We start from the raw sequence: 115,343 nt of genomic DNA, 5'->3' as shown, positions 1-115,343 counted from the left end.
TTGGAAGGAAAGATCGCTGTAGCAAATGAAATGCTTTCAAGAAGGGATGCCATTGGTTTATACGAAACAGAAAAAATAAGCATTGAGGCTTACTATGATGCATCATTGCTGCTAATTGAAGTGCCGATGTATTAGGTCGATGAAAATGAAGCTTACTATGATATATCGTTATTGCTGATTAAAGTTCCGGTGTATTGGATCGATAAAGAGTTATTCTTGAATAGGGAGGTCATTTGATAGATTCCCTATTTTTCTTAAATTGGATGAAGAAGACATAAACTCATGGATAACCTATTTCAACCTTTCGAAACGCGAGACGTTTTGCTTATTATGTTATCAGTCTTAATAGGCCTGCTGATCGGGATTGAACGTGAATATCGCAATAAGTCTGCGGGTTTGAGGACGTTTATATTGGTGAGCTTTGGATCTTGTCTTTTTACGATTCTTTCGTTAAAAATTGGCTTGGCAAATCCAGATCGATTAGCCGCAAATATTATTACGGGTATCGGTTTCCTAGGTGCAGGCGTGATTTTCAAAGCAGACAATAAAGTAAGTGGTATAACGACCGCTACGACAATTTGGGCTACAGCTTCTTTAGGTATGTGTGTTGGTGCCGGATATATATTTTTAGCTTTTATTGGTGTGGGCTTGGTTCTGATGATATTAGCGCTGCTAACTTATCTACAAACCTATATTGACAATTATCACAAGATAAAAGACTATGAACTGCAGACCTTATCTGAGGCAGATTTTGAACATACGGAACAGTTAATCCGAAGTATGGGCTTTAAAGCTGTCGTCATAAGTCAACGGTATAACAAAGAAAGTTTGAATACCGTATGGCGATTGACGGGGAATGTTAACCAGCATAGAGCGCTTGTAGAAACCCTGCGGCGTGATAGGCAGGTGGTGGCCTATCAATATTAAGGAATTACGATATTGTTTGCTTTATTTATTCATCATCATCCGTTTCCTGAGTCGGGGTTATCTGCTGTAATAAACTGTTTACTTCGTCCTCCGTCGCTGTTAACTTGGCTTTGCAGACTTGAATGAGGTCGGAAGCCCTCTTGATTTTTCCCGCGAGCTCATCAATGTTTGTTGTGCCATTTTCTATTTCCCTCACGATAGTTTGTAACTCGTTAAAGGCATCTGTGTAGGTATAATTCTGTCCCATTATGCTATGCTTGATATGCTTTCTTTAAATTTTGTATGGCGATGCCAAATTAAGTATTGTTCTCATCTAGGTCTTCCTTCGGAGATTTATCTGTCACAGTACTGGTAAGCTCTCCATATTCGAGTATCGTCTGTATTACATCGCCGGGAGATACTTGTGTCACCGACTGCAGTAGTTTTCCGTTAACCTTAGTAATTGAAAAACCTTGTTTCAATAGTCTAATTGGATCAGATAGCTGAATAATTCGTTCGGTATGAGCCAGTGCCGTTTTGTGCTCATAAAAGCGCAATTTTAACAAGGCGTTAAGATCATGTTGAAATTGCTGGATGGCCGCCCTCGAGGTCTGAATTTCTCTCTTTCCGATCCATTGTATATGCGTTGCCAGTTGAGATAAGATATTGTGCTCTTCTTTAAATCGGGTAAGAATGAGCTGCTGTATACGCTCTGCAGCCCGATCGACTGGAATAGCAAAATTATGAAACTTCTGAATCAGAAAATCGGCCAGCTCACTGGGCGTAATCGCGTTTTTATAGGCTACCATTTCGCTAACTGTATAATTCGTCGAATGCCCAATACCCGTCAATACGGGGATGGGAAATATAGCGATAGCACGAGCTAGCAAGTAGTTGTTATAACTGGAAAGACCAACCTCACCGCCTCCACCACGGATGATGGCGACCACATCGTACCTGTCTATTTTTTCAGCAATAATGGCAAGTTGATTTATAATAGAAGGTACTGACTTGTCTCCTTGTAACAATGCAGGGAAGAGCGTGGATTCGATGTGGTAACCCCAAGGGTTTTGATTAATAATCTTGTAAAAATCAGAAAGCCCCTTACTTGTTTCTACTGAAATAATTGCCAATCTTTTGGGAACCACAGGAAACTCCAGTAATTTATTAGACTCATATATGCCCTCTGCTTTCAACTTTCGAATACTGTCTAACTTCTCCTTTTCAAGTTCACCTAAGGTAAAAGTCGGATCAATATCAACAATGCGCAAGCTTAACCCATACATAGGGTCATAGGAAATACTTGCCTGAAATAACATCGTGATCCCTTCTCGTAAAGGTTCTTGCGCGACTTTAAGAAAATTGTTGTTGATACGATTGTAATCAGCTTTCCATAGGATCGACCGAATTTCAGCGACAATTTTTCCATCCTGTTTTTCTACCAGTTCAGGATAACAGTGGCCAGAATGCGTATAATGATTGAGCTTGTTCATTTCAGCTTTGATCCAGTACAAACTCTTATACCGCTCTGCAAGTGTCTTTTGGATACTGCGGCTGACTTCCAGCAAGGAAAATATCGTTTTATCTTGAATCAATTCTGGCATTAGTCAAACTTACAGAAAAAACCTTCATGATGCAATTGGGGGCAATGCCAATTCAGGTTTCAGGAACGTCGCTGCGTTTAGCCTGAAGAGGATGGCAAATAATAATACATCAATTTAGAAATGCGCAATAGGTATAAGTAACAAAATTGATTTTTTTTCGTACTAACCTATTCCTTCGTTATATAATTCGTATTTTTATTTGATAGAACCTAAAAAACGATAAAAGCAGAATGAAAAAACGATTTTTTGGGGCATTATTTGCAGGTTTGTTCTGTATTAGCCCCCTGTTTGCTCAATATAAGTCTACAATTAAAAACGAAACGATACTGTTTAATAACCTTGATCAGTTGCTGCCTTTAAAAAATCTGGATCAACTTCGTATCGCAGTTGTTGTTCCTAACGCGGCAAAATATAGGATGTTTACGGACCAACTGGCTCGTTATGCAAACACCAAAGTTTTCGATTTTAATAAATTTGATGAGGACATCAAATATTATAATACCATTATTGTGGCGGGAAAGGAAGATGATTTAGATGCCGATTGTCTAACACAGTTGAAGCAGGCTGTATTAAACAATAAAAAAGTTATCCTTTGCCATTTTTTTGAAAATGACAAAAACAAAAAGAGCCTATCTGAGCATCCACAATCTGATTTGATCGAATTGCTTGCTCCTTTTTCAGAAATTGGACAGCAGCAGATGGCAATGTCTATCTTTGGTGGGATTTCTATTACCGCCGGTAACGTCAAAACCACACAGACAAGAATACAATATGGCGCTGCCTCAAGTTCTAATCTGAACCTGGCTAAATTGACGAAGAAAATTGATGCCATTGCACAAGAAGCCATCGATAAGCAGGCAACTCCAGGAGCTGTAGTCATGATTGTGAAAGACGGACAAGTGCTCTTGGAGAAATCTTACGGATTTCACACGTATGCGAAAGCTATTTCCACGAGAACAACTGATATTTTTGATCTCGCATCTGTCAGTAAGATTGCCGGAACTACTCCTGTCATTATGCGTCTTACCGAGCGGAATATTATTAATTTGGATAGTACCATGGGACACTACCTGTGGCAGGCAAAGTATACCAATAAAAGGGATATCAAGCTTCGTTCCGTCATGTTACATGAAGCGGGGTTTACACCTTTTATTCCCTTTTATAAATATCTGAAGGGGGGCGATGTTGTGTCGGCCGCCGACGATAATCATCAGGTGAAAATGGCCGATAACAGCTATATCCTCAACAATTATTACCGCGATATCATGTGGCCAGAGATGCTAAAATCACCGGTAAAACCAACGGGAAATTATGTGTATAGTGATATCAGCATGTATGTGATGAAAGAAGTTGCAGAACATCAGACTGCTGAGCCTATGCAAGATTATGTGCAGGAAAACTTTTATAGACCATTGGGGATGACCCGTGCGGGCTACCTTCCCCGCGAGCGTTTTGCAAAGGATGAAATCGTTCCTACCGAGCAGGATACCTCCTTTCGAAAAACATTGTTAGAAGGCTATGTACACGATCAGGGTGCGGCAATGGCCGGCGGTATTGCTGGCCATGCTGGATTATTTGCTACTGCAAATGATTTGGCAATCTATGGTCAGTTGCTATTGAATAGAGGCGAGTATGGAGGTGAACGTTACTTTAAAACAGAAACAATCGATTTATTTACCTCTAGGCAATCGGCAAGCAGTCGGCGGGGATTAGGTTTTGACCGCTGGGATCCGAATCCGAAAAATGAATATCCATCTAAGTTAGCGAATAGCACTGTATTCGGACATACGGGCTATACAGGAACATGTATTTGGATCGATCCGCAAAATCAGTTGATTTATATCTTTTTATCCAATCGTGTACATCCTCAGGTGAGTACCAGACTTTTGGATCTGAATATCAGAAGTCGGATTCAGGACGCTATTTATGAAACGATCAATGAAATTCAAAAATGATAAAAAGCCTCTTATTACTTGGACTAGCAATGACAACACTCAGCAATGTTGGATATAGTCAAGGCTATAAACAGATACACCAAGATTTGGTGGTCGTCGACGGACACAATGATGTGATTTATGAGTCCATTTTCCAGGGAAAAGATATCGGCCAGCGAATAAGTACGGGAGCGACAGATTTGCCTCGACTGCGGGAAGGCGGTGTAGATGTGCAGGTCTTTGCTGTGTGGTCCGATGACGCGAAGTGGAAATCCGGAGCATTTAAGCATGCCAATGACCAGATCGATGCATTAGAAAAGATGATTGCAGCAAATGCCGATAAAATAAGTTTGGCAAAATCTTCAGGTGACATCGATGCGATCTTAAAAACAGGTAAAATAGTTGCGTTGATCGGTGTGGAAGGTGGAAATATGATTGAAGGAAGTGTTGACCATCTGGTCCGGCTTCATGAGCGCGGCGCCAAATACCTCACTTTGACCTGGAACTACAATTTGCCTTGGGCAAGCTGTGCCGCGATGGAATCGGGAGATATGCGTTCCAAAGATAAGGGGTTGACAGCGCAAGGGCGAGCAATTATCCGCAAAATGAACGAATTGGGGATGATGATTGATCTGTCTCATGGAGGAGAGCAGACTTTCTATGACGTGCTGTCGATAACGACCAAACCGATCTTGGTTTCGCATAGCAACGCCTATGGATTATGTCCACATTTCCGTAATCTGAAAGATGAACAATTAGAGGCGCTGAAAAAAAATGGCGGCGTTGTTGGTGTGAATTTTTATTCAGGTTTTTTGGATCCTGCCTATGAAACAAGGCTTAAGGGTTTGTATGCAAGTAAATTTGGCGATACCGGAGATACAAAATTGAGTACCTGGGCCATGTATGAAAAGTTGCCAAAGGAACTTCAACAGCAAGCCGATGCTCCACTGTCGAAATTATTGGATCATATTGACTACTTGGTCAAAAAAGTGGGTATAGACCATGTTGCTGTAGGCTCGGATTTCGATGGCATAGAATCCTCACCCCAAGGTCTAGAAGATGTTTCTAAATTTCCGTTACTGACCAAAGCGCTGTTGGAAAGAGGATATACAAAGACGGATGTTGCGAAGATTATGGGACAAAATTTCTTGCGGATCTTAAAAGAAAATGAAGGATAAACACGTCGGCTTTTTTAAGGCTTTTCAGTGGGGTTCAAGTATACATGCAGTATTGTTGAGGTATTGTTAAAGCAGTGATGTAGTATATACCGTAATAATACAGCGTATGAATTTAACCCTTATCGAAGCATTATTAGCGAAGGGCTAACCAGTCCTTGCGTAATGTCTTGGGGAACATATAATACGTACGACGATGATATTGCACTTTTAACAGCTATAAATTTGTAATTTCGTAGTATGGCAAAATCAAAATCTGCATACTTCTGTCAAAACTGTGGCTACGAGTCTCCCAAATGGATGGGGCAATGCCCTTCTTGCAAGCAATGGAATAGTTTTGTTGAGGAAGTCGTTGAAAAGGCGAGTTCAAAAGTTCCTGAATGGCGTAGTTCTACCACAGGAGGAAGCACAAAGAGAGCGAATAAAGCTGCGATCATCCACGAAATTGTCTATCAGGATGAATTACGGATATTGACTCCTGATCAGGAGTTTAACCGGGTTCTTGGCGGCGGTATTGTTCCAGGGTCATTGGTCCTTATCGGAGGCGAACCGGGTATTGGGAAGTCGACGTTGATGTTACAGCTCGCTTTATCGATTCCACAAGTGAAGACCCTTTATATTTCTGGGGAAGAAAGCGAACAGCAAATTAAGATGCGGGCAGAACGATTGTCACAATCATCCAAAGCAAATTGTTATATTCTTACCGAGACATCTACTCAAAATATTTTCAAGCAGATCGAGACGGTACAGCCCAATGTCATAGTCATAGATTCTATACAGACTTTACATTCCTCACAAATTGAATCGGCGCCAGGATCGGTTTCTCAGGTACGCGAATGTACCGCAGAGTTGCTTCGGTTTGCAAAGGAAACGAGTACACCAGTTTTTATTGTAGGGCATATTACCAAGGATGGGTCTATTGCAGGTCCCAAGGTTTTAGAACATATGGTGGATACGGTGCTTCAATTCGAAGGTGATCGCCACCATGTCTACCGAATTTTACGGGCCGTCAAAAATCGCTTTGGATCGGCTTCAGAACTCGGGATTTATGAAATGCAGGGGTCGGGACTGCGGGAAGTGTCAAATCCTTCGGAGATTATGATTTCCCAACGCGATGAACCTGTAAGTGGGGTTTCCATTGCGGCGATGCTCGAAGGAATGCGTCCTATGATGATTGAAGTGCAGGCGCTGGTGAGTAATACGGCATTTGGAAATGCACAGCGCTCTTCCACAGGTTACGACACGAAGCGATTAAATATGCTGTTGGCTGTTTTAGAGAAACGCTTTGGTTTTAGGTTAAGCGCACAGGATGTATTTTTGAATATTGCCGGTGGGTTGCGTGTTGAAGATCCTGCGATCGATTTGGCTGTCGTTGTTGCAATTATTTCTTCACAACAGGATATCGCGATTCGCTCCAATCTGACTTTCGCAGGTGAGATTGGTTTATCTGGCGAGATCAGAGCTGTAAACCGTATAGAACAACGGATACAGGAGGCTGAGAAGCTGGGCTTTGATGGTATCTTTATCTCTAAATTCAACACCAAAGGATTGGACGCTAAAAAATATAATATTGCCATCCGTCCGGTTGCCAAATTGGAGGACATCTTCAGTGCCTTGTTTGGCTAGCGGATTAAAAGAGGAGTATACAAATAAAAAGACCATGCTTTCTTAAAGCATGGTCTTTTTATGTATTGCCTATCGTTTACTTTTTCAATACTTCTTTCAATTTTGCACGTAAAGCATCACCATGTAAGTTCTTCGCGACAATTTTCCCATTGGGATCGATCAGGACATTCTGCGGGATAGATTTTACCCCGTATAAGGTTCCGACATCATTTTGCCAACGTTTAAGATCCGAAACATGACGCCAGTGCAATTTATCTGCATGGATGGCTTTAATCCAAGAATTGCGATCCTTATCAAAGGATATACCCAATATTTCGAAGTTTTCACCTTTAAATTGTTGGTATGTTTTGACAAGATCCGGGCTTTCGACACGGCAATCGGGGCACCAAGATGCCCAAAAATCAAGAAGCACATATTTTCCTTTAAAGTCCGAAAGCTTTACAGGGTTTCCAGTGGTGTCATTTTGCGTAAACGCTGGCGCTGTTTTTCCAATTTGAACCGTTTCCAAGGTATTTAAATAGTCTTGGAACTCTTTCCCTTCACTTGAATTCTTGACATTTTTACTCAACGTATTATAAAGCGCTTGAAGCTCGGGATAAACCGGGTCATATCCGCCAACTCTACGCAAGTCAACTAATGTCGAAATAGAATCCGGAGCAGCCTTAACGCGGGCAATATACTCCTCTTTGGTAAGTTCCTTTTTTTGTGCCGAACCAATGAATGGCAGAATTAAAAAAAGTAGTGTGATGTATTTTATCATGTTATTATTCTTATATATATTTACAAATATAGGAAAATCCACTAATTTAGTAGATTAATAAAATGTCAAAAAATGAACTTTAACCTAACTTCTAAACTTCCACATGTCGGTACGACGATCTTTACCAAAATGACGATGCTTGCGAATGAGCAGCACGCTTTAAATCTGTCGCAAGGTTTTCCTGACTTTGAGACCGATCCGAAGTTGGTGGAATTGGTTTCTAAGGCAATGGAAGCGGGACATAACCAATACGCGCCAATGATCGGAGCACAGACATTACGTGATACGATCTCCAAAAAATACCGGGAAGTTTATAACGTGGCGGTCGATGCAACGGCGGAGCTTACTGTGACATCAGGTGGTACCCAAGCAATTTTTACAGCTATTGCCGCAGTCGTTAGACCGCAAGATGAGGTTATTATTTTTGAACCGGCATACGATTGTTATGCGCCGACTATCGAATTGTTTGGCGGTAAAGTTGTTCCCGTGCGATTAATGGCACCTGATTTTCAGATTGACTGGGGTTACGTCGCTACGTTAATTAATTCCAGAACTCGTTTAATCATCATTAATAATCCGAATAATCCAACAGGCAAAGTGCTGGGTAAAGAAGAGTTAATTAAACTTGGGGACTTGTTGGCAGGTACCAACGCACTCTTATTGAGTGATGAAGTGTACGAGCATATCGTTTTCGATGGTGTCTCGCCCCAATCGGTATTGGAAATACCCTCCTTACGCGAGCGAAGTTTTGTTGTTGCTTCCTTTGGAAAGCTATTGCATACCACGGGTTGGAAGATAGGTTATTGCATTGCTCCGCCACAATTAACGCAGGAATTTAGAAAAGTGCATCAATTCAATGTATTTAGCGTAAATACACCCATGCAATTCGCTATCGCGGAATATTTGGAGGATATAAGCTATGTCAAAGGTCTATCGGAATTTTTTGAGCGAAAAAGAAACCTATTGAAAGACGGATTAAAGGGATCCCGGTTTAAGATTCTTCCCTGCGAGGGAACTTATTTCCTTAATATCGAGTACAGTGCTATCAGTCAGGAGAAGGAATTTGAATTTGCTTGCTCGTTAACCAGGGAGCACAAAATTGCAACCATCCCACTTTCAGCGTTCTATAAAGAAGCTACAAATCAACAAGTTTTGCGGGTTTGTTTTGCTAAAAAGGATGAAACGCTATTAAAAGCTGTCGAGATTCTGAATAAGGTATAGCTGTATTATTGAGGTAAAAGAATAGCTAAAAGGTTTTATTTAAAATATCGCTAAGAAAGAACCACTTTATTAAAATTTTACTTCAACTTGAGGTACTAATTTTATAAATTTGTAATTCACGTTTATCAACATACCCATAAAATGGCTAGATTAAATTTATTGGAAGAAACACGCTTCGAAAAAGTCCCTGTGAGCGTCTATCCAGATCAAAATTCAGCTTCGAAAAACGTTGCAAATCGTATTGCTGAAATTATTCGTGCAAAGCAAGAGAAAGGTGAGAAAGCTGTTCTGGGCCTTGCTACCGGTGCCACTCCGGTAAAAGTCTATCAAGAATTAATTCGTTTGCATAAAGAAGAAGGTTTAAGCTTTAAGAACGTGATTACCTTCAATCTTGACGAATACTACCCTATGCAACCTGATGCCGATCAGAGTTATGTGACCTTTATGAACAAAAACCTGTTCGATCACGTAGATATTGATGCGGCTAATGTAAATATTCCAGATGGTACCTTAGCTCCTGACCAAGTAAATGCATTCTGTGAGGCTTACGAACAGAAGATTACAGCAGCAGGAGGTTTAGATATTCAATTATTAGGTATTGGCCGTACCGGCCATATCGGTTTCAATGAGCCAGGTTCTGCACCTAACTCAGGTACACGTGTCGTAACGTTGGACGATTTGACTCGTCGCGATGCTTCCCGTGCTTTTGGTGGAAAAGAGAATGTACCAACAAAAGCGATTACCATGGGCGTAGGTACAATTTTCAAAGCGAGAGAAATTATTTTAATGGCTTGGACCGAGACAAAGGCCGAGATCATTAAAAAAGCAGTTGAAGGTGAAATCTCCGCAGAGATACCTGCAACTTATCTTCAGTTATCGGACAACGTTGAATTTATCCTTGATGAAGCGGCAGCTTCATTATTGACACGTTTTGATCTTCCTTGGTTGGCAGAAGATGTTACCTGGACACCTTCGTTAATTAAAAAAGCAGTCGTTTGGTTGGCTTTAGAGATCAAAAAACCAATCCTGAAACTTACCGACGAGGATTATAATGCGCACGGGATGGCCAAGTTGGTTACAGAGACCGGTCCAGCATATAATATTAACATCCGTATATTTAACGAACTTCAACATACGATCACGGGATGGCCAGGAGGTAAACCCAATGTTGACGATTCTCAACGTCCTGAGCGTGCTAACCCAGCGAAGAAAAATGTAATTGTATTTTCTCCACATCCGGATGATGATGTCATCTCGATGGGCGGTACATTTATTCGCCTGGCAGATCAAGGACACAATGTCCATGTTGCTTACCAAACTTGTGGTAATACAGCAGTTTGGGATGATGATGTGGTACGTTATCTGGAGTTTGCTGAAGATCTTGCAAAACAAATTGGGGCAGAGGCAGAAGCTTCTCAGATCGGCCGCATTTATGATGAAGAAAGAGCAATTTTTGCAACAAAAAAACCAAATCAGATCGATACTGAACTTGTCCGTAAAATCAAAGCATTAATCCGTAAGGGTGAGGCGATCGCAGGAGCCCGTTTGGTTGGTTTGCCAGATGAGAATATCCATTTCCAGGATCTACCTTTCTATGATAGACAGAAGTTTTCAAAAAATGTATCTTTTGAAGATGATATTCAACAAACAATGGAATTGTTGCGCCACGTAAAACCACATCAGGTATTTGCTGCGGGTGACTTTGCAGATCCACACGGTACACATAAAGTATGTTTCGACATTCTGTTTGAAGCATTAAACAGATTGAGTAAAACGGATGAGTGGACCAAAGATTGTTGGTTATGGTTATACCGTGGAGCATGGCATGAATATCCTATCCACGAGATCCAAATGGCCGTTCCTTTATCGCCACAAGAAGTTTATCGCAAACGTTTAGCCATCTTCAAACACCAGTCTCAAAAAGATTTGCCTGTATTCCCTGGAGATGATCCACGTGAATTCTGGGTGCGTGCTGAAGATCGTACAAGCGAAACAGCAGCTTTATATGACCAATTAGGTTTGGCAAACTATGAAGCTATCGAAGCGTTCGTAAGATGGAAATTTGACTAAACTAATTGTCTAAATAAATAAAAAAGTCCTGAGCCTGAGTTGGTTCAGGACTTTTTTGTTTTTAATCATTCTAAATAGCTTATTTTTTATACCTTTGCGTTGTTATTTAGAATAATTAAAAATAATTACCCAAAATTATTAACATGGACAAACACTTACTAGCTCTTGCTTCTACATTTTTAATCGGAGGTGCAGTATATGGTCAAACCTCGGGAATCGTCAAAGGTAAAGTCGTCGATACACAAAATAATCCCTTAAGTTCAGTAACCGTTTCAATCGGAGATAAAAAAGTACGTACCGACCATAGAGGTCATTTTAGACTGCATGGCATCGACCAAAATACGGTGATTAAATTCACCTACATGGGCTACCAAACAACCGTTATCGATTATGTTTTTAGCACGAAAAGCCCTGAAGTGATTATTGATCCCATTACGCTAGTGAGCAATGAGCAGGCCATTGATGAGGTAGAAGTGTTTGGTGAACGTAACAAAAAGCCAAAAGGCTTGGAGATGATTACACGTATGCCATTAAAACCTTCGGATCAAATTCAGAGTATTTCTGTCATTTCCAATAAGGTAATTCAAGATCAGGGTATTCTTACTTTGACGGATGCTGTAAGAAATATTCCCGGTGTAACCTTGTTTGGTTCTTATGGGGGTGTTAAAGAATCTTTGTCAACCCGTGGGTTCAGAGGGGTACCTGTATTGAAGAATGGCGTGCGGATGGACTCCCAATTTCAGACTGCATCTGGAGTTGTTGATATGCAAGGTGTGGAGTCTATTCAAATGATTAAAGGGTCTGCTGCCGTTACACAGGGTGTTATTACCGATATTGGTAATGCCGGTGGTGTAATTAATGTGGTCACTAAAACCCCTAATTTCACGAATTCCGGTGAGGTGGGTGTTCGTGCAGGAAGTTGGGGACAATTCCGCCCAACCTTTGATTTCCAAACGGTACTGGATAAGAAACAGACTGTTGCTTTTCGAATGGATGGCGCTTATGAACGCAGTGATAGCTACCGTAAAAGTGTATCCTCTAACCGTGTTTATTTAAATCCATCGTTAGCTTGGAAACCAACGGATAAGACAACAATTACTTTGGAGGGTGATTATTTTAATGATAATCGCACGCCGGTTAATTCCGCTGTCAATTTAAATCCTTCACAGGGGGTGAATGCGCTATATGTTATCCCGAACAATAAGTTTTTGGGCTTCAATTCCGATAATAATAATACAGAGATGAAGAGCTTTATGGCGCAGATCAATCATGAACTGACTGATCGTTGGAGCATCCGAGCCTCTATTGCAACGTCATCTTATCAGGTTGATAACCAATCATCATCTTCCTCATTGATTAAAGATGATGCAAAACAATATAATACCTTCTCGCGCTCAATGAGTAAGAGCCTGCGCGATGACAAAAATAAAACTTTCCAGTTTGACTTGATCGGAAAAGACCTTTATACGGGTAAAGTAAAACATTTGGTTCAGGCAGGGGTGGACTATCGTATTGCTGATGCGACAACAACTTCTTTTGCCGGAAAATTAAGTCCACTGGAGAAAAATGTTCTTTTGAAAAAAGCCGATCAAAATAGCAATGTAATTGATATTATTGATATCCATGGTGATTGGGTGAATGATCTTTCGGAAGTGGTATACGTCGATTCGTTGGGTAACCAGCGGAAAGGAAAGCAAATTGTCTATACAGCAGGAACTCCTGTACGGAGTTATTATTCTTCTATAGGATTTATGGGGCAAGACGTTATTGAATTTAACAAATACATTAAGGCTGTATTAGGTTTACGTTATTCCGAAATCACAACAAAAGATTTTACATCAAACGGTAATAAAAGGGAGTCGGCTTGGAATCCAATGGCGGGAGTGATTGTTACGCCATTTGAGAATTTCAACGTATTTGGATCTTATACAAACTCAACGAATTTAAGAAATGCGGCAAATTCTTTAACAGATGGTACAGCGGCAGGTGCTTCTAAAACCGAACAATTTGAGGGTGGAATTAAATCCGATTGGCTGAATAATCGTTTACGTTTCAATTTAACCTATTTCCATATTTATACCTCAAACTTGACGAATGCGGAGTATACACCAGGCACGAATGTCGCCACAGGATTATACTTTAAGGCCGGGGATTTGGTGCGCGATGGTATTGAGGCAGAGTTGAACGGTCGTGTATTGGAAAATTTGACAGTGATGTTGGGCTATGCGTATTTAGACGCACGTTATAAAAATTCACCATCTTATATGGATGGATCGGCACCGATGAATGCGCCAAAACATACGGCAAATGCATGGATACAATATGTATTTAATCAAGGAGCTCTTCGGAACCTGAGCTTAAGTGCCGGAGTTTATTATGTTGGAGACCGACCTGTCAATGAATATAGCTTAACCCCAAATGGGCACGGCGAATATTATGGTACAGAACCTTTCAATATGCCAGCATATACCACATTAAATGCGCAGGTGGGATACAAATGGCGCAAATTTGATGCGAAAGTCTTCGTAAATAATATCACCAATGAGATCGGATTGAATTCATACTTCCGCGGTGGTTTTATTAATCAGATTGATCCAAGAAATGCTGCGGTTGCATTGAGTTATAAGTTTTAAAGATATAAGTCTATATAAACAGAAGGGCTGTCCAAAGAAGTTGGACAGCCCTATTTTTATGCTATTTTCTTTTATCAGCTTAAGTATCCTTTCATCTAGTGGACGCTGGATCGACTGATGTTATTTTAGGCAGCTTTTTTTTGCGTTATCGACACCAATAGCGTTCACCATGATGAATCCCGATGAATTAATAGCTGATTACATCACCTGACCGTCCTTTGGCATCAAATACTTTAAATAAGTATTTTTTTCCAACCTGGAAAGGTATCGGGCCGTTAACCAGTTTTGATTTCAATGTTGGCGTACTTCCATTATCGCTATAATAGACTTTGAAACCGGGATAATCGGTGTTGATAAGGAGTTGGCTGCCCTCTTTCTTGATTCCAATTTTTGGAAGTCGATAGGTATAGCCCCCATTTACCCTATCCAGTTTTCTCAATTCATCCTCACCTAATTTTTTGATAAAGGCGGTATACGATTTGCGATAAGTGGTCTCGTCAAAAGAATTTCCTTTTTCCCAGGTTTGTTCGGGCGCCCACGCGCGATCAGCAATCGCTATCAAACGTGGGAATATCATTTCCTCAAGACGTTGGTCAGTGGATACCTTTTCTGCCCATAAAGCACCTTTAATACCAAGGAGATTTTTCTTCCCTTCGGCTGTAAGCTGTTCTTTATTGGTGTAAGCCTCTGGTTTAAGATCTTTTCCAGTATCATCCTTGCGTAGATTGATGAAGAAATTTTCAGGAGAGAACGAATAGGTTCTATTCAGATTAACCGTGCCTACCCAGCTGTGTCCTGGATCTGCAAAGTCACGGTCCCAAGACATATCGAGGTAGTTGTTTGCCGCACTCGTGTAAACAACTTTATAACCAGCATTTGCCAATCGATAAGCGAGGTCTTCCTGTCCTTGGCCAGGGAGATTGTTCCATACATTCAAATGGATGCCGGATTTTCCCAGATCGGCATTTACAACCATGCCTTTTCCTTTATTGCGCATACCCATTTCTTCCCATCCCGACATCGTCAATCCTTTTTCTTGAACAAGGGTATTAATTTTGGCAATATACAGTGGCCATACATCGAGTACATTGGCGATATTATTCTCCTTCATAAAGGCCAATACCTTGGGCGATTTCTCCCAAACGCCACTTGGCGTCTCGTCACCTCCCAAATCGATAATTTTCAACGGAACTCCAGCTTGATCATGTATTGCTTTGATTTCATCGATCACCTTGCTCAGGAAGTGATAGGTTGAAGGTAGGGCAGGGTTCATGACATTGTCATTCCAGTTTTGTGCAGAGTTGTAAACGGACTTGTCCTCAGCATCGTCCAGCAAGAATTCCTCTGCCTTCTGTTTATCGCCAAGTTTTGAATAATGCGCAAAACGCGCCCGCATTGCTTTAATCGCTGCACGCGCATGACCAGGAGTTTCTACTTCGGGTATGACATCGATATGTCTTGCCTGTGCATATTTTAAAATTTCAATATAGTCAGCAACACTGTAGAATTGATGCGATTTGGTGGTCGCTCCAGAACCATAAGCAGACTGTATCGCTTTTCCATCCTCAAAATTAGCCGAACGATTGGCTCCGATAGCCGTTAATTCAGGTAGCGAAGGAATTTCCAATCGCCAACCTTCGTCGTCAATGAAGTGGAAATGGAATTTGTTCAACTTGTAAGAAGCCATGAGATCCAATATTCTTAAAACCTCGGCTTTGCTATGGAAATTACGGGCAGCATCCAGCATAAATCCACGGTAGCCATAACGTGGACTATCTTCAATGTTACCGTATGGCAAAGCGATTGATTTTGTGGCTTTATTCCATTGATTGTGATTGATCAACGATTTTAAAGATTGTATGGCATAAAATGCACCGGCTTTATCGGAAGCTTCTATTCGTATACCTTTTGCACCAATCGTCAAGTGATAGGATTCTGGCTTTAAGTTATTTGCTTTGACAATCTCGATGCCACCCTGAGGGCTAGATGAAGCCGTTAGCTTAATACCTGAATATGCTGAAAAAAAGTTTGTCAGAAAGTCCGATTCGCTCGCAAAATCCTTATCGACAAAAAGTTTTGTACCTGTCGATAGATTGAATTTCTCGTTAGTATTGATGCTGATATTACTTGGTAAAGGGATGACATGTTGTGCTGCTGTCCCCTCCACAAGCTTATTTTGGTCGTATTTATAAGCAAAGTAATCTGTTTTTTCAGCGTCCGACTGGGGAGCGATTTTAACAGCAGAATAATCCGAAATATTTGTTGCAAGCCCTGTCTTATTATTTTTTAGGTATAGACCAATTGGCCCATCCGTATAATTGACCAGTCCGGTTGTGATAAAATCGATGTGGACCGTATCTTGCGCATTTAATGAAAAGTTATTTTTCTTAAAGCTAACCTGAAAGAGATCTCCGTTTCGGTGGTCTATCGCAAAACGTTTGTCGACCTTATCGGGGTCGATAGATCGGATAAAATTAAACCAAAGGCTCCAGTCGTTGAGTTGAACAGCACTTTTTCCCTTGTTTTTTAAAATTAGGGTGGATACCGGATTTTTACGGATATTCTCTCCGTCTTTGACCTTCCAGGTGAGTTGCAGTTGATCTGCGATTGCACTCGATTTCTGAGCATAGGCTTCCTGGCTTAACAAAGCCAAGCCTAGTCCGGCATAGAGTAGCGGTTTTTTGATTTTTTTTAAATTAGTCATGTTGGTTACTTTTTCAATGACTTTAAATATAGCTATTTTAGAGGGTTTTATGATCTATTTCAAAAAAAATGAATAAAAAAAAGATAAAAATTTTGACAGATTTATAAATATTTCTATATTTGCACACCGAAACAGAAAACGGCCCGTTCGTCTAGGGGTTAGGACGCAAGATTTTCATTCTTGAAACAGGGGTTCGATTCCCCTACGGGCTACAGATCGAAAGATTAAAACTTAAAAAAGCTTGCAATTTATATTGCAAGCTTTTTTTGTCTTTGAGTATCTACAAAACCAATAGGAACTTTCAAGAAACGAAGTGGGCCACAGACAAAAGTTGTAGGGAATACAGGATTCGCTTAAAGCCTTAATTCGGTTAATAATTCCAGAAATAATAAATTAAAAAGAGCCTAAAAGAATTGAAAAAAGGGAAATGACTGGGGGCTCGTATGTACTCGAAAAAACAACCTTCATCAACGAAATCATAAATTTAACGAAAAAAATGACAACATTTCCTGTTATAGCTTCTACTCTTTCTGCCAAACAATTAGGCGATTTTGTGATAAATAGATATGGCCTAGACGACAAATACCAATGTTCCTTATTCAGAACAGGAATGAATCACACGTATTTTCTTTCCAACACCGAAACGAAATACGTTTTGCGCGTTTATAGTCATAATTGGCGGTCACAATCCGAAATTATTGAAGAGCTTGAACTTTTGAAATCATTGAAGAATAATAATTTAAGTGTTTCTTTTCCAATTGAAGATAAAGACGGAGGGTTCATTCAAGAAATAAATGCGCCTGAAGGAATCAGATACGTTGTACTTTTTTCCTTTGCTCAAGGGGAGAAAATTCGATTTATGGACATCGAAACGTGCTTTCGGATAGGTTCTCTAATGGCAAATATCCACAACCATACCGAAAACAAGAATATTAACCGTGTGACTTACAATAAGAAGTCTCTTATAGAATTACCTTATGCGTATTTAAAACAGTTCTTTTCAGACAAGTTGCCAGAAATGGAATTCATCAAGGAGTTTGGCAGAAATTTTCAAAATTCAGATTTTGATAATACAAAAACCGGAATTATACATATGGATATCTGGTATGATAATATGGCCGTTACAGACGAGAATGAGATTACCATTTTTGACTTTGACTTTTGTGGAAATGGATGGCAAATTTTAGACGTTGGATATTTCTGCAAACAGCTGTTTTTCATAGAATCAGATAAAGAGCAGTATGAATTAAAAATCCAAAGTTTCCTGCGTGGATACCAAAGTAATAGACCTTTATCTGAAAAAGAGCTCAGGTTAATACCAAAAGCAGGCGCTGCTATTTTTGTTTTTTATCTTGGAGTACAGGCACAGAGATTTGATTGGTCCAACATATTTTTGACAGAAAATTATCTTAAAATGTTTGTCGGAAGAATTAAAGCTTGGATGGATTATTACACAAACAACGAAGTCACTGGGGCTATGTAAGCTATTACACGTATTTTGTCTTGTTGGTAATATAAATGTAACGTATTAATTTTACCTTTAATATTCCAAATAATATAATTTTATGAAGGCACATACGTACGAAACACAATCAACAATTACACCACAGAAGGCACTGGACTTTTTGAAAGAAGGAAACCAGCGTTTTGTTAATAACCTGAAAGCTAACCGCGATCTACTCGAACAGGTGAACGCTACGCGTGAAGGGCAGTGGCCATTTGCGGTAGTGCTCAGCTGCATCGATAGCCGCACCTCAGCGGAGCTTATATTTGATCAGGGATTGGGTGATATCTTCAGCATCCGGATTGCCGGAAATTTTGTCAATCAGGATATTTTGGGTTCGATGGAGTTTGGTTGCAATGTGGCTGGTTCTAAGCTTGTTGTCGTTTTGGGGCATACCAAATGTGGGGCATTAAAAGGAGGATTGGATGCTGCGCAGATCGAGGGCATGGGAATGGACAACCTAAATCATTTGATTAATCATTTTGATCCGATCATCAATGAAGTGATCGAGCAGGGGGAAGAACGTTCTTCTAAAAATAGTGTGCTGCTTGAAAAGCTAAATCAACAGAACATTAAACATGCGATCCGTGACATTCGCAGACAGAGTTCAACGCTCCGTAAATTGGAAGAAGAGGGTAAAATTAAGATTGTTGGCGCGAACTATGACGTCGAGACCGGTAGCGTAAGTTGGATGTAAGTTGTAGAAACTGACGCACATGTTTTTTCGGTTATAAAAGACTGAGGACCGTAGCTGACTTTAGGTAAGATGAGGTACAGAGCTATCCTACGATTTGTTAATCTTGAGCAGAAATGGAATGTGCATCCGCTTGTAAAAATAGAAAAAGTAAGCGCGGATCTAACCTAAATGAAAGTTAGATCCGCGCTTGTTTTATTTAGGCTACTAGAGTTTAAAGCACGAAACATTTCCGGCGAAATCAGCCACATAAATCAAATTTCCATCCACTGTGATGTCCGAAAATATAGGGGCACCCAAGTTGAATTTGGATAGGAGTTTACCCGCTTTATTAAGGACATAGACATAGCCGTCTGAAGCACCAAACACTAACTTGTCTTTGACTTCAATAACTGCCGATTCAACTGTACCGACCAGCTTACGGTTATCAGGACTACTGTATGCAGAAGAATAGACCAGCGCTTCTCCAGTGGGAAAATGCCACTTCTCTTCCAAAGTCTGCAGATTATAGGCCTTGATTCCGTTGGTGGACGTTGGCATAACCAAAAGGTTGTCACCGATTTTTGGCGCAGTCATCACCTTAAAATCGTCGGTTTTAATGCTCTTTTGTATGATTTCTCCTGTTTTTAGATCAATCTTAAAGATGCCGTTGAGGCCAGTCGTGTAGATGTAATCATTTTGAGCGGTTACCCCACCAGTTCTAAAACGTAAACCATCTTCTTGACGCTTCCAAAGGAGTTTTCCGGTATGGATATCATAAGCACAGAGTGCATTCCAGTTGTATCCAGCTAAAAGGACCTGACCGACAACCGATAGCTCTGCTGGAGTAGCTTCTCCCCCTGAAGGTTCTACACCTTCCCATAACGGTTTACCCGTATGGATATCAATCGCAGACATTCGTTTTCCTAATCCAGTATAATAGATCCCGTTATCAAGCGCAGCGCCAGAAACAAAGGTCGGGAGACTTGGAGCCGAAGGTTTCTTTGTCCAGAGGACTTTGCCTGTATTTGCATCAATGGCATAAACATTAGTTTCAACATCCGTAGCCAATAATATGCCGTCGCTGAAACGCAATCTATGCTTAATAGAATTTATCGTTGGCAGAGACCACAATACTTTCCCACTATGTTTATCCAGGGCTTTGATCGCGTGATTGGTTCCTAAACCATCATCCATTGTGGCTATAAAAAGTTTGTCGCCAACAACCAGTGGGCTTGTCTTCCAGATATTTCCGCTTACTGAAGTGGACCACTGTAGTTTAATCTTATCATTTTCTGCTGGCGCAAGGTTAAACGTTTCTTTCTTTAAGGTCTGTTCGCCATTCTCGTAGCGAACGGTGATAAGTGCATCGTATTGTCCTTTATGATTTTGTTTTTTGAAAGGGACATTTGCTTGCCATGTCCAATCTCCGGCGGCTTTCAACGGAATCGAGCTTATGCGATTTCCGGTATCATGCGCGTATACCGTGAGGTCTACACCCTGTATTTGTCGCTCACTATCGTAGGCGTTGACCAGTATAGGCAGTGTTTGGTCTGCATTTAACGGCTGATTGCTCACGGGCCGAACCAACTGGATGTGGTCACGTAAGTTTGTGTAGATCGGCTTGATATTCTTGATTCCTTGTTTGTCAATATCGACGACAACAAACTGTGCGGCAGAATTATCGATACCACCTTTGTTGGGGGCATTGGAACAAACGACATAGACACCATTTTGTTTGAAGACAAAATTGTTGTGCCAGTGTCCATAGAACCAGGCCTTAAGGTTATATTGTTTTAAATCAATCTGTTCTTTTTCTCCTTTAAGTACAAAGTCAGGCCCGACAAAGAAGTCATGGTTTATAAAGATCAACGGCTTGGATTTATCCATGGCAGCTAGGTCTTTTTTGAGCCAGGCGATGATCTGATCAGCAGTGTAACTGGGTTTATAATCTCCATTTGGCATTGGCGTAACGACGAAGTGGGCTGGCCCGGCATCAAATGAGTAATAGGTCGGTCCAAAAAGATCTTCAAATAGCTTCTCACCATATTCACCTTTGACAAGGTCATGATTACCGACCGTATAATAAGTCGGTCTGCCCATGAGTTCACTGTTCACCTGTTTGGCATGAAAAAGCATGCCTGGTTCATAACAAATATCCCCGGTATGCATGATCAGACTTGCACGCTGTTGTTTGGCGTAGTTTCTGACATTATCAATCCAAGGGCCGTATAGAGGTGTTTCTGTGTCGGTGATTTGGATAAACCGTAGAAAATCATTTTGTTGGACCACATCTTTAACTAAAGCGAAGTCCAAATTTTTGACATCCGCGCGCAAAGGGATGTAATGTGTTTTGGTAGCCTTGTAACCACTAGGTATAGTGACAGACAAAAAGCGGGCATTAGGATTATGGGGCAGCGTATACGTTCCGTCGCTATTGGTTTTTACCACGTCATAGCCATCGGATACTACTACTCCACCGATCAGCTTCTCGTTCTGTTCGAACAGGTTATTCGCATTCTGATCTTCAAAAACCCGACCGACGCGTTGCTGTGCAAAAAGGGCGGGAATTGGCAAAAGACAGCAGGCAAGTAATTGGAATAATTTCATGTTGTTTAAATAAAAAAGCTAGCTCCGGTTTCAGAGCTAGCAAAAAGTGAATAAGGTTATTAACTATTTATCCCATCCAAAGACTTGTTTTAGATTAGGATTCAATGTTATTTGTCCCAATGGGATTGGTTTGTAATAGTATTTTGGCGAGACAAATGACCGCTTATTTTTTTGGTCAACAGTCATCATAATATATCCCGAAGTACCGTTGCTGAGGTAAAATGCGCCCCCATCGAGGTAATATTTTACGAGTTTGGTTTTTACAGCATCTGGTAACTGGTCGATTGGACCTGTTGCTTTCTCATTTTCAAGAATGGCAATATCCGGGTTTCCATCACCGGTAACGTCCATGGCACCTAATGCAGGTACGTAGATTCCATGCGGAGCAACGGCAAGTAGGTCGCCGGATTTCCAACGGAGCACATCGTTGAAACGGAAACCTTCACAGGCAAGCTCTACACGGCGCTCACGACGGATCTCTAACAAGGCTCCTTTATTGGCTCCTTGAGCGTTCAGATAGCGTGCCGCAAGAACAGGATCTACCTGTCCATTGGCTGTTGCTAACTGTAACGCTGGTACACCGACGCGCCCACGTAAAACATTCACGGTTGCATCCAAATCAGCTTGTGTAAGCGTGCCCAATTCGGCTTTAGCTTCGGCATTGATAAGCAATACTTCGGCATAACGCATAATAGGAAGATCGGTGTAGTTTGCTACCCAACCACCGCGAAGAGCAGGATCTCTAGGGTAGAACTTAATCTGTAGATATCCGCCAAAACTAGGTTTTATTAAATAAGGCGTAGGATTATTCGGATCGGTTTTAAATCCGGCAGGCATAATGGTTTCAGCCAGGCGAGGATCCCTGTTCTGAAATATTTGCGTAAAGGTTTTCGTTTTATAATCCGGAGTTGATGTAAAGGATTTCCCGTCAGCTGTTAGAAATTCTTCCATTAATTCTCCGCTTAATGCCCATTGCCAGTCCAATACGGTATGTGAATTGTTTGCAATACCCAGTGAACGGTCATTCTTTTGGATAAAAATCGCTTCTGCATTCGACGATAGATTGTTGCTGCTGAACAATGTTCTAAAGTCAACTTCTTTGGCGCCGGTGTTATGAATTTTATATTTCCCAGAATTGATAACTTCTTGGGATGCTGAAACGGCTCTCTTTAGGAACTCATCTGCTGTAGCTTGTAAATTCAACTCCTCGTGGTATTTACGGAATGTTCCTTCGTGCAAGGCAATGCGAGCTAACAGTGTTAATGCCGCGCCTTGTGTTACGCGTTCTTTGAAATTACCGGCCACTTTATCTTCTCTGATATGGGCTGCGGCAAATTCAAGATCCTCCATCATATGTTTAACAACAACCTCGCGCGAATCCTGGTCCTTGTACATCGCTTCGTCCTCAGCACCCAAAGCCGTGTCATACCAAGGAACATTGTTGTAATCGCGCACTAAATTAAAGTAGATGTAGGCACGAAAGAAACGGGCGATGCCAACATAATGGTCTATTTGTGCCTGATCGCCGGTTACAGTACCAAGGTGATCCATCATATAGTTGATGCGGCGTAAATTTTTCCATTCATCGGACCAACCAGATGCGTTGCCTTGTGTTAGCGTACCACGTAGCATATTGTTGGTTGAGCTGCTTCCTGTGAATCCACCGATATTATCTGAGAAGATGTCGTCATATGATGCGCCCATAAATCGATAAAAGCCATTGGTATAGGTTTTGAGATCTTCCGGCGTTTTAAAGAAATTTTGGTCTGTCACAGCAGTCTTGTTGCTACGATCCAAAAAGTCTTTATTACAGCTTATTGTCAGTAGTGACAAAGACAATGCTAGTGTAGTATAGTGAAATATTTTCATGAATATGCGTATTAAAACTTAACATTTAATCCAAATGCATAAGTGCGTTGGAAAGGATATACTCGTGTGCTTCCTAGAGCTTCTGGGTCTATGCTTACTTTAAGCCCTGAGCGTTCAAATAGATTCTCGCCACTTAAATAGAATCTCACGGCTTGTAAGCCAATTCTTTTTGTAAAATTCTGCGAAAGGCTATAGCCGAAAGTGATGTTTTTTACCCTTAAATAAGCAGCATTCTGCAAGTAACGTGTATTCGGCATACCGAGTTCTTCCCCCGTATCTTCTGCACTGTACGATTTTATCCGTGGAAAATACCCATCTCTGTTGTCTGGAGTCCAATGGTCTAAGTTTTGCTTGGTCACATTCGTCCAGGGTTGTGCATAAATTCCCCAAAAATAGATTTGGCTGCCCGGTGGATACCAGTCTCTTTTTCCGACACCTTGAAGGAATACACGTAGGTCAAAACCTTTCCATGAACCTGATAGGTCAAAGCTATATGGATATTGAACTTCCGAGTTCCCTAGAATTTTGAGGTCACCATGGTCAGCAAGCGTTTGTTTTCCTTTCGTGATCTTTCCGTCAGGCCCTCCATCTGGCCCTCCAGCGATATCCTTGAACTTAATGTCTCCAACATAGAATTTATATTGTTGATCGTCCGTTCCCACGTCGGTTTGGTTCAGTTTAGCTAGCTCATCCTCATTTTGGAAGAAACCATCTGCTTGAAGACCCCATATCTCACCGATGCGCTGTCCGGCATAATGTTGTCTGATATCACCCGTTGGATTATCAAATTTAGTAATGGTAGCTTTGCTGTTTGCCAGTGTAAATGTAGCGTTGTAATGGAATGGCGATCCAGCTAGGTCGAACTTGTCTTTCCAGCTAATGCGTAGATCCCAACCATTCGTCTTCATGTCGGCCGCATTGAAGTTCGGCGCGTCAGCTCCAAAAGCCCCGGGAAGCGTTCTTCCTGGGATTAGCATCCCCTCGTTTGTCCGTTTGTAAATATCAAATGTCGTATTCAGACGGTTGTTGAGTACAGTCAGGTCAATACCGCCGTTGATTGTTGAAATACGTTCCCAGGTTAAGGACTTGGCCACGACTAATGGTGGGTTAAGGGATATCGGACGATTGCCTTCAATAACGCGAGGAATACCATTATCGACTGCCATAGATGGCAAATAAGGATAACTTAGCGGATTCATAGCCTGGTCATAGACGGTTTGGTTACCCAATTGACCGTAAGAGCCCCGAAGTTTTAAGAAGTTTATCGCAGATTTGAGCGGGCTAAAGAATTGCTCTTCAGAAAGTACCCATCCCGCTGATACCGACGGGAAAAATCCCCAGCGGTCACCCTTTGGAAAGCGCGAAGAACCGTCCAGACGGCCATTTGATTCAATAAGGTAACGCCCTTTATAATCATAGTTCAGGCGATAAAATACCCCTTGCAGTGCATAATCGTCGATACTATGGGTAACTGTTGTCGCTCCACTACCTAAACCGATGGATGGTATATCAGCCGAATAAAGACCATTTTTAAGGGCGTAATTTATTTCGGTATTCCGATATTCTTGGTTATAACCGACTAGGGCGCTGACATGGTGGTCATTAAACTGTTGTGTATATTGTGTATACACGTTGATTACATCATATCGGGTGTTTTCCTGCCGCTTATATGCGGAAGGTACAGTTCCACCTGCATATTGAGGCGTAGCATTCGGCCCGGTCTTGTACTGCACAGGACGATTAAAACCATCAGTTACACCAAAGGAACGACGGAAAGTAACATCGGCATTGGCTGTCCATATGTTTTTGATCAGATCTGCTTTGGCATTGAATGTTGTTTGAAACTCGTTGATGTTTTCTTTTCTTCGTCCTCCTTCTTGTAATAGTCCCAAAAGGCCAGCCCCTGCTTGCGTCCAGCTACCATCCGGATTTTTTGGAACATCCAAAGATGAGGTGCGGTTTACATTCCAGAAGAAATCACCGCTCATGAAAACTGGAGCTTCATATTGTCGGCTTGTTAATATCGTATTATTTCCGAAGTTCAACCAAGGGGTGACTTGCATATCCATTTTATTGCGGACATTGTAACGGTTAAGTTTGTCATTCCCATATTTTAGGGCACCATCGAGCTTATAGTATTCACCGGAAAATAAATAGCTTAATTTGTCGGTTCTTTTACCCAAGCTCAAGTTGAGCGTATTGGTTGGAGCCATTTTTTTATAGGCTTCCTTCATCCAGTCAGTTTGACCATAGTAAGCCCATTTCTCTGGGTTTGTAGGGTCTAGGATCGTGTTCGGTAAACTAGGGTCCTGCTGAAGCTTTTTCGCATATTCGCGTACGGCATCCGGATACAAATCATACAGCGGGTAAGCTGCATCGTGTTTATATTGCATCACGGTAAGCGGATCTGTGAAAATCTCAGGCAATTTACCTGTGGTGCGCCATTGGGTGCTCATCCCCACGTTGACTTGAAGTTTTTCTGACTTGGCAGATTTGGTTGTTACAAGAACTACACCGAATGCGCCACGAGCGCCATAGATAGCAGCCGAGGCCGCATCTTTTAACACCGATACATTTTCAAAATCATTTGGATTGAGTCTTGCGAGCTCATCGCCAGTAACAGGAATGTTGTCTACTAATATAAGCGGCTCACCGCCATTGATTGAAGTAATACCCCGAATATTGAATTTTGCACTTTGCGAAGGATTACCGCTGGCATTGGTGATGTTCAAGTTGGGAATCAATCCCTGCAAGGCAGCACCTAAATTGGTAACAGGTCGATTTTCAATTTCTTTGGCAGAAATCTGGTCAACAGCGCCCGTTAAATTGATTTTTCGTTGTGTACCATAACCCACGACCACCACCTCATCTAATTGTGAGGTGCTCGTTTGTAAAGTCACATTCAATGTGCGTTGATTTCCCACCTGTATACGCTCTGTTGTGTAGCCCATATACTGAAATGTCAGCACCGCTTTCTCGGGTATACGGAGCGAAAAATGTCCGTTGGCATCTGTTTTTGTAGATAATGCGGAATTTCCCTCCACAGATACCGTTACACCGGCAAGTGCTGATTGCGCATCGCGAACTGTACCTGTAATTTCGATATCTGTACGTTGTTTTTCGGAAATTACGATGGTGTTGTTGAGAATCTGAAAGCTTAGATTCTGTCCTTTTAGTGCTTTGGACAGCACTTGCGAAATGGAAGCGTGATTTGCGTCCACACTGATGGGCTGCAGATTATCCAGCAGTTTTTCATCATAAAAAAATCGTAAGTCGGTTTGCTTAGAAATTTCTTGTAAGACTTTCTCAACCTTTACCTTCTTTAAGGAGAGATTGACTGTTTGTGCAGTTCCCGAGGCATGTGCTCCCAAAGCAAGGGAAAGCAAAGAAAGAGTGCTTAACTTTATCATACATAAAGTTTTAAAGGCTGGAGGCACCCGGAATTCCCGTGTTTTCTCCTGCCTTTTCATTGGAGAAAAAAAATTCATAAATTAGAATGATTTTTGAGGTTTTAAATTTCTGTTGGTAATCAGTAAAATAAGCCTTGGATTTAACTGGGGATGCGTCAACATCCCCTTCTTTTGTTATTGCCAGGCGATAAGTGGAGGTTTATGCCATAGATAAATTTTTAAGGTAGATAATCAATTTCATTGTACTATTACTTTCCTTCCGTTAATGTCGAATTTTCGCCCTGTCGCTAAAGCCAGGATTTCTAAAACTTCCGAAAGCTTACTGTTTCTGCTAATGGAGCCTCTGTACGTAGAGGGGGTATTGATGGCTTCGATATTTATAAATTCAACATTATACCACCGTGCAATTTGCTGCGTGATATCGTTGAAATTGTTGCCGTCGAAATAAAATTCTTCGCGCTGCCATGCGGTATTTTGTGCTAGATCACTTACTTTGACCTGAATATCATTTGCCAATGTTGTCGCTTGCTCACCGGGTTTAATAATGGTCTGCTTACCCTCTTTAAGGACTTTTACACTTCCCTCTACGAGTGAGGTGGACACTTCATTTTGATAAGCGTTGACATTGAATGTGGTTCCCAGGACCTCGATCGTTGTGCCATTGGCATGGATGCGGAAAGGTCGGCTGGCATCCTTCGCGACTTTAAAATAAGCTTCTCCCGTTAATGTAACTTGACGTTGATCTGCTTCAAAATGTGTCGGGTAAGAAAGCTGTGTGAGCGAATTGAGCCATACTTTTGTACCATCTTCTAAAATGACCATATAGGTACCGGCCTTTGGCACATCAACCCGGAAGTTTTTACCCGCTATTTCTGTCGTCGAATTATGCTGCTGAACAAATGGATCTGCCAGCTGCTGCTCTTTTCCTGTCGGTGTTATTAGTTTTGCATAATGCCCCCCTGGAAGGATATCATTGTGAAAAGTCTTATTGTGGGAACGCACCTCAGCCGCTAATGTAAGCGGTATCTCGGCTTTTGAAGATAATTTTTGATAGAACCAGAAGCTAAATCCCGAAATGGCGATAAGCATAGCAGCAACCATCCATTTGGATCGTATCCAGCTCAGTCGTTTGATAGGGGTTTGCTCATCAAATAGCCGGGCGTCTAATCTAGCATTGATGCGCGACGCTAGGTGGGGCGGAATTTCGTCCGCTGGCCGCTCTTCCTGAGATTGCTCTTTATCGGATTGATCCAATGTATAGAACCAACGGAGTACCTGTTGTTCTTCCGCAGCTGTACATTGGCCTTCCAAGTATTTTTTAAGCAAGGCTTTGGCTTGATCTGATGATTCTTGTTCCTTCATACAAACCTATAATCTCTTTATGCGAAGAGAAGTACCGAAGAAAAATCAAAAAAAATATAAATTATTGTATTCCAGTTGATTTAAATGATGAGACTATTGGAAAAATGAGACTACATGAGAGAAGTTCATATAGCGTTGCCACTATTTAAATCGAAGCTTGAGCCAGCCTAGAGCCAATGATATATTGTTTTTCACGGTTTGTTCTGATAGAGCAAGCTCTGTAGCGATATCTTTAATAGACATGGATTCTTTTCTGCTAAGCGAGAAAGCAGACCGCATCGTTGAAGGCATCTTGTCAACTTCTTGCTCGATAAGTACAGCAAGTTCCTTTGCTAATAGTTCTTCTTCAGATGTCGTAGTTAAAGCTTGTGTTTGGAAGGTCTGGGTGAGGTTTTCAGCACGGGCAACTTTCCTTTGTTCATGAATAGTCCAGTCAATGATTTTGTATTTGGCTGTTTTAAAAAGATACGGATAAAGCGAATATTCAATGCTGATTTTGTGTCTATTGTTCCAAAGGGCAACAAATACCTCCTGCAGGATATCTTCACAGTCTTCAACACAGGAAACACGGCGTTGTATAAATCGAAAAAGTATAGCAGAATAGCGATTGACTAATTCCGAAAAAGCATGACGGTCATTGGCTTGTATCCCAACGAATAGCACGGTGTCATCTAACTGTTCCATAATTACCGCAATTTGTGTACTCCCTTAGTTTAATTAGGCCAAATTTATAATTGTGGTGTTAAGTTAGTATTAAAAACAAAACATTTGATAATGTTTTTTTAAATCAAACGATTGCGCAAGATGCTAGGTAACAAAAAATCTTGATCTACTTGCTGGGAATTTAAGTAGATCAAGATCTGAGAAAGTATTCAATATAATTAAAACCAATCGCTACAAGCGGGCATCTACTAATTTTCTGTCGAGTATGCCCTTGATATCAAAAACAACGGATGGGTTCTTTTTTAAATTATTGAGATCTAAATGTAAGAACTCTCTGTGTCCCACAGCTAGAATAACACTGTCATAATCTGCAGATTCGGGAAGATCCGATAATAGTTTTAAATTAAAATGTGATTTCACTTCATCTCTATTGACCCATGGATCATAAATGTCGACTTTTAGACCAAATTCTTGAAGATCCTGAATCATATCTATAACTTTACTATTTCTGATATCAGGACAGTTTTCTTTGAAGGTGATGCCCAATACTAACGCTTTTGCCCCTTCAAATTTGATGTTTTTCTGAATCATCAATTTCACCACTTTTGATGCGATGAAGGAGGCGATGTGATCATTCACCTCTCTTCCTGAGAGAATAACATGCGGGTGATAACCAAGCTGTGTTGCTTTTTGAGCGAGGTAGTAGGGGTCTACAGAAATACAATGACCGCCCACTAATCCTGGTTTAAAACGTAGAAAATTATATTTTGTGCCCGCAGCATCTAACACATCCTGTGTATCTATTCCTACACGGTCGAAGATTAGCGCGAGCTCATTCATAAAGGAGATATTTACATCGCGCTGCGCATTTTCGATCACCTTGGCCGCTTCGGCAACTTTGATTGAGGGCGCCAAATGTGTCCCGGCTTCAATAATATTCTTATAAAGTCCATCTACCACCAATCCTGCCTCAGGTGTACTTCCAGAAGTCACTTTCATGACCTTTTGAAGTGAATTTACTTTATCGCCTGGATTAATACGTTCTGGTGAATAACCAACAAAAAAATCTTGGTTAAATTTTAATCCCGAGCAACTTTCCAAAACAGGTATACACTCTTCTTCAGTACAACCAGGATAGACGGTAGATTCATAGATCACCAGATCACCTACTGTTAAAAGTTCACCAATCATTTTGGAAGCCTTCAACAAGGGTGACAAGTCTGGTGAATTATAACGGTCTATCGGAGTTGGAACAGTAACGATATACACATTTGCATCCGCAATATCAGCGGTAGAATTACTCGCATCATAACCTTTGCTTCGGTTAGACATATGGAATAATTCTCGCGCTCGTTTCAACTCCTTTTGATCCGTTTCTAAGGTGCGGTCCAGCCCCTGCTTAAGTTCTTCAATTCGTATTTTATTTATGTCAAATCCAATCACCGGAAAAAAATCGGAAAATGCTATCGCTAATGGTAATCCCACATACCCTTGACCAATGATGGCAATCTTTTTTACCTTAAAATCTCTCATATATAGCTGTAAATATACGTTCTTTGCGTTAATTTTAACCCCTTGTCAACCAACCTCTGCGTCCAGCGGTCGCTATAGCATACGGTGTAATCCAGAATAAGCTGAAAGCATAAAATATACTGTAACTATAAGCCCAGAAAGCTTCTTTGGCATCCGAGTTTTTGGAAGCAAAGAAATAGGCCTGGACGCTGGAAAATATTAAGATGCCGACCAATGTTGAGCTTAAGAACATCAGTGGATAATGAAATACGGTCCATAACATCAGTAACATCATCGGATAAGACAATAACACTTTTTTCCATTGCATAAGCAATAAGATACGTGCTCCCCATTTAGGTCCCTGACGGAAATTCTTAAAGGCAAATTGACTCATCGCAATGTTTTCACGCACGTTGCTTCGTTCCCAACGGATAAACATCTTGTACAGATTTTTGTAACGTACAGGTGTGTCGGTATAAACGTATGCGTTGGATTGAAATAAAACATGATACCCCTGTTTCAGGATCATATTGGTCATCGCGCGATCTTCACCGATATCAGACGGTTGTCCCATAAAAGTCTGGTTAATCCAATCTTCCAAACAGTTCATGACAGCCTCTTTACGATAGCCAGATAATGCTCCTGGTGTACACATTACCGTACCCAACATACTTTGTGCAGAACGTACAAACTCAAAGCTGAATACGAAGCTCACATTTAACATACGCGGTATAATCGCTTTTTTAGTATTCAATACACGCACATTACCCGCAACTGCCCCACATTCCTTGTTTGTTACAAATGGACTCGCCATATTACGTATGGTATCCTTTTTAACAATAGAGTCACTATCAACCGTGATGAAAATCTCTCCCGTACCTAACTTAAATCCACGGTACAAGGCATGTCTCTTACCCATATTCTTGGGCTGCTGATAAATTTCAACACGATCGCCCAATTCCATTTTGGCACGTTGTATCCAAGCAAAGGTATTATCTTTACTACCGTCGTCGATTGCAATAATCTGCAATTTCTTCTCCGGATAATCGCTGCTAGCCAAACTATGTAAGGTATCATAAACTAATTGTCCTTCGTTATAAGCTGGAACGATAATCGTACAAGTCGGTAGCTCATCGTCCGATACAGAAGCGATGGGTTTATATTTACGATGCAGTACAATCAAAAAAATCAAAAAGCTGATAGCAACAACAGCTAGAAATATTCCCAACGCAATTAAAAATGTTCCGCCGATGCTGTCTAAACGTTGGAAACGTAATGCATCAAAATCTGGTTGAAGCATGTATACGCCAAAAACTGACGCAAATAGTATAAAAAAAGTTGCTCCAAAAATACCGTATTCTTTTGGACCAAAGTTGCTTTCCTCGTTTTTGCTCACTGTATGATCAGATCGCTTTTCTCCTGCATTTACATCATATACCGCAGGCTTCCATTGTTTGGCCATCTGCTTGGATACGATCGAGTTGTCTTTCATGTAATTCATAACCGTTCTATTTTAGATATACATTCTTTCGTTCAGTGTTTAAAGAGATACCGCTGTCGGTATCTTTTGTAATGAAAATATTACGATTCCATAAACGCAAAAGACATGCCTTTATTTCGTGCCAAAAATAAGCAATCCCTTCTAATTGTAACGTTCTTGATACAAATAATAAGTAATTAATCTGTTGATTTGTAGTGTTTTGTGATTTTATTGTAACAGAATTATGCCAAAATATAACGACGATCGATTCAATAGACTTTTAAGGTTTTTTAACATTTGCATGCAGATTGTTAAAAGAAATTGACAGTTTTTGTGACAAACTGTGTAGGAAAGGGGGCAATGTGCAGGTTGAAGAAATTCAGCTTAAGCCAAATAAAAAAAGCAAAGGATAGTACAAAAAAAAAGACGCCTCCAAAGGGGGACGTCTTCAATATCATCAAGTTTCGGAATAGTCTTTATCCACCAAATTCCATTAGATAATTTTTTAGAAAATCATTTAGATCACCGTCCAGGACAGCTTGTGTATTGGAGGTTTCGTAATTGGTCCGTAAATCTTTAATTAACTTGTAAGGATGGAGGACATAATTTCGAATTTGGGATCCCCATTCGATTTTCTTTTTGTTTCCTTCAATAGCAGCGGTAGCTTCCTGGCGTTTACGCATTTCAATCTCATATAACTGTGATTTCAATAAGCGCATCGCATTTTCTTTGTTTTGTAATTGCGATCTGGATTCCTGATTTTTAATAATAATGCCAGTAGGTTTGTGGTGTAATCGAACAGCTGTTTCCACTTTATTGACATTCTGACCTCCTGCACCACCCGAGCGGAAAGTATCCCATTCGATTTCTGAATCCTTAACATCAATCTCAATATTATCATCAATCAAAGGGTAGACATAAACAGAAGCAAACGAGGTATGGCGTTTTGCATTGGAATCAAATGGAGAAATCCGAACGAGCCTGTGTACACCATTTTCGCCCTTCAGGTAGCCATAAGCAAAATCTCCGGATATCTGTAACGTTACACTCTTGATACCTGCAACATCACCTTCCTGCGAATCTTGTTCGGTCACCCTATACCCATTTTTCTCGCCCCACATAATATACATCCGCATCAGCATGGCAGCCCAGTCACAGCTTTCAGTTCCTCCGGCACCAGCTGTAATCTGTAAGATTGCATCCAGTTGATCTTCTTCGGCACTGAGCATGTTTTTGAACTCGAGCTCCTCGACTTTCTCTAAAGCTACTCTATATTGATCGTCCACTTCTTTTTCACTCGCGTCGCCAGATTGGAAGAACTCATACATGACATAGGCGTCTTCAACCGCCGCTGCAACTTCGTCGAAGTGGTCTGTCCATACCTTTTGGTTTTTTATGGCCAAGAGTATTTTTTCTGCAGCTTTGGAATCATCCCAAAAGCTTGCTTCAAGCGTAATAGCTTGATCTCTTTCTATTTCTTCTTTGCGTGCATCGATGTCAAAGATGCCTCCTCAGGGAAGTAACACGATCCCTCAAGTCTTGAATTTGTTCTTTTGTCATATCCGCTAAAGTAGAAATTTTAATTAATAAATTCGCGCTTCTATCTTAATAACTTCGCGTCCTATAGATGGTCAAATAGAGATAATTTGACCTTTTTTTTTTAGTTTTGGTATTGTCAACAGAATAAACCTTCATTTAAGGATCTACACGATGTGTAACAATGAAATACGGAAGGCTCTTATTGATGTTTAAAACAACTAATTTCAGTAAAAACAGTATGTTCCCAAAAATTAATTTTACAAAGACTGAGGCCTATAAGAATCTAGCACAGCATTTTGGTTCTTTATCAGGTCTATCTAACAATAGCGAAAAAAATGATCTACGCACACTTTTCGCCGCAGATCCCGCACGTTTTGAGAAGTTCTCGATCGCTTTCGAAGATATACTTTTGGATTACTCCAAAAATCGGATCACTGCAGAGACAAAAGCGCTCTTGGTACAGCTGGCTAAAGAATGTGGTCTTGAAGAAGCGATAGCGGCTATGTTCTCTGGCGAGCGGATCAACGTGACCGAGAATAGACCGGTGTTACATACTGCTTTGAGAAACCAATCCGATCAACCCGTGTATGTGGATGGAAAGGACGTCATGCCTGATGTTAAACGGGTGTTGGCACACATGAGAACTTTCACCGAAGAGATTCTATCTGGTCAGTGGAAAGGATATACAGGAAAAGAAATTACCGATGTGGTTAATATCGGTATCGGAGGTTCAGATCTCGGCCCTGTAATGGTAACAGAAGCATTAAAGGCTTATAAGACACGTTTAAATGTCCATTTTGTTTCCAATGTAGACGGTACGCACATTGCTGAAACATTGAAAGCTGTGGATCCTGAAACAACGTTGTTTTTGATTGCATCAAAAACTTTCACAACACAGGAAACGATGGCCAATGCCCATACCGCTAAAGATTGGTTTCTGGCCAGTGGTGCCCTTCAGGAAGATGTCGCTAAGCATTTTGCTGCATTGAGCACCAATACAGAAGCAGTACGTGCCTTTGGAATAGATACCCAGAATATGTTTGAGTTTTGGGACTGGGTGGGCGGACGTTATTCCCTGTGGTCTGCAATAGGTCTTTCAATCAGTTTGGCAATAGGCTTCGATAATTTCGAGGAACTGTTGAAAGGTGCCTATGAAGCGGATGTTCATTTTAAGGAAACCTCCTTTGAATCCAATATTCCCGTGATATTGGCTTTGCTTGGTGTATGGTACAATAATTTTTTCCAAGCGGAAAGTCACGCAATTCTTCCTTACGATCAATACCTACACCGTTTTGCCGCTTATTTCCAACAAGGGGATATGGAAAGTAACGGTAAGTATATTGATCGCAATGGTCAACAGGTGGATTATCAGACTGGACCGATTATCTGGGGTGAACCTGGTACGAACGGGCAGCACGCCTTCTATCAGTTGATTCACCAGGGCACCAAGTTGATTCCTTGTGATTTCATTGCACCTGCCAATAGTCTTAATCCGATCGGAAACCACCACCAATTGCTGTTGTCTAACTTTTTTGCGCAGACTGAGGCTTTGATGAATGGCAAAACGGAAGCCGAAGTGGTTGCTGAATTTAAGAAAGCCGGAAAGTCGGACCAGGAAATTGAAGCACTGAAAGCCTATAAAGTTTTTGAAGGTAATCGCCCAACGAATTCCATCCTGTTCAAAAAAATGACGCCACGCACTTTAGGACGACTTATCGCATTGTATGAGCATAAGATTTTTGTCCAGGGTGTGATCTGGAATATTTATAGTTTTGATCAATGGGGTGTCGAACTAGGAAAACAATTGGCCAATCAAATCCTCCCGGAATTAAGCGACGCCAATCCGGTTACAAGTCATGACTCTTCGACAAATGGATTGATCAATGCGTACAAAGCTTGGCGGGATTAAAATTGCTCTTTGTGATCTAAATTAGATCCGGGATAAAACATAAGAAACGGGGCTGTTCAACTTTTGGACAGCCCCGCTTTTATTTAGACTTTTTTCTGCTGGATTCGAATGGCATTTAAAATAGCCAAAAGTGCTACCCCAACATCGGCGATAACTGCTTCCCAGAGCGTTGCAACACCACCGGCACCAAGAATCAAGACAATGATTTTGATCCCCATTGCGAGAATGACGTTCTGCCAAACAATGCTTCGGGTAATTTTACCGATTTTGATCGCAGACAGGATCTTGTGGGGTTCATCGTTCTGGATCACCACATCAGCCGTTTCGATGGTTGCATCGGCTCCGAGTCCACCCATGGCAATGCCGACCTGCGCCAAAGCTACTACCGGTGCGTCATTTACGCCATCACCTGCAAAGGCAACACGGCGACCTTGATCGATCAGTTGTTGTACATGATTTACCTTATCTTCCGGAAGGAGGTCCCCATAAGCTTTGTCTAGCCCAAGTTCTTTGGCAACTTCATTTACTACCGCTGTTTTATCCCCAGATAGCATGACGGTATATAGACCTTGAGCACGCATGGTTTGGATCACTTCCTTGGCATCGGGCTTAATCCGATCCGCCACAGTGATATAACCCGCATATTGATCTTCGATGGCAAGCAATACAATGGAGTAGGCCACTTGCCTTAGCTCTGCAGGATAGCTGATATTGAATTTGTCCAGTAACTTGCTGTTGCCTGCGAGTGTACGTTTTCCATTAACAGTGGCGAGGAGTCCGTGGCCTGCTATTTCCTGGGTTTTCTCAGCTTGCAATGCGGGACTGCCGGGATGATAACTGGCGATCGCCTTTGCGATGGGATGTGTTGAATGTGCCTCGACAGCCTTAGCGTAACTCAGTAATTCCGTTGGATCTCCATGGACAGCAAAAACTTCCGTTACTTCAAATACACCCGCTGTAAGTGTACCCGTTTTATCCATGACAATGGTATCGACTGCGGTGATGGCATCGAGGAAGTTCCCGCCCTTAAATAGTATGCCATTTCGGGAGGCTAAACCTATACCACCAAAATACCCCAAGGGAATCGAAACAACCAGGGCACAGGGACAGCTGATCACCAAGAAGACCAAACTCCGGTAGAACCATTCTTTAAAACTATAGTCCTGAACAAAAAACAGGGGTAAAATAAGAACCAAAAGCGCGAGGCCGAAAATAATAGGAACATATATTTTGGCAAATCTGGCAATAAACAATTGTGTTTTGGACTTCCGTGCGGTAGCATCCTGTACCATTTCGAGAATTTTGCTCAATTTGCTATCCTCAAATGTATTGGTTACCTCGATCTCAACAACCGTTTCCAGATTAATCATACCTGCAAAAACAGCTTCGCTCCTATATTTGGTATCGGGTTTACTCTCTCCAGTCAATGCTGCGGTATTAAATGCGGCTTTCTCCGTTTTCAATTTACCATCCAGCGCCACTTTTTCTCCTGCTTTTACAAGGATAATTTCGCCAATTGTGACGGTTTTTGGATTTACCTGCTGCTGTTGCCCGTTGCGCAGGACCGTTACTTTATCGGGACGGATATCCAATAGCGATTTGATTGATTTCTTGGCGTTATCGACGGCAGTATCCTGAAACCATTCTCCGATTTGGTAGAATACCATTACCGCAACACCCTCTTCAAATTCTCCAATGGCGAAAGCACCCAAGGTTGCAACGGTCATTAAAAAAAATTCATTAAAAATATCACCACGGCTTGCCTTGCGAAATGCCATTTGAATAACGGGGATTCCCGCGAGAAGGTAGGCAACGCTATTTAAGGTCAAGCTGATGCCAAAGGGAAGGCTGATCTTAAACGCATATTTCAATAGGAGTAAAGTAAGTAAGATGACGAGAGCCATGACGAGCTTACGCTGGGTAATCCACCAAGGCTGTTCCTTTGCTGTAAGACAGTGCTCCGGTGTGGCATGGCTATGCTCGTGGTTGTGTTCGCACATATATCAGAAGTTCTTTATGAGAATTAAATTTAGCGAATTCTGCTGTAAAAAGCGAGGGAAATGGGGATAAACTCATCCATAAAGGCGACTATTTTAAAGGAATCGGACCGGTAAAAAATATATTTCAACTGGCAGATGATATCAGTGGAGGAATGTGAAAAAGGGCTATCCAATTTTTTGGATAGCCCCTTATGCTATGTAATGAATGTATTCTTAATCTTTTGACATACTGCCAATAATCATTTCCAATACGGCAACGACAATGGCAAACAGCGCTGCGGTCCAAAATCCATGTACATCAAATTTGGAACCAAGTAGTGAATCGGTCAACAAGACCATTAATACGGTAATAATAAAGGAAACTAGACCAAGGGTAAGCCAATTCAATGGGAAAGTAAATAACCTTAAAATCGATCCCACAGTCGCGTTGACAAATCCAATGACAAGTCCCGTAACGATAGCCCAACCGAAACCAGCAACTTCAGCACCAGGAACAACCCAGCAAGCAATTGCGACTACCAGACCAGTAAGTAAAAGACTAATAATAAATTTCATAATATGTGCTAATTTATAAAGAGTAAATAAAGTAATAATATAATACTTATCGTACAAACCCGATGCCAAACTTTGTTTAGATCATCGCTTTTAAATCTTTGAGGTAGATGGATGGATGGATGGATGGACTGTTAACTGGTATTAGTAAGCGGGAGCTGTTTGAAAAATAGCAATACTGGAATAAAAAATATATGCAAGCATAGTAAATATTTTGTATATTTATTCAGAAGCTATGCATGCTATAGCCGTATGGTCATCAACGATTATGCGTGTTATGTATGACGATTGCCGATGGTGGAAAAGAATTGAACGACGTACTTACGTCGTTTAAACAAGCGATCGGATCGCCAATAGCGGGGAAAATTGAAAGAATTAAGTTCATAAAATAATAGACCCATGAAGAAAATTATGATGTCATTCATAATGCTGCTTACTACAGTGGCATTATTTGCGCAGACCGATCCCATCATCGGAAAGTGGGAAAACCCAAGCGGCGAAGGTCGTGTTGAAATTTACAAGAAAGGCGATAAGTTTTTTGGAAAACTCTATTGGCTGAAATTTCCAAATAATGAAGCCGGTCAGCCCAAGAAAGATATAAAAAACCCAGATAAAGCATTGCAGGGCAGAAATGTGCAAGGACTCGAAATCTTGACCAATTTTGATAAAGATGGCAATACCTATGTTGACGGCAAGATCTACGATCCGAAATCGGGCAAAACGTATAGCTGCAAGATGACCTTAAAAGGAGATAAGCTTGATATCAGGGGCTATGTTGGTGTGAGCTTGCTTGGACGCACCGAGACATGGAAAAGAATTAATTAAGACAGAAAATGGCCACAAAATCAACATAATCCGCTTGCATGGATAGGTCAGATTCCATCCAAAAGGCAATTTATTTCTTGGAAGTAAATTGCCTTTTTGGTTTTGTGCTGGAATTACAGTATTTTCATCCCTACAAATTATAAATAGCAGCTCTATGGCCGTAAAAATGTCTTATGTTGAAAATGTCAAGCTTGCACTACAGTCCATTGTAGGGAATAAGCTGCGGACATTTTTAACAGCACTGATCATTGCCATAGGGATGATGGCATTAATAGGAGTATTGACCTCGATCGATGCCATGAAAAACTCGCTAACAGATTCCTTTTCATCCATGGGGTCAAATTCCTTCAACATACGCAACCGGGGATTAAATGTCCGGATCGGTAATGAAGGGACTCGCTCAAAAGTCTTTGCTAATATTACCTATGCACAATCTGCAAGATTCAGACAGGATTTTCACTTTAATGCGCTGACATCGATCAGTGCTAATGTAAGCTGGAATACGACCGCAAAATATCAATCCAAAAAAACAAACCCCAATATCGGCCTGATCGGGACAGATGAAAATTATCTGCAGACATCAGGGTATGTTGTTAGCGAAGGCCGTAATTTTTCTACGCGGGAGGTTGAAACAGGTAGTGGCGTGATTATCATCGGTAGTGAAGTGAGTAAAATGCTATTCAACGAAATTATTGATCCAATAGGGCAGTTTATTACGGTTAACAATATCCGCTATTTGGTGATAGGAGTCTTAAAAAGTAAAGGTTCTTCTGCCGGGATGGGCGGGGATAGGGCCTGCTTTATTCCACTGATCAAGGCCCGGGCAGTGATGCAGGGTACCGAGCCCTCCTATGTGATAACTGTCTCTTCCAATGATCCCATGCGATTGGAAGCCGCAATCGGCGAAGCTACCATCGTCTTTAGAAATATCCGCGGATTGGCATCACGGCAGTCCAATGATTTCGAAATCACCAAATCAGATGCGGTTGCCCAGATGCTGATGCAAAATATGGCTATGGTTACTTTGGGAGCCGTGGTGATTGCTTTTATAACCCTTGTGGGAGCTTCAATCGGATTGATGAACATTATGCTAGTCTCGGTTACTGAACGTACCCGTGAGATAGGCATACGCAAGGCGATCGGTGCAACACCGAGTGTTATACGGAAACAATTTTTGATGGAAGCCATCGTGATCTGTATGATCGGAGGTGTGGCCGGAATCTTTATTGGTATCCTGATCGGTAATATCCTGGCGCTACAGCTCGGCACATCCTTTATTATACCTTGGGGAGCGATAATTTTAGGTTTTGCGGTATGTGGACTCGTTGGTATGCTATCGGGCTATTACCCCGCCTCAAAAGCGTCTAAACTGGATCCCGTCGACGCGCTTCGTTACGAGTAATTCACATTGGCCCCCCTATCGCTCTATTTTTACGAAATTTTTATAGATAAGACTTTTTTTATGCGATAGCCTAAATCGGCTAGCTTTCACTTCTATCTGCTTGCAAAATTGCGGCATTTTTCATCTAAAATGCGAGCGACCAAAGTCGATATAAGATTATACTAACTTCGGATTGCAAGTACAATGAGTCCACGTTGAGTCTACATTGAGTCCACCTTTTATAAGTGGAGTTACTATAGAGACAAGGTACATTCACCCTGCTTGCAGCCCGAAGATGTCTCGCGGTTGTCTCCCTGTTGGTCGCTATCAAAGCAAGAGGAAAAGTAGGGCGATTGAAAAAAGGAATTTTATGCAATCGGTTTAATGTTACCAAATCATTGATTTGGGGTGAATTCTCCGTGAATAGCCCTTTTCTCGAAAGGTAAAGCAACTTATTCCAATGAAAAAACTGTAATATTGTATAAAAAAATAAAATCGAATTATGTACAATACATTACAACCAGTTTTAGAAAAGGAATTGGAAGCAATCAAAGAAGCGGGATTGTATAAACAAGAGCGTGTAATCGTTACGCCTCAAGGAGCAGACATCAAAGTGAGTACAGGACAGGAAGTTGTCAATTTTTGTGCGAACAATTATTTGGGTCTGTCTTCGCACCCCAAAGTAATCGAAGCAGCTAAGAAAGCGATTGATACACATGGTTATGGAATGTCATCCGTACGTTTCATCTGTGGAACCCAAGATGTGCATAAAGAATTAGAAGCAAAAATTTCTACGTTCCTCGGAACAGAAGATACTATTTTATATGCGGCAGCATTCGACGCGAATGGTGGTGTGTTTGAACCCTTATTTGGTGCTGAAGATGCCATCATTTCTGACGAATTGAATCACGCCTCTATCATTGACGGTGTTCGTTTGTGTAAAGCACAACGTTTCCGTTATAAAAATGCAGATATGGCTGATTTGGAAGCACAATTGCAGGCTGCATCTGGTGCTAGACATAAAATCATTGTTACAGATGGCGCATTTTCGATGGATGGATCTGTAGCTCCATTGGATCAGATCTGTGATCTAGCAGACAAATACCAGGCGCTAGTGATGATCGATGAGTCGCACTGTACTGGATTTATCGGTGCAACGGGACGTGGTACACACGAGCTTTTCAATGTTATCGATCGTGTAGACATTATTACGGGCACTTTGGGCAAAGCCTTAGGCGGTGCTTCTGGTGGTTTCACTTCCGGTAAAAAAGAAATCATCGATTTGTTACGTCAGCGTTCACGTCCATACCTATTTTCTAATACCCTGGCACCAGCAATTGCAGGAGCTTCTGTAGCGGTTTTAGATATGCTGAGTGAGACAACTGCATTGCGCGATAAATTGGAGTCAAATACAACTTATTTCCGTGAAAAAATGACGGCTGCTGGATTTGATATCAAACCAGGTTTCCACCCAATCGTGCCTGTAATGCTTTATGACGCAAAATTAGCGCAAGAATTCGCATCCAAGATGTTGGACGAGGGAATTTATGTGATTGGTTTCTACTATCCTGTTGTACCTCAGGGAAAAGCCCGTATCCGTGTGCAGATTTCGGCAGGACACGAAGTTGCTCACCTGGATAAAGCAATCGCCGCCTTTACCAAAGTAGGTAAAGAATTAGGTGTAATTAAATAAAATACACATAGTTATAAATTTTATGGTGCAAAATGTTTATCTTTGCACCCTAAAATTTTATAAAAATATTCTTGCTCAATGCAAAACATTAGAAACATTGCGATCATCGCTCACGTCGACCACGGTAAAACTACGCTTGTAGACAAAATTTTATATTTTACCAATCAATTCAGAGAAAATGAAAATGCTGGTGAATTAATCCTAGACAATAATGATTTAGAGCGTGAGCGCGGGATCACTATTGTATCTAAGAACGTATCAGTAACATATAAAGGTGTTAAAATCAACATCATCGATACCCCAGGTCACGCCGATTTCGGTGGTGAAGTAGAGCGTGTATTGAAGATGGCTGATGGAGTAGTGCTATTGGTCGATGCTTTCGAAGGACCAATGCCTCAAACACGTTTCGTTACAGGTAAAGCTTTGGGATTAGGTATCAAACCTATCGTCGTTGTCAATAAAGTCGATAAAGAAAACTGTCGTCCTGAAGAAGTATACGAACATGTTTTTGACCTATTCTTCAACTTAGGTGCTACTGAAGAGCAATTGGACTTCCCAGTATTGTACGGTTCTTCAAAACAAGGATGGATGTCTACAGATTGGAAAAATCGTACTGAAGACTTCACGGACTTGTTGGAAGCCATCATCAAATATATCCCTGCACCAGAAGTATCTGAAGGTACTTTGCAAATGCAGGTAACATCATTGGATTATTCGACGTTCGTAGGACGTATCGCTATCGGTCGTGTTGCGCGTGGTACGATCAAGGAAAACCAACCGGTTTCTTTGGTGAAACGCGATGGAAAAGTTGTGAAATCACGTGTAAAAGAACTACAGGTATTTGAAGGCCTTGGCCGCATCAAAGTGCCTGAAGTAAGTGCCGGTGATATTTGTGCCGTAGTTGGTATCGAAGGTTTCGATATCGGTGATACCATTGCAGATTTTGAAAATCCAGAGCAATTGGAAGTTATCAGCATTGATGAACCAACAATGAACATGTTGTTTACCATCAATAACTCTCCTTTCTTCGGTAAAGAGGGTAAATTGGTAACATCACGTAACATCTACGATCGTTTACAAAAAGAGTTGGAGAAAAACTTAGCACTACGTGTCGTTCCTACAGAGTCTCCAGATGCTTGGTTGGTATACGGACGTGGTATCCTTCACTTGTCGGTATTGATCGAAACAATGCGTCGTGAAGGTTATGAATTGCAAGTAGGCCAGCCACAAGTTATCATCAAAGAAATTGATGGTCAAAAATGTGAGCCAATCGAAGAACTTGTTGTTGACGTTCCTTCTGATGTGTCAGGAAAAGTAATTGAGTTGGTGACCCAACGTAAAGGTGAGTTGTTGATTATGGAAGCTAGAGGAGATATGCAACATCTTGAGTTCTCTATCCCTTCTCGCGGTATCATCGGTTTACGTAACAACGTGTTGACAGCAACAGCTGGTGAAGCTGTTATGGCACACCGTTTGAAAGGTTACGAGCCTTGGAAAGGTACAATTCCTGGTCGTTTGGCTGGTGTATTGATCTCTTTGGATACAGGTTCAACAACAGCATACTCCATCGATAAGTTACAAGACCGTGGTCGTTTCTTCGTAGATCCAGGTGTGGATGTATATGAAGGACAAATCCTAGGTGAACACATCCGTGACAATGATTTAACGATCAACGTTACCAAAGGAAAACAGTTGACAAATATGCGTGCTTCTGGTTCTGACGACAACGTACGTATTGCACCAGCAATCAAATTCTCCTTGGAAGAATGTATGGAGTATATTCAAGCTGACGAGTATATTGAGGTGACACCGCAATCAATGCGTCTGCGTAAAATCTATTTGACTGAAAACGAGCGTAAAGTAAACGCGAAGAAATTTCAATAGTCCATAGCGAAAAGCGATAACAGAAAAGCCCCCGAACATTGTTCGAGGGCTTTTTTATTGCATTGTGATTTGTTTTAGTCAGTATATCGCTGTAGCGGTTTACTTTTTTGTTCTTACCTCTGCTGCACGGTACGTGTCACCGTCCGTTGTGTAGATTTTGAACTGCACATCATAAGCTTCCGGTACATAAATCACAATCGGCATTCTGCCATTGTAACGTACAGTCTCCGGTTGTGCCGAAACAAAAAGGTTTCTTTTTTCTTTGTCTGGACAAGCCATCATGGTGCTGGCAACATTGCCATTTGTTTTGAATACATAATAGTCATAACCCCAGCCTTGAAGATCCTTTTTCTCCAACGTGCCCGATAGGTTAAAGGAGTTACATCCATCTACTTCCATCCATTTACCTACCGAAAATTCTATTTTTTTGTTTTTATCACTTTCCGAATAGGGAACTTCAATCACCATTTTTTTATACCCTTTTTCGGGGCTCGGAAAAATGCTTAAGTCTATTTTGTCGATAACCATTTGCGCTTTACTGATAGTTGTTGAGGATACTAATGCAATTACTAATAGCATCATTACTTGAAATACATTTTTTTTCATATCACTGTTATTTGATTTTTAAAGACATATTTGCTATTCATCTGTTTTGTGTTTTTCAATCAATAATATCAAATATGCCTTAATTAATTTGTTGTTTAAACGCTGTGTCTATAAAAAATGCTACATTTTATAGAAGATTAACACCTATAGGACTATATTGTTTTCGAAAGGATTAATTGTAAATCGAAAAATAATTGTCTGGGAAACTAAATGAAATATCATATTTTCCTTTATAACAGATTTTAATATTAGTGATTCGCCAGGATGAATCCTTTTGTTGAATTTTAGCCAAGTTTAGAACAGCAGCTCTTTTTTTGAAATTCAGGTGATAGAAAACCGAATAGCTTTTTAATTCGCAGGAATATAATCAGCCAAGAATACGTAACTTTGTGTGAGATAAGGATTATTATGAGTAAACAGGTGGAGCACACTCCAAAAGAATATATTCAGATAAAGGGTGCAAGAGTTAATAACTTAAAGAATATTGACGTTGATATCCCAAAAAATAAATTAGTTGTTATCACTGGAATGTCGGGCTCAGGAAAATCATCCTTAGCTTTTGATACGCTCTACGCCGAAGGACAACGACGTTATGTCGAGAGTCTTTCTTCGTACGCAAGACAGTTTATGGGACGGATGAATAAACCGGAGGTGGATTACATCAAAGGTATTGCTCCTGCGATTGCCATAGAACAACGCGTCATTACGTCCAACCCTCGTTCGACGGTGGGGACATCCACTGAGATCTATGATTATCTGAAATTGTTGTATGCCCGGATCGGCAAGACAATTTCTCCTGTATCAGGCCGCGAGGTGACCAAAGACAGTGTGAGTTCAGTGGTGGATTTTGCGTTGAATTTAGAAGAGGGGACAACGGTGACACTTCTTGCTCCGCTTATACCTTCCCATGGGCGAAAACTTAAGGAAGAACTGTCGCTCCTGTTACAGAAAGGTTTTGTGCGTGTCTTCTATGGTGATAGTATGCAGAAAATCGAAACTATTATCGATGATAAGTCCATCGCCAACAAAGACCTCCAGGATGGTGAAGTACTTATTGTCGTCGACCGGGTTCGCATTGAACAGGACGATGATACTGTCAATCGACTTTCTGACTCGGTCCAAACAGGTTTTTTCGAGGGTAAAGGCGAGCTCTATATGGAGGAAAATGGTCAGCGACATCATTTCTCCCATAAATTTGAACTTGATGGCATAACCTTTGAAGAACCTACACCAAATTTCTTCAGTTTCAATAATCCTTATGGTGCCTGTCGCCGATGTGAAGGTTACGGGAAGATCATTGGTATTGATCCCGATCTTGTTATTCCAGACAAGAGCCGATCGGTTTACGATGGCGCGATTGCACCCTGGCGAGGAGAGAAAATGGGCGAGTGGCTACAGAGACTTGTCAAAAGTTCACTGAAATTTGATTTCCCGATACATCGTGCATACATGGACCTGACTGCGGCGCAGAAAGAGCTACTGTGGACGGGAAATCAATATTTTGAAGGCCTTACCCAGTTCTTCGAAGAACTTGAAGCCCAAACCTATAAAATTCAATACCGTGTGATGTTATCGCGCTACCGAGGGAAAACAGATTGCCCGGATTGCCGCGGTACCCGATTGCGAAAAGATGCTACCTATGTGAAAGTTGGGGGCAAGTCTATCACCGATATCGTATTGATGCCACTTGAAGAAGCCTTGGAGTTTTTTAAAACTTTACCGCTGGTCGGTAATGAGTTGGTCATTGCCAAAAGACTTCTTGCTGAAATTAATAACAGGTTGCAATTTTTGTGCGATGTTGGATTAAGTTATCTGACGCTGAACCGGCTGTCGAATACCCTTTCAGGCGGTGAGTCGCAGCGGATCAACCTGGCTACTTCATTAGGGAGTTCGCTCGTAGGTTCTATCTATGTGTTGGACGAACCCAGTATCGGGCTCCATCCACGTGATACACAGCGCCTGATTTCTGTGCTGAAATCCCTCCGCGATGTTGGCAATACGGTTGTAGTGGTCGAGCATGAGCAGGAAATGATGGAAGCTGCCGATTACCTGATCGATATCGGACCGGAAGCGGGAATCAATGGCGGCGAGATGGTCTTTGCGGGTACATATCAGCAGATTCTGAAAGACCCAAAAAGTCTTACGGGTCAATACCTCAGCGGCAAAAGCCAGATTGAGGTACCCCAAAAACGCCGTCCATGGTCCAATAGTGTGACCATTAAAGGGGCACATGAGAATAACCTCAAAGGGATTGATGTACAATTCCCATTGAATACCTTTACGGTGGTAACGGGTGTTTCGGGATCAGGTAAGACTTCGTTGGTCAAACGTATCCTTTGCCCAGCACTGCAGAAGTCGATCGGCAATTACTCCGGTGAGCAGACCGGCGTCTATGATGCGATTGAGGGGGATATTACCCAGGTTGAACAGGTTGAAATGGTCGATCAAAATCCAATCGGTCGTTCTTCGCGATCCAACCCTGTGACTTACGTGAAAGCCTGGGATGAAATCAGGGCCTTGTATGCCAATCAGGGGCCAGCCAAAGCTGCTGGATTGAAACCTGCTGCATTTTCATTTAATGTTGAAGGTGGACGTTGTGATGTTTGTCAGGGCGAAGGTGAAGTTAAAATTGAAATGCAATTTATGGCCGATATCGTTTTACCATGTGAGGCCTGCGGAGGGAAACGATTTAAACAATTTGTGCTTGATGTACATTACAAGAACAAGTCTGTCGCAGATGTTCTCGAGCTGAGTGTTGATGAAGCGATTGTATTCTTTGAAGACCAGCCTAAAATATTGGCTAAATTGCAGCCTTTACAGGACGTTGGATTAGGCTACGTTAAGCTCGGGCAATCGTCAAGTACATTGTCTGGCGGTGAAGCACAGCGGATTAAACTGGCCTCTTTCCTCATTAAGGGTAATAACAGCAAGAAGACACTTTTTATCTTTGATGAGCCAACAACAGGCTTACACTTTCAGGATATTAAAAAGTTATTGAAATCATTTGATGCACTGATTGCCCTAGGCAACAGTATATTGGTGATCGAGCACAATATGGATATGATCAAATCGGCAGATTGGGTGATCGATATTGGTCCTGAGGGTGGAAATAAAGGCGGAAAGCTAGTCTTTGCGGGTCTTCCGGAAGAACTTATCCATTGTAAAGATTCTTATACAGGTCAATTTTTAAAAGCACATTTAAAAGATTAAACCCTACTTTAGCGAAGTGAAGTAATCGATATCAGGAGACCTGGGCTGCCAATATGTTACGATTTATTGTTCCTTTTTTAAGGCCTGATGGAATACTTTACACTAAATAAAAAACTAATATTTTAATACTTAATACAATTATGATTAAAAGATTTTTTTTAAGTGTCGTCCTTGGAATAGCAGCGCTTTCGTCCATGGCGCAGCAACCGGAAAGACCAAAATTGGTTGTCGGCCTGATGGTGGACCAAATGCGTTGGGATTATTTATATCGTTTTGCGGATCGATATGGAAATGATGGTTTCAAACGACTTTTGAAAGAAGGATTTTCCTGTGAAAATACATTGATTAACTATATTCCGACATACACAGCCATTGGGCACAGTTCGGTATATACAGGCTCAGTTCCCTCCATACATGGTATTGCAGGTAATGACTGGATCGAAGAACAGACGGGTAAGAATATGTACTGTACGCAGGACGATAATGTCATCGGTGTAGGGACTACCGCCAAGGAAGGGCAGCAGTCTCCACGTAATTTGCTTGCGTCGACCGTAACGGATCAATTGAAACTCGCTTCTAACTTTAAATCCAAAGTGATCGGTATCGCGATTAAAGACCGTGGTGGTATTCTGCCGGCTGGGCATTTTGCCGATGCAGCGTATTGGTTCGAAGCTAAATCAGGTGATTGGATCACCTCTAATTTCTACATGGATAAACTGCCAAAATGGGTGGTAGACTTCAACAAGAAAAAATTGGCTGAAAAATACCTGAAAGGCGACTGGAAACCCATGTATGATATTAGTACCTATGCTGCCAACAGTATTGCAGATGATAATATCTACGAAGGTAAATACCCTGGCGAAGAAAAACCGACTTTGCCGCGCGCAACTTCTAAGCTGATGAAAGACGAAGGCTATGAGCTGATCAAAACCACACCAATGGGAAATCAGTTTACCTTGGATCTGGCAATGGAAGCAATCAAAAATGAACAGATGGGAAATAACCCGACTAAAAATACCGACTTCCTTTGTGTGAGCCTTTCAGCAACAGACTACGTCGGACACCGTTATTCATTGACAGCGGTGGAGATTGAAGATATCTATCTGCAGCTTGATAAACAACTTGCCGATTTCTTCAACTACCTGGATAAGACCGTGGGTAAGGGAAACTATACCTTCTTCCTGACTGCAGATCATGGAGCTTCTTATAACTCTCGGTTCTTTATGGATATGAAAGGAAATGGCGGTTATTTCTATTCACGTCAGATTATCACAGGACTTAACAAAACCCTTAAAGAGAAATTTGGGCAAGAGAAGCTTGTGAAAAGCATGATGAACTATCAGGTACATTTAAACAATCAATTGATTGATTCGTTGAATTTGGATCGCGATAAAATAAAAGAGACTATCATTCGTGAGCTTCGCCATACAGAAGGTGTCGCATATGTGGCTGATATGGAAAAAGGCGAAAGTCTGATGATTCCGGCGCCTATTCGCGAAAAAATGATCAATGGTTACAACTTTAAACGTAGTGGTGCAATTCAGATTGTTTGTGAACCACAATGGTATGACGGTACGCCGCGCTCGACCGGTACAACACATGGTACCTGGTCTGGCTATGATTCCCATATTCCGCTGGTATTTATGGGCTGGGGAATTAAACCAGGTGTATCTAATACAGAGGTGCATATTGTGGATATTGCACCGACAATCTCTTCGCTATTGCATATTACTGAGCCCAATGGTAGCATCGGCAAACCGATCACAGCGGTATTGGGTCAATAAGGAGACTGTTGGTACCTGCTAAATCTGGCAGGTTTTATTCTATTGAATAAAAAACGTAAATTTGCAATTCAACAGGGGGTAAACAAACTATGCTTTCCAAAAAAACAAAATATGCAATAAAAGCACTGATGGTGCTTGGTCGTAATTACGGTAATGAGCCTATGCAAATCGTGAAGATTGCGCAGGAGGAGAATATTCCAAAAAAATTCTTGGAACAAATTCTGCTTGAAATGCGAAATGCCGGAATTCTCTATAGCAAAAAAGGAGCTGGTGGCGGTTACAGCCTCAATAAGGCTCCTGAAGATGTTTTCTTATCCCAGGTGATGCGCCTGATCGATGGACCCATAGCCTTGCTACCCTGCGTGAGCTTAAACTTCTACCGCTCGTGCGAAGAGTGTACACAGGAGCATGCCTGTGGCATACGCGATACGTTTGTAGAGGTGAGAAATGCCATGTTGCAGATTTTAAACGATACAAGTATTGCCCATTTAATCAATAAGGAAAAAGAATTGAACCTGAATGTAGATTAAAGGAAATAAAATATATTTTTCTATTTATACTGGAGGCGTAACAAATAAGTTACGCCTCTTTTTGTGTGCGGTAAAATAATTGGTATAGAGTGTATTATCGTGTTTTATTTGAAGGAGTCAAGTCTATTTTATTAATTGCATAATTATTTAACATTATTTTACGAATTTTCCGTAGCAACATTTATATATTTACCCCGACAATATATAAACGAAAATTTATGAAACTAACCTATTCCCTAGTTTTGTTTCTTTTATTTTCTGTCCTGGGTTCCAAGTCCTATGCACAACATAAACTTGTGGGATCGGTGGCAGATATCAAAGATCTCGCAAAACTACATCAAGCTTCAATCGCGCTGCTCAGTCCCAAAGATTCGATTTTGGTTAAATTTGGCCGGACGAAGGAAAATGGAACATTCCAAATTGCTAATCTAGACACAGGTACCTATAAAATGGTGGTTTCCTATCCACAGTATGCTGACTTGGTAAAGGATATCCATGTGGCTGCCCAAGACTTAGATATCGGTATTGTAAAGCTATCCAAGGCAGCTCTACTGCTGGAAGAGGTTCAGGTAAATGGTAAAATTCCGGTGGTGATCAAAGGCGATACGATAGAATATGATGCAGGTAGTTTTAAAGTAGAGAAGGATGCTAAAGTGGAAGACCTGCTAAAGGTATTACCGGGTATTACAATGGATGGATCAGGCAAGATCATCGCGCAGGGGAAGGAAGTGAAAAAGGTGTTGCTTGATGGTGAAGAGTTTTTTGGCGATGACCCAACGCTAATCACTAAGAATATTCGGTCAGATATGGTCAGCAAAGTACAGGTCTATGAAAAGAAATCGGATCTTGCCGTACGTACCGGCGTGGATGACGGAGAACGTACACAGACAATTGATATCAAGCTCAAAGAAGATAAGAAAAAGGGAATGTTCGGTCAGGCTGTTGCGGGAGCTGGTACCGATAAATATTATGGCGGAAAAGTCATGCTCAATAAGTTTAAGGGCTCGCAGAAAATTGCTGCTTATGGTATTCTGGCCAATGATGGAATGGTCGGATTGGGGTTTGAAGATAGCCAAAAATATGGTGTGGGCGGAAGTAGCAATGTGCAGATGATGGAGGGCGGAGGCATTATGATTTCTTCTGGTGGTGATGGTTCTGATGGGGGATGGGACGGTAAATACTATGGTGGTGGCGTACCTAAGGCTGTCAACATGGGAGCAAGCTATTCGGATAAGTCCAAAGATGATAAGCATAAGATCAATGTCAACTTCAAGCGGAATCAGATCAATGTCAACAATACAAGTACATACAACGCACAGAATAACCTTCCTGAGCGTGCGCAGGTGGATAACAATGTGACCACATCTGAAACAGAAACACAGGCAAATATTGCAAATCTACGGTATGACTATAAGCTTGATTCGCTTGCTGACCTTACTGTCACCATGGGCTTTACCAAATCTAGCCGTGACAATTTATCCAATTCCGAAGCAGATCAACGTAAATTGGATGGCACATTGATTACACGGACTTCGTCCAGGACAGATTTAAATAGCGATCAGGATCGATTTAATATAAATGCGATGCTTACACGTCGTTTCAAAAAGGACCGCCGCTCCATTACTTTCAATGTCAATGCGAATGCAGATCAAAATCGCAACAAAACACAGTATTTTTCGGAAAACTTCTTCCAAAGTTCCGGAGATACAACCTTGATCGATCAATATAAAAATGATAAGCTGGCGAACAATACCTACGGAGCTTCAGTAACCTATTCGGAGCCGCTTTCTAAAAGGCTGACCGCTGCAATAGGTTATGCATTCAATCAAAATAAATCGGAAACACTCAATCAGTCATTTGATAAAGATCCGGCTACAGGAAAATATACGGTATTGGACCAAAACCTGCTCAACGATTTTGATTTTAACAGTTTAAAAAATGGTGTCAACGCCTCCTTAAATTACAAGTCGAATACATTAACAGTAAATTTGAGCAATCGAGTTGATTTTGAGCAGGTCAAGAGAACCTATAACAACCTGAATACAATACTGCAGCGGAACCAGACATCTGTTGCTCCAAATCTTTCCATCAACTACAAAATCTCGAAAAGCAAAAATGTAAGCTTCCGCTACAGCGGCCGCACGAGCCAACCTTCGTTGACACAAATAGAGCCGTTGAAACAAAATTCCCAGCCACTCGTCGAGTATTTGGATAATCCAGATCTGAAAGCTGGCTTTGATAACTCCTATTCAGTTAATTTCAATAACTACAAGCAGTTAAAGGATCAGAGTATCTATTTTTATGTGAGTGCAGATCAAGGAAAGAAAAGTATCAACAATAGCGTGCGCTATGATCTAGATAAAGGTACGCAGCAAATTTCCTACGTCAATATTGATAAAGACAATTGGCGTATGTATGGTGGTGGAGGATACAGTTTTGTATTGAAGAAAAAATGGGGATTAAAAATGAATCTTGGCATGAATGCGCAGTATAACAGCCAGTTTAGCTATTTATCCTCCTTCAATGAAGAGCCAAAGCTCAATAGAAATCAAACATGGAGTGTAGCACCAAGTATTGGTTTTAGCCGATATAAAGCAAACAAAATGGATTTTTACATCTCCATGAGCCCTGGTGCGGAGCAGATGAATTCCTATCTGCAGCCTGAGTTGAATCGGACGACTTTTAAATTCAGGACGTTCTCGGAGATTACCTATTATTTACCAAAAGACTTTAAAATTTCCCTGTCGACAAACCAGAATTATCAGGCCGCTACAAAAACGCTTGAATCAATTAATATCATTAATATGAATGGTTATGTTTCCAAGAAATTATTGAAAGATAAGTCCTTGGAGGTACAGGTATTTGTCAATGATATTTTGAACAAAAATAATGGAGTGTATCGTTATCAGAATGGAACTTCATTTATCCAGACCAGCAACGACGTATTGCGCCGGTATGGAATGCTAAAAGTAATCTACAATTTTACAACAATGAAAGGAGATGCCAAATGAGTAAGTATATCAAGTTGATGGTTTGGGTATTATTGCTGTGTGCGGGTACAGCCCACGCACAACATGCTTATTTTCCGAGCAGCGGAACGGTCACCTATGAACGGAAGTTCCATGTGCAGAATTTCTTAAAGCGTAATTATCTCAGCAAGCCCGATTTAGATACCTGGGATAAGCTGATGGTCGACAATGCCGTGAAAAATGGGCCTGCCGAGGTAGTGACCCACCATATTTTGAAGTTTTACGATAATGAAACCCTGTTTGAAACCGTGCAGGAGGATTATCCTGCGAATTATCGTAATGTGACTTACTATAATTCTATTCTTCCCGATTCAAAAACCTATATTAATTTCCAGAATCAGGAGTTTTTAAAGTTGCTCCCTTTTGGAGATGAGCAGTTGTTGCTCAAAGATTCTTTGCCTGCGGTTAAATGGAAATATACGGATGAATACCGAAATATTGCGGGATATGATTGTCGGAGAGCCAATGGAATTATTCAAGATTCGGTCTATGTAGTAGCTTTTTTTGCGGGACAAATACCAATCTCTGGTGGGCCTGAGCTTATCCATGGGCTCCCAGGTCTGGTAATGGGGATATCTATCCCGAGCATGAATGTCAATATGTTTGCCACAAAGGTGGAGATTACCAATACAGCATTTTCCAATGTGCTGACCAAAAAGAAAAAGGTGGTTGCGGAATCCAGAGCGGATATCATAAAGAAGCTGAAAGATACCGTCTATGACTATATGGATGAGAAGGCCTTTAAAAAACGACTGCAGAGTATACTCTTTTAGGGGATAATCTTATACCGTTCTTGTCCCGTCGAGATGAAAAAAAAAGCCTGTTCATACGAACAGGCTTTTTGTATAAAAGAAATACCGGTTTTATATTAACGTACCGTACTTCCTACTTTAATTGTTGTATCCGGTTTGACAAAATCCAATCGACCGTCAGCATCTTCTGCCATCAGGATCATTCCTTGTGACATAATTCCTTTGATTTCACGAGGTTCAAGGTTAACCAAAATAGATACCTGACGGCCTACGATTTCCTCAGGACTGAAGAACTCTGCGATACCCGAAACGACTGTGCGTGTATCTAATCCGGTGTCTATCGTCAGTTTTAACAATTTCTTGGTTTTGGCAACTTTTTCAGCGGCTGCAATAGTTCCAACGCGGATATCCATTTTAACAAAATCATCGAAGCTAATGTTTTCTTTCGCAGGAGCAACTTTTGCATTATCAGCTAGATTTTTTGCTTTTGCTTCAGCAAGTTTGTTTAGTTGGAAGTCGACTTGTTCATCGGTTATTTTGTCAAATAACAATTGCACTTCACCCAGTTGGTGTCCAGTTTTGATCAAAGCATCCGAACCTGCGTCGTTCCAGTTTCCTTGTGGAAAATTAAGCATTTCAAATAATTTGATAGCTGTTTTCGGTAAAAACGGTTGCGCAAGAACGGCAAGATTGGCAACGATCTGAGCGGCTACATTTAGGATTGTTTTGACACGCTCCTCATCTGTTTTAATGATTTTCCATGGTTCTTCATCGGCAAGATATTTGTTGCCTAGACGAGCTACATTCATAAATTCTGCCAATGCCTCACGGAAGCGGAATTGTTCCAAAGACGATTTGATAGAAGTAGGGTATGCTTTTAGTTCATCCAGTACCGCTTGATCTACAGCTGTCAGTGGAGAGCCGTTCAATACTTTGCCATCGAAATATTTGTGGGAAAGTACCAAGACGCGGTTGACAAAGTTTCCAAAAATGGCAACCAGCTCATTGTTGATCCGAGCTTGGAAATCTTTCCAGGTAAACTCCGCATCTGAAGTTTCCGGTAAGATGGATGTCAATACATAACGCAGTTCATCCTGTTTATCCGGGAATTCCTGTAGGTATTCATGTAACCAAACCGCATGGTTTCGAGAAGTGGACAGCTTGTCGCCCTCCAGGTTCAGGAATTCGTTGGCTGGAATATTTTCTGGTAAAATATAGTCACCGTGTGCATGAAGAATAGCCGGGAAAATGATACAATGGAAAACAATATTATCTTTTCCAATAAAGTGGATCAGCGTAGAATCGTCTGCTGGGTTTTCATGGGTTTTCCAATAGTCTTCCCAGTTTTTACCATGATCCAAAGCCCATTGTTTTGTTGCTGAGATATAACCGATAGGCGCATCTAACCAAACATAGAGTTTTTTACCCTCTGCTTCAGCCAAAGGTACATCAACGCCCCAATCCAGATCTCTTGTCATTGAACGCGGCTGTAAACCGGATTTAAGCCACGATTGACATTGGCCAAAAACGTTGGACTTCAGGATATTTTTCTTTCCTTCGATCAGCCATTTTTCAAGCCAAGGCTGGTATTTGTCCAATGGAAGATACCAATGTTTTGTTTCTTTCAAAACCGGTGTCTTTCCGCTCAATGTTGAAATCGGGTTGATCAGATCTGTTGGGCTAAGTGATGTTCCACATTTCTCACATTGGTCACCATAGGCTCCTTCAGACTTACAATTTGGACAGGTTCCCGTAATATAGCGGTCAGCCAAAAACTGATGGTATTCCTCATCGTAATACTGCTCCGAAAATTTCTCGACAAATTCACCTTTATTGTAAAGGTTCAAGAAGAAATCCTGCGATAACTGGTGATGTATGGGCTCCGATGTACGGTGATAGATATCGAAAGAGATACCAAACTCTTCAAAGCTTTCTTTGATTTGTTTGTTGTATTTGTCAATGATTTGCTGTGGGGTGATGCCCTCTTTTTTTGCACGGATGGTAATCGCGGCACCATGCTCATCTGAACCACATACATAGACTACATCTTTTTGATTTAGACGCAGATAACGGACAAAGATATCCCCTGGGATATAAGCTCCGGCAAGGTGTCCAATATGTAAAGGACCATTGGCATAAGGTAATGCCGATGTGATGGTATAACGTTTTTTATCTAGAATACTCAATGCTTGAAAGTATATTAAAGTGTGTACTTGTTTCCTTTGGCAAACTTAGATAAATTGCTGTTTATATGCAATATAAATGCATGTCATATCGAACAATTTATTCTTGAATTCTTGTTTTGGCTGATTTCTACGATTACGGCAACTTGATTAAAATACGCTGCTATTTAACCTCTTGTTATCGTAGAAATATTATTCAACATAGCGGTAGAAAACTTAGATAAATTTACGTTTATTTGTACATATAAGCACCATATATCAAGTATATTTCTAATCGGACTTTGCAATGTAGAGGTCCTTTTTTTTGAAAGTGTTTGATGTTATTGGCCAGAAAGATTCTTCAGTTCGCTTGCATAGCTGTTGGTGTCTTCGAAGCCATGAAGGTTTTGTTTGATCATTAGCGATAAAAAAATATGTCCAAAATTCCTGATTTTCTGAAAGAAGGCGATAAAGTCGCTATTGTTTGTCCTGCGAGTTTTATACGTGGATCTATTGATGTTGGCATAAAAACATTAGAGAGTTGGGGGCTGGAGGTTGTCATTGGGAAGACTGTTGGGGCATCGTTTCATCAGTTTGCCGGGGATGACAATTTACGCGCAGCCGATCTGCAGTGGGCGCTGGATGACCCGTCGATTAAAGCTGTTTTTGCGGCGCGTGGAGGTTACGGCTGTGTTCGTATTGTCGACGAAATCGATTTTTCAAACTTTGAAAAAAATCCCAAGTGGTTGGTGGGTTTTAGTGATATAACCGTATTGCATAGCCATATCCAACGCAATTATAAAATTGCTACAATACATGGACAGATGCCCAAGTCTTTTGAAACGGGGACAACAGCCTCTTTGGAAACCTTGAAAAATGCATTGTTTGGTCATAATATGGACTTTGCCTACGAACAGACGTTTTTCCCCAATCGTGCGGGTACAGGCGAAGGCAAATTGATCGGTGGAAATTTAGCCATCTTGCTTTCGGTACTTGCTTCCGATTCGGATGTCAATTACAAGAATAAAATTTTATTTATAGAGGACGTAGGGGAAGCCTATTACTCCATCGACAGAATGCTATGGGCATTGAAGCGTGCTGGGAAACTCAAAAAATTGAATGGTCTCCTAGTAGGTGGCTTTTCCGCCATGAAAGACAATGATCCAGCTTTTGGGCAAAGTGTAGCGGAAATTGTATGGGATAAAGTGAAAGAATATGATTTTCCGGTAGCATTTGGTTACCCTGCAGGGCATATTGATGACAATCACGCCCTCATGTTTGGGCGAAAAGTAACATTGGAGACGACAGAAAATTCTGTTCAGTTAACCTATTTGTAGGGATAACCGAACAGCCTCTGGCTGCATCATTTATCTGCAGATTATCCCGAATGTACAGGGATGACCATCATGGCAGCCTGACTCTTCCAGGCCATTTTTTGCGCAATACTCGTATTGAAAATTCGGCTTAATAGACCCTTGTCCCGATGGAAAGTGACCATCATGTCGATATGGTTTTCGTTGATGTATTGGTTGATCCCTGAAGCAATGTCCGCATGGAGGATATAGCTATAGATGGGATGATAAGGAGCCAATAAGTCCTGCATGATCGTTATTTCGGCATTTACCGCTTTATTTGCAGGATCTTCTTTGGTCACATGGACGACATAGACCTCACTTTTACGTAATACTTCCGACGCATTCACCAGGAGACGGTTTAATTTTAGTTTGACTTCTTTGAGATTGGTGGCGATCAACATCTTTTTGGGTACCCTAAACTCTGCCCGTGCGGGGACAACCAGTAATGGTGTGTGACAATTTTCGATCAGCTTGAGGGTATTACTTCCGAGAAGCAGTTTCTTTAAGCCACTTTTACCTGCAGTTCCGACGATGACAAGGTCAATGTCCTCCTCAGCACAGGTCCGGTTTACACCATAGCTAAGTTCATATTCTTCAAGAACTGACTTCCAGGCAATACCCTCAGGGAAAAGCAACATTAGTTCCTGCTGCCAGGTATTAAGATCCTTTTGTTTTTCTTCCAGGATCTCCGAATTGCTTATGACAACAGGTTCGGTACCTACGGTGGGGATTACTTCGTATGTATGGTATAGGACAACCTTTTCAATACCCCAGAGTGGAGCTAATTGTGCGGCATAGCGGGCAGCAGCATAAGCATTGTCCGAAAAGTCTGTTAACAAGAGTAGGTTTTTCATCCTTATTAGTTATTTGTTTATCCGTAATCCGTGGCTAAGGATTTTTACGCTGTCTTAGACATTCCAAAGCATCATAATCGGGTCTATAGCTATTAAATTACGCATTAAGTATTATAAATGCAATAGCTTTATTTATAGGATGGGTGCTGGGAGGCGTTCAATCTAAATAATTTCACTAATTTAGAGTGATTGGTAATTTAAGTTTTAATAATTTAACCGTTTTTTATGGCAATTTGGAATTCATTGGGTAAATATCGCGATACAGGACTGTTGATATTACGAGTCGGACTGGGAGTGATGATGATCATGCACGGTCTTCCTAAGTTACAGGGCGGCCCTGAGCTCTGGGCAGGGGTTGGTAAATCAATGGGTAATATCGGTATTCATTTTATGCCTACTTTTTGGGGCTTTATGGCTGCTGCGACCGAAACTGTTGGTGGTCTATTTTTACTGCTGGGACTCTTTTTCAGACCAGCGGCATTATTGCTCGCATTTACGATGGTCATTGCTGGATTAATGCATCTTTCTAAAGGAGATGGTATCTCTGGTGCTTCACATGCGATTGAGCTTTGCTTTGTGTTTTTAGGACTTATCCTTATTGGACCGGGTAAACATTCGGTTGATAAGAAATAAGAGAATCCCGGAGGAAAGACTTCCCGGAGGAAGAACTATACAAAAAAAGCCGCAATTTATTTAGATTGCGGCTTTGTTATTTTTTCTCTTACGACCTATCCATCGGAATAACCAGTAAGTTGGCGGCGCCATTCCAGGCAATCTTTTTAGATATGCTTGTTTTGAATAGGCTCGCTAATAGGCCTTGCTTTTTATGAAATGACAGTATGAGGTCTATGTGTTTCTCTTTGGCATATTCTTCAATACCTAGTGTAATATCATCATGGCTGATATAGTCGTAAATCGGATGATATTTGTCTAAGCGCTCATGGAGATGCTTTAACTCCTGTGCCAAGTCGGCGGCCGAACCTTCTTTTTTAGCAACATTCAACACATACAATTGTGCATTGAAGGTATCTAAAACCTGATCTAAGTTGAATAAATCCAATTTTCGGTCTACCTCTTTCAGGTCGGTGGTGGCCAATACATTTTTGGGGACGGCCGGATTTACTTTATGGGAAACAATAAGCATGGGCTTATTGCAGATGTCCATCAGCGTAATGGCATTACTTCCGACCAGGATCTTTGCAAAACCTGTTTGTCCGGTGATACCCAATGCGACAAGGTCAATGTCGTGCGATTTGCACATGTCATTGACTCCTATCGGCAAATCAACATCTTCCATCTGATGGGATAATTCCACTTGTGGGGGGAACAACAGTCTGATTTGGTCAAACCATGCTGTCAGTTCTCTCTCTTTTGTTTCTTTAACCTCATCATTGACAATGACAATAGGTTCGTTATTGACAATGGTAACACTATTGTAAGTATGGTAGCCAATAACCTTTTGCGTTTTCCAGGCTTCTGTACACAGCGCAACTTGTTGTGCTGCCAGAAGAGCATTTTCTGAAAAGTCAGTTAACAGGAGGATACGTTTCATGATGTTCTTTTTTATACGTTTAACTTCTATAACCTGGTTGGTGCATTCTGTCCTGCCAAATCTTTAGCGTATGAGCTAAGCGAATCATTCGGACTTCAAGCAGTACCGGTATATTACTAAAACAATGAATGTAGCGATAAGTTACAAAGAAAACGTGAATTTAATGTTAAACTCTCCCTATTGTGATGAGGGTCATAAAAAAAGGCAACCGCAGTTACGGTTGCCTTTCATTTTCTAGCTTTTGAAACGTTGAAATTACAACGGTTTTTTTGTTCCAAAGTTGATGATATAATCGGTCATCACTTTGGCACTTTCATCTTTCACAAAGTCAAGATCAATTTTCGGTTGGGATTTTCCTTCTTCCCACGCCGGTTTGCCCTGCAATTTCAACAAAGCGTTGATGCGGTCTCTATTTTTCTTGAGGTTGTCATCTTTCTCCTTCTTGAATTTGTTCAGCTCCAATGGAATTTTCACATCCTCATCTTTTTGAGCTTCTTCAATATCCTCTTTCAGATACTTATATTCCAATGAGTTTTTAATGCGTGCCTCGTGCATTGTTTCTAATTTCTTGTCAACGCCACTTAGGTCAGCTACTTTTTTGAAGTTGCTCGATTGGATTTGATCCCAAGGAAGTGCTGATTTTTCGGAGCTCTCTCCAAATTTCTCTGCAGAAAATTGAGAAGGGAATACGATATCCGGTGTAACCCCTTTATGTTGCGTACTGCTACCGTTTACACGATAGAATTTACCCAATGTGATATTGATTTGTCCATATTGAGGAGCACCTTCTGGGGTATCCGGATCTTTTTCACCGGAGGCCTTTAGGAGTAAGCGGCTAGTCGGGCTGATGACACGTGACATATCGATTGCCGACTGCACCGTTCCTTTACCATAACTTTGAGATCCTAAGATAATACCTCTTCCATAATCCTGGATAGCTCCGGCAAAGATTTCAGAAGCCGAAGCTGAGAAACGGTTGATCATGATGCCCAATGGACCATCCCAGGATACGCCCGCGTTTTTATCTTCTTCGACGTCGATGTTATTCTTTGTGTCTCTTACTTGTACAACAGGACCTTTATCGATAAATAAACCGGTTAAATCAATGGCTTCCGGTAAGGATCCACCTCCATTGAATCGCAAGTCGATAACCACAGCATCTACTTTTTCTTGTTTCAACGTGTCTAAGATTAACCTAACGTCTCTGGTTGTGCTCTTATAGTTTGGATCGCGTCTTCTGTAAGCTTCAAAATCCATGTAGAACTTCGGAATATTGATGATACCCACTTTGTACATTTTTCCATCGGCACCTTTAACGTTCATGATCTCTTTCTTCGCAGATTCTTCTTCAACGACGATTTTCTCACGTACTAAAGATACAATGCGCGGATGAGAGTTCATGGGCTGACCAGCAGGAATAATTTTCAGGCGGACAATCGTTCCTTTTGGACCTTTGATTTTTGCTACAGCAGCATCAAGTCTCCAACCAATAATGTCTTCAAATTCACCATCTTTTCCTTGGGCTACAGCAATAATCTTATCATTGACGTGAATGCTCTTGTCTTTGAATATCGGTCCACCCGGGATAATTTCGAAGATGCTTACGGCCTCATTGTCGACGACAAGTCGTGCTCCGATACCTTCAAACGTATTGGCCATTCCTTCATTGAAGGCCTGTGCAAAGGATGGGTTAAAATAAGATGTATGTGGATCAACAGCATCTGTCAATGCTTGCATGACCACCTGAAAAGCATCGTTGGCATTGGTTTTCTTTGCCTGCGAGATCAAATTAACATAGCGTTTTTTTAGCGTTTCCACCTGTTTGGTCCTCGCGCTATCAGTAGATTTACCACTCGCGGTTTCCAAGTTAAGCAGATCGTATTTTACACGCTTACGCCATTGGTCGTTGGCTTCATCTGCTGTTTTGAACCAGCCTAATTTTTCGCGGTTAGGTTGGTAATACTCATCCTTTGTATAATCCTGTTTCTTGTCGATTTCTGAAAGCGCATATTGCATTCTGTCCAGGTATCTCTTGGAATAGACATTAAAAATATGGAATGCGGCAGAAAGATCTCCATTTTTGATATCCTGCGCAAGATTGTTTCTGTACGCTTGAAATTCATCGATATCCGATTGAAGTAAGTAATTTTTTCCTTGATCCAAAGTTTTGATCAGATTATCGTATATGATACCCGATATCGAATCATTCATTTTGACCTTTTTGTAGCTCGCATTTTCCAATAATCCAGAGACTTCTTTAGCGATAATTTGATGTTGTGTGCTTGGTTTAAGCCCTCCATCATCAGGAAGCGCTACCCGTGGTTTTGAACCACAAGAAACAATGGATACAACAAAAAGTGCAAATATGAGTTTCCTAAACATATTTTCGACGGTTTTAATAATCATTCTTTTTAAAAAATATTCAGCTCCTATTGATGAGCGTGCTAAATTTAGTGAAATTCATAGCACATTACCGCAGAATCTAAAAATTTATTTGATTTATCCTTTAATATTTACAAAAAGCTTAAAATCTCTTTGTAGACTGTCCTTACAACAGACCACGCGAAGAGGTAGATTGTTTTTAAATATCAATTGTACAGTTCATTTTTTAACTGCGTATAGGCCTTGTAGGTCTGATCAGCAGATGGATAATCTTTTAGCACAAGATACACCTCGCCGAGTTTGTCCAATATCGCGAGTGAGAGCTGTTTGTTATTTTCATCCGAAGCCAGTTCAGCAGCCTGCACAAATTCTTTGATCGCTACCTTATAATTTCCATCTCTTTGCTTGGATGAGGCCAGCAGGTACTCGATTTCAGCGAGCTCACTACTTAGTTTTTTGGCATTGGCCAAATCACGGGCCTGTAGCAGAAACCACTGTGCCTCGGTAAATTTATTTTGCTTAAAATAAATCTCAGCAAGCATTTCCCAGGCAAAAATTTTCCCTTCATAGGCTTTGGCCTTATTGAATAGGGGGATTGCACTGCGGATAATATTATTTTCGGCCGCTTTATAATTTCCCTGACCGGCTCGAGCCATGGCAATTAACAGCCAGGCGTTGGCTTGTTCCGCATAGCTTTTGCTCGTCATGGCATAGGTATGATAATTTTGTGCACTTTCTTCTGCACGGACAAAGTCGCCACGATACAACTGGAAATTGCTGATGTTCATATTGATGGTGGCTATATCATCCTTGTTATCGGTACGATTTGCCAAAGAAAGTGCTTGATATAAAAACTTTGACGCATTGCTGCTATCGTTATTTTTAATTGAAAATAAGGCGGCTTCATTCGATAAGGCATAGCTTGAGATCCAATTTTGAGCGTTCTTTTGTGCCTCAATCGCGTCATTCCAGACATTCGCTGTAGCTGGCATCGGATTCATTAAATATTGAAAATGCCCCAGGTTATTGGTGCTCCGCAGTTGCAATAATAGTCGCTGTAGCAGGAGCTGTCTTGCAATTTCTTTGCTGAAAGACTTCTTGTCCGCATAGTTCTCTGCTAGTATTTCATTGGCCGTTTTTGGAGGCGGTAAAAAATAGACCTCAGGACCGATACCCTTAAAGGAAGCATCGTATTGTTTGATCGCGCCCGTATAATCTTTGGCGGCATCCTGTGCGATTACCTGACATGTTATATTCATGAATGCAGTCAAAGCGGTAAATATAGAAATCCAGTATTTTGTCATTCTCATAAAATATTACGTTATCATTAACGTCTACATAAATTTAGCTAAAGGGCATATTTGAGCAATCTACTCCTTGATTCGATAAACCTGTACGTTCGGTTATGCTCTGCCAAAAGCAATTTACATATATAATAGAGCAAATATGACGAAAAATTGTGTGAAAAAATGTTAAAGTACTATCGGGCGGTGAATGCTGACCATTAGAATTATGCTGATGAAAGCTTGAAGCTTATCGCTTTACCGTACTCTTCGTCGAAGAGACTGGATGATTAAAGCTAAAATATTTAGTCGCTGTGCCGTTTAATTTTTAACTTTGTGTTATGGCGACACGAATTCCATTAGCAGAACGACTTAGACCGCGGCAATTGAGCGATTATGTGGGACAACAACATATTGTGGGCCCAGATGCAGTACTCTACCATGCGATCCAGCAAAAAAATATTCCATCCATGATTCTGTGGGGCCCTCCGGGGGTCGGAAAAACAAGTTTGGCCTTGCTGATCGCAAGAGAACTCGACAGGCCGTTCTTTTCATTAAGTGCAATTCAGGCCGGGGTGAAAGATATTCGTGAAGTGATTGAAAAAGCTGAACGGCTGATGAATTTCAATCAAGATCAACCCATTTTGTTTATTGATGAGATTCACCGTTTTTCCAAGTCGCAGCAAGATTCACTTTTAGGGGCTGTTGAACGTGGGCTGGTGACACTTATTGGTGCAACAACAGAAAACCCCTCGTTTGAAGTTATCTCCGCATTGCTCTCGCGTTGCCAAGTCTATGTATTGGAACATCTTTCGGAAGAAGATCTTATTGGATTGATCCAAAAAGCATTACATGAAGACGAATATTTACAGAAACAGGCAATTGTTGTCGAAGAATATGAGGCCTTGTTGCGGCTGTCTGGTGGCGACGCACGTAAATTGTTAAATGTACTCGAGCTGGTTGTCAATGCGGCAGTATTGCACAAAGAGCCAATTACAAATGCCTTTGTCCTGAAACAGGTACAGCAAAATATGGCCATTTATGATAAAGCTGGTGAACAGCATTACGATATTATTTCGGCTTTTATTAAATCCATCCGTGGGTCTGATCCGAATGCCGCAGTCTATTGGCTTGCACGGATGATCGAAGGCGGGGAGGATCCGTCCTTTATTGCCCGGAGGTTGTTGATTTTGGCTTCTGAGGATATTGGCAATGCCAACCCCAATGCCCTGTTATTGGCAAACAATTGTTTTCAGGCAGTCAATGTTATTGGATGGCCCGAATCACGTATCATTCTGTCGCAAACGGTGATCTATCTGGCGACTTCGGTTAAAAGCAATGCTTCCTATGAAGCGATCAATAAGGCGCAGGCCTTGGTGAAACAAACCGGAGATCTGTCTGTACCGCTGCATATCCGTAATGCGCCGACCAAATTGATGAAGGACTTAAATTACGGTGCCGAATACAAATATGCACATGCCTATCCGGGGAATTTTGTTGTTCAGGAATTTCTGCCCAAAGAAATCAGCGGGGTCAAATTGTATGAACCCGGGCAAAATTCGCAGGAGGAAAAACTAAGACAAAGTTTACGGGACAAATGGAAGGAAAAATATAAGTATTAAATCAATATGTTTGAAAAAATAGGCTTGGCAGGTATTTTTTGATTTTGTTAAAACTATCGCATGCCTTTGCTTGTTCTCCTAACGTTTTTCAATAGGTAGTAAACACGCTGGCGCTCCCCATGGTCAGCGTGTTTTTTTTATTGCGGATCAACTTAAATTATTTATGTTTGTTTTACAAATGTTTCAACTATGAACTTAGAGCCTTTAAAACAAACAGGACGTTTGGCCACCATAGCACTGACTGGACTTTTTGTCTTTTCTTGCAAAAAGGATACCCCTAAACCTGAACCCGAGCCCGAACCAGTCGAGCGCACCGAAGCGCAGTTGATTAAGGATGACATCTATAAGTATTATAAGCTATATTCACTTTGGGACAAATCCATCCCTGATTATACCAGTGATCCTTCTCAATTCACGGATAAATATGGTTCAGCAGATATGGTGCTCGATGCGCTGAAGAAGCTGACACCGGCACATGCGGCTTATCCAAACGGGGTCTTTGACCGATTTTCCTATATGCTGGGACTAGATGGTTATAATACCGGAACAACGGCTTCAGGCAGGCTTAAAATGGATACGAACGACGGGTATGGCATCTATGTTCAATTGGGGACAGAAGACGAAAAAACGGCACAGCCCATTATCTATTTTGTAGAAGGTGGATCACCGGCGCAAAAGGCGGGTTTTAAGCGTTCCGATTTTATTACGGCAGTCAACGGTGATTCCGATTATTCGATCGCCGTCACCTGTACGACGACAGGTTGTACGATTAATGATGCAAGTGCGCGGGATAAAATGATGAATAAACTGAATGCTGCCCTGGACGCTGGTACACTTAAGTTGCAGGTGAAACATCAGGACGGGACAACAACGACCAAAGATCTTACTTATGCGAATGGTTATACCATTGACCCGATTTATAAAGATTCGGTCTATACCTATAATGGAAACAACGTAGGCTATCTTGCCTTATCATCTTTTGAAGAGATTGAAAATAATAATGTCAATCAACAAAAGATCGATGCCGCTTTTGAAAAATTCCAGACTCAGCAGATTAAAAGTTTAATTGTTGATTTACGCTACAATGGAGGGGGATATGTAGATGCGTCTGCTTATGTCGCCGATAAAATTGGTGGAGCCATTACCAAAGGAAAGCTGATGCTCACCTATGAGGTGAACGATTATATCAAAGCGACGCCGAGCATCAATAAGATGTTTCAGGATACAAAATTTGAAGGCAAGAGCAATTTGAACTTGAGTAAAGTCTATTTTCTGGTGAGTGACCGTACAGCATCGGCAGCAGAAATGATAATTAATGTACTCAAGCCCTATCTGCAGGTGCAGATCATCGCCTCTGGTACACGTACATACGGTAAACCTGTAGGCTTCTTTGAGCAAGTTGTCCAAAAGAAGGTATCTTTCTGGCCAGTTTCCTTTCTTTTGAAGAATTCTGCGAATTTTTCAGATTATTGGGATGGCTTGGTTCCCGATAAAAGCAATATAACGGATTATGTATTTGTCGATGTAGGTGACAAGAAAGAAACGATGTTGGCTACAGCATTGAACGATGCCGCGCCGGGTATTACCACCAAAGCTTCTATCAATGCCATAAGCCGGAAGGGGTATCGTACGCTTAACCAAGGCGAGGTCAATATACGGCCTGATCGGGGTATGATCAAGAAACGTTAGTTTCGCCTTGTGTTCGTACCTTGTTCGCACAGCGTTCGGGCGCGAACAAAGGCTGTACAGTCTTTGTACAGATCCTGACCAGATAATATCTGTTCGGGATCTGGTCAAGGTCTGTTGCATATTGGGTCAACATCTGTCCGCGGTCGAAGCAAGTCCGAAGCAGGTACGAATCAGGTCCCTTTTATTCGTTCGAAAAAAGATAAGAATGGCATAGTTCTGCCGCGGCAGCATCCGGCAAGCATTTTAAATAACCGACAGGAACCTGAGCGATGATTTTTTCCAAAATGGTATTCATGTTGGAAAATAATTCCTTGTTCCATCGGATAGAAGTACAGCTGGGCAATACCGCAATAAAGCCTTTTAAGCCTTTCTGCCATTCAAATTCATTCATTGGTGCCTGTTGTAAGCGAACAAACCCCTGCAAGGGTAGTTGTTCATTTTTATAACACGGCGTCTTTCCGCTCCATGGTGTTCCATAAATTAATACGCCTTCATCAGTTATTCGAATGGCTGGATTATCGTCGTTGAGTAAAACGGTGTTTGGAATATGTTGTAACCAAAGGCGACTATGTGTGCTCTTACCGGTGCCGCTCTTGCCTAAGAAAGCGATACCTCTGCCGTTGTGGTTGGCTACAGAAGCATGGATCATGATTGTATTGTGTAAAAGACTCGCCTGTCCAAAGATCATCATGGCCATCCAGGTAATAACACCGCCCTGTTCATCCGCCGAGCTTGTTGGGACATACAGCGTTGAATGTTCAAAGTTGCGGTCACTTTGGAGATACCAAAGCCCGTTGCCCTGTTCGTTGCTGATTGTTGTGATGAACATATCTTCTTTTTCATAAAAGCGAAATCGATCTCCCCATGCAATAGATTCGTCCGTCCGAAGTGTGCCCATATCCTCAGGTATCGTTGCTTTTGCTAGACTGACCGTGATGCTGATATCTGTTTTGTTGCTGGAGTCTAGCAATTGAAAGTCCCGAAACGAAGGAAGAAGCTGTGTTAGCGGATAATGTACAGGATGATTAAACTCCAGTATTAATTCCGCGATGCGGTAGCGAGTCTGGGATAATTCGGATGATGTCGTCAAATTCATGTTTCAATAATTATTTCGTGGGTGTGCAATGCCCATGTTGTCTCTTAAAAATTTGTTCGAAAATCAGGCTTAAGTATTTGCCGGTCATTTCTTTTTATTTCATGGCTGTTGTCAGCTACTTCTTTTCATTTGTCTATTGTGCCGATATGCGTCTTATTGATCCGCTATGTTACTCGAATAATGCTTAGTCGAGATAAATACGTTGCTGGCATTTTTCGGCCAGGTGCAAATCATGAGTTACAAACAAGCAGATTTTGTGCTTTCCATGTTCCAATAGTCGTTGAATTAACGTATCCGATGTCGTCTTATCCAATGCGGAAGTAACCTCATCGAAGAGCCATATGTCACCGTCGTGCATGAGTGCGCGGGCAATCGCAACGCGCTGTGCCTGTCCTTCCGATAGGCCGATGCCAGATTCACCGACGACAGTATCGATGCCGTCGGGTAGCTCAAATACAAATTCCGCACAAGCAAGCCAAAGCGCTTTTTGCATATCCATTGTTCCTTCGTCTTTGACATGAAGCAGTAAATTCTCACGAATGGTACCGCTGAATAGTGAATTTCCCTGCGGAATGTAAGCGAGATTGATTCGATGGCTGGCGGTTAGTGGCCTTTCACCATCCCTGTCTATGAGTGAAATTTCTCCTTTTTCAGCTTTTAGTAGTGCCAGCAGCAAACGGATCAAAGTTGTCTTTCCTTTTCCGCTGGGCCCGATGATAGCGGTGGGCTCACCAGCCTTTAAGGAAAGGTTTAAATTTTGTAACACCCATTTATCTTCATAGCGGAAGGAGAGATCATTGATACGAAGTTCCTGTGTCTCATGGAGACGTTGCTGTGTTACTTGTGGCTCGATTTCTCCAGCTTGCAATTCCAATAAACGATCTGCAGAAACCCGGAAACGCACAAAGCCGGGGATATAAGCAATCAGTGCGAGGATGGGCGATTGTATTCTTGCTACCAATTGTAAGAAAGCGGTCATGGTACCAAATGAAATCTGACCAGATTGCAACCGATAGATCCCCCAGATAAAAGCAACTAAATAACCGGCGTTCATGGCCACTTTCATGGCGCCTTGCGTATAGGTGGAAAAGTTGAGCTGGCGTATTTTCAACAAAAGTAATTGATGCTGGCTCGCTAAGAGTTTCTCTCTTCTTTTGGGGAAGATGCCCATTGCCCGAATGAGCAGACGAAAACGTAGATTTTCCTGCAGCACTTTTGAAAAATTGCTTTCCTCCTCCTTGACTTCCTTGCTGAGCTTGCGCATCTTGCGGAAGTATAATTTTGAAAATACAAAAAGGGGCGAGATGGCCAGTATCATCAGCGCCAGCATGGGGTCCATGTACCACAGGAAACCGACCGACGCCAATAGCTGGATTGTGGTCAATATAAAAGACAGGAATATATTTGCGATGGTATTGGCGACTTCCTCACAGTCCGTCTGGATGCGGATCTGAATATCGCCCGTATGCCAGTTCTTGACTAATTGCCATATGGAGAGCATCTGTGCGTCGAGCATCGTCCGTTGGAGCTGGAGTATAAGCTTCAATTTGATCTGCTCCATCATACGACCCGAATAGCCCTTGATTCCCACATTTAGAGCAATACTTCCAACGATACCAATCAGCAGCCATTTCAAGGGCAGATCTCCGTGGGATGTGGCGGTGTCAACAGCTTTTTTGGATAAAAACACAAAAGCGAGGGAAAGGCCAATGCATATCAGTTCCAGTATGAAATAGAGGAACAGTTTGCTTCGGTATCCCTGGGTGATCGACCAAGCCCAACGCAGGTGTTGCTTCAAGCTATTGTTGTTCATTTCATTTTTCCAACAAACCCTGTTTTTGAAAATCCTGAAGGAGAATTTCAGCATCAGATTTTGCCTGATCAATATTTACGTCGTAGTTTTCACAAAGTAAGTCGACAATGGTGTCACTCGTGAATTCTTTTCCTTTGAGCTGTTCCCATAGCCATGCTGCAGAGCTATTTAAGGTGTATACTGTCGATAGATCAACCATATCCTGGCTCGGGTCTACGATCAAATGATCTGAACCGATTGTTCTCAAAACTAAATCTGATCTTAATTTCATAAGGTTTAAAATATAATAATAAGTGATAGCTTGATACAGGCTATGTTATCAAACATAAATAAATTGTGCCTTAAATACAATATAAAAGGCTCGTATTTAAGGCACAATTTTAATTTTTATTTCTGCGGTTGTCTATTGCTTTGCTTTGCGGTTCAAATATGTTTTACTGTTGCCTTAATGATCTAATGGTGTCACGCAGACCCTCCTTAGCTGTTTTAGGCAAACGCTCGATGGCCAGAGCAACTTTTATTTTTTTATTTGAAACAACGAGGTTGCTGGTCAATTTTTTCAGTCGCCATGTATTCAATGGGAACGCTCTACTATGATCACCGATTTTCGATAGAAAGGAAACTATACGCTTTGGCAGTGGAAAACAAGGGATTTTTAAGCCTGTTTCTTGTTTCATGATATTTACGATTTCATTGGACGATAAAGTTTCATCGTCGGATAGGTGATAGATTCCTGAATTTATCTTTTCATTTTGTAAAAGAATCTGTTCAACAAAGAAACAAAAATTGTCCACGGACAGAAACGAGCGTTTATTCTTAAATCGAACCAATGGATAGGGAATTCCTTTGCTTACGATGGAATACAACTGTTTTAAATTGCCTTTGTCACCGGCACCATGCACCATGGGTGGACGCAAGATAACTAGTTTCTTATCTGCAGGTAGTTGTTGCTTCATCAGCCACTCTTCGGCCGCTTGTTTAGATCGGCCATAAGGTGAAACGGAGTTATATGTAGCATTTTCAGAGAGCGATTTTGCAGACTCTACTTCTTCAATGGCAGCGAGGGAGCTGACATGGATAAATAATTTCGCTTGGGAGGAAATAAATAGGTTAAATGCCTTTTTTGCTAACTCAAAGTTGGCAAAAAAGAAATCTTCTTCCGTTGCCTTGCCCGTAAAATCGTGGGCTTTCCCTACTAAATTTATTATACAGTCGGTTGGGATATTATCCTTCACCCAACTTAGATTCCTCATGGACACAAAGTCACATTGAAATGGATCTTTGAGCTTCTTCTTTAAATGACTCCCTAAGAATCCGCTACTTCCCCCTAAAACTAATACTTTCATCTTATTACCCTTAACGCTTTCTCTTCGATACTTATATAGCTAAATAAATATGTTTAATTATTATAGAATTCTGAATATTGAATCTTTTAATACATTATTAAATAGTTTGTTAAAAGTTTTAATATGAATAATTAAAAGCGATAGTTTGATGGATATTTAACATTGTAAAAAACTTTCTTCATAATTCGAGCTAAAATAATTAATGCAAATATACATATATTTACTTATTTTAATTTACCCAACGTTAATTCTATCTTAATTGCTACAGTTTTATGTTAATTTTTTTTAAAGTTTAGGATTTTCTTACAATAGCAAAAATTGGAAAAGGTGTATTCCACTCAAAAATCAATGCTTTTAAATGAAAATTTTTATTCAATTGTTTGATAATATCTATATACTCTCTTAAAAAATCTTACTTAGCGCTTGAGTAAATAATTATTTGATTAGTCTATCGCAGCAGAATTAATCAATTTTAATTTGGTTAGCAAGCGACGTAACAATCGGAAGCGGTACCAGCACAGCCCACGTAATCTTGCCCATGTCCCGTTTACAGCTATAACTTTGCCTTTATCTTTGGGATAATGCATAATGGCAATAGCAATAATATCTATGGAGGTCACGTATTCCCGGAGTACAAGATTTCCATCACCGGCCAAGATATAATTACCCTTTTCCATCCCTACAAAGCGATGGAAAACGAATCTATCTTTGTCTTTAGCGAGTATATTACTGCCTAAGGGCAGGGGGCTACCGATGTATGCACGGAGTAGGACAGTATCCCCATCTTGAATAAATGGACGCATACTATTTCCTTTAACTCTTATGCGTACTTCCTTGCCTTCACGAAGGATGCGTTGTACCTCGGCGAAATAGTCTTCGTTTGATATAACCCGTGCTTTGCTTTCGTTTGTGTTTTCAGCCATCAGTTAGGAATTGGTTTTAACAAAATACCCAATGACCTGCTGTAAATAGGTATCTTTCAATAGTACTTTTTTGTTTTCGTCCAAAAGGTAAATCGTTGGCGAAGCTTTGAGATCATACAAATTGAACGTTAAAAGTTTATTTTCGCTGTCAAAACCATTGATCCATTCATACGATAACTCGGATTGGTAATTTTTCCATTTGCTGCGGTCGCCCCATGGGTCGATGGCCACTACCTGTATCTGCAGTTGATTAAAGAGCTGAACGAGCTGAGGGGTATCACGAAGTTGGTGGATGGTTTCCTTACAATGAGAACAGTCCGGGTCGTAGAAAATTAAAAGGCTATATTTCGCATTAATTTCGGACAGCTTTTGTTTTTGCCCATTGGCCAGTTCAAAGCTGAAGTCTTCTGCTTTTTGCCCAACTTTATTTTGGCGTACTAGTTTATAAGTTGGTCTATAAGCTTCTTTTTCAAGATCGGAAAACAGATCTGTTTTGATGAGATAGCGTAATACGGATTCATAGACAATATCGTTACGCATGGGCGAATTGCCATCATATAGATAATGCTCATATTGTTTGATGAAATAGTCAAAGCTTTTCCGATTGACTTTTGCCTTGTCCAGCATGAGATCGATCGCTTTATCTCTTGTTGCAGAATCTGGATGTTGCGCCAAGAGCTGGAGAAAATCAGCAAGCTGTTGCTCTCCTTTTTCCGGATTTTTTACCTGGGCAGTATCCTGCATATCAAATTTATCCCAGAAATGGAATAATGTGCTATCTGCCGAACTGATAGACGCCATATTTTGGGACATTGCCTCATTCTTTTTATGCTTTTCTTTCGTGGTGCTGGTACAAGACCAAAACAAAAGGGAGAGCGCGCTAATAGGTATCAGTAGAACAATCGAAATAATTTTCATTTTTTTAGTTTATCTGTAACTTTTTATCAGTTTAGAGCACTCGTAAAGTTAATCCTTTCACTTTTTTTTTTTAATCCAAACGAGTGAAATACAATATAATCATAAATTTTCAGGGCGATACATTTTTAAAAGTTCTTTACTCTATACCGAGGGTGTTAAGCAGGTTTTTTTTCTCTTGCGAATCTTTTAGTGCGTTGACATGATACTTTGCGTCTAACAGGTTTGCGGCGGATTTTTTCGATAGATACCGATTTACATACTGCGTTGCATGATCCGGTATAAATCTACGGCAGTCTATATTGACGCTGATTCCCTTTTCAAAATTGCCGTAGGTCAAACCTGTTACAGTTTCATTCGAAGAAATTGATTTAATGCTATTCATGTGCAATCCGTTGATATTGAGTGTGAGTGCAGGGTAGTAGAAATCCGGCTGACTGGGGAATTTGACTTTCACGATTAATTTATTCCCTTCGATACTGCTACTGATTACACTGTTTTGCCTATTATAATTGTATTCATAATATTCTTCTTGTGAAGGAAACCAGAGGATGTCCTTTCCATCCTTTCCGTAGGTATTGTTCAGCCAGAGCAGGAGCTGAGCCCAGTCATGATCTGTTTCGTGTACACCAATATGAACGGCCTCACGGTTAGCCACATCTTGAGCAGCAGCATCGTTGACCAGCCTTTCTACCTCAGCAGCGCGATTGACAAATAACCGGGCCAAGGTCTTTTGGTAGAGAGAGGAGTTGGCCTGATATGGTATAAGCTTATCGGCTCCGGTCTGCGCCGTCATAGTCTGAATTGCTGGAAAGCCAAGTGCCGCCTGTAGGTACGATTTATTTCCATTAGGCTCGGCCAAAAATTTGATGTTCCGGCCATTTAATCTTTTATTGGTGATTTGTTGAGCCCGATCAAAATGCTTGATTAGCGAGTCCACATTATTGATAGCGGCGGTATTCAAGTCGTGGAATGCAATCGCATTGCCATCGTTCACCATTTCGACTACATTATTCCAGCGTAGGCCAGATTTCATATAAAAGCGGAAAAAGTTTTCTGTGAATTTCTTCTTTACTGCTGTCGGGGCGTCCATAAAATCCCATTCGGGCGCTAGGGTAGTTGTAAAGTGGAACCGCACTTCATTCCCAAAACCATCGGTACTACCCAGTGTTTTTCCCAGCGCGTAACTGTTTGGAGGGAGGTCATCTGCTTCCAGGTGTTCAATATCGTAGTAATATTTTCTTTTAATATCAGATCGATCAATTGGTTTGCCATTGATGGCAGCCCAGGTCATGCTGAATGCCGACTGCTTACAATCGTCCTGTGTTAGCATAAACAATAAACTCTTATTATATTTCAGCGGCGGAATACTCACAGTCGGAGTATGGATTATTCCTTGTCCGGAATGAAATTCGATGATGAGTTCCGCTTCTTGTCCTGTCTTTTCCTCACCAAATGGATAGCTATATCTATTTGTATTTCCGCCGTTATCGGGCGGTGATACTTCTTTTCCATCTTCGTTTTTACTGCCCGAGTAAAGATCTTTTTTTAGGCAAGAAGATAATAGGATACATCCTAACGTAACAAGAATAGCTTTTTTGTAAATAATTTGGCGCATGCGCAAATATAGGCCTTCTTGTTGGATTAACTATTTCGTTAAATAAAAAAATAATTCAATGAATAAGCCGCTATCCTGTTGTGTAGCACCATTACTCGTTTTTACGTTCGTTACAATATATTTTGGCAAATGGTCTTTAATAATAAATGAATTACAGTAGAAAAGCCTATTCAAGAAATATTTCAATCATTTAATTAAATAGTTTTACTAATTTTGCGGCAAATACCGCGTTTTCGATGAAAAGAATAATATTATGGTTATGCCTAGCAGGATTTGTTGGTACCGTAGGGGCTCAGACCAATCCCGCCAATATAAAAGTTGATAATCTAAGTGATGCTCAGATTGAGCAATATGTGAAACAGGCAGCTTTAATGGGCTATGATGAAAGCCAACTGGATGGTTTTGCCCGTGCACAGGGAGTGTCTGCCGTGGAGGTCCAAAAGCTTAAGGAACGCTTGGCGAAAATCAAGCGTAAAAAACAAGAACCAAATCAATTACAAGGCTCTTCAAACCAATCGCGTAATAGTCGTTTAAATGGTCGTCATGTGGATGGTTACTCCAACGCGGATTCTTTGCAAAATAAGCAGAGGAATACAAGGGATTCGATTGATAATGAAGAAGGCAAGCTCAAGATTTTTGGCTCAGACCTTTTTAGGAATAATGCCATCACTTTTGAACCCAATCTGCGTATGGCTACACCTAGCTCCTATATTATTGGTCCAGACGATGAAATATTGTTAGATATTACAGGTGACAATGAAGCATCTTATCAACTTCCCGTAAGTCCCGATGGAACGATTAAAGTAGAATATGTGGGGCAGATCAACGTGGCTGGTTTGTCCATTGCCGCAGCAAAAAGTAAAATAGAACAACGATTGAGTGGTACTTATCCAGCTTTACGTTCGGGAAGAACCCAAGTGAGTGTTAATATTGGCAATATCCGTACGATTCGGGTGACATTGACAGGGGCGGTTACTAAGCCGGGAACTTACAGCTTGCCTTCCTTGGCGACTGTATTCAATGCATTGTATGCCTCAGGAGGACCGAATAAAAACGGAACTTATCGCAAAATTCAGGTGATCCGCGGCAATCGTGTGGTGAGTACGATTGATGTGTACGACTTTTTAGCCAATGGCATACAACAAGGAAATATCCGTCTGCAGGATCAGGATATTATTCATATACCCGTTTATGGAGCCAGAGTGCAGTTCGAAGGAGAAGTTAAGCGTCCCGCCATATTTGAAACGGTGCCCGGAGAGTCGCTATCGGATATTTTGCGCTATGCTGGCGACTTTACAGAGAATGCCTATAGTGCAAAAATTAAAGTTCTTCAAACAACAGGTCGCGAACGTAGTGTACAAGATATCTATGCCGATCAGTTTGCAAATTATACACCCAAAGGTGGAGATCAATATATTGTAGAACCCATTTTGGAACGTTTTTCCAATCGTATTAGTGTATTAGGAGCGGTATTCCGTCCCGGTATTTTCGGTTTGGAGCCAGGCATGACGTTAAAACAGGTTCTGGAGATGGCCGATGGCGTGCGTGAAGATGCCTTCTTGGAGCGCGGTATCATTAATCGTCTTAAAGCAGATAATACTTCGGAATTAATTAGTTTTAATGTACGCGATATCCTAGCCGGTACAGCTGCGGATATCCCCCTAAAAAGAGAAGATAAGATTGAGATTTCGTCCATTTTTGATTTAAGGGATGAATATAAGTTCACTGTTCAAGGAGAGGTCCGTTTTCCGGGTGATTTTCCATTTGCCAGCAATGCAACGTTGGGCGATATCATTCAGAAAGCCGGGGGATTGACCGAAGGGGCGAAAAATGCTCGCGTAGAAATCGCTCGCCGTATTAAAAACTTAGATGTGACAGATCATCGTTCTTCGCAAACTGTATTGGTTGATATTAAAGATGGCGTGCTCATGGATCCTAATATGACTTTGCAACCTTATGATGTTATCTCTATTTTGGGCGATGCTGGTTTCCGCACTCAACGTCAGGTAAAAATCGAAGGGGAGGTGCTATATCCAGGCTACTATACGATCTCCCGCGAAGATGAGCGTATTTCGGATATTATAAAGCGCGCAGGCGGTTTGACAACGTATGCCTACACCGAGGGAGCTTCATTAAAACGCACCGGAATGTCTAAACTGAAAGCCGAGGAGAAGAAAGAAAAAGAGCGTTTGAAAAGGGAGCTTGAAAAAGACAGCCTTGATGTTGAGGAAAAAGATGGCAAAACGGCAAAATATAAAGATGCCGAGGAAGAGAATGTAGATAATTCGAAAGCAAAAAGTGCAGCTCTGGCAAAAGTATCACAACAAGGAACTTCAGCATCTGATATTGAGCCGAGCGACCTTGTGGGTATTGAATTAAATAAGATTTTAGAGAAACCTTACGAAAAAGGTGATCTCTTGGTTTTAGATGGCGATATTATAAACGTACCAAAGGAATTAGAAACGGTGAAGGTTGTCGGTGAAGTTTTAAATCCAAACAATGTGGTATATGTTAAAGGTAAGAATTTAAAATACTATGTGAACCAAGCTGGTGGATTTACGGATAATGCTTTAAAGAAAAGAGTATTTGTTCAGTACGCTAATGGAGCCGTAAAAGGTAAAGATGGCGGGTATCCGGAAGTTAAGCCTGGGGCGGAAATTGTTGTTCCTAAGCGCGCTCCGAGAGAAAAGCTAAGTTCACAGGCTTGGATAGGAATAGGTACCGGGATAGCTTCTACTCTTGCTATTATCATTAGTTTATTTAAATAGATATGGCCGAGACTAAAAATAAACAGGATATTATATTGAAGGATTTTGTCAATAAATTTAGAGAATGGATAAAATTTATCTTATTGAAGTGGTATATTTTTGCATTAGCTGGATTAATCGGAGGGGTTGGCGGAGCGATATACGCATTTTTAAAGAGACCTGTGTATCTTGCTGAGACTTCCTTTGTTCTTGAAACTGGAGATAAAGGGGGGAGCATGGGACAATATCTAGGAATTGCATCTATGATTGGTATTGATATAGGTGGGGGAGATGGAGGAATTTTTCAAGGTGACAATCTCTTAGAGCTCTATAAATCTCATAAAATGATTGAGGCAACTTTAATGAAATCTTCAAACAGCGAACCAGCAAAACTCCTATTACATCGATATCTTGATGAAAGCAAAGCTAGAGAAAAATGGGTTTCAGAAAATTTATTTTTGAATGATGTAGATTTTAAAAATAAAGTACAGAAGAATCCCAAACTGCAACGAGGAAGGGATAGCGTAGTTAATGAAGCAGTGAAAGATATCAGGGAAAACTACTTAGAGGTAGGGAAACCTGATAAGAAGCTCTCAATTATAAAAGTAATTTTTAAATCGAAAGACGAAAGCTTTTCCAAGGAATTCAATGATGAGCTAGTTTTAAGAGTAAATGAATTTTATATTCAAACGAAAACTAAAAAGTCTTTAGAAAATGTGAAAATTCTTCAACATAAAACAGATTCTGTTAGAGCGGTAATGAATGGAGCTATTTCATCAGTTGCTACTATAATTGATGTTACTCCAAATCTTAACCCTACTCGGCAGGCTCAGCGACTTGTACCAACCCAGCGGGGACAGTTTTCTGCTGAAACTAATAAAGCAATTTTAAGCCAATTACTTCAAAACTTAGAATTGGGTAAAATTGCCCTTTTGAAAGAGGCTCCTCTGATTCAAAAAATTGATGAGCCAATTTATCCTCTTAAAGTAGAAAAGGTTGGAAAGATTAAATCCATAATTTTAGGAGCAATAATCTTCTCATTTTTATCAATCTTTATTATCACGATTTCAAAAATAATAAGCTCTATAATTGAAAATGATTAGTCCAAATATTTTATATCTTCCTAAGATCGTTGACTACCGAGGGAATTTGTCTTTCTTTGAAAATTCTTGTCAAATTCCTTTTGATATCAAAAGAGTTTATTGGATCCATGATGTTCCTAGTGGTGAAACCAGGGGCGGACATGCATTTCGGAGTCAGAATGAGTTTATTGTTGCTCTTTCTGGTAGTTTCGATGTCGTCTTAGATAATGGTTCAGAGCCGATTAATTATACATTAAGTAGATCAAACTATGGATTATATATTCCTAAGATGAACTGGAGAGAATTGTCTAACTTTTCAACAAATGCAGTCGTGATGGTAGTTTCAGATAGTGAATTCCTTGAAGAGGATTACATTAGAGATTATAGACTGTTCAGAGATTTAATTAAAAAATAAGATGCATAATGTATTTGACTGTTCTATTGTTGATTTACCCTTGATACATAATCAAAAAGGAAATATTACAGTATTAGAAAACAATAAATCAATACCTTTTGAGATTAAAAGAATTTACTATTTATATGATGTTCCCTACGCTGCAGAAAGGGGGGGGCATGCTCATTATGAACTGCAACAGTTTGTTGTTGCAGCGTGTGGTTCTTTTACATTTATTTTAGATGATGGGGTAAATAAACGAGAAGTATTTTTGAATAGCCCACGTAAGGCCCTGCATATAAAACCAGGTATCTGGAGAGAAATGAAGGACTTTTCCGGAGGTAGTATCTGTTTGGTTTTAGCGTCTTCATTATATAGTGAAAAAGATTATATTAGGGATTATCAGGAGTTTTTAAATTACAGAATGGATGATTTACATAAATAGATATGGGATTTCTTTAAGAACTGCACGCGAAAAAGATGCGGAACTTATCTTATCATTTAGAAATGACGAGAAAAATAAAAGATTTATTTCTAAAACAGATGCTGATGTTGAGGAGCAGAGACTTTGGTTGCGAAAGTACGAGGAAAAAGAAAATCAGAAAATAGAGTTTTATTTCATTGCAACAGACGAGTTCGGTGAAGATTTTGCAACGTACCGTATATATAATATGTCGCCAGATTATGTGGAAATTGGAAGTTGGGTTTCAAAACCAAATTATTTGAATTCACTTAATCCTATAAAACTTGATATTGCGGTGAAGGAATATGTATTTGAAGAGTTGGGGTATGAGGAATTATATTTTGATGTTAGAAGGGAAAATAAGACTGTACTGCGATATCATAGATTGTTTGGTCCAGAAGTTATCAAAGAAAATGAATTGGATATATACTTTAAATTGACAAAGAATATTTTTGTAAAAAATAGAGCTCAAATATTTAAAAGAATTAAATAATTCAAATTATGGAAATGCAAGATTTTATTGAAAAGTTCGCTTTTCAATTAGAGGACCAAAATATCGAAATAAATGCTGAAACAAATTATGTGCAGTCTGAGTTTTGGGATTCTCTGACCGCTATGGTTGTAAAAGTTATGATCGAAGATGAATATGGATTTGATATTCCCGTGAATAAATTAAATCAATTTACCTCTATCGAGTCTTTGTTCAACTATATTGAGGAGAATAAAAAGTGAAGAGTTACTTAAAGCATATTTCAGTTTATTTACCGGATAAAAGTGTAACTAACGAGGACATAGCTGAGATGTTCCCTTCTTGGGAAAGTTCAAAAATCTTTGAAAAGGTTGGTATCAAGAATAGGTATGTTGCCGATTCGAAGGAGGGGGTTGCCAATATGGCTGTGGCAGCGATTAGAAACCTACAACTTGAAACTGGTATTGATCTCTCACAAATAGATTATTTTCTGCTCTGCACACAATCTCCAGATTATCAGATCCCAACAACAGCATGTATTGTTCAACATCGAGTTGGTTTAAGTAATAATTGTGGTGCCATTGATATTAATCAAGGATGCTCAGGATACATTTATGGTCTCTCTTTGGCATCAGCATTGGTTTCCTCCGGAATTGCGAATAATGTCCTTTTGGTCACTGCAGATGTATATTCAAAACACATCCACAATTCAGATAAAGGTAATATGAGTCTATTTGGGGATGCAGCAACCGCATCTTTGATATCTTCAGATGGAAAGTATGAAATCGGAAAATTCTCCTTAGGTACAGACGGATCTGGATATGACAAGTTAATAATTAAAAATAGTGGTCTATTTTCTAAATCATTTAATCAAGATGATCCAGAGAATTTTCTTTTCATGGATGGTGCAGCTGTATTTGATTTTACCGCAAAAAGAATTCCTCAATTAATAGAAGAAAATTTAGTTTTGAACGGATTGGCGAAAGATGATATTAATTTATTTGTATTTCATCAAGCAAATACCTTCATGTTAAATTTTTTGAGAAATCGAATAAAAATAGAAAAAAATAGATTTTTGATAAACATGGAAAATTATGGCAATACGGTTTCGTCTTCTATTCCTTTGGCATTTAAAGATTCATTTGATGGTGAAAATAGAAATGTTATGATGGTTGGTTTTGGAGTGGGATTATCATGGGGAGCTGTAGTATTATTAAATAAATAAATCATGGTCAAATTTTTAGATTTACAGGCTCTCAATTTAAAGTATCAGGAGAGTATTGAAAGTAGGATATTGAGCGTATATCGTAAAGGATGGTTTTTATTAGGTGAGGAAGTTGAAGCTTTTGAGAAAAATTTAGCAAACTATATAGGTGTTCCTCACGTAATAGGAGTGGCAAATGGCTTGGATGCTTTAAGACTGATTTTTAGAGCATATATTGAACTTGGTGTGATGGATGAAGGGGATGAAGTAATCGTTCCGGCGCATACTTATATAGCATCAGTTCTTGCTATATCTGAAAATAAATTATTACCTGTGCTATGTGAGCCTAATACGGAGACATTTAACATCGATATATCTCGTATCGAGGAATTGATAACACCGAAGACAAAAGCAATTATGCTAGTGCATTTGTATGGTCGAGCAGTATATTCAGAAGAAATCTTTTCTTTAGCTAAGAAGTATAATTTGAAGATTATTGAAGATAATGCTCAAGCTATCGGTGCAAGATGGGGAGATGCTCGTACTGGATCGCTGGGAGATGCTGCTGGATTCAGCTTCTACCCTGGTAAGAATTTAGGAGCTTTAGGTGATGCAGGTGCTGTCTCTTGCAAGGACTCAGAATTAGCAGAAGTAATTAGGGCCTTAGGAAATTATGGTTCCAGAACGAAATATGTCAACGATTATAAAGGCCTGAATTCGAGGATGGATGAAATTCAGGCGGCGGTTCTCGACGAGAAACTTAAATATCTTGAAGCAGAGAACGAAAGTAGACGAGCTATTTCTTCAAGATATTGTAATGAAATAGCAAACCAAAACATAGTATTACCATCTATTCCCAAGGATCCATTGTCTCACGTTTGGCATTTGTATGTTATTAGAAGTGGTGTTCGCGATGAATTACAGCAATTTTTGACTAAAGAAGGTATTCAGACTCTAATCCATTACCCCACCCCGCCACATAAGCAATTGGCGTATAGAGAATTAAACAATTTGCATTTTCCATTAACGGAATTATTACACAGTGAGGTTCTCAGCCTTCCGATATCTTCTGTCTTAAGTGATAATGAGATAGACAAAGTGATAGAAAAGGTTAATCTATTTAGATGAAATTAGTTCGCACCGCTTTTCTTTCTTCTGTAATCACATTTTTTCGAATCGGCTCGAATTTTATCATTGGCAAGGTAGTGGCTATTCTCACAGGCGCAGCCGGAGTCGCAACTGTGGGTGCATTTATGAATTTCATAACAATAGCTTACACACTGTCAAATGGCGCAATTAGTAATGGTATAGTTAAATATACTGCTGAGTTTAAAGATGATGAAGACCGGAAGAATGCCCTATTCAGTACTGCGGCCAAAATTTCGTTGTATTGTTCTTTATTTTTAGGTATAGTTATAGTAATACTTGCTAAGTATATTTCGGAATTTCTATTCTATACCGATACATTTAGCGGTCCCGTAATAGCTTTTGGGATTACGGTAAGTTTATATTCTTTAAATACACTCTTTCTATCTATTTTAAATGGGCTAGGTAAAATTAATTATTTCACCATTATCAATTCATTAGGTAGTGGATTTATTTTGGTGTTGTCTTGTTTATTAATATATTATTTTAGAATTCAGGGAGCTCTTTTTGCCTTAGCTGTTGGGCAATCGCTTGTATTTTTTGTTACCTTATTTTTGATTATTAAACACCGTCTTTTTTATTTTCCTAATTTCTTTGGTACATTTTCAAAAGATTGGGCTATAAAATTTGGCTCGTATAGTTTAATGGCCATTGTTTCGGCCATTACAATGCCAAGCATTCAGATAATTATCCGAAATTATTTGACAAATGCTATAGGGATAGATCAGGCAGGATATTGGCAGGCAATGATGAGAATATCCGATGGTTATTTGCTGGTCATAGTTACTGCTTTGAATACCTATTATCTCCCGAAGCTGTCGGAAATAAAAGAAGACGGCATTATACGTCGAGAAATATTTTACGGATATAAGATCATTTTACCTTTTGTATTGCTTTCTTGTGTCATTATTTATTTATTGCGCTATTATGTCATTATGATATTGTTTAGTAGTGAGTTTCTTAAAATCAGCGATATATTGGTCTGGCAACTCATCGGCGACTTTTTTAAAATAGCGGCTTGGGTACTTTCATATGTTTTAATTTCTAAGGCTAAAATTCGGATTTTTATAATTTCAGAGCTATTATTTTCTTTCACTTATTTAAGTTTATGTTACGTATTGGTGAATAGTTATGGTTTAGAAGGTACTTCAATGGCTTTTTGTTTAAATATGATCCTTTATTTTATATTTATGGTGGTTGTTTTAAGAAAATTGTTATTCTATAAAAAGGAATTATGAAGATAGGATTTGTGTTAATTTGCTATAATCAGAAAAAATTTATTCGGGAATCCCTTGAGGGAATTAGGTTACAGACGGAAGAACCAGATGAAGTTATCATTTCAGATGACTGTTCGAAAGATGGTACACAGCAGGTAATTTTGGATTATATAGATGAGTTTGAACTTGCAGAAAAATGGAAAGTGATTCTCCATAAAGAAAATCAAGGAATAAATAAAAATCTACAAAATGCTATTGATTTGTGTAGTACCGATATTATATTAGGCAACGCGGGTGATGATATATCTCTTCCGAACCGAGTTCAGATTGCACGAAAACTTGCTGAAAAATATCCGGATTTATATGTCATCACTACTTCTATTGATAAAATTGATGAGAATGGAAATAGGATTGGCGAAATCACTTATAACGATATATTAGATGAGGATATCAAAAAAGTTGTATTATCAGGAATGCCGCATATTTTTCCCGTTGGTCAGTTTTGGCGTAAGTCGTTATTTACAGATTATGGGCCTTTACCAATCAATGTGCCTAATGAAGATGATCAAATAACATTTCGTGCGATTTTGCATGGTGGAATTTTCTGTAGCAAAGAGAAAACGATGTTATATAGAATTCATCAGGATTCGACAAGTTCCTGGCTAAGAAATAGACAGAGCGAGCAGGAGTTTTTTAGGCGATTTATATCCGATATGACAATCCGAATAAATCACATGGAGTTATGGAAAGATTCGGTTTCAAAATCAAATTTTAAGGAGAAAAAGGAGGTATTGGGTATATTGGAAAAAAAGATATCTCTATATAACATGTTTAGGGATATTGAAACAGTTCCCATAAATCAGAGGATTGCTTCACTATTTAAGTTTTGGAACTTTACTGTCGCTCGAGAAAAAGTTTATTTATTTTTTGGTTCTTTTGGTATTTTACTATGGAGAAGGATGAAAATTGCCCTTGGTAAAATATGAAAAAAACGTTATTTTTTGTTTCTGGAAACGTTGTTGGAGGACATGAATTCCAATGTAAGGAGCTGATTATATTAGCAGGTAAATATTCTAAAGTTACTGTCGTTTTTAATAATATAGAACAGTATAATGCTTTTCAACTTGATGAGTCCATTTTTTCTGTCAGGATTTCATCGTTTTTTCATGGCTGGAAAGTTCCCTTAGAACTTTTATGGAGCTTATTTAATTTCTTTAAGTATTTTAATCTTATCAGAAAGCACGATCAAGTTGTTGTGAGTGCAGGTACAATTGAGGCTTCGGCAGGTATGTTTCTCATCTCATTGTTTAAAAGCAGCTTTTTATATATTCCGATGTTTGTCGATAGAGTAGTTTTATGGGGTAGTAAATTTGCTGTTGTCTATAACTATTTTCTTTATCTTTTTATATTGCCATTTTCCAAAATTATTACAATAACAGATGCTCAGGCACTTTATTTCAAGAAAATAAAGTGCACTGTAGTTCTACCAAATAGGATTGTAAAAAAGCTATGTGATGAAACTGCTTACGGAGTAAAAAAAGATCTCAATACACTATATTTTGTTGGTAGATTGGATGATCAACAAAAGCGATTAGCTGAGTTAATTTCTTGGTTGGACACTACTAAGAATCCATATAAAAGTTTTTACATCGTGGGAGATGGTCCAGATTCAAAATTAATAAGAGCTTCTGCAGAAAAAACAGCTTATATTCAAGTTAATTTTTTAGGTTGGTTAGATAGGAATGAGCAAGATCATTTATTTGGAGAACAAGATGTATTGATTTTAAATAGTTCGTATGAGGGCGACCCTCTTGTCGTTAGAGAGGCAAATGAACGCGGGTCTGTAGTTATCGCTCGCGATATCGTTGGGATTCGGGGATGCACGCACTTAGAGAACCGCTATTCCAACAAAGATGAATTATTAGATCTTTTGAACAAGACTTCTGAAGGTAAGCTAAGTCTTTTTGATAATTTATCTCTATTTGAAACGGATAAAATTAGGGACAATGTTGCAAAAAAAATATTCTTTTAATTATTGCATCTTCGCATTAGCGGGGTTCGGCTTTCTCTATTTTATTTTGCCATTGATCTTGCAGAGTTTTGTAGGGCCAGAATTCTATATTTTTTCAAAAGAACAAAACAATGTATATTTCGAGAATATTACATTTTATTTGCTTTTGGTTGTTTTCTTGTTTGCGTTGTCTTCTAGTGTGATACATACCCCCTGGGTTGTTAATAGGCCTACTACTACCGTCAATTATTTCATAATTACTATAACATTTATCTATTTAATATTTGTTTTTGGTAAAGGCTTAATTTTAAGTCGTAATGGTGTTCCTAGAGAAGAATTACTTGAAATTATAAGCTCACAACTAGTTCCGGGATTTGGTTATTTGCTATTGGCCTGCTTTTTTTCCATCATTAGGTTGAGAAAGTCCTACTTATTAGTTGCATTTGGACTGCTAGCATTAAGCTTAGACGTAGTTTATCAAGGGAAAATTTTTGTAACAAATGCGTTGATGTTAACTATGTTTTTTTTAGATAATAATAGAATAAAGCTAACATTTTTTCGGGTCGTAAGTTTTGTTCTAATTGGCTTTGGTTTTTTGGCATTTATTTTTATACTAAGAAGTTTTAGTGCGGGAGAAAATAGTGCTGCAATCGGGGTCTATACTTATTTTTCTGAATTTATGGGCGTCAATGCCACATCTGGTTGGGCTAAAGAATATGCTGCAAATGGCGGAGCACATGGATTTTTTAATTTCGACCCTATTCTTCAAAAATTTTATATCGGGAGTGTGGGGCATGGACTGGCGATCAGTCCTGTGGCCTACTTTATTGGGAATTTTGGAGATTACTTTTATTTAATAATTTTCATTTATTTTTTAGTTCTTTTTTTAATCTTTTATTTTTCCTCTTATATTTTAGGCAGGTTCTGTTTTTTTATATTGGTTTATAATTTTATACATCTTCTAAGGCATGGACCAGATATTTTCTTATATAAATGTTTTCTTCAGTTGATTATTGTGTCTTTGGCTGTTTTATTTATTAATTTTTTTGCTAAAATAAGATTCAAATGATTGTTGGGTTAGATTGTAGACTGGTAAACAAAATTCATAATACCGGTATTTCCAGATACACAGAGTTTCTCTTAGAGTATTATCAAACTAGAAAGGATATCACTAAAATTGTGCTTATCTTAAACGAAGAGATTTATGACCATGAATATGGTGAAATTTCATTGACAAAATTAAAGCCATATAATATTTTACATTTTGTTTTATTTAAGTCTTACGTCGAATCATTACAAATTGATGTACTTCATTCTCCATTTTATTCAAGTTTTATCATAAAACCTAAAAACCTGGTGAGCATTTTGACAGTTCATGATTTGATGTACAAAATTGTGCCATCTTTTTTTTCCAAGAATAAATATATTTCGACTTTAAAGAGGTGGTATTTCGATTTTATTGTTGAGAATTCTATAAAAAATTCTGATATACTAATCTCCGTGTCTGAAACGACAAGGAGGGATATATTGTCTTTTTATAAACGGGATTCACTATGTATTCCGGAAGATTCTGAAATCAATGATGAGATCCCAACGGTTACGTTGGACAGGTTTTTATTGCAAGATAAACCCTACTTTTTTTATTGCGGAAACAATAGGCCACATAAGAATCTGGATTTCGTGCGGGAAGTTTTTGAAAGTTCAGATGATTTACCTCTCCTTGTTTTAGCAGGTAAAGGACATAAATCGGGTAAAAATATTCTTGCAGTTGGTACTGTAACGGATGAGGAATTATCTGTCTTATATAGGGGGGCAGTATCTTTTATTTTTCCATCATTTTATGAGGGTTTTGGTTTACCTATTTTAGAAGCAATTAAACTACGTACGAAGATAGTAGCGTCAAATATTCCGGCCTTTATGGAGTTTAAAAGCAATAATATAATATTTTTTGAGATTAATAATGTTCAGAGTTTTAGAGCTGCTCTAATAGAAGCTCAAGGGCGATCGTTTTTTAATGATGACGAATTTTTGAATGGATACAGTAAGGAGCATATTTACAAGTTGAATGATAGGATGTTTTCAAAAATTGACAATTTATTATAAGGATGGGAAAAATGGTTATTTCTAGCAGTATAGTTTTATATAAAAATAACGAAACAGTCTTGAAAGCGGCTATTTCGAGTTTTTTGAAAATAACATTTCCAGATGTGATACTTTATCTCATTGATAACTCACCAATTGATGAACTTAAAGATATCTCTGATGATTCTAGAGTTATCTATATTCACAACCCATCCAATCCCGGATTTGGGGCTGGGCATAATATTGCGTTGAAATTGGCTATTCAACAAGGGGCGACATATCATCTAATTTTAAACCCTGATGTTTATTATGCTGAAGGTGTGTTAGAAGAATTGACCGATTATCTGGAGAAGAATATGGATATTGGCAATATTATGCCTAAGGTACTCTATCCGAATAATGAGATCCAGCGACTTTGTAAGCTGCTACCAACACCCTACGATTGGATAGGAAGAAGGTTTAACCCGTTTAAGAAGATGGTCGAAAAGAGAAATGATCTTTTTGAACTTCGATTCACTGGTTATGATCGTATTATGGATGTGCCCTATTTGTCAGGCTGTTTTATGTATTTGCGAATTTCAGCATTAAATGAGATAGGTCTTTTTGATGAAGGCATATTTATGTATGGTGAAGAGACTGATTTGTGTAGGCGTCTAATAGATGCGGGGTATCGTACGGTTTTCTATCCAAGGGTACATATTTATCATCATTTTGAAAAAGGATCACACAAATCGTGGCGCTTGACTAAAATAGGGATGGAGTCTGCGATCTATTACTTTAATAAGTGGGGCTGGTTTTTTGATCGCAAAAGACGTTTAATCAATAAAGATATTCTCAGGAAAATCAATTCTCAAAAATAGGGAATAAGTTGTTATTTTTGCTAATGTTTAAGGAGGAGGATTAATGCAATCAGGATTAAGTTTCACAGCAATCGATTTCGAGACGGCGACGGCCAACCAAAATTCAGCATGTGCCATTGGATTGGTTGTGGTTGAGCAAGGGGTTATTGTGGAGGAATTCTATTCATTGATACAACCTCCCCATAACCAATATATGTGGCAGACCACACGTGTGCATGGGATTCGGCCTCGTGATACGGCCGAGGCTCCCACATTCAAGGAGTTGTTTCCGCGAATTTATCCTCTTATTAATAATCGGATTATGGTGGCTCATAATGAATTATTTGATCGTGGTGTGCTTCGCAAAACGATGGGTTACTATAATTTGCCCTATGATCACCTTGGATTAATGGATAAATGGGAGTGTACATTTAAGATTTACCAAGGCAAGGGATTTAAACCGGCAAGGCTTAATGCGTGTTGTGAAGTATTGGGTATTGATTTGAATCATCATGAAGCTCTTTCAGATGCACGTGCTTGTGCGGAATTATTTATTCGACATCACGACGTAGGTTTGACTATATAGTCATCCCATTTTTATCGAACCAAATATTACCTCCAATTGTTATTAGATATATCTTATCTTTGGTATATGAATACAATAAAATTTCTATTCTATTAAAATCAATGCGACTATGATAAAAATTCCAGAAAAAGGAATGCGAATTGGTATTACTTTCAGTGCATTCGACCTGCTGCATGCTGGGCATATTAAAATGTTGGAAGATGCAAAAAGACAATGTGACTATTTGATCTGTGGCCTTCAGACAGATCCAACTATTGACCGTCCTGAAAAAAACAAACCTGTTCAGACCGTTGTAGAACGTTATATACAGCTCAAGGGTTGTAAATATGTCGATCAGATTGTTCCTTATGCGACTGAACAAGATCTAGAAGATATCTTACGCTCATTCAATATTGATGTGCGAATTGTTGGCGATGAATACCGCGAGAAAAGCTTTACTGGAAGAACCTATTGTGAGGAAAAAGGTATTGAACTCTATTTCAATAGCAGAGATCACCGCTTCTCAAGCTCGGGCTTGCGGAGAATTGTTGCAGATGCCAATTCGCAAGATGGAACAGCTCTAGAAATAGGCTAATCATTATAGATAGTACGAAGCTAAACGATCTAATCAACCACTAGAGAAAAGATTATAAGATGAAAATTGGAATTACCTTTGGCGTGTTTGACTTACTGCACGCTGGCCATATTATGATGCTTGAAGAAGCAAAGAGAAATTGTGATTACCTGATTGTTGGTTTAAATACAGATCCCTCAGAAGTATTTCCTGAGAAAGCTAAACCGACGCAAACGATTGTCGAAAGATATGTACAATTGGAAGGTTGTCGCTATGTAGATGAAATTATCCCTTATGAGACGGAGCAAGATTTGATTGATATGATCAAAGCACTTCCTATTCATATCCGTATTATTGGCGAGGAATATCGGGACAAAGATTTTTCGGGTCGTATGTACTGCGTAGAAGAGAATATTGAAATCTATTATAATAAGCGAACACATCGTTTTTCGAGCGCGGGACTGCGTCGTGTTGTCGCTGCAAAAGAGGAACAGCAAAAATAAAGATTATGAGCAGAATAATTCATGTTGTTTTAACAGGTGGAGTAGGTAGCCGTTTGTGGCCGCTTTCGCGTAAAAGTTATCCCAAGCAATACCTTGATTTATTTAAGGATGGCTCATTGTTTGAAATGACTGTTAAACGTAATCAATCCCTTTGCGGGCAAGTGATTGTTGTGGGCAACTGTGATAATCATAGTTTGAGCCGTGAAGTCATGGAAAACAATAAGATAGACTATATTGACATTGTAGAGGCTACACCCCGTAATACAGCTGCTGCTATTGCTTTCGCTGCCTTTGCCGCACAGCCGGATGATATTTTGATTGTGACGCCTTCTGATCATGTAATTGTAGGTGAGGAGGCTTATGCGGAAGCAATCAAAGCTGGGATAGAAAAGGCTAATAAAGGTTATATTGTTACGTTTGGTATTCAGCCGACACGTCCTGAAACGGGGTACGGCTATATCGAATATAAGGATGACAAAGTTTTATCCTTCCGCGAAAAACCAAATCAGGATACCGCAGAAGATTTTATTGAACGCGGCAATTTCTTATGGAATTCTGGGATGTTCTGTTTTAGAGCCGATACGTTTCTGGCCGAGTTACAGACTTTTGAGCCTAAAGTGTATGCAACAGCATTCAACGCATGGCAGCATCGCAAGGATGGAGAGCTGGATTTGGCTCTATCTAAGGAGATTCCATCGATCTCCATTGACTATGCGGTGATGGAGCGCTCCAAGAAAATTCGTGTTGTCGCCACCAGTTTTCAATGGTCCGATCTCGGTTCCTTTGAGTCGATGTATGATTATTTGAAACAGACGGGGCATCCGGTTGATGAGAATGGCAATATGGTTATCGGTACCGATATCTATACGGCATTTGTGGGGATGCGCGATAGTATTCTTGTACATACAAAAGATGCGATACTGGTATTACAAAAAGAGAAATCCCAGGATGTCAAGAAAATTTATAATACATTGGAACGTCATCAGTCCAAACTGATCGACTAATTTCAATCTAGCTACAAGTTAAACTATTTCCTTGTAAGCTCGGATCAATATAATCAGCTACATGAGCTAATTTAGCGTGTAGCTGATTCCTGCTCTCAGGAAGAAATGTAAAACTCGAATTCGTATAGCCCTTAAGTAAGTTATTCAATAAATCCAATATAAAAATACAATATACGGTTGATTTTTAGCTAAATATGTGATTGTCCCCAATTTGTCCCCTGTCAATTTTAGCCATCTATTGCCAATTACCCTAATTTTGAGATATAGTTAAATGCAATCATAAGATTGTATAACGCCTAGTCCTATTATCTATTTTATTATGGTACTTATTTTAACAGTTTCAGTTATCGTTTTATTTATTATTTATTTTATTCTACAATCAAGGCAGCGGGAAAAGCTATTTAAAGAAGCTGTTTCGATGCAGGTCAACTACCTGTTTCAGGATAGGCCCGGACAATACAGTGGCGACTATCGGACAAAAAGTGGTGTTTTTGTATTTCGGACGAAGTCCAAAGACGAAGAGCTTAAAAATATGGTAATCAAACAGGTGAAACCCGATCATCCCGCTTTGGTTGTCAATCTGGAACAGATTGTGGTTGTGCCTTTCGAAAGCAAAAAAGGCGATTCAGATGTATCGGTGCGGTTTAAATTACAACGAAAGAAAGGTGAAATAACAGCATTGGAAGGTAAAGGGATACGCATTGCTGGTGTGTTGAATTATGCCAACAGAAAACCAAAGACGTTTAGTACAGTATTGAAGATAGGAGAGCTTTATCAATCAAACGAACAATCGAATCAGACGACATAATTTGCATTAATTCTTATTTTATGGGAAAGGGTTTGTAATGGAACAAACCCTTATTTTTTTACTTAGAATTTCAGCAAATGTTGATGTTCGATAGCCCAGGATAAGAGCGCATTGTTTTCTTCCTGGAGGTCAAGCTTCCGGCAGATGCGGTGCCTGGTGTTTTTGATGGTGTAGGGACTGAGGAATAGTGATTCGGCAATATATTTAGTCGTATGTCGGAGGGCTATCAGCTTAAGGATATTTAACTCTGCCGGAGTCAATGTTTTTAATTTTTCCACCGTTTGGTTTTTATCCCTTTGTTGTTGTAGGCGCTGGATAACCAAGTGCGTGCCAGCATAGAGCCGATTTTCTCCCAACGGTTTAATAATGTAATTTTCAGGATTTAGTGCTGCTGCGCGGTCTATGCTGCTTTTCGATTGATACGAAGTAATAAAAATAAGGCTAAAAAGCTTGGTTGCGGCATATTTTTCCATTAACTCAATGCCATCTAGTCGATCATTGAGCTGAATATCACAGAGTATTAGATCTGGTGAGTTTTGCGCCATGTATTGATCTGCCTCGTCGACCGTGAGCGCAATATGCAATTCCAATCCTGAATAAAGGGAATGAAGTTGATATTCGATAAATCGGGCGATAATCATTTCGTCTTCTACAATTAAAACTTTTAGGCTCATATCATGTTGTTAAATTCAAATATATACTGAAATCCTCGCTCCTGCTGGATGGTCACGGTTCCTTTAATCTGCCTGGTTAGGTCTTTCACCAGACCAATTCCGAAAGAAGTTGATAAAACAGTTTGGGTGGCGCCAATGCCATTATCTTCAAAATGCATCATTGTCGCAAGTTTTTTCTTGATGATACTTAGGCTAATGACTGGAGTGCTTGTGCTTCCTTCTGGAAAAGCATATTTATAACTATTTGTCAATAGCTCTGTGATGATCAACGCTAGTGGGATCGACGTGTTTGTGGATATCAACCAGTCTTGTTCAATATCGACGTTAACGCTGACCTTTTTTTCTGGATCATGCATCTGTCTAAGGTAATTGACCGTTTCAATAACCAATGTTTTTAATTTCAGCTGGCTGTTGTGATTATATACCAGCAGCTGGTTGACCAGCATCATGGCGTGGATGCGGTCTTGCATCGACTGGATGGCCTGATTATATTGAACACCATGGCTTTCACCTGTTTTGTACAGGCTTCCGAGACTATATAAGAGCTGCAGGTTGTTTTTTACCCGATGATTAACTTCATCGATCAATGTCTCAATATAGTGATTCTTTTGAAGCAGTTGGATTTGCTGTTCATAAAGTGCATTATTTGCTTTCTTTAGTTCATTTGTTCTTTCCTGCACAATTGACTCTGTCGATTGATGATAGTCCAGCTCATTTTTTCGCAATTTTAAGCGTATACCGATCAATAGCAACATGGTAATGCTTAGAGCAAAAAACTGGGTCAGCATGGAAACATATTGTATGGCCTGCTCTTGAAAAGTGAGTGCACAGTAGACCATGGCAGTGATACCGGTCACAAAAAACACACTTCCATACGCTAAGAAGCGCTGCATCAGGTCTATCTTTTTCCAGAGTGAAATAAAAAGGTTGGAAAAATAGAGCATATGAATAATGCCGAGCGTAATATTTACCCAGTTACTTTGTTTATAATTGACAAAATAAAAATTATTGACAAATGTAAATAGTGCCGTGATGCCAATCGTGAAAATAATGTAACAAGCTACTTTATAATAACGGGTATGCAGCTTCCTTAATTGAAGAAAATCTATGGTCAACAGATAGAAACTAATAGCAGCAAATCTGCTAAAGAGCGATACCATGCTCCAGCCCAGTTGGGGACTGTCATAAAAGATAAAATCGACAAAGATGTTTTGAAGCGCAACGCTATATATACCAATAGATAGCAAGAACAGAAAAATCCAGATATAGGGTCGGTAGCGTGATACTATCCACGCCAATGCCATATACAGCAGGAGTACAATAATGGCACCTTCCATAAACGCATGGACAATTCGGCTATGTTGTTTCTTTTTAACATAATCCAGTTCTTTCTGTAAATGGAAATTATACAGCGGTGTGTAGCCTTTGCTATGTTTTACCCGGAGCAATATGGTATAGGGTTTTCCCGCTTCCAGGTTTAAAACAAAATGATCACGGCCATCTCGCGGATCCAGATCCTTGCGTTTACGGAACAAGCCTGATTTCTTTTTATATACGATTTTACCTTTTGAATCGATTAGGGTGAGATTGACATACGTTAAATTGTCGAAGGATAAGACATAATTGCCTGTTGTTAAGCTGTCTGAAAGACTTATTTCCTTTTTGAGCCAGAAAATGCCTTTTTCTTGATCAACTTCCCTTTTAATTCGGTTGAGGGGAGCAAAAAGGACGGAATGATGATAGTAATATATCGGATTGGTGTACTCAGCGGATTCCTTTGCAATGAGTAGAGGCGAATTTTTGGCGATGCAATTCTCTATTGCAACCTGATTATTGGCCATCATCGCATCTCTTCCGAAACGGATGGTTGCTATGCAGAGCAACATTAAGATGGTGACAATAATATTTGGCTTCATAAGGCAAACAAAAATGCATTATTTTCATTAAACCTAATAAGTTTTTATTTTCCTAATTGTAAATAAGACCCTAGGGTCTCTGTTTCTGTCCACAATTACTTATTACTTTTGTTATACGCATTTAGAGGAATATCTACGAACGCAAGGATATTGACATTCAGATAGAATGATGAGTTGATTATGATGTATTTATATATATTTCTGTTTATTGCAGTAGCTTATGCTTTATTTCGGTTTTTTTCTTCTAGAAAGAAAAAACCTACTGATGTATCCATGTATGTTTACTACCGTTTTCAGGATCATCCTGGACAGTATAGTGGCAGTTTAAGAGCAACCCACGGGGCGCTGGTGTTTCGGGGCGAGCGATTTCGGGATGATGTCAATAATATTGTGGTGAAAGACGTCCGATCTACAGACTCCAAGGTAGAAATAAAGCTGCAGCAGATCTTGGTTCTGCCTTTCAAAGAAAGTGAAAATACTTCTTTTGAAGTATCTGTACGATTCCGGATTGCATCGGATAAAGCGAAAGAAGTTGATCTGACTAATTATAAAGTCAGAATACAAGCTGCAATTAATTATCAAAATGGGGAAAAGAAAGCATTTAGTACTGTTCTTCCCATGATGGGGGTATATCATAATCATTCCGAAGAGCCGGGTGATTTTATCAATAAGTAATTTACGTGTTTTTATTCCATATTACATACCTATTTAACTCAAAGGAACCCTGCTTGCCGGGGTTTCTTTATTCTTATTCATGGGGATGTTCCACGTGGATTTTACGTTAAGCTGATTACGTCACTTTCTTTTGATCACAAATTCGGGTCATATTCCTATCTTTAGCAGAATAATGGCTTGCTGATTAAAAGAAAATTGACTTATAGAAATTAGGCATAAAGAAAAATGAAAAAAATAGAGAAGATTGCTTGTATAGGAGCGGGATACGTAGGGGGGCCAACAATGTCAGTTATTGCGCAGATGAATCCTGCTATTCAGGTAACTGTTGTTGACCTGAATCAACAACGTATAGATGCGTGGAATAACGAAGATCTTAGCCAGCTTCCAATTTATGAACCTGGGCTTGACGCGGTGGTAGGGGAAGCTCGTGGGCGGAATTTGTTTTTTTCGACAGATGTTGAAACGGCTATCGATGAGGCGGACATGATCTTTATATCCGTCAATACCCCGACAAAAACCTATGGTAAAGGGAAGGGGCAGGCTGCAGATTTAAAATATATCGAACTTTGTGCACGGCAAATTGCTCGGGTTGCTCAGGGTGATAAAATAATTGTCGAGAAGTCGACTTTGCCGGTCCGCACGGCTGCAGCATTAAAAAGTATATTGGACGATACAGGAAATGGTGTTAATTTTTCTATACTTTCCAATCCGGAGTTTTTAGCTGAAGGAACAGCCGTTGTGGATTTACAACATCCAGATAGAGTGCTTATTGGCGGTGAAGATGAAGACGCTATTCAGGCGCTGGTGAAGATTTATGCCGCCTGGGTTCCACATGAACGTATCCTTACGACCAATTTATGGTCATCTGAATTATCTAAATTAGTTGCAAATGCTTTTTTAGCCCAACGTGTTTCATCTATCAATGCGATTTCGGAGTTGTGTGAGGTGACGGGTGCTAATGTGGATGAAGTGTCTCGGGCCATTGGCCATGATAGCCGGATTGGACCCAAATTTCTGAAGGCTTCGGTAGGTTTCGGAGGTTCTTGTTTCCAGAAAGATATTCTGAATCTTGTTTACATCGCACGAAGTTACAACCTGACTGCTGTAGCTGATTACTGGGAACAGGTAATTATTTTAAACGACCATCAAAAATCGCGATTTGCAGAACGAATTATTCAGACCATGTATAATACGGTAAACGGGAAGAAAATTGCCTTTTTAGGCTGGGCTTTTAAAAAAGACACGAACGATACGCGTGAATCTGCTGCTATTTATGTGGCCGATCATCTATTGGATGAGGAGGCACATCTGATGGTTTACGATCCAAAAGTAACGGCTGAACAAATTTATAAGGATCTGGATTATTTAAAAACTCGCTCATCTGAGGAGAATCGCCGTTTGGTAACCGTTGTTAATGATCCTTATGAAGCTTTACGTGAGGCGCATGCTGCTACAATATTAACAGAATGGGATGCGTTTAAGGGGTATGATTGGGCGCTGATCAAGAAAGAGATGAAGAAGCCTTCCTTTGTATTTGATGGGCGGAAGTTATTGGATAGCGCTAGTCTGAAAAAACTTGGCTTTGACTATTATGCGATTGGGGAGTAAACAACTGACCATTGTTTAACAATAATTTAATTTGATAAATAAAATCAGATTGAGTACTTTTGTTACTCAATCTGAACTATACCATGTTAGACTCTTTAATTACATCCAAGACTCGACTGAAGCTATTGATTAAGTTTTTTGTATCGGCTAGTAACCAATCACATTTAAGAGGTCTTGCGGATGAGTTTCAAGAATCAACCAATGCCATACGAAAAGAACTAAACCAATTGTCAGAAGCAGGTTATTTAGAAAAAAGTACAGACAAAAATAAAATCCTATACCGTGCTAATACCAAACATTCATTATTTAATCCAATTCAAAAATTAATTCATACCTATTTGGGTATTGATGAAATTGTAGATAATATATTACTACAAGCGGGAGATATTCAAGAAGTTAGTTTGGTCGGAGACTATGCGGAGGGCATAGATTCGGGGAAAATTGATGTATTAATTTTTGGGGAAAATCTAAATCAGGCATATTTATTGCTGTTAGCGGACAAGGTTGAAAAAAAATTGGGAAAGCAAGTCAATCTTTCTTTTCAGAAAGCTATCGAAGAACAACGTTATATCATTTTGTATACAAATAATTCTGTAATATAATTACTTCAAAAAATGAGTAAAATATTAATCACCGGCGGGGCCGGTTTTATAGGTTCAAATCTTGTAGAACATTTTTTAGGTAAAAACCATCAAGTGGTCGTATTAGATAACTTTGCTACGGGGCATCGCCATAATATTAGTCAACATCAAGGCAACCCAGATTTTACATTGATCGAAGGTGATATTCGTAATAATGAAGACTGCCAACAAGCAGTGGCTGGAGTTGACTATGTGCTACATCAGGCAGCCTTGGGATCTGTGCCACGTTCTATTAAAGATCCACAGACCTCTAATGAAGTAAATGTAACAGGTTTTTTAAATATGTTGGTTGCTGCACGTGATGCTGGAGTAAAGCGTTTTATCTATGCGGCTTCTTCATCTACCTATGGTGATTCTGCAAGCCTTCCAAAAGTGGAAGATATTATTGGAAAGCCATTATCTCCTTATGCCATTACTAAATATGTGAATGAGCTATATGCAGATATTTTTTCGAAGACATACGGCTTGGAAACCATTGGTTTACGGTACTTCAATGTTTTTGGACGTCGCCAAGATCCAAATGGTGCTTATGCAGCTGTGATTCCGTTGTTTGTCAAGAAATTTATGAACTATGAGAGCCCTGTGATAAACGGTGCTGGGGATTATTCGCGTGACTTTACCTATATCGACAATGTTATCCAAATGAATGAGCGTGCTATGACCATAGATAATCTAGGTGCAGTCAACACTGTTTATAATACGGCTGTTGGCGACCGTACGACATTGAATCAATTGGTTGGTTACCTAAAAGAGTTTTTGACAGAATACGATTCTGAAATTGCAAGGGTGGAGATTGTTCATGGTCCCAATAGACAAGGTGATATTCCGCATTCCTTGGCTTCCATTGACAAAGCACGCCAGTTGTTGGGCTATGAGCCGACACATGTAATCCGTGAAGGGCTAAAAGAAGCTGTAAAATGGTATTGGGAAAATTTAAAATAGTAATTTAATCATCATAACTCGTATATAAATGAAAAAAATAGCTGTAATTGGATTAGGATATGTTGGTCTTCCCTTGGCCAGGTTATTTGCTACGAAGTTTCCCGTAGTCGGCTTTGATATTAATCAAAAACGCATAGAAGAACTACGTGCTGGAAAAGATTTTACGTTGGAGGTGGAAGATGAAGTTCTTCAGGCTGTTTTATCAAATGATAATCCATTTTTAACTGATAGCAAAGGATTGTATTGTTCCAATCAGCTAAATGATATTGAGTCAGCAAATTTCTATGTAGTTACAGTACCTACACCGGTTGATAAAAATAATCGTCCAGATTTGACTCCATTATATAAGGCTTCAGAAACAGTAGGTAAAGTATTGAAGAAAGGTGATATTGTCGTATACGAATCTACAGTTTACCCTGGTGTTACAGAGGAAGAGTGCATTCCGGTTTTAGAAAAGATTTCCGGCTTAAAATTCAATGAAGATTTCTTTGCCGGTTATTCCCCAGAGCGTATCAATCCAGGCGATAAACAACATACCGTTGAGAAAATATTAAAAGTAACATCTGGTTCAACACCTGAGATCGGGGCTGAAGTGGACGCTGTTTATAAAGAAGTGATTACCGCAGGTACACACTTAGCACCATGTATTAAAGTTGCCGAAGCAGCTAAGGTGATTGAGAATTCACAACGTGACATTAATATTGCTTTTGTGAATGAATTGGCAAAAATCTTTAATATTTTGAATATTGATACCCACGCAGTATTGGAAGCAGCAGGTACCAAATGGAACTTTTTACCATTTAAACCAGGATTGGTTGGTGGTCACTGTATTGGTGTAGATCCTTATTATTTGGCGCAAAAGGCACAGGAGCATGGCTACCACCCAGAAATTATTTTGGCTGGACGTCGTTTAAATGATTCCATGGGTGAATATGTAGCTTCACAAGTGGTGAAAACAATGATTAAAAAGGGGATTAACGTGAATGGTGCTGAGGTCTTAATGCTTGGTGTTACTTTTAAGGAGAATTGTCCTGATGTTCGCAACACCAAGATTGTTGATGTGATCCGTGCTTTAGAAGACTATGGCATAAAGGTTACAACTTATGATCATTGGGCAAATCCTGCTGAAGTACATCACGAATACGGTATTGAAAGTACGGCTGATTTACCAAATAAAAAGTTTGATGCAATTGTCTTAGGGGTAGCTCATAAAGAATTTTTGGATATAAATTTTTCTAGTCTAAAAAAAGATATTGCCATTGTTTATGACGTAAAAGGAACAATAACAGAAGAGGCTGATAATAGATTATAAACATGGATAATCAATCTGTTCTAGAAAATAATCGGCGTGTTCTAAAGAATACTATGCTACTATATATACGTATGCTTTTCGTAATGGGAGTGTCGTTATTTACTGTAAGAATTGTGCTTAAATATCTTGGAGTAACTGATTATGGTATCTATAGTGTTGTAGGTGGCGTGGTAATGATGATGGCATTCTTAAGTAATTCAATGTCGTCTGCAACTCAGCGGTTCTTTTCGTTTGATTTAGGACGTAGAGATTACGAAAGCTTACGAAAAACTTTTAGCACAAGTTTATTTATCTACATATTATTTTCATTAATAGTATTATTGATTGCTGAAACTGGTGGGATTTGGTTTTTAAAAAATAGATTAACCTTGCCAGCTGATAGATTAGATGCAGCGATTTGGACATTTCAGTTTTCGATTTTATCTTTCATTGTATCTATTATAACGATACCATATAATGCATTGATTGTTGCTAGGGAAAAGATGTCCACTTTCGCTTATTTTAGTGTTTTTGAAGTAATAGCGAAGCTAGTAATTGCATATATTTTGTCAATTTCTGTATATGATCGGCTGATAGTTTATTCATTTTTAATGTTCCTTATTACATCAATTGTTTTTCTATTATTTAGATATTTCTGTGTTCGACAGTTTTCCGAAAGCCACATCATTTATGTTTACGACAGAGGGTTGCTGAAAAAATTAATTGGATTTACTGGATGGAATTTGTTCGGTTCGATAGCTGGTGTATTTAACAATCAGGGAGCAAATATAATTTTAAATATCTTTTTTGGACCCGCAGTAAATGGTGCCCGTGCTCTTTCGTTTCAATTAAGCAATTCCCTAAATCAATTTGTTACTAATTTTATGTTGGCTACACGCCCTCAAATAACAAAGTATTACGCTAAGGGAGAGATGTCAAATATGATGAATTTAGTTTTTACTAGTTCTAAATTCTCTTTTTTCCTTCTGATGATATTCGGTATTCCAATTTTGTTGGAAACACATATCATATTACAATTATGGTTAAATGAAGTTCCAGCTTTCGTTGAAATATTTACGAAGTTGACTATTTTTATTGCATTAGTTGACTCGTTATCATATTCTTTAATGACTGCCGCTCAGGCAACTGGGAATATAAAATCCTATCAAGCAATCGTTGGAACACTTCTTCTTTTATCATTACCTATTTCCTATGTTTTCTTTGAATTACATTATCCACCATATGCCGTAATGATAATCACATTATGCGTTTCGATCATTGCACTTTTTGCTAGGTTATTTATGTTAAAGGGAATGATTAGTCTGGATATTTTGAAATATTTAAAGGATGTAGTATTAAGAATCTTGTTGGTTTTCGCGCTCTCTTATTTTTCAATTTATTTCTTGTCTAGCTATTTAGACGATGGTTTATTGCGAGTGATTTTAGTAAGCTTCGTTAGTGCTCTTCTGTCTATTTCTTTTATCTATTTTTTTGGTTTGAATAAGAAAGAAAAGACTTTTTTAAAAACAACAGTTAATACTTTAATTCAAAAATACCAATTTAATAAGAGATGAAAAATATCGTTAAAAGGATTCTTCCGAAATACGTCGTGTCATTAATTAGAAATCTAATTTTAGTTAAACGACTATATCCTGCATATTTATATGATTTAAAACGGTTTTATCGATACTCTGGTACTGATGGCCATGGGGATGAGACAAAACTAATAGAAAAAATCATTACTAAATATCATATTATAGAAAAGGGGCTTACAATGCCTAGCTCGAGACTTGGCTTTGGTAAAGACGTAATAATTGGATTGTCATCTCTTTGTCTTGAATTCTCAAAAAAATATGATAGCAAAGACGAGCAGTATCTGCATGCGATAGGGGTCATTTTTGAATATAAGAGATTTCATGAGGTAAATAATTTTGAATTAAATGAAGACATTATTAAAGCGATAACTAAGATTGAGGGGTTAATGAGTATTTCTCCTACTCAACAATTGTCTTTTGAAAGGGATGATTTTTTCCAATATAAAAATTCTGAATTCTTAACTTTTTCAAATTCAAGAATGAGTGTTAGAAATTTTGATGAAAATGAAGAAATTTCACAAGAAAATTTAGATAATGTTCTTAATCTTGCCAAAAATGCACCATCAGCTTGCAATAGACAAACATGGAGGACATATATCATCACCGATAAAACCTCTGTTGGAAAAGTTTTAGAAGCTCAGGGTGGTAATAGAGGGTTTGGACATTTAGCAAATAAAGTGATTATTGTAGCTGGCGAGGTTGGCGGATTTGCTTCCCCAGGGGAAAGAAACCAGGTTTTTATTGATGGAGGAATTTATGCCATGAATCTGCTGTATTCACTTCATTATTATAACATAGGTTCATGTATTTTGAACTGTAGTCATTCAGTGGAAAAAGATATGAAAATGAGAGAGATCATTGACATAAAGCAATCTGAAGTTTTTATCGCTATGATAGCAATTGGAATTCCACCTAAAAATTTTAAAGTTGCAATATCAAAAAGATATTCAATAGAACATACGAATAAATATTCTTGAAAACATAATACAAATGAAAACAGTAGGCTTATTAACTTTCCATTTTCCAATTAATTATGGGGCATATCTCCAAACATATGGCCTGTACAGCTATATTAAAGAAACAGGAAATAAAATTGAAATTATAAATTATTTCACAGATGAGCATATGTCTCGTTTTGATTTTTATCAGAAACCGAAATCGATTAAGGAAGCGATTTCCTACGTCTTTAAGACTCCTTTTCTTACGAGTTATTTAAAAAAGAGAGCTAAGTTTAAGAAGTTTGCTGATATTCAATTTGAAATGACCCCTCGTTATAAAAGTTTATCTGATGTACCTTTCAAATATGATGTTGTTATAACAGGAAGTGATCAAGTATTTAATATTAATCATTCCGATCGACTAATCTACTTTCAGCCTTTTAAAAAATCGAAAAATCAAATCAAAGCAGCTTACGCACCTAGTTTTGGAATTAATAATTTAGATGAGAATATCAAGAATAAGATTAAAAATTTGGTAACTGATTTTGATTATCTATCATGTAGAGAAGAATTGGGGGCAAAGTTTTTAGCTGATGTTTCGGGCAAGAACACGGAGCACGTTTTAGATCCAGTATTTTTAGCCGACAAAGATAAATGGTGTTCAATTTCTTCGAAAAGACTTATTAGAGATGATTATGTTTTCATTTACGACTTGAATGGTAAAAAACCGTTGGTTGAAATGGCTAAGAAGTTGGCAAAGAACAGGAAAATTGTTATTATCTCTAATGATCCAATGGCTCAATTGAAAAAAATTTATAAGGGGTGCGATGTGTTTGCTAAATCTGCGGGAATAGAGGATTTTATCAGCTATATTAGATATGCTGATGTTGTGATCACTGATTCATTTCACGGTACCGCCATGTCTGTATTATTTAAGAAGGAGTTTTATACATATATTGCTCTTCAATCAGCATCCTATAGGATTCTGTCTTTATTAAAACTATTAACATTGGAAGATAGATTAATAAATAATTTAGCAGATTTTCGGGAGTTAGAGCTTGTAGATTATGAAGGCAAACTGAACGAATTAATAACAAAGTCAAAGACTTATCTAAATAAAATTTTCTATAACTGATGTTTTTTAGATTTCTAATATTTCTTCTATTTATTTGGAGTATTGTTTCTCTGTATTTTTTTGGAAATTCAGATGTTCAACTAGTAGGTGGAATAGCTCCATATATTACTTCTATAATCGTTTCTCTAATTGAGATCTTTGCGATAATTACTATGGTTTTTAATTTTAAGATTTTAGTTTTTAGCAATATTTGCAGAATAGTAATCTTATGGTATGTATATGTTTTTCTTAATGTTTTATTAAATTCTGCGAATGTTTTATTTGATTTAAGGGAGGTAATATGGTGGCCATCTATATTCTTAATCTTTTTTGCAGTTTTTTATGGAAAGTCTTTAGATGTTAGATTTAATTTCATAGTGAAATCTATGATTTGTCTTCTTCTTATCCTTTTTGTTCAATTTGTTTTGATTAGATTTTCTACAATAGGCTTTAGTATCGTCACAGGTGGTAAATCACTGAATCATGTGTTTTACGTTATCTTACTTACTCCATTTATATTTCTTTTACGCAATAAAACTTGGAAGTATTTATTATTTTCTTTAGCAATTGTAGCAGCTTTAATTTCCTTTAAGCGGTCGGCGATGATATGCATGTTTCTGATGCTTTTAGTTTCTATCTATTTTGATTATATAAGAGATCAAAGAGGTAATTTCTTTTCGAAAATATTTATTGTTTTTATAGTCGTTATTGGATTATCTGGTCTTTATGATCATTTTAATTCTCGATCGGATGACTATATCACTAATCGGTTAAGTTCAATACAGGATGATGGAGGCTCGGGAAGAGTTGATATTTACAATACCGTTTTTAATAGTTTCGAGAAACAATTTTTCGAAAATAAGTTAATGGGAGTTGGACATAATGGGGTTAGAAATAGCGGCATTGTATGGGAAACAAGAGGTGTAGCAAATCAAAACTTATCTTCACACAACGACTTTATTGAAATTATCTACGATTATGGTGTTATTGGTATAATTATTTATTTATTTTTTATTAAATCTGTCATCTCTAATACGTTAAAAATAAGGAAGCTAGACTCTAGGCTATTTCAAGCAAATATTGTCTCTTTAATTATGTTTCTAGTAATGAGTATGGTAAGTCATCTTATTCTATATCCGACATATTTTGCATATTTAGTAATTCTTTGGGCTATTACAGCGTCGTATTTACATCAAAATAAAGCGAACTTATGAGGGTTAGTATAATAGTTCCCACTTACAATAGGGAATCTACGATTAAGCAATGTATTGAAAGCATTATAGACCAAAACTATAATTATGAATTAGAAATTATCATTAGTGATGATGGGTCTACTGATAACACGATAATAATCGTAAAAGAATTTGGAGATAAAGTAACACTGATACAAAAACCAGTAGAATGTACTGATCAAGGAGCATCTTACGCGAGAAATCGTGGCCTTAGTGTTGCCACGGGTACTTTAATTGGTTTTTTAGATTCGGATGACTATTATCTCCCGGGATATCTTAATATAGTTGTTAAAGAATTCAATGATCTTGAAATAGGGTATACTTTTGCTAGGGCAAAAAAGGAAGTTCTAAATCCAGATGGAAGTATGACATTAATCCCATGGACTAGAGAAAAAATGAACCGTTTAGATGTTCAATATCATGTTCTCTTTAGAGCTTATAATATAAATACAAATGTTATAATTTTTAGAAAGAGTATATTAGATAGCGTTGGTCTCTTTGATACTAGTCTTAGCAATGGAGAAGATAGCGATATGTGGATAAGAATTTCTGAGATTTCTAAAGGTAAATTTGTTGACTATTATGGAGCGGTTTACCGAATTGATCATTCAGATAATCAATTGAGTAAGAATGTTGAGACTGTAAAAAGAAAATGCGCAAATATATTATATGCAAGTGCTTTTGCAAGAACACTATCCAGTTCATCTAAAGATAAATTGCGGCTATTAATTATTATTAGAAATATAATGTTAATTAATATTCAGCATAAATCTTTTGTCAAAAGGATAATTTCGAAGTTTTCAGTTCATTTTAAATTGATGATGTTGTACCCGATTTCATTTGTAAAATTTTGCATTTATGGCATTATTAGAAAATAAAAAGAAAAGTATTGCTGTTATTTTTTTCGGACCTTTCCCTATCGGTAATGCTTCAACCTTGAGAGTGTTTAGCTATTGTAGATCAATTGTAAAATCGGGGCATAATTTGAAGGTGTTCATTCTTGCTCCTACAGCAGAGGCTGCTATCAATAAAGATCACACCGGTAATTACAAGGGTGTTAGCTTTGAAAATATTTCGAGAATAACTTGGTCGGCTAAACCATCTGTTTTTAATAAGTTTTGGTATTATATTTATGGCATTTTTAGAGCGCTTATATTGATAAATCGTGGAGAATATAATGGGATTATTACCTATCATAACACTTTATTTTTTGCGTTTGTATTTCGTATGTATAGTTTATTAAAAGGAATTCCTTTTGTTATTGATAAAACAGAATACCCATATAATTATCGTAATTCGGGGAGACTAGGGAAATTTATTAGAATATTTAATTTGAAGTTTTTTTCTGGAATTATAACAATTACTAAGGAGCTTGAATCATTTTATTCAAAATACAATAGAACTTTTCTTCTGCCTATGTCAATAGATCCAGAAAGGTATTCTGGTATCAAAAAAAATCAAGTTGATGATGAATATATAGCAGTTGTCGTGGGTTCGCATAATCGGGATGCAATCTTTGATTCTATTAAAGTTTACAGTGAATATGTAAAACTAGCCGTTAATTTGAATTCCATAAGAAAATTGTATGTAATTGGGGACTTATCTAGTAAGCCAGATTATCAATCGATTCTTGAATTTTTAGAAGATAATGGCCTATATAATCAGGTAAAAATCCTTGGACGAGTTAGAGGAGATGAGATCCCCAAATTATTATTAAATGCTAAATGTTTATTGTCGACTCCTTCTAGTTTCCCCTCAGGTGGTTTCCCGACAAAATTAGGCGAGTATCTCTTATCTGGTAATCCAGTTTTAATGACTATAGTAGGTGAAGTTGAGAGTTATTTACAAAATGGAATTGATTTTTTAGGCAGTTATCCTGGCGATTATGCAGAAATGGCTAAAAATATTTTGTTGATCCAAGAAAACGAGGAGTTCGCAAATAAATTGGGCAGGAATGGAAAAATTGCAGCTTTAAAAAATTTTAATGCGGATAATTATGTTAATGAATTGATAGATTTTATATACAATAATTAAAATTGTTATGTCAACTAAGAATAACTGGAATATTGGAGTGATGGTATTTATTTTATATGTATACCTATTTCCAATAAATACTTTTGGTCAAGGAAAACAGAAATTGTATTTCTATGCAGAGAAAGGAAATGCTGTTCAAGAAGGTATATTAAAAGACTTTAAAAATGTTTCTAGGATTTATATGTTTTATGAGAATTTCTTTATAAAGGGTTCAAATTTTGACAAGAACTTATTTAATTCGTTTTGTTTAAAACTCATTCCAAATAAAAATGAGTCTGGTTACGCTGTACTAGATTGGGAAGGCGTTGAATTTGATATCTTGAGAGGGGTCAAGAAAGTGTCAAATCAAAGATACAATGATGTTTTAAACCGTTTTATAGAGATTATCCGATATGCAAAGAAAGTTAGACCAAATATAAATTGGAGTTTTTACGATTGCAATCCTGCTCAATATCCTCTTGTTAATAAATTTGGCGTATTAAGTGCTGAAAGAATGGCTCCCTTATTAAAAGAGTTGGATTTCTTTTCAACTAGTTTATATTTAAGAGATAACTTTAGCCAAAGCTCTAAAATAATTAATTATTTGACCTCGAATGTTAAAGAGTCTCTCAGACTGGGGAGCATTTATGGGAAAAGTGTATTGCCATTTGTATGGCACAGGTATCATGATTCGAATCGATTGAATGATTGTATTTCTCCAACTGATTTTAATAAATACGTGCAAAGTATATTAAAAGTTACTTATTTTAATAAATATGTCGATGGAGTAATTTGGTGGAATTCGGAGAGTTACTTGGATAGGGTAAAAGGTCAAAGCAAATTTGATAAAACAAAACGTACAACTACTTTGACAGCTCTGGATAATCAAGATGTTCTTTTTAGAAACTATATGAATGCGCTTTCTAAAGATTTATCTTCGAGGTAGATAGAACTGTTTCAGTTGAATAGTTTGGAAAATGGAGGGAATTTTATTCAATCTAAATTAATTAATTTAATAATATTTTGTTATCATGTTTTTAGAGATTTTGGTAGATATTCAATTAAAATTAGCCTATAGTAAAGGTATGAATCACCGTAAGTAAGTAGCGATATATTTTTGATTTATGAAGAAAATATTATTAGTTTCTCCATTGCCACCGCCAGTTGGGGGGATTGCAAGTTGGACAGTAAATATGCTTAAATATTTTAAAACATATTCTAGTGAAGAATATTCTTTAGAGCATCTTAATAATGCAATGCAATTAAGAAGCATCACTTCGACTTCATTAGTATTCCGTGTATTTTATGGTATAATAAATTTTGTAAGCTTCTATTTTAAATTAATTAGCCAAATTTCTAAACGTCCAGATTTGTGCCATTTTACTTCTAGTGCCTCTTTAGGATTATTTAAAGACATATTCTTTATTTTAACTTGTCGGCTTTTTAAAATTGATACGGTAATACATTATAGGTTTGGACGCATACCAGAACTTTATACTAATAAAGGTTGGGAATGGAGAGTTTTAAAGTTTGTAAATAGTATCAGCACCTTTGTTATTGTGCTCGATAGTAAGAGCTTAGAGGTTTTAAACAAATATCACAAACATGTTTTTCTAATAGAAAATCCAGTTTCCCCTCAGTTGATTGAGTTAAAGAAAAAGATAATTAAGAACCCGGAAAATACGATATTATTTGTTGGTCATGTTACGAGAAAAAAAGGCATTTATGAATTCTTTGAAGCCACGAGTGATCTCGATATTAAATATAAATTGGAAATAGTCGGGCCTTTTGAAAAGGATGTAAAGCAAGATCTGTTAGATAGATATAGTAATAAAGAGAGAGAGGTAATTTTTCATGGCCCATTAAATAATGAATCAGTCTATGGAAAAATGATTAAATCGAAGCTATTAATTTTACCATCCTATACAGAAGGATTTCCTAATGTAATAATAGAAGGTATGGCATTAGGATGCGCTATTATAGCGACGGATGTGGGTGCTATACCAGATATGCTAAGTGATGATAGAGGTATGTTAATATCACCTCAAAATGTATTTGAATTGAATGAGGTAATCAAAAAAATGTTAAATAACGAGACCTTAAGAGATACATTAAGCATAAATGCTGAATCATATGCATTAAAAAATTATACAATTGAAAATATCGTTAAAAAACTAGAATTTATTTGGACTTATGGAAATAAAAAATAAAATTCTCCTAATTACAGGAGGAACAGGCTCGTTTGGAACAGCAGTATTGAACCGCTTTTTACAAACAGATCACTTCAAAGAGATTCGTATTTTTTCACGTGATGAAAAAAAGCAGGACGACATGCGTAATCTATATAGGAACGATAAAATCAAGTACTATATTGGAGATGTAAGAGACTATACTTCGGTGGAGCCCGCGACGCGTGGAGTGGATTATATTTTCCATGCGGCAGCCTTAAAACAGGTACCATCATGTGAGTTTTTTCCGATGCAAGCAGTTAAAACAAATGTTGAGGGCACACAAAATGTTATCCGTGCAGCTGCGTCAAATGGGGTCAAGAAAGTTATATGTTTAAGTACTGACAAGGCAGCCTATCCAATTAATGCTATGGGTATCTCTAAAGCAATGATGGAGAAAGTCGCAGTGGCAGAGGCCCGTAATTTAACTGATACGGTTGTATGTCTAACACGCTATGGGAATGTAATGGCATCTAGAGGTTCAGTAATACCTTTATTCTTAAATCAGATTCAAAAGGGCGAGCCCATTACCATTACAGACCCAAATATGTCTCGTTTCTTTATGTCTCTTGAAGATGCAGTCGATCTTGTATTGTTCGCTTTTGAGCATGCTAATCCAGGGGATTTATTTGTAAATAAAGCGCCCGCTGGATCTATTGGCGATTTGGCAAAGGCATTAATTGAGTTAACGGGCAAAGAAGTACCAATTAAAATTATTGGTACACGCCATGGCGAAAAGCTTTACGAAACACTTTGTACACGTGAAGAGATGTTGAAAGCCGAAGATATGGGTGATTTCTACCGCGTTCCGGCGGATAATCGTGATCTTAACTATGCAAAGTACTTCTCCGAGGGGGAGGAAGATGTCTCCAAAATCGAGGATTACCACTCTCATAATACCGAGCAGCAAGGGGTTGAAGGTTTGAAGAATCTTGTGTCAAAGCTACCTTTGATCCGGAAAGAAGTATTTGGTGAAGACGTCATGCAATATCCGTATTAAGATTATGATAGATTTTATTCAGGGAGGAATAGCTAAGGATCACCGTGGTCAGATTCGATTTGTCAATGAATTTGACATGTCTCAGGTAAAGCGTTTCTATATTATTAAAAATACCGACCTTGATCTCATCCGTGGATGGCGAGCCCACCGTATGGAGCAACGCTGGTTTTATGTGTTGTCAGGTAAGTTTTCAGTCGATGTTGTTCAAATAGATGACTGGAGTAAAGCTTCGTCCAATCTTCTGGTAGAAAAGGTTATACTTGATAATACAGAGAATAGAGTATTGCATTTGTCGGCAGGTTACGGAACTGCTTTTCAAGCTTTGGAACCAGAATCGGAGTTATTGGTATTTGCTGATTATGGCATTGAAAATGCTAAAAATGACGACTACACATATCCGCTAGATTATTTTATAAATAGAAAATAACTTGTTTTAAATATGAAAATCGGGATAACTGGCCAAAATGGATTTGTAGGCCGCCATCTATATAATACAGTTGGACTACTTGACACAGAATTTGTGCGAATAGAATTTGATAAAAAATTCTTTGAAAGCGATGCTGAGCTAGACAAATTTGTAATGCAGTGTGATGTGATTGTTCATTTAGCAGCGATGAATAGACACGAAAGCGAACAGGTAATCTATGAAACCAATGTGGGTTTGGTAAACAAATTGGTAGGGGCATTGGAAAGAACAGGATCTAAGGCGCATGTATTGATTTCATCTTCTACTCAAGAGGAACGCGATAATCTTTATGGACGTTCTAAAAGAGAGGGACGTGAGGCACTGATGTCTTGGTCAGAAGGAAATGGTGGTAAATTGACAGGATTATTGATTCCAAATGTATTTGGCTCTTTCGGTAAACCATTTTATAACTCATTTATATCAACATTCTGTTATCAATTGACACATGGAGAAACGCCTACTATCGCTACGGATGGTCAGGTTGGTTTGATCTATGTTCAAGAGCTGGTCGATTTTATTATTGAACAGGTTCGTGAAGGAGCACATAATCCTTTATGTATCATCGAGCCAACGTCTACAAAAAAGGTTTCTGAAGTATTAGAACTTCTGGAGAATTATAGGGATTTATATCTAGTAAAAGGAGAAATTCCGCTCTTGAATGATAGCTTCGAACTCAATTTATTCAATACCTATAGATCATTTATGGATCATTGTGCGATATACCCGCGCAAATTTCAGTTACATACAGATCCAAGAGGGACATTTGTAGAGGTTATTCGCATGGGTATAGGCGGCCAATCTTCCTACTCCACAACAGTACCCGGGATTACACGAGGTAACCATTTCCATACACGTAAAATTGAGCGGTTTGCTGTAATACAAGGAAAGGCACGCATTCAGTTACGTAAAATGGACAGTGATGAAGTAATGGATTTTTATTTGGATGGAACTGAACCTTCCTATGTCGATATGCCAATTTGGTATACGCACAATATAACGAATGTTGGTGAGGAAGAATTAATAACGATGTTCTGGATTAATGAACCTTATGATCCAGCAGATCCAGATACCTATTTTTTAGAAATATAATTAAATAAAAGCTTTTGAGCTAATTTATATATGAAAAAATTAAAAGTAATGACGGTTGTTGGTACACGACCAGAGATTATTCGATTATCAAGAGTACTGTCAGCATTAGATGCTTCAGATGCCGTAGAGCATACCATTGTCCATACAGGGCAAAATTATGATTACGAATTGAATCAAATCTTTTTTGAGGACTTGGGGCTTCGTAAACCAGATTATTTTTTGGAAGCGGCTGGAAAAACAGCAACAGAAACAGTTGGTAATATCTTGATCAAAATAGATCCTTTGTTGGAAGAAATACAACCAGATGCTTTTTTGGTATTGGGGGATACAAATTCTTGTTTATGTGCAATTCCTGCTAAAAAACGTCATATTCCTATTTTCCATATGGAAGCGGGTAATCGTTGTTTTGATCAAAGGGTACCAGAAGAAACTAATCGGAAAATTGTTGATCATACGGCAGATGTTAATTTAACCTATTCAGATATAGCGAGGGAATATTTATTACGGGAAGGTTTACCTGCAGATCGTATCATCAAAACGGGGTCACCAATGTACGAAGTGTTAAACCACTATTTGCCGGAAATAGAAGCATCAGATGTATTGAACAAATTAGGTTTGGAAGAGCGCAAATTTTTTGTTGTGTCCTCACACAGAGAAGAAAATATTAATAACGAACGCAATTTTAGAGGTTTAATGGAATCTTTAAATACAATTGCCAAACAATATGGTTATCCTGTGATTGTTTCAACTCATCCGCGTACCCGCAATATGCTTGATAAGATGCAAATTGAAATGCGTCCTGAGATACAATTCTTGAAACCGCTGGGATTTCATGATTATAATGCCTTGCAGATGCGCTCTTATGCTGTATTATCAGATTCAGGTACAATTTCAGAAGAATCTTCAATTTTGAATTTCCGCGCATTGAATATCCGTCAAGCCCATGAGAGACCAGAAGCAATGGAAGAAGCATCGGTTATGATGGTCGGATTGTCTCCAGAGCGTGTACTACAAGGACTAACTCAAGTTTTGAGACAAGAAGTTGGAGAGCGACGTAATTTCCGTCAAGTAGCGGACTATTCAATGCCAAATGTATCCGAAAAGATGGTCCGTATTATACTTTCGTATACTGATTACGTTAGAAGGGTGGTTTGGTCTGAGCAGATTTAATTTAAAATGATGAGGAGATCTCCTAAAATATTGATCCATAGCATAGTCTTTAGTCCAGATGGTGTCTCTACTGCCTATCTGTACAATGATATTGCTTTGGCTTTCAAACAAAAAGGTTATGAAGTGGTCGTTTTGACGACCACTCCGCACTATAATGTTCTTGAGGAAGAACTGGCAAAGCAGCCAATGACGAAAAAGCTTGGTGGACTATATTACACCAGTTCATTTAAAGGCATTAAAGTTATCCATATTCCTCAGAAAAAGTTTGGATCTACTGCATTACGTATTTTGGGGTTCGTTTACTGGCATATCCTATCGCTTCTATTGGGCTTGGCTCAAAAAAATATTTCAGCTATTTTATCTCCTTCGCCACCATTGACGATTGGATTTATAAATTTAGTGATTGGCAAGGTGAAAGGGGCTAAGGTTGTTTATAATGTACAAGAAATCTATCCGGACTTTTTAATTGAACAAGGGGGGCTTAAGTCAGGAACAATTATTTCCATTTTAAAGTGGTTAGAAAGATTTGTATATAATAAGTCTGACGCAGTGACTACAATTGATCAAATCTTCTATGATACAATTGTAGATAGGTTTAATGATCGGGAAAAACTACATATTATACCTAATTTTGTTGATACTTCCTTATATAGACCGCTCTCGAAAGAGGAAATTTTACTTGATAGCGCTCTTTTTGAGGTCAGTAATACGTTAAAGGTGATGTATGCGGGTAATATTGGTCATGCACAAGATTGGGAGCCTCTATTGAGTGCGGCAATTTTATTGAAAGATGAGCCCATAGAATTTTATATTATTGGTGAGGGGGTTATGAAAGATCATGTCATTGAACAGAAAAGAGCTAACGGCCTTAATAGAGTTCATATTCTTCCTTATCAACCTAGAGAAAGCATGCCTCATCTATTAGCTTTTGCGGATCTGCAATTTATATTTATGTCCAAGGAAATGGAGGGCCATGGCTTTCCTTCTAAAGTGTACACGATTATGGCGTGTGCAAAACCTTTAATAGTCTGTTCTGGTGAAAAAACGCCGATTATAAATTTCTTAAGAGACCAACACTGTGCAAAATTGATAACCACAAGGGATTTTTCGGAGAAGGTGAATGAAATTGTTCTTTTTCTTAAAAATAGTTCTAAAGAAAGTTTGCAAACTTTAGGAAACGCAGGCTATGAAGAAATTAAGAAGAAATATTCGAAGGAAGTAGTTACCGCAGATTATGTTGGATTGATTGATAAAATACTAAACTGATGTCAATAATAATTACTGGAGCAACTGGTTTTGTTGGTCAGAACCTGACAAGCTATTTGAATAGTCATAACATGTCTACACAAGCATTGTCTTTAAGGGACTCGACTTGGAGGAATAGTTTCCCGAAGCGAGGTGATGCATTAATTCACTTGGCAGGAAAAGCACATGATACAACAAATACTTCAGATGACGAGGAGTACTTTAAAATTAATTACGGTCTAACGCTAGTCTTATTTGATGAGTTTTTAAAATCCGATATAAAAGATTTCTTTTATTTTTCTTCTGTAAAAGCGGTCGCAGATACGGTAAATGGTTGTTTGGATGAGATTGTTGAAGGCAAGCCTGCTACTGCATATGGTAAATCAAAATTAAAAGCAGAGCAGTACCTTCTAAGCCAAACGCTGCCGAATCAAAAGCGATTGTTTATTATTCGTCCGTGTATGATACATGGGCCAGGAAATAAGGGCAATTTGAACTTGTTGTATAATGTTGTCCGAAAAGGCATTCCTTGGCCTTTAGCTGAGTTCGATAATCAACGCTCTTTTTTAAGTATAGATAATCTAAGTTATCTCATAACTCAAATGCTTTTAAAGCGGGAGCTTCCATCAGGAATATACAATTTTTCTGATGATCAAACATTATCAACAAATGAATTGGTGGAGACAATGTCCCAGACATTTGGCAAAAAGACGAGGTTGTGGCATATTCCTGCTGGATTGATCCGGGCCTGCGTAAAAATAGGCGATATTCTGCCATTGCCTTTGAATTCTGAACGTTTAAAGAAGCTTACAGAATCTTATGCAGTATCTAATGATAAGATTAAGAAGGCTTTGGGAATCGAACAATTACCGTTAACAACACGAGAAGGGTTAGCAATAACCATTCGTTCGTTTCAAAATAGATCGCATATAAAATAAATACTTATATATTTTTTATAAATATGATATATTTAATCATCCTCGTTGTTTTATTTGTACTGGAGCTTTTATATTTTAAGGTTGCAGACCGTTTCAATATAATTGACAAGCCTAATGAACGATCGTCGCATTCTTCCATTACATTAAGGGGGGGCGGAATAATTTTCTATTTTGGAGCGCTGATCTACTTCGCGACCTCAGGATTTCAGTACCCTTGGTTTTTCTTGGGATTAACATTGATGACTTTAATCTCTTTTTTGGATGATATTTTTACCTTGTCCAACAAAATAAGGCTTCTGGTACATTTCTCATCGGTTCTATTAATGACCTACCAACTAGATTTGTTTGATATGCCTTGGTATTATCTACTATTGGGTTTTGTATTTGTTGTTGGGGTGATTAATGCTTACAATTTCATGGACGGGATTAACGGAATAACCGCATGTTATAGCCTCGCAGTAGCAATATTATTAATAATAGTCAATCAGAGTAAAAACTTTATTGGACAGAATTTATTGGTGTTTACGGTTCTTGCTGTCCTTGTATTTGGTTTTTTTAATTTCAGAACGAAAGCAAAATGTTTTGCTGGCGATGTCGGTTCTGTCGCAATCGCTTATATTTTGTTATTTGCATTGGGCGCTTTAATTTTATCTACGGGGAATCTCATTTATATTCTTTTTCTAGCAGTTTATGGAATAGATGCGGTTTGGACAATTATTCGTCGCTTGTATCTTAAAGAGAATATCTTCGAAGCACATCGTTCACATTTATATCAATTTCTGGGTAATGAAGCTGGTATAAATAAATTGCTGGTATCCTTTCTATATGGTTTGCTACAATTCATAATTGGCTTATTAGTCATCCAATTTGCCGATAAAGATATGACAACTCAACTCTTATTTTCTTTCGGAGTTATACTACTATTAAGCATCATTTATTTAATAATCAAAACACACATCATCAACAAATATGTAGTAAAGGCATCTTAATCTTTATCCTTTCCTAGAAATCTAGAATAGGTTTGAACGATTGGGAAAAAGAATGCTTCTTGAGGGGCAAATTTCACATATTGTTTGAAATTTGCCCAAAGTCGATATGCACCATCTGGTTGTGCTGAAAGCGCTGTGATCTTCCCATCTTCAAATCTCTCATCATGAAATCCAAAATTACCCGAATACCATATTTCATCCATCATCCAATCGAATTTTAGATCCGTATGATATGCGAAAGGCAATGAGGAAATGGGTAGTCCTAAATAGTTTACTAATATCGCATGAAGAACATGGACCCATTTGATAACTCCCATGCGCTCATAGATTCCTTTCAATGCTTTTGAATCAAGTTGATTGACTGTTTTGTAATATACACGAGCAGAATCACAAAGCTGTCTTAAACCGATTCCAAAAGCTAACTGATGTTTGAGTATATGGATATTTATTT

93 protein-coding genes and 1 tRNA gene (2 of these 94 cut by a window edge) are annotated in these 115,343 nt (G+C 39.1%); 64 read left to right on the top strand and 30 right to left on the bottom strand.

Annotation, left to right across the window (positions count from 1 at the left end; translation table 11 throughout):
• Together B3P16_RS23520 and B3P16_RS23515 are read left to right on the top strand one after the other, a co-directional pair.
• Window positions 1-135: the final stretch of a pirin family protein gene (locus tag B3P16_RS23520; RefSeq protein WP_286844774.1), read on the top strand. Its footprint begins 579 nt before the window's first position; the window shows 135 of its 714 coding nt (coding positions 580-714); the start codon falls outside the window, past its left edge; the stop codon is at window positions 133-135.
• Between the two features lie 147 nt (window positions 136-282).
• A complete protein-coding gene (locus B3P16_RS23515; RefSeq protein WP_286844772.1) occupies window positions 283-927 on the top strand; it encodes an MgtC/SapB family protein in 645 nt (214 codons plus the stop codon).
• A gap of 25 nt (window positions 928-952) precedes the next feature.
• On the opposite strand, the gene xseB is transcribed toward B3P16_RS23515, so the two are convergent.
• Window positions 953-1,174 (bottom strand): exodeoxyribonuclease VII small subunit, encoded by a 222-nt coding sequence (gene xseB, locus B3P16_RS23510; protein WP_070562394.1) that lies wholly within the window; start codon window positions 1,172-1,174, stop codon window positions 953-955.
• 49 nt (window positions 1,175-1,223) lie between these two features.
• Complete coding sequence (xseA, locus tag B3P16_RS23505; protein WP_286844770.1) at window positions 1,224-2,510, bottom strand: exodeoxyribonuclease VII large subunit; 1,287 nt, start codon at window positions 2,508-2,510, stop codon at window positions 1,224-1,226.
• A 230-nt stretch (window positions 2,511-2,740) separates the two neighbouring features.
• Between xseA and B3P16_RS23500 the strand changes: the two genes are divergently transcribed.
• The 3 genes from B3P16_RS23500 to radA all read left to right on the top strand — a co-directional run bounded on the left by B3P16_RS23500 (window position 2,741) and on the right by radA (window position 7,245).
• A complete protein-coding gene (locus tag B3P16_RS23500; protein WP_286844768.1) occupies window positions 2,741-4,465 on the top strand; it encodes a serine hydrolase domain-containing protein in 1,725 nt (574 codons plus the stop codon).
• Window positions 4,462-5,622 (top strand): dipeptidase, encoded by a 1,161-nt coding sequence (locus tag B3P16_RS23495; RefSeq protein ID WP_286844765.1) that lies wholly within the window; start codon window positions 4,462-4,464, stop codon window positions 5,620-5,622. The genes B3P16_RS23500 and B3P16_RS23495 overlap by 4 nt, the downstream gene beginning before the upstream one ends.
• Window positions 5,623-5,859: 237 nt before the next feature.
• The gene (gene radA, locus B3P16_RS23490) at window positions 5,860-7,245 is read left to right on the top strand and encodes a DNA repair protein RadA (protein WP_070562381.1); all 1,386 of its coding nucleotides are present in this window, start codon (window positions 5,860-5,862) and stop codon (window positions 7,243-7,245) included.
• Window positions 7,246-7,321: 76 nt separating this feature from the next.
• On the opposite strand, the gene B3P16_RS23485 is transcribed toward radA, so the two are convergent.
• Complete coding sequence (locus B3P16_RS23485; protein WP_115045986.1) at window positions 7,322-8,005, bottom strand: peroxiredoxin family protein; 684 nt, start codon at window positions 8,003-8,005, stop codon at window positions 7,322-7,324.
• A gap of 72 nt (window positions 8,006-8,077) precedes the next feature.
• Between B3P16_RS23485 and B3P16_RS23480 the strand changes: the two genes are divergently transcribed.
• From B3P16_RS23480 to B3P16_RS23470, 3 genes are all read left to right on the top strand, one after another.
• Complete coding sequence (locus B3P16_RS23480; protein ID WP_286844764.1) at window positions 8,078-9,226, top strand: methionine aminotransferase; 1,149 nt, start codon at window positions 8,078-8,080, stop codon at window positions 9,224-9,226.
• Between the two features lie 141 nt (window positions 9,227-9,367).
• Window positions 9,368-11,296: a glucosamine-6-phosphate deaminase gene (gene nagB, locus B3P16_RS23475; protein ID WP_046672626.1), complete on the top strand. Its 1,929-nt coding sequence runs from the start codon at window positions 9,368-9,370 to the stop codon at window positions 11,294-11,296.
• Window positions 11,297-11,439: 143 nt separating this feature from the next.
• Window positions 11,440-13,929 (top strand): TonB-dependent receptor, encoded by a 2,490-nt coding sequence (locus B3P16_RS23470; RefSeq protein WP_286844763.1) that lies wholly within the window; start codon window positions 11,440-11,442, stop codon window positions 13,927-13,929.
• A gap of 187 nt (window positions 13,930-14,116) precedes the next feature.
• Here B3P16_RS23470 and B3P16_RS23465 read toward each other — a convergent pair whose 3' ends face one another.
• Window positions 14,117-16,633, bottom strand: coding sequence for a family 20 glycosylhydrolase (locus B3P16_RS23465; RefSeq protein WP_286844762.1), 2,517 nt, complete (start codon window positions 16,631-16,633; stop codon window positions 14,117-14,119).
• 140 nt (window positions 16,634-16,773) lie between these two features.
• Here B3P16_RS23465 and B3P16_RS23460 point away from each other — a divergent pair.
• The 3 genes from B3P16_RS23460 to B3P16_RS23450 all read left to right on the top strand — a co-directional run bounded on the left by B3P16_RS23460 (window position 16,774) and on the right by B3P16_RS23450 (window position 18,834).
• A tRNA-Glu gene (locus tag B3P16_RS23460) sits at window positions 16,774-16,845 on the top strand.
• Window positions 16,846-17,129: 284 nt separating this feature from the next.
• A complete protein-coding gene (locus tag B3P16_RS23455; protein WP_286844761.1) occupies window positions 17,130-18,116 on the top strand; it encodes a phosphotransferase in 987 nt (328 codons plus the stop codon).
• Between the two features lie 82 nt (window positions 18,117-18,198).
• The gene (locus tag B3P16_RS23450) at window positions 18,199-18,834 is read left to right on the top strand and encodes a carbonic anhydrase family protein (RefSeq protein ID WP_286844759.1); all 636 of its coding nucleotides are present in this window, start codon (window positions 18,199-18,201) and stop codon (window positions 18,832-18,834) included.
• Window positions 18,835-19,038: 204 nt separating this feature from the next.
• On the opposite strand, the gene B3P16_RS23445 is transcribed toward B3P16_RS23450, so the two are convergent.
• The 8 genes from B3P16_RS23445 to prfB all read right to left on the bottom strand — a co-directional run bounded on the left by B3P16_RS23445 (window position 19,039) and on the right by prfB (window position 33,276).
• Window positions 19,039-21,420 carry a PQQ-binding-like beta-propeller repeat protein gene (locus B3P16_RS23445; RefSeq protein ID WP_286844756.1) on the bottom strand — a complete coding sequence of 794 codons (2,382 nt, stop codon included), beginning with the start codon at window positions 21,418-21,420 and terminating at the stop codon, window positions 19,039-19,041.
• A 63-nt stretch (window positions 21,421-21,483) separates the two neighbouring features.
• Entirely contained in the window at window positions 21,484-23,289 is a 1,806-nt protein-coding gene (locus tag B3P16_RS23440; RefSeq protein ID WP_286844754.1) for a RagB/SusD family nutrient uptake outer membrane protein, read from the bottom strand.
• Window positions 23,290-23,300: 11 nt separating this feature from the next.
• Window positions 23,301-26,699 (bottom strand): TonB-dependent receptor, encoded by a 3,399-nt coding sequence (locus B3P16_RS23435; RefSeq protein ID WP_286844753.1) that lies wholly within the window; start codon window positions 26,697-26,699, stop codon window positions 23,301-23,303.
• Between the two features lie 237 nt (window positions 26,700-26,936).
• On the bottom strand, window positions 26,937-28,061 hold the full coding sequence (locus tag B3P16_RS23430; RefSeq protein WP_286844752.1) for a FecR family protein: 1,125 nt from the start codon (window positions 28,059-28,061) through the stop codon (window positions 26,937-26,939).
• Between the two features lie 141 nt (window positions 28,062-28,202).
• Window positions 28,203-28,745, bottom strand: a complete 543-nt coding sequence (locus B3P16_RS23425; protein ID WP_286754149.1) for an RNA polymerase sigma factor — start codon at window positions 28,743-28,745, stop codon at window positions 28,203-28,205.
• A 210-nt stretch (window positions 28,746-28,955) separates the two neighbouring features.
• A complete protein-coding gene (locus tag B3P16_RS23420) occupies window positions 28,956-30,257 on the bottom strand; it encodes a nucleotide sugar dehydrogenase (RefSeq protein WP_286754148.1) in 1,302 nt (433 codons plus the stop codon).
• A gap of 34 nt (window positions 30,258-30,291) precedes the next feature.
• Window positions 30,292-31,737 (bottom strand): glycosyltransferase, encoded by a 1,446-nt coding sequence (locus tag B3P16_RS23415; protein WP_201303443.1) that lies wholly within the window; start codon window positions 31,735-31,737, stop codon window positions 30,292-30,294.
• 455 nt (window positions 31,738-32,192) lie between these two features.
• Window positions 32,193-33,276, bottom strand: a protein-coding gene (prfB, locus tag B3P16_RS23410; RefSeq protein ID WP_112375267.1) for a peptide chain release factor 2 whose coding sequence is annotated in 2 segments (ribosomal slippage) — window positions 32,193-33,215 and window positions 33,217-33,276 — 1,083 coding nt in all. Because the reading frame shifts where the segments join, the coding sequence is not laid out codon by codon here.
• A 217-nt stretch (window positions 33,277-33,493) separates the two neighbouring features.
• Between prfB and pgi the strand changes: the two genes are divergently transcribed.
• Window positions 33,494-35,164 carry a glucose-6-phosphate isomerase gene (gene pgi / locus B3P16_RS23405; RefSeq protein WP_286754257.1) on the top strand — a complete coding sequence of 557 codons (1,671 nt, stop codon included), beginning with the start codon at window positions 33,494-33,496 and terminating at the stop codon, window positions 35,162-35,164.
• Between the two features lie 83 nt (window positions 35,165-35,247).
• Here the strand turns inward: pgi and B3P16_RS23400 are convergent, their stop codons facing one another.
• Window positions 35,248-37,164 carry a heavy metal translocating P-type ATPase gene (locus B3P16_RS23400; protein ID WP_286844751.1) on the bottom strand — a complete coding sequence of 639 codons (1,917 nt, stop codon included), beginning with the start codon at window positions 37,162-37,164 and terminating at the stop codon, window positions 35,248-35,250.
• 213 nt (window positions 37,165-37,377) lie between these two features.
• On the bottom strand, window positions 37,378-37,719 hold the full coding sequence (locus B3P16_RS23395) for a phage holin family protein (RefSeq protein ID WP_286844749.1): 342 nt from the start codon (window positions 37,717-37,719) through the stop codon (window positions 37,378-37,380).
• Window positions 37,720-38,115: 396 nt separating this feature from the next.
• On the opposite strand from B3P16_RS23395, the gene B3P16_RS23390 reads away from it, so the two are divergent.
• From B3P16_RS23390 to typA, 4 genes are all read left to right on the top strand, one after another.
• Window positions 38,116-38,541, top strand: coding sequence for a DUF2147 domain-containing protein (locus B3P16_RS23390; RefSeq protein ID WP_070565860.1), 426 nt, complete (start codon window positions 38,116-38,118; stop codon window positions 38,539-38,541).
• Window positions 38,542-38,695: 154 nt separating this feature from the next.
• On the top strand, window positions 38,696-39,943 hold the full coding sequence (locus tag B3P16_RS23385; protein WP_088159803.1) for an ABC transporter permease: 1,248 nt from the start codon (window positions 38,696-38,698) through the stop codon (window positions 39,941-39,943).
• A 481-nt stretch (window positions 39,944-40,424) separates the two neighbouring features.
• Entirely contained in the window at window positions 40,425-41,615 is a 1,191-nt protein-coding gene (gene kbl, locus B3P16_RS23380; protein ID WP_120335698.1) for a glycine C-acetyltransferase, read from the top strand.
• Window positions 41,616-41,693: 78 nt separating this feature from the next.
• Entirely contained in the window at window positions 41,694-43,499 is a 1,806-nt protein-coding gene (typA, locus tag B3P16_RS23375) for a translational GTPase TypA (protein ID WP_112375271.1), read from the top strand.
• A gap of 99 nt (window positions 43,500-43,598) precedes the next feature.
• On the opposite strand, the gene B3P16_RS23370 is transcribed toward typA, so the two are convergent.
• A complete protein-coding gene (locus B3P16_RS23370) occupies window positions 43,599-44,105 on the bottom strand; it encodes an ecotin (protein ID WP_286754146.1) in 507 nt (168 codons plus the stop codon).
• A gap of 408 nt (window positions 44,106-44,513) precedes the next feature.
• Between B3P16_RS23370 and uvrA the strand changes: the two genes are divergently transcribed.
• The 5 genes from uvrA (at window position 44,514) to B3P16_RS23345 (ending at window position 53,431) form a co-directional block, all read left to right on the top strand.
• Window positions 44,514-47,315 (top strand): excinuclease ABC subunit UvrA, encoded by a 2,802-nt coding sequence (gene uvrA, locus B3P16_RS23365; RefSeq protein ID WP_286844746.1) that lies wholly within the window; start codon window positions 44,514-44,516, stop codon window positions 47,313-47,315.
• 140 nt (window positions 47,316-47,455) lie between these two features.
• Window positions 47,456-49,099 carry an alkaline phosphatase PafA gene (gene pafA / locus B3P16_RS23360; RefSeq protein WP_157625832.1) on the top strand — a complete coding sequence of 548 codons (1,644 nt, stop codon included), beginning with the start codon at window positions 47,456-47,458 and terminating at the stop codon, window positions 49,097-49,099.
• Window positions 49,100-49,188: 89 nt separating this feature from the next.
• A complete protein-coding gene (locus B3P16_RS23355) occupies window positions 49,189-49,629 on the top strand; it encodes an RrF2 family transcriptional regulator (protein WP_046673766.1) in 441 nt (146 codons plus the stop codon).
• A 218-nt stretch (window positions 49,630-49,847) separates the two neighbouring features.
• The gene (locus tag B3P16_RS23350) at window positions 49,848-52,640 is read left to right on the top strand and encodes an outer membrane beta-barrel protein (RefSeq protein WP_286844743.1); all 2,793 of its coding nucleotides are present in this window, start codon (window positions 49,848-49,850) and stop codon (window positions 52,638-52,640) included.
• Entirely contained in the window at window positions 52,637-53,431 is a 795-nt protein-coding gene (locus tag B3P16_RS23345) for a GLPGLI family protein (protein WP_286844742.1), read from the top strand. The genes B3P16_RS23350 and B3P16_RS23345 overlap by 4 nt, the downstream gene beginning before the upstream one ends.
• Window positions 53,432-53,526: 95 nt before the next feature.
• Here the strand turns inward: B3P16_RS23345 and metG are convergent, their stop codons facing one another.
• Window positions 53,527-55,596 carry a methionine--tRNA ligase gene (gene metG, locus B3P16_RS23340; RefSeq protein WP_286768757.1) on the bottom strand — a complete coding sequence of 690 codons (2,070 nt, stop codon included), beginning with the start codon at window positions 55,594-55,596 and terminating at the stop codon, window positions 53,527-53,529.
• 410 nt (window positions 55,597-56,006) lie between these two features.
• Between metG and B3P16_RS23335 the strand changes: the two genes are divergently transcribed.
• The gene (locus B3P16_RS23335; protein ID WP_286844740.1) at window positions 56,007-56,909 is read left to right on the top strand and encodes a S66 peptidase family protein; all 903 of its coding nucleotides are present in this window, start codon (window positions 56,007-56,009) and stop codon (window positions 56,907-56,909) included.
• A gap of 41 nt (window positions 56,910-56,950) precedes the next feature.
• Here B3P16_RS23335 and B3P16_RS23330 read toward each other — a convergent pair whose 3' ends face one another.
• Window positions 56,951-57,781 (bottom strand): universal stress protein, encoded by an 831-nt coding sequence (locus B3P16_RS23330; protein WP_286754139.1) that lies wholly within the window; start codon window positions 57,779-57,781, stop codon window positions 56,951-56,953.
• Window positions 57,782-58,006: 225 nt separating this feature from the next.
• Here B3P16_RS23330 and B3P16_RS23325 point away from each other — a divergent pair, with 225 nt between their 5' ends.
• Window positions 58,007-58,414 (top strand): DoxX family protein, encoded by a 408-nt coding sequence (locus tag B3P16_RS23325; RefSeq protein WP_046673771.1) that lies wholly within the window; start codon window positions 58,007-58,009, stop codon window positions 58,412-58,414.
• Between the two features lie 88 nt (window positions 58,415-58,502).
• On the opposite strand, the gene B3P16_RS23320 is transcribed toward B3P16_RS23325, so the two are convergent.
• The 3 genes from B3P16_RS23320 to B3P16_RS23310 all read right to left on the bottom strand — a co-directional run bounded on the left by B3P16_RS23320 (window position 58,503) and on the right by B3P16_RS23310 (window position 62,974).
• A complete protein-coding gene (locus B3P16_RS23320; protein WP_286844738.1) occupies window positions 58,503-59,333 on the bottom strand; it encodes a universal stress protein in 831 nt (276 codons plus the stop codon).
• Window positions 59,334-59,588: 255 nt separating this feature from the next.
• Window positions 59,589-61,715: a carboxy terminal-processing peptidase gene (locus tag B3P16_RS23315; RefSeq protein ID WP_286754138.1), complete on the bottom strand. Its 2,127-nt coding sequence runs from the start codon at window positions 61,713-61,715 to the stop codon at window positions 59,589-59,591.
• Window positions 61,716-61,921: 206 nt separating this feature from the next.
• Complete coding sequence (locus tag B3P16_RS23310; protein WP_286844735.1) at window positions 61,922-62,974, bottom strand: tetratricopeptide repeat protein; 1,053 nt, start codon at window positions 62,972-62,974, stop codon at window positions 61,922-61,924.
• A gap of 365 nt (window positions 62,975-63,339) precedes the next feature.
• On the opposite strand from B3P16_RS23310, the gene B3P16_RS23305 reads away from it, so the two are divergent.
• Entirely contained in the window at window positions 63,340-64,620 is a 1,281-nt protein-coding gene (locus tag B3P16_RS23305; RefSeq protein WP_046673775.1) for a replication-associated recombination protein A, read from the top strand.
• A 189-nt stretch (window positions 64,621-64,809) separates the two neighbouring features.
• A complete protein-coding gene (locus B3P16_RS23300) occupies window positions 64,810-66,309 on the top strand; it encodes a S41 family peptidase (protein ID WP_046673776.1) in 1,500 nt (499 codons plus the stop codon).
• A gap of 181 nt (window positions 66,310-66,490) precedes the next feature.
• On the opposite strand, the gene B3P16_RS23295 is transcribed toward B3P16_RS23300, so the two are convergent.
• The 7 genes from B3P16_RS23295 to B3P16_RS23265 all read right to left on the bottom strand — a co-directional run bounded on the left by B3P16_RS23295 (window position 66,491) and on the right by B3P16_RS23265 (window position 74,020).
• Entirely contained in the window at window positions 66,491-67,405 is a 915-nt protein-coding gene (locus B3P16_RS23295) for a hypothetical protein (protein ID WP_286844733.1), read from the bottom strand.
• Between the two features lie 184 nt (window positions 67,406-67,589).
• Complete coding sequence (locus tag B3P16_RS23290; RefSeq protein ID WP_286844730.1) at window positions 67,590-69,218, bottom strand: ABC transporter ATP-binding protein; 1,629 nt, start codon at window positions 69,216-69,218, stop codon at window positions 67,590-67,592.
• A 1-nt stretch (window position 69,219) separates the two neighbouring features.
• Window positions 69,220-69,489: a PqqD family protein gene (locus tag B3P16_RS23285; protein WP_286844727.1), complete on the bottom strand. Its 270-nt coding sequence runs from the start codon at window positions 69,487-69,489 to the stop codon at window positions 69,220-69,222.
• Between the two features lie 163 nt (window positions 69,490-69,652).
• The gene (locus B3P16_RS23280) at window positions 69,653-70,564 is read right to left on the bottom strand and encodes an NAD-dependent epimerase/dehydratase family protein (protein WP_286844725.1); all 912 of its coding nucleotides are present in this window, start codon (window positions 70,562-70,564) and stop codon (window positions 69,653-69,655) included.
• A gap of 443 nt (window positions 70,565-71,007) precedes the next feature.
• Window positions 71,008-71,487 carry a S24/S26 family peptidase gene (locus B3P16_RS23275; protein ID WP_286844723.1) on the bottom strand — a complete coding sequence of 160 codons (480 nt, stop codon included), beginning with the start codon at window positions 71,485-71,487 and terminating at the stop codon, window positions 71,008-71,010.
• A gap of 3 nt (window positions 71,488-71,490) precedes the next feature.
• Complete coding sequence (locus tag B3P16_RS23270; protein WP_286844720.1) at window positions 71,491-72,405, bottom strand: DUF5106 domain-containing protein; 915 nt, start codon at window positions 72,403-72,405, stop codon at window positions 71,491-71,493.
• A gap of 136 nt (window positions 72,406-72,541) precedes the next feature.
• On the bottom strand, window positions 72,542-74,020 hold the full coding sequence (locus tag B3P16_RS23265; protein WP_286844718.1) for a hypothetical protein: 1,479 nt from the start codon (window positions 74,018-74,020) through the stop codon (window positions 72,542-72,544).
• 236 nt (window positions 74,021-74,256) lie between these two features.
• Between B3P16_RS23265 and B3P16_RS23260 the strand changes: the two genes are divergently transcribed.
• The 19 genes from B3P16_RS23260 to B3P16_RS23170 all read left to right on the top strand — a co-directional run bounded on the left by B3P16_RS23260 (window position 74,257) and on the right by B3P16_RS23170 (window position 91,128).
• Window positions 74,257-76,788: an SLBB domain-containing protein gene (locus B3P16_RS23260; protein WP_286844716.1), complete on the top strand. Its 2,532-nt coding sequence runs from the start codon at window positions 74,257-74,259 to the stop codon at window positions 76,786-76,788.
• A gap of 2 nt (window positions 76,789-76,790) precedes the next feature.
• A complete protein-coding gene (locus B3P16_RS23255; RefSeq protein WP_286844714.1) occupies window positions 76,791-77,870 on the top strand; it encodes a lipopolysaccharide biosynthesis protein in 1,080 nt (359 codons plus the stop codon).
• Entirely contained in the window at window positions 77,863-78,264 is a 402-nt protein-coding gene (locus B3P16_RS23250; RefSeq protein WP_286844712.1) for a sugar 3,4-ketoisomerase, read from the top strand. The genes B3P16_RS23255 and B3P16_RS23250 overlap by 8 nt, the downstream gene beginning before the upstream one ends.
• 1 nt (window position 78,265) lies before the next feature.
• Window positions 78,266-78,688 carry a sugar 3,4-ketoisomerase gene (locus B3P16_RS23245; protein ID WP_286844710.1) on the top strand — a complete coding sequence of 141 codons (423 nt, stop codon included), beginning with the start codon at window positions 78,266-78,268 and terminating at the stop codon, window positions 78,686-78,688.
• Window positions 78,672-79,199 (top strand): GNAT family N-acetyltransferase, encoded by a 528-nt coding sequence (locus B3P16_RS23240; RefSeq protein ID WP_286844708.1) that lies wholly within the window; start codon window positions 78,672-78,674, stop codon window positions 79,197-79,199. The genes B3P16_RS23245 and B3P16_RS23240 overlap by 17 nt, the downstream gene beginning before the upstream one ends.
• A gap of 8 nt (window positions 79,200-79,207) precedes the next feature.
• A complete protein-coding gene (locus tag B3P16_RS23235) occupies window positions 79,208-79,438 on the top strand; it encodes an acyl carrier protein (protein WP_286844705.1) in 231 nt (76 codons plus the stop codon).
• Entirely contained in the window at window positions 79,435-80,400 is a 966-nt protein-coding gene (locus B3P16_RS23230; protein ID WP_286844703.1) for a 3-oxoacyl-ACP synthase III family protein, read from the top strand. The genes B3P16_RS23235 and B3P16_RS23230 overlap by 4 nt, the downstream gene beginning before the upstream one ends.
• A 3-nt stretch (window positions 80,401-80,403) precedes the next feature.
• On the top strand, window positions 80,404-81,507 hold the full coding sequence (locus tag B3P16_RS23225) for a DegT/DnrJ/EryC1/StrS family aminotransferase (protein ID WP_286844701.1): 1,104 nt from the start codon (window positions 80,404-80,406) through the stop codon (window positions 81,505-81,507).
• Window positions 81,504-82,763, top strand: coding sequence for an O-antigen translocase (locus B3P16_RS23220; protein WP_286844700.1), 1,260 nt, complete (start codon window positions 81,504-81,506; stop codon window positions 82,761-82,763). Before B3P16_RS23225 ends, B3P16_RS23220 begins: the two co-directional genes overlap by 4 nt.
• Window positions 82,760-83,728 (top strand): glycosyltransferase, encoded by a 969-nt coding sequence (locus B3P16_RS23215; RefSeq protein WP_286844697.1) that lies wholly within the window; start codon window positions 82,760-82,762, stop codon window positions 83,726-83,728. The genes B3P16_RS23220 and B3P16_RS23215 overlap by 4 nt, the downstream gene beginning before the upstream one ends.
• A complete protein-coding gene (locus B3P16_RS23210; protein WP_286844694.1) occupies window positions 83,725-84,774 on the top strand; it encodes a glycosyltransferase in 1,050 nt (349 codons plus the stop codon). Before B3P16_RS23215 ends, B3P16_RS23210 begins: the two co-directional genes overlap by 4 nt.
• Window positions 84,749-85,822, top strand: a complete 1,074-nt coding sequence (locus B3P16_RS23205) for a hypothetical protein (RefSeq protein WP_286844692.1) — start codon at window positions 84,749-84,751, stop codon at window positions 85,820-85,822. The genes B3P16_RS23210 and B3P16_RS23205 overlap by 26 nt, the downstream gene beginning before the upstream one ends.
• On the top strand, window positions 85,819-86,856 hold the full coding sequence (locus tag B3P16_RS23200) for a glycosyltransferase family 4 protein (RefSeq protein ID WP_286844691.1): 1,038 nt from the start codon (window positions 85,819-85,821) through the stop codon (window positions 86,854-86,856). The genes B3P16_RS23205 and B3P16_RS23200 overlap by 4 nt, the downstream gene beginning before the upstream one ends.
• A 2-nt stretch (window positions 86,857-86,858) precedes the next feature.
• Entirely contained in the window at window positions 86,859-87,695 is an 837-nt protein-coding gene (locus tag B3P16_RS23195; protein WP_286844690.1) for a glycosyltransferase family 2 protein, read from the top strand.
• Between the two features lie 43 nt (window positions 87,696-87,738).
• Window positions 87,739-88,260 carry a 3'-5' exonuclease gene (locus B3P16_RS23190; RefSeq protein WP_286844689.1) on the top strand — a complete coding sequence of 174 codons (522 nt, stop codon included), beginning with the start codon at window positions 87,739-87,741 and terminating at the stop codon, window positions 88,258-88,260.
• 109 nt (window positions 88,261-88,369) lie between these two features.
• Complete coding sequence (locus B3P16_RS23185; protein ID WP_286844688.1) at window positions 88,370-88,834, top strand: adenylyltransferase/cytidyltransferase family protein; 465 nt, start codon at window positions 88,370-88,372, stop codon at window positions 88,832-88,834.
• A 59-nt stretch (window positions 88,835-88,893) separates the two neighbouring features.
• Entirely contained in the window at window positions 88,894-89,316 is a 423-nt protein-coding gene (locus tag B3P16_RS23180) for an adenylyltransferase/cytidyltransferase family protein (protein WP_153845383.1), read from the top strand.
• 5 nt (window positions 89,317-89,321) lie between these two features.
• A complete protein-coding gene (locus B3P16_RS23175) occupies window positions 89,322-90,320 on the top strand; it encodes a mannose-1-phosphate guanylyltransferase (protein WP_286844685.1) in 999 nt (332 codons plus the stop codon).
• 319 nt (window positions 90,321-90,639) lie between these two features.
• On the top strand, window positions 90,640-91,128 hold the full coding sequence (locus B3P16_RS23170; protein WP_286844683.1) for a hypothetical protein: 489 nt from the start codon (window positions 90,640-90,642) through the stop codon (window positions 91,126-91,128).
• A gap of 62 nt (window positions 91,129-91,190) precedes the next feature.
• Here B3P16_RS23170 and B3P16_RS23165 read toward each other — a convergent pair whose 3' ends face one another.
• Both B3P16_RS23165 and B3P16_RS23160 read right to left on the bottom strand, forming a co-directional pair.
• Complete coding sequence (locus B3P16_RS23165; protein WP_153845386.1) at window positions 91,191-91,802, bottom strand: response regulator; 612 nt, start codon at window positions 91,800-91,802, stop codon at window positions 91,191-91,193.
• On the bottom strand, window positions 91,799-93,718 hold the full coding sequence (locus B3P16_RS23160; RefSeq protein WP_286844679.1) for a 7TM diverse intracellular signaling domain-containing protein: 1,920 nt from the start codon (window positions 93,716-93,718) through the stop codon (window positions 91,799-91,801). Before B3P16_RS23160 ends, B3P16_RS23165 begins: the two co-directional genes overlap by 4 nt.
• A gap of 180 nt (window positions 93,719-93,898) precedes the next feature.
• On the opposite strand from B3P16_RS23160, the gene B3P16_RS23155 reads away from it, so the two are divergent.
• The 20 genes from B3P16_RS23155 (at window position 93,899) to B3P16_RS23060 (ending at window position 114,892) form a co-directional block, all read left to right on the top strand.
• Window positions 93,899-94,393 carry a hypothetical protein gene (locus B3P16_RS23155; RefSeq protein ID WP_286844677.1) on the top strand — a complete coding sequence of 165 codons (495 nt, stop codon included), beginning with the start codon at window positions 93,899-93,901 and terminating at the stop codon, window positions 94,391-94,393.
• Window positions 94,394-94,618: 225 nt separating this feature from the next.
• Window positions 94,619-96,001: a nucleotide sugar dehydrogenase gene (locus tag B3P16_RS23150; protein WP_286844675.1), complete on the top strand. Its 1,383-nt coding sequence runs from the start codon at window positions 94,619-94,621 to the stop codon at window positions 95,999-96,001.
• Between the two features lie 83 nt (window positions 96,002-96,084).
• Complete coding sequence (locus B3P16_RS23145; protein ID WP_286844672.1) at window positions 96,085-96,603, top strand: ArsR family transcriptional regulator; 519 nt, start codon at window positions 96,085-96,087, stop codon at window positions 96,601-96,603.
• 12 nt (window positions 96,604-96,615) lie between these two features.
• Complete coding sequence (locus B3P16_RS23140; RefSeq protein WP_286844670.1) at window positions 96,616-97,584, top strand: SDR family oxidoreductase; 969 nt, start codon at window positions 96,616-96,618, stop codon at window positions 97,582-97,584.
• A gap of 28 nt (window positions 97,585-97,612) precedes the next feature.
• Window positions 97,613-98,896: a nucleotide sugar dehydrogenase gene (locus tag B3P16_RS23135; protein WP_286844669.1), complete on the top strand. Its 1,284-nt coding sequence runs from the start codon at window positions 97,613-97,615 to the stop codon at window positions 98,894-98,896.
• Window positions 98,897-98,898: 2 nt separating this feature from the next.
• The gene (locus tag B3P16_RS23130) at window positions 98,899-100,449 is read left to right on the top strand and encodes a lipopolysaccharide biosynthesis protein (RefSeq protein ID WP_286844666.1); all 1,551 of its coding nucleotides are present in this window, start codon (window positions 98,899-98,901) and stop codon (window positions 100,447-100,449) included.
• A complete protein-coding gene (locus tag B3P16_RS23125) occupies window positions 100,446-101,447 on the top strand; it encodes a nitroreductase family protein (RefSeq protein ID WP_286844663.1) in 1,002 nt (333 codons plus the stop codon). The genes B3P16_RS23130 and B3P16_RS23125 overlap by 4 nt, the downstream gene beginning before the upstream one ends.
• A 13-nt stretch (window positions 101,448-101,460) precedes the next feature.
• Window positions 101,461-102,543, top strand: coding sequence for a polysaccharide pyruvyl transferase family protein (locus B3P16_RS23120; RefSeq protein ID WP_286844660.1), 1,083 nt, complete (start codon window positions 101,461-101,463; stop codon window positions 102,541-102,543).
• Window positions 102,543-103,736 carry an O-antigen ligase family protein gene (locus tag B3P16_RS23115; RefSeq protein ID WP_286844658.1) on the top strand — a complete coding sequence of 398 codons (1,194 nt, stop codon included), beginning with the start codon at window positions 102,543-102,545 and terminating at the stop codon, window positions 103,734-103,736. Before B3P16_RS23120 ends, B3P16_RS23115 begins: the two co-directional genes overlap by 1 nt.
• Window positions 103,733-104,632, top strand: coding sequence for a glycosyltransferase (locus B3P16_RS23110; RefSeq protein WP_286844656.1), 900 nt, complete (start codon window positions 103,733-103,735; stop codon window positions 104,630-104,632). The genes B3P16_RS23115 and B3P16_RS23110 overlap by 4 nt, the downstream gene beginning before the upstream one ends.
• Window positions 104,613-105,788 carry a glycosyltransferase gene (locus B3P16_RS23105; protein ID WP_286844654.1) on the top strand — a complete coding sequence of 392 codons (1,176 nt, stop codon included), beginning with the start codon at window positions 104,613-104,615 and terminating at the stop codon, window positions 105,786-105,788. Before B3P16_RS23110 ends, B3P16_RS23105 begins: the two co-directional genes overlap by 20 nt.
• A gap of 7 nt (window positions 105,789-105,795) precedes the next feature.
• Window positions 105,796-106,713 carry a hypothetical protein gene (locus B3P16_RS23100; protein ID WP_286844652.1) on the top strand — a complete coding sequence of 306 codons (918 nt, stop codon included), beginning with the start codon at window positions 105,796-105,798 and terminating at the stop codon, window positions 106,711-106,713.
• Window positions 106,714-106,891: 178 nt separating this feature from the next.
• Entirely contained in the window at window positions 106,892-107,977 is a 1,086-nt protein-coding gene (locus B3P16_RS23095; protein WP_286844650.1) for a glycosyltransferase family 4 protein, read from the top strand.
• A complete protein-coding gene (locus B3P16_RS23090) occupies window positions 107,961-108,995 on the top strand; it encodes a polysaccharide biosynthesis protein (RefSeq protein ID WP_286844647.1) in 1,035 nt (344 codons plus the stop codon). The genes B3P16_RS23095 and B3P16_RS23090 overlap by 17 nt, the downstream gene beginning before the upstream one ends.
• Window positions 108,996-108,999: 4 nt before the next feature.
• Window positions 109,000-109,422 carry a WxcM-like domain-containing protein gene (locus B3P16_RS23085; RefSeq protein WP_286844645.1) on the top strand — a complete coding sequence of 141 codons (423 nt, stop codon included), beginning with the start codon at window positions 109,000-109,002 and terminating at the stop codon, window positions 109,420-109,422.
• Between the two features lie 12 nt (window positions 109,423-109,434).
• Complete coding sequence (locus B3P16_RS23080) at window positions 109,435-110,550, top strand: NAD-dependent epimerase/dehydratase family protein (RefSeq protein ID WP_286844642.1); 1,116 nt, start codon at window positions 109,435-109,437, stop codon at window positions 110,548-110,550.
• 30 nt (window positions 110,551-110,580) lie between these two features.
• The gene (gene wecB / locus B3P16_RS23075) at window positions 110,581-111,720 is read left to right on the top strand and encodes a non-hydrolyzing UDP-N-acetylglucosamine 2-epimerase (RefSeq protein ID WP_286844640.1); all 1,140 of its coding nucleotides are present in this window, start codon (window positions 110,581-110,583) and stop codon (window positions 111,718-111,720) included.
• A 6-nt stretch (window positions 111,721-111,726) separates the two neighbouring features.
• Complete coding sequence (locus tag B3P16_RS23070; protein ID WP_286844638.1) at window positions 111,727-112,986, top strand: glycosyltransferase family 4 protein; 1,260 nt, start codon at window positions 111,727-111,729, stop codon at window positions 112,984-112,986.
• The gene (locus B3P16_RS23065; RefSeq protein ID WP_286844636.1) at window positions 112,986-113,903 is read left to right on the top strand and encodes an NAD-dependent epimerase/dehydratase family protein; all 918 of its coding nucleotides are present in this window, start codon (window positions 112,986-112,988) and stop codon (window positions 113,901-113,903) included. Before B3P16_RS23070 ends, B3P16_RS23065 begins: the two co-directional genes overlap by 1 nt.
• A gap of 23 nt (window positions 113,904-113,926) precedes the next feature.
• Window positions 113,927-114,892: an MraY family glycosyltransferase gene (locus tag B3P16_RS23060; RefSeq protein ID WP_286844634.1), complete on the top strand. Its 966-nt coding sequence runs from the start codon at window positions 113,927-113,929 to the stop codon at window positions 114,890-114,892.
• Here the strand turns inward: B3P16_RS23060 and B3P16_RS23055 are convergent.
• Window positions 114,889-115,343 carry the 3' end of a nucleotidyltransferase family protein gene (locus B3P16_RS23055; protein WP_286844631.1) on the bottom strand. 646 nt of this gene lie beyond the right edge of the window, so 455 of the gene's 1,101 nt are visible here — the last part of the coding sequence; the start codon falls outside the window, past its right edge; its stop codon occupies window positions 114,889-114,891. The genes B3P16_RS23060 and B3P16_RS23055 overlap by 4 nt on opposite strands.

Source organism: Sphingobacterium sp. UBA7631, assembly GCF_002483935.1.
Classification (GTDB): Bacteria; Bacteroidota; Bacteroidia; order Sphingobacteriales; family Sphingobacteriaceae; genus Sphingobacterium; species Sphingobacterium multivorum.
This window is presented reverse-complemented; position numbering and strand designations above follow the sequence as displayed.

Coding starts and splice junctions, on each gene's coding strand:
- B3P16_RS23515 (WP_286844772.1), top strand. CDS start 283: ATGGATAACCTATTTCAACCTTTCGAAACGCGAGACGTTTTGCTTATT.
- xseB (WP_070562394.1), bottom strand. CDS start 1,174: ATGGGACAGAATTATACCTACACAGATGCCTTTAACGAGTTACAAACT.
- xseA (WP_286844770.1), bottom strand. CDS start 2,510: ATGCCAGAATTGATTCAAGATAAAACGATATTTTCCTTGCTGGAAGTC.
- B3P16_RS23500 (WP_286844768.1), top strand. CDS start 2,741: ATGAAAAAACGATTTTTTGGGGCATTATTTGCAGGTTTGTTCTGTATT.
- B3P16_RS23495 (WP_286844765.1), top strand. CDS start 4,462: ATGATAAAAAGCCTCTTATTACTTGGACTAGCAATGACAACACTCAGC.
- radA (WP_070562381.1), top strand. CDS start 5,860: ATGGCAAAATCAAAATCTGCATACTTCTGTCAAAACTGTGGCTACGAG.
- B3P16_RS23485 (WP_115045986.1), bottom strand. CDS start 8,005: ATGATAAAATACATCACACTACTTTTTTTAATTCTGCCATTCATTGGT.
- B3P16_RS23480 (WP_286844764.1), top strand. CDS start 8,078: ATGAACTTTAACCTAACTTCTAAACTTCCACATGTCGGTACGACGATC.
- nagB (WP_046672626.1), top strand. CDS start 9,368: ATGGCTAGATTAAATTTATTGGAAGAAACACGCTTCGAAAAAGTCCCT.
- B3P16_RS23470 (WP_286844763.1), top strand. CDS start 11,440: ATGGACAAACACTTACTAGCTCTTGCTTCTACATTTTTAATCGGAGGT.
- B3P16_RS23465 (WP_286844762.1), bottom strand. CDS start 16,633: ATGACTAATTTAAAAAAAATCAAAAAACCGCTACTCTATGCCGGACTA.
- B3P16_RS23455 (WP_286844761.1), top strand. CDS start 17,130: ATGACAACATTTCCTGTTATAGCTTCTACTCTTTCTGCCAAACAATTA.
- B3P16_RS23450 (WP_286844759.1), top strand. CDS start 18,199: ATGAAGGCACATACGTACGAAACACAATCAACAATTACACCACAGAAG.
- B3P16_RS23445 (WP_286844756.1), bottom strand. CDS start 21,420: ATGAAATTATTCCAATTACTTGCCTGCTGTCTTTTGCCAATTCCCGCC.
- B3P16_RS23440 (WP_286844754.1), bottom strand. CDS start 23,289: ATGAAAATATTTCACTATACTACACTAGCATTGTCTTTGTCACTACTG.
- B3P16_RS23435 (WP_286844753.1), bottom strand. CDS start 26,699: ATGATAAAGTTAAGCACTCTTTCTTTGCTTTCCCTTGCTTTGGGAGCA.
- B3P16_RS23430 (WP_286844752.1), bottom strand. CDS start 28,061: ATGAAGGAACAAGAATCATCAGATCAAGCCAAAGCCTTGCTTAAAAAA.
- B3P16_RS23425 (WP_286754149.1), bottom strand. CDS start 28,745: ATGGAACAGTTAGATGACACCGTGCTATTCGTTGGGATACAAGCCAAT.
- B3P16_RS23420 (WP_286754148.1), bottom strand. CDS start 30,257: ATGAGAGATTTTAAGGTAAAAAAGATTGCCATCATTGGTCAAGGGTAT.
- B3P16_RS23415 (WP_201303443.1), bottom strand. CDS start 31,737: ATGAATTACATGAAAGACAACTCGATCGTATCCAAGCAGATGGCCAAA.
- pgi (WP_286754257.1), top strand. CDS start 33,494: ATGTTCCCAAAAATTAATTTTACAAAGACTGAGGCCTATAAGAATCTA.
- B3P16_RS23400 (WP_286844751.1), bottom strand. CDS start 37,164: ATGTGCGAACACAACCACGAGCATAGCCATGCCACACCGGAGCACTGT.
- B3P16_RS23395 (WP_286844749.1), bottom strand. CDS start 37,719: ATGAAATTTATTATTAGTCTTTTACTTACTGGTCTGGTAGTCGCAATT.
- B3P16_RS23390 (WP_070565860.1), top strand. CDS start 38,116: ATGAAGAAAATTATGATGTCATTCATAATGCTGCTTACTACAGTGGCA.
- B3P16_RS23385 (WP_088159803.1), top strand. CDS start 38,696: ATGGCCGTAAAAATGTCTTATGTTGAAAATGTCAAGCTTGCACTACAG.
- kbl (WP_120335698.1), top strand. CDS start 40,425: ATGTACAATACATTACAACCAGTTTTAGAAAAGGAATTGGAAGCAATC.
- typA (WP_112375271.1), top strand. CDS start 41,694: ATGCAAAACATTAGAAACATTGCGATCATCGCTCACGTCGACCACGGT.
- B3P16_RS23370 (WP_286754146.1), bottom strand. CDS start 44,105: ATGAAAAAAAATGTATTTCAAGTAATGATGCTATTAGTAATTGCATTA.
- uvrA (WP_286844746.1), top strand. CDS start 44,514: ATGAGTAAACAGGTGGAGCACACTCCAAAAGAATATATTCAGATAAAG.
- pafA (WP_157625832.1), top strand. CDS start 47,456: ATGATTAAAAGATTTTTTTTAAGTGTCGTCCTTGGAATAGCAGCGCTT.
- B3P16_RS23355 (WP_046673766.1), top strand. CDS start 49,189: ATGCTTTCCAAAAAAACAAAATATGCAATAAAAGCACTGATGGTGCTT.
- B3P16_RS23350 (WP_286844743.1), top strand. CDS start 49,848: ATGAAACTAACCTATTCCCTAGTTTTGTTTCTTTTATTTTCTGTCCTG.
- B3P16_RS23345 (WP_286844742.1), top strand. CDS start 52,637: ATGAGTAAGTATATCAAGTTGATGGTTTGGGTATTATTGCTGTGTGCG.
- B3P16_RS23335 (WP_286844740.1), top strand. CDS start 56,007: ATGTCCAAAATTCCTGATTTTCTGAAAGAAGGCGATAAAGTCGCTATT.
- B3P16_RS23330 (WP_286754139.1), bottom strand. CDS start 57,781: ATGAAAAACCTACTCTTGTTAACAGACTTTTCGGACAATGCTTATGCT.
- B3P16_RS23325 (WP_046673771.1), top strand. CDS start 58,007: ATGGCAATTTGGAATTCATTGGGTAAATATCGCGATACAGGACTGTTG.
- B3P16_RS23320 (WP_286844738.1), bottom strand. CDS start 59,333: ATGAAACGTATCCTCCTGTTAACTGACTTTTCAGAAAATGCTCTTCTG.
- B3P16_RS23315 (WP_286754138.1), bottom strand. CDS start 61,715: ATGTTTAGGAAACTCATATTTGCACTTTTTGTTGTATCCATTGTTTCT.
- B3P16_RS23310 (WP_286844735.1), bottom strand. CDS start 62,974: ATGAATATAACATGTCAGGTAATCGCACAGGATGCCGCCAAAGATTAT.
- B3P16_RS23305 (WP_046673775.1), top strand. CDS start 63,340: ATGGCGACACGAATTCCATTAGCAGAACGACTTAGACCGCGGCAATTG.
- B3P16_RS23300 (WP_046673776.1), top strand. CDS start 64,810: ATGAACTTAGAGCCTTTAAAACAAACAGGACGTTTGGCCACCATAGCA.
- B3P16_RS23295 (WP_286844733.1), bottom strand. CDS start 67,405: ATGAATTTGACGACATCATCCGAATTATCCCAGACTCGCTACCGCATC.
- B3P16_RS23290 (WP_286844730.1), bottom strand. CDS start 69,218: ATGAACAACAATAGCTTGAAGCAACACCTGCGTTGGGCTTGGTCGATC.
- B3P16_RS23285 (WP_286844727.1), bottom strand. CDS start 69,489: ATGAAATTAAGATCAGATTTAGTTTTGAGAACAATCGGTTCAGATCAT.
- B3P16_RS23280 (WP_286844725.1), bottom strand. CDS start 70,564: ATGAAAGTATTAGTTTTAGGGGGAAGTAGCGGATTCTTAGGGAGTCAT.
- B3P16_RS23275 (WP_286844723.1), bottom strand. CDS start 71,487: ATGGCTGAAAACACAAACGAAAGCAAAGCACGGGTTATATCAAACGAA.
- B3P16_RS23270 (WP_286844720.1), bottom strand. CDS start 72,405: ATGAAAATTATTTCGATTGTTCTACTGATACCTATTAGCGCGCTCTCC.
- B3P16_RS23265 (WP_286844718.1), bottom strand. CDS start 74,020: ATGCGCCAAATTATTTACAAAAAAGCTATTCTTGTTACGTTAGGATGT.
- B3P16_RS23260 (WP_286844716.1), top strand. CDS start 74,257: ATGAAAAGAATAATATTATGGTTATGCCTAGCAGGATTTGTTGGTACC.
- B3P16_RS23255 (WP_286844714.1), top strand. CDS start 76,791: ATGGCCGAGACTAAAAATAAACAGGATATTATATTGAAGGATTTTGTC.
- B3P16_RS23250 (WP_286844712.1), top strand. CDS start 77,863: ATGATTAGTCCAAATATTTTATATCTTCCTAAGATCGTTGACTACCGA.
- B3P16_RS23245 (WP_286844710.1), top strand. CDS start 78,266: ATGCATAATGTATTTGACTGTTCTATTGTTGATTTACCCTTGATACAT.
- B3P16_RS23240 (WP_286844708.1), top strand. CDS start 78,672: ATGATTTACATAAATAGATATGGGATTTCTTTAAGAACTGCACGCGAA.
- B3P16_RS23235 (WP_286844705.1), top strand. CDS start 79,208: ATGGAAATGCAAGATTTTATTGAAAAGTTCGCTTTTCAATTAGAGGAC.
- B3P16_RS23225 (WP_286844701.1), top strand. CDS start 80,404: ATGGTCAAATTTTTAGATTTACAGGCTCTCAATTTAAAGTATCAGGAG.
- B3P16_RS23220 (WP_286844700.1), top strand. CDS start 81,504: ATGAAATTAGTTCGCACCGCTTTTCTTTCTTCTGTAATCACATTTTTT.
- B3P16_RS23215 (WP_286844697.1), top strand. CDS start 82,760: ATGAAGATAGGATTTGTGTTAATTTGCTATAATCAGAAAAAATTTATT.
- B3P16_RS23210 (WP_286844694.1), top strand. CDS start 83,725: ATGAAAAAAACGTTATTTTTTGTTTCTGGAAACGTTGTTGGAGGACAT.
- B3P16_RS23205 (WP_286844692.1), top strand. CDS start 84,749: ATGTTGCAAAAAAAATATTCTTTTAATTATTGCATCTTCGCATTAGCG.
- B3P16_RS23200 (WP_286844691.1), top strand. CDS start 85,819: ATGATTGTTGGGTTAGATTGTAGACTGGTAAACAAAATTCATAATACC.
- B3P16_RS23195 (WP_286844690.1), top strand. CDS start 86,859: ATGGGAAAAATGGTTATTTCTAGCAGTATAGTTTTATATAAAAATAAC.
- B3P16_RS23190 (WP_286844689.1), top strand. CDS start 87,739: ATGCAATCAGGATTAAGTTTCACAGCAATCGATTTCGAGACGGCGACG.
- B3P16_RS23185 (WP_286844688.1), top strand. CDS start 88,370: ATGATAAAAATTCCAGAAAAAGGAATGCGAATTGGTATTACTTTCAGT.
- B3P16_RS23180 (WP_153845383.1), top strand. CDS start 88,894: ATGAAAATTGGAATTACCTTTGGCGTGTTTGACTTACTGCACGCTGGC.
- B3P16_RS23175 (WP_286844685.1), top strand. CDS start 89,322: ATGAGCAGAATAATTCATGTTGTTTTAACAGGTGGAGTAGGTAGCCGT.
- B3P16_RS23170 (WP_286844683.1), top strand. CDS start 90,640: ATGGTACTTATTTTAACAGTTTCAGTTATCGTTTTATTTATTATTTAT.
- B3P16_RS23165 (WP_153845386.1), bottom strand. CDS start 91,802: ATGAGCCTAAAAGTTTTAATTGTAGAAGACGAAATGATTATCGCCCGA.
- B3P16_RS23160 (WP_286844679.1), bottom strand. CDS start 93,718: ATGAAGCCAAATATTATTGTCACCATCTTAATGTTGCTCTGCATAGCA.
- B3P16_RS23155 (WP_286844677.1), top strand. CDS start 93,899: ATGATGTATTTATATATATTTCTGTTTATTGCAGTAGCTTATGCTTTA.
- B3P16_RS23150 (WP_286844675.1), top strand. CDS start 94,619: ATGAAAAAAATAGAGAAGATTGCTTGTATAGGAGCGGGATACGTAGGG.
- B3P16_RS23145 (WP_286844672.1), top strand. CDS start 96,085: ATGTTAGACTCTTTAATTACATCCAAGACTCGACTGAAGCTATTGATT.
- B3P16_RS23140 (WP_286844670.1), top strand. CDS start 96,616: ATGAGTAAAATATTAATCACCGGCGGGGCCGGTTTTATAGGTTCAAAT.
- B3P16_RS23135 (WP_286844669.1), top strand. CDS start 97,613: ATGAAAAAAATAGCTGTAATTGGATTAGGATATGTTGGTCTTCCCTTG.
- B3P16_RS23130 (WP_286844666.1), top strand. CDS start 98,899: ATGGATAATCAATCTGTTCTAGAAAATAATCGGCGTGTTCTAAAGAAT.
- B3P16_RS23125 (WP_286844663.1), top strand. CDS start 100,446: ATGAAAAATATCGTTAAAAGGATTCTTCCGAAATACGTCGTGTCATTA.
- B3P16_RS23120 (WP_286844660.1), top strand. CDS start 101,461: ATGAAAACAGTAGGCTTATTAACTTTCCATTTTCCAATTAATTATGGG.
- B3P16_RS23115 (WP_286844658.1), top strand. CDS start 102,543: ATGTTTTTTAGATTTCTAATATTTCTTCTATTTATTTGGAGTATTGTT.
- B3P16_RS23110 (WP_286844656.1), top strand. CDS start 103,733: ATGAGGGTTAGTATAATAGTTCCCACTTACAATAGGGAATCTACGATT.
- B3P16_RS23105 (WP_286844654.1), top strand. CDS start 104,613: ATGGCATTATTAGAAAATAAAAAGAAAAGTATTGCTGTTATTTTTTTC.
- B3P16_RS23100 (WP_286844652.1), top strand. CDS start 105,796: ATGTCAACTAAGAATAACTGGAATATTGGAGTGATGGTATTTATTTTA.
- B3P16_RS23095 (WP_286844650.1), top strand. CDS start 106,892: ATGAAGAAAATATTATTAGTTTCTCCATTGCCACCGCCAGTTGGGGGG.
- B3P16_RS23090 (WP_286844647.1), top strand. CDS start 107,961: ATGGAAATAAAAAATAAAATTCTCCTAATTACAGGAGGAACAGGCTCG.
- B3P16_RS23085 (WP_286844645.1), top strand. CDS start 109,000: ATGATAGATTTTATTCAGGGAGGAATAGCTAAGGATCACCGTGGTCAG.
- B3P16_RS23080 (WP_286844642.1), top strand. CDS start 109,435: ATGAAAATCGGGATAACTGGCCAAAATGGATTTGTAGGCCGCCATCTA.
- wecB (WP_286844640.1), top strand. CDS start 110,581: ATGAAAAAATTAAAAGTAATGACGGTTGTTGGTACACGACCAGAGATT.
- B3P16_RS23070 (WP_286844638.1), top strand. CDS start 111,727: ATGATGAGGAGATCTCCTAAAATATTGATCCATAGCATAGTCTTTAGT.
- B3P16_RS23065 (WP_286844636.1), top strand. CDS start 112,986: ATGTCAATAATAATTACTGGAGCAACTGGTTTTGTTGGTCAGAACCTG.
- B3P16_RS23060 (WP_286844634.1), top strand. CDS start 113,927: ATGATATATTTAATCATCCTCGTTGTTTTATTTGTACTGGAGCTTTTA.